97 protein-coding genes and 1 pseudogene (1 of these 98 cut by a window edge) are annotated in these 115,343 nt (G+C 64.0%); 48 read left to right on the forward strand and 50 right to left on the reverse strand.

Annotated elements, in window-relative coordinates; translation table 11 throughout:
• From cphA to AC56LH_RS13455, 4 genes are all read left to right on the forward strand, one after another.
• Nucleotides 1-858 carry the final stretch of a cyanophycin synthetase gene (cphA, locus tag AC56LH_RS13440; RefSeq protein WP_499646771.1) on the forward strand. It extends 1,716 nt beyond the left edge of the window, so only the last 858 of its 2,574 coding nucleotides appear in the window; its start codon lies off the left edge, out of view; the stop codon is at nt 856-858.
• Nucleotides 859-909: 51 nt separating this feature from the next.
• On the forward strand, nt 910-1,755 hold the full coding sequence (locus AC56LH_RS13445; protein ID WP_499646773.1) for a MaoC/PaaZ C-terminal domain-containing protein: 846 nt from the start codon (nt 910-912) through the stop codon (nt 1,753-1,755).
• A 369-nt stretch (nt 1,756-2,124) separates the two neighbouring features.
• A complete protein-coding gene (gene mutS / locus AC56LH_RS13450) occupies nt 2,125-4,794 on the forward strand; it encodes a DNA mismatch repair protein MutS (RefSeq protein ID WP_499646775.1) in 2,670 nt (889 codons plus the stop codon).
• Complete coding sequence (locus tag AC56LH_RS13455; protein WP_499646777.1) at nt 4,794-5,759, forward strand: hypothetical protein; 966 nt, start codon at nt 4,794-4,796, stop codon at nt 5,757-5,759. The genes mutS and AC56LH_RS13455 overlap by 1 nt, the downstream gene beginning before the upstream one ends.
• Before the next feature lie 55 nt (nt 5,760-5,814).
• Here the strand turns inward: AC56LH_RS13455 and AC56LH_RS13460 are convergent, their stop codons facing one another.
• Nucleotides 5,815-6,348, reverse strand: coding sequence for an FKBP-type peptidyl-prolyl cis-trans isomerase (locus tag AC56LH_RS13460; RefSeq protein WP_183555563.1), 534 nt, complete (start codon nt 6,346-6,348; stop codon nt 5,815-5,817).
• Nucleotides 6,349-6,425: 77 nt separating this feature from the next.
• Here AC56LH_RS13460 and AC56LH_RS13465 point away from each other — a divergent pair, with 77 nt between their 5' ends.
• From AC56LH_RS13465 to AC56LH_RS13475, 3 genes are all read left to right on the forward strand, one after another.
• Complete coding sequence (locus AC56LH_RS13465) at nt 6,426-7,547, forward strand: JmjC domain-containing protein (protein WP_499646779.1); 1,122 nt, start codon at nt 6,426-6,428, stop codon at nt 7,545-7,547.
• Nucleotides 7,548-7,549: 2 nt separating this feature from the next.
• Nucleotides 7,550-8,026 (forward strand): DUF7931 domain-containing protein, encoded by a 477-nt coding sequence (locus tag AC56LH_RS13470; protein ID WP_499646781.1) that lies wholly within the window; start codon nt 7,550-7,552, stop codon nt 8,024-8,026.
• 292 nt (nt 8,027-8,318) lie between these two features.
• Nucleotides 8,319-8,600, forward strand: a complete 282-nt coding sequence (locus AC56LH_RS13475) for a hypothetical protein (protein ID WP_482899682.1) — start codon at nt 8,319-8,321, stop codon at nt 8,598-8,600.
• 137 nt (nt 8,601-8,737) lie between these two features.
• On the opposite strand, the gene bamC is transcribed toward AC56LH_RS13475, so the two are convergent.
• The 10 genes from bamC to AC56LH_RS13525 form a co-directional block, all read right to left on the reverse strand.
• Nucleotides 8,738-9,931: an NlpB/DapX family lipoprotein gene (gene bamC / locus AC56LH_RS13480; RefSeq protein WP_499646783.1), complete on the reverse strand. Its 1,194-nt coding sequence runs from the start codon at nt 9,929-9,931 to the stop codon at nt 8,738-8,740.
• Nucleotides 9,932-9,971: 40 nt separating this feature from the next.
• Nucleotides 9,972-10,856 (reverse strand): 4-hydroxy-tetrahydrodipicolinate synthase, encoded by an 885-nt coding sequence (gene dapA, locus AC56LH_RS13485; protein WP_499646785.1) that lies wholly within the window; start codon nt 10,854-10,856, stop codon nt 9,972-9,974.
• A gap of 55 nt (nt 10,857-10,911) precedes the next feature.
• The gene (locus AC56LH_RS13490; RefSeq protein WP_499646787.1) at nt 10,912-11,499 is read right to left on the reverse strand and encodes a class I SAM-dependent methyltransferase; all 588 of its coding nucleotides are present in this window, start codon (nt 11,497-11,499) and stop codon (nt 10,912-10,914) included.
• A gap of 4 nt (nt 11,500-11,503) precedes the next feature.
• Complete coding sequence (locus tag AC56LH_RS13495) at nt 11,504-12,157, reverse strand: site-2 protease family protein (protein WP_499646789.1); 654 nt, start codon at nt 12,155-12,157, stop codon at nt 11,504-11,506.
• A gap of 81 nt (nt 12,158-12,238) precedes the next feature.
• On the reverse strand, nt 12,239-12,862 hold the full coding sequence (locus AC56LH_RS13500) for an L-threonylcarbamoyladenylate synthase (protein ID WP_183555570.1): 624 nt from the start codon (nt 12,860-12,862) through the stop codon (nt 12,239-12,241).
• A gap of 21 nt (nt 12,863-12,883) precedes the next feature.
• Nucleotides 12,884-13,759, reverse strand: coding sequence for a protease HtpX (gene htpX / locus AC56LH_RS13505; protein WP_499646791.1), 876 nt, complete (start codon nt 13,757-13,759; stop codon nt 12,884-12,886).
• 87 nt (nt 13,760-13,846) lie between these two features.
• The gene (locus tag AC56LH_RS13510) at nt 13,847-15,007 is read right to left on the reverse strand and encodes an extracellular catalytic domain type 1 short-chain-length polyhydroxyalkanoate depolymerase (RefSeq protein ID WP_499646793.1); all 1,161 of its coding nucleotides are present in this window, start codon (nt 15,005-15,007) and stop codon (nt 13,847-13,849) included.
• Between the two features lie 11 nt (nt 15,008-15,018).
• Nucleotides 15,019-15,435: a ribbon-helix-helix domain-containing protein gene (locus AC56LH_RS13515; RefSeq protein WP_229424778.1), complete on the reverse strand. Its 417-nt coding sequence runs from the start codon at nt 15,433-15,435 to the stop codon at nt 15,019-15,021.
• A gap of 153 nt (nt 15,436-15,588) precedes the next feature.
• Entirely contained in the window at nt 15,589-16,422 is an 834-nt protein-coding gene (locus AC56LH_RS13520) for a 3',5'-nucleoside bisphosphate phosphatase (protein WP_499646795.1), read from the reverse strand.
• A gap of 42 nt (nt 16,423-16,464) precedes the next feature.
• Complete coding sequence (locus AC56LH_RS13525) at nt 16,465-17,352, reverse strand: alpha/beta fold hydrolase (RefSeq protein ID WP_499646797.1); 888 nt, start codon at nt 17,350-17,352, stop codon at nt 16,465-16,467.
• A gap of 163 nt (nt 17,353-17,515) precedes the next feature.
• Here AC56LH_RS13525 and AC56LH_RS13530 point away from each other — a divergent pair, with 163 nt between their 5' ends.
• Together AC56LH_RS13530 and hslO are read left to right on the forward strand one after the other, a co-directional pair.
• Nucleotides 17,516-18,040 carry a gamma carbonic anhydrase family protein gene (locus AC56LH_RS13530; RefSeq protein WP_499646799.1) on the forward strand — a complete coding sequence of 175 codons (525 nt, stop codon included), beginning with the start codon at nt 17,516-17,518 and terminating at the stop codon, nt 18,038-18,040.
• 3 nt (nt 18,041-18,043) lie between these two features.
• Nucleotides 18,044-19,024 carry an Hsp33 family molecular chaperone HslO gene (gene hslO / locus AC56LH_RS13535; protein WP_499646801.1) on the forward strand — a complete coding sequence of 327 codons (981 nt, stop codon included), beginning with the start codon at nt 18,044-18,046 and terminating at the stop codon, nt 19,022-19,024.
• Nucleotides 19,025-19,128: 104 nt separating this feature from the next.
• On the opposite strand, the gene AC56LH_RS13540 is transcribed toward hslO, so the two are convergent.
• Nucleotides 19,129-19,887: a hypothetical protein gene (locus AC56LH_RS13540; RefSeq protein ID WP_499646803.1), complete on the reverse strand. Its 759-nt coding sequence runs from the start codon at nt 19,885-19,887 to the stop codon at nt 19,129-19,131.
• A 189-nt stretch (nt 19,888-20,076) separates the two neighbouring features.
• Here AC56LH_RS13540 and AC56LH_RS13545 point away from each other — a divergent pair, with 189 nt between their 5' ends.
• Nucleotides 20,077-20,592, forward strand: coding sequence for a Dps family protein (locus AC56LH_RS13545; protein ID WP_183555578.1), 516 nt, complete (start codon nt 20,077-20,079; stop codon nt 20,590-20,592).
• A 108-nt stretch (nt 20,593-20,700) separates the two neighbouring features.
• Here AC56LH_RS13545 and AC56LH_RS13550 read toward each other — a convergent pair whose 3' ends face one another.
• From AC56LH_RS13550 to pyrG, 5 genes are all read right to left on the reverse strand, one after another.
• On the reverse strand, nt 20,701-20,976 hold the full coding sequence (locus tag AC56LH_RS13550) for a helix-turn-helix domain-containing transcriptional regulator (RefSeq protein WP_499646805.1): 276 nt from the start codon (nt 20,974-20,976) through the stop codon (nt 20,701-20,703).
• Between the two features lie 10 nt (nt 20,977-20,986).
• On the reverse strand, nt 20,987-21,346 hold the full coding sequence (ftsB, locus tag AC56LH_RS13555; protein WP_482899694.1) for a cell division protein FtsB: 360 nt from the start codon (nt 21,344-21,346) through the stop codon (nt 20,987-20,989).
• 74 nt (nt 21,347-21,420) lie between these two features.
• Complete coding sequence (gene eno, locus AC56LH_RS13560; RefSeq protein WP_183555581.1) at nt 21,421-22,707, reverse strand: phosphopyruvate hydratase; 1,287 nt, start codon at nt 22,705-22,707, stop codon at nt 21,421-21,423.
• A gap of 97 nt (nt 22,708-22,804) precedes the next feature.
• Nucleotides 22,805-23,659 (reverse strand): 3-deoxy-8-phosphooctulonate synthase, encoded by an 855-nt coding sequence (kdsA, locus tag AC56LH_RS13565; protein ID WP_183555582.1) that lies wholly within the window; start codon nt 23,657-23,659, stop codon nt 22,805-22,807.
• Nucleotides 23,656-25,353, reverse strand: coding sequence for a CTP synthase (gene pyrG, locus AC56LH_RS13570; protein ID WP_499646808.1), 1,698 nt, complete (start codon nt 25,351-25,353; stop codon nt 23,656-23,658). Before pyrG ends, kdsA begins: the two co-directional genes overlap by 4 nt.
• A 287-nt stretch (nt 25,354-25,640) precedes the next feature.
• Here pyrG and AC56LH_RS13575 point away from each other — a divergent pair, with 287 nt between their 5' ends.
• The gene (locus AC56LH_RS13575) at nt 25,641-27,452 is read left to right on the forward strand and encodes a methyl-accepting chemotaxis protein (RefSeq protein WP_499646810.1); all 1,812 of its coding nucleotides are present in this window, start codon (nt 25,641-25,643) and stop codon (nt 27,450-27,452) included.
• A 359-nt stretch (nt 27,453-27,811) separates the two neighbouring features.
• Nucleotides 27,812-29,155, forward strand: coding sequence for an MFS transporter (locus tag AC56LH_RS13580; RefSeq protein WP_499646812.1), 1,344 nt, complete (start codon nt 27,812-27,814; stop codon nt 29,153-29,155).
• 41 nt (nt 29,156-29,196) lie between these two features.
• On the opposite strand, the gene AC56LH_RS13585 is transcribed toward AC56LH_RS13580, so the two are convergent.
• Nucleotides 29,197-30,489, reverse strand: coding sequence for a DUF2254 domain-containing protein (locus tag AC56LH_RS13585; protein WP_499646814.1), 1,293 nt, complete (start codon nt 30,487-30,489; stop codon nt 29,197-29,199).
• Between the two features lie 235 nt (nt 30,490-30,724).
• On the opposite strand from AC56LH_RS13585, the gene AC56LH_RS13590 reads away from it, so the two are divergent.
• Nucleotides 30,725-32,101 carry an MFS transporter gene (locus AC56LH_RS13590; protein ID WP_499646816.1) on the forward strand — a complete coding sequence of 459 codons (1,377 nt, stop codon included), beginning with the start codon at nt 30,725-30,727 and terminating at the stop codon, nt 32,099-32,101.
• Nucleotides 32,098-34,467: a GH36-type glycosyl hydrolase domain-containing protein gene (locus tag AC56LH_RS13595; protein WP_499646818.1), complete on the forward strand. Its 2,370-nt coding sequence runs from the start codon at nt 32,098-32,100 to the stop codon at nt 34,465-34,467. Before AC56LH_RS13590 ends, AC56LH_RS13595 begins: the two co-directional genes overlap by 4 nt.
• Nucleotide 34,468: 1 nt before the next feature.
• Here AC56LH_RS13595 and AC56LH_RS13600 read toward each other — a convergent pair whose 3' ends face one another.
• From AC56LH_RS13600 to AC56LH_RS13610, 3 genes are all read right to left on the reverse strand, one after another.
• Nucleotides 34,469-36,250: a glycoside hydrolase family 16 protein gene (locus AC56LH_RS13600; protein ID WP_499646820.1), complete on the reverse strand. Its 1,782-nt coding sequence runs from the start codon at nt 36,248-36,250 to the stop codon at nt 34,469-34,471.
• Nucleotides 36,251-37,038: 788 nt separating this feature from the next.
• On the reverse strand, nt 37,039-37,590 hold the full coding sequence (locus AC56LH_RS13605) for an MFS transporter (protein WP_499646822.1): 552 nt from the start codon (nt 37,588-37,590) through the stop codon (nt 37,039-37,041).
• A 19-nt stretch (nt 37,591-37,609) separates the two neighbouring features.
• Nucleotides 37,610-38,359 (reverse strand): SDR family NAD(P)-dependent oxidoreductase, encoded by a 750-nt coding sequence (locus tag AC56LH_RS13610; RefSeq protein WP_499646824.1) that lies wholly within the window; start codon nt 38,357-38,359, stop codon nt 37,610-37,612.
• Between the two features lie 157 nt (nt 38,360-38,516).
• Between AC56LH_RS13610 and AC56LH_RS13615 the strand changes: the two genes are divergently transcribed.
• Nucleotides 38,517-39,443, forward strand: a complete 927-nt coding sequence (locus tag AC56LH_RS13615) for an AraC family transcriptional regulator (protein WP_499646826.1) — start codon at nt 38,517-38,519, stop codon at nt 39,441-39,443.
• Here AC56LH_RS13615 and AC56LH_RS13620 read toward each other — a convergent pair.
• Nucleotides 39,440-39,952, reverse strand: coding sequence for a gluconokinase (locus AC56LH_RS13620; RefSeq protein ID WP_499646828.1), 513 nt, complete (start codon nt 39,950-39,952; stop codon nt 39,440-39,442). The two genes, AC56LH_RS13615 and AC56LH_RS13620, sit on opposite strands and share 4 nt — an antisense overlap.
• Nucleotides 39,953-40,202: 250 nt before the next feature.
• Between AC56LH_RS13620 and cynS the strand changes: the two genes are divergently transcribed.
• Entirely contained in the window at nt 40,203-40,652 is a 450-nt protein-coding gene (gene cynS, locus AC56LH_RS13625; protein WP_332531442.1) for a cyanase, read from the forward strand.
• Between the two features lie 6 nt (nt 40,653-40,658).
• On the opposite strand, the gene gntR is transcribed toward cynS, so the two are convergent.
• Both gntR and AC56LH_RS13635 read right to left on the reverse strand, forming a co-directional pair.
• A complete protein-coding gene (gene gntR, locus AC56LH_RS13630) occupies nt 40,659-41,681 on the reverse strand; it encodes an HTH-type transcriptional regulator GntR (RefSeq protein ID WP_499646830.1) in 1,023 nt (340 codons plus the stop codon).
• A 290-nt stretch (nt 41,682-41,971) separates the two neighbouring features.
• The gene (locus AC56LH_RS13635) at nt 41,972-45,163 is read right to left on the reverse strand and encodes an error-prone DNA polymerase (protein ID WP_499646832.1); all 3,192 of its coding nucleotides are present in this window, start codon (nt 45,161-45,163) and stop codon (nt 41,972-41,974) included.
• A 208-nt stretch (nt 45,164-45,371) separates the two neighbouring features.
• On the opposite strand from AC56LH_RS13635, the gene AC56LH_RS13640 reads away from it, so the two are divergent.
• Together AC56LH_RS13640 and AC56LH_RS13645 are read left to right on the forward strand one after the other, a co-directional pair.
• Entirely contained in the window at nt 45,372-47,777 is a 2,406-nt protein-coding gene (locus tag AC56LH_RS13640) for a TonB-dependent receptor plug domain-containing protein (protein WP_499646834.1), read from the forward strand.
• A gap of 131 nt (nt 47,778-47,908) precedes the next feature.
• Complete coding sequence (locus AC56LH_RS13645) at nt 47,909-48,643, forward strand: hypothetical protein (RefSeq protein ID WP_499646836.1); 735 nt, start codon at nt 47,909-47,911, stop codon at nt 48,641-48,643.
• Nucleotides 48,644-48,669: 26 nt separating this feature from the next.
• Here AC56LH_RS13645 and AC56LH_RS13650 read toward each other — a convergent pair whose 3' ends face one another.
• The 5 genes from AC56LH_RS13650 to AC56LH_RS13670 all read right to left on the reverse strand — a co-directional run bounded on the left by AC56LH_RS13650 (nt 48,670) and on the right by AC56LH_RS13670 (nt 54,176).
• Nucleotides 48,670-49,800 (reverse strand): branched-chain amino acid ABC transporter substrate-binding protein, encoded by a 1,131-nt coding sequence (locus AC56LH_RS13650; protein WP_499646838.1) that lies wholly within the window; start codon nt 49,798-49,800, stop codon nt 48,670-48,672.
• Between the two features lie 62 nt (nt 49,801-49,862).
• Nucleotides 49,863-51,215, reverse strand: a complete 1,353-nt coding sequence (locus AC56LH_RS13655; RefSeq protein WP_499646840.1) for an ATP-binding protein — start codon at nt 51,213-51,215, stop codon at nt 49,863-49,865.
• Nucleotides 51,212-51,874 carry a response regulator gene (locus AC56LH_RS13660; protein WP_343025097.1) on the reverse strand — a complete coding sequence of 221 codons (663 nt, stop codon included), beginning with the start codon at nt 51,872-51,874 and terminating at the stop codon, nt 51,212-51,214. The genes AC56LH_RS13655 and AC56LH_RS13660 overlap by 4 nt, the downstream gene beginning before the upstream one ends.
• Before the next feature lie 52 nt (nt 51,875-51,926).
• Nucleotides 51,927-53,477, reverse strand: a complete 1,551-nt coding sequence (locus tag AC56LH_RS13665) for a Do family serine endopeptidase (protein WP_499646842.1) — start codon at nt 53,475-53,477, stop codon at nt 51,927-51,929.
• Between the two features lie 228 nt (nt 53,478-53,705).
• Nucleotides 53,706-54,176 (reverse strand): Hsp20 family protein, encoded by a 471-nt coding sequence (locus tag AC56LH_RS13670; protein WP_183555607.1) that lies wholly within the window; start codon nt 54,174-54,176, stop codon nt 53,706-53,708.
• Between the two features lie 211 nt (nt 54,177-54,387).
• Between AC56LH_RS13670 and AC56LH_RS13675 the strand changes: the two genes are divergently transcribed.
• Both AC56LH_RS13675 and AC56LH_RS13680 read left to right on the forward strand, forming a co-directional pair.
• Nucleotides 54,388-56,301, forward strand: coding sequence for a M61 family metallopeptidase (locus AC56LH_RS13675; RefSeq protein ID WP_499646844.1), 1,914 nt, complete (start codon nt 54,388-54,390; stop codon nt 56,299-56,301).
• Between the two features lie 116 nt (nt 56,302-56,417).
• Nucleotides 56,418-56,756, forward strand: coding sequence for an REP-associated tyrosine transposase (locus AC56LH_RS13680; RefSeq protein WP_499648476.1), 339 nt, complete (start codon nt 56,418-56,420; stop codon nt 56,754-56,756).
• A 7-nt stretch (nt 56,757-56,763) separates the two neighbouring features.
• On the opposite strand, the gene AC56LH_RS13685 is transcribed toward AC56LH_RS13680, so the two are convergent.
• Nucleotides 56,764-57,876, reverse strand: coding sequence for an aldo/keto reductase (locus AC56LH_RS13685; protein WP_499646846.1), 1,113 nt, complete (start codon nt 57,874-57,876; stop codon nt 56,764-56,766).
• A gap of 70 nt (nt 57,877-57,946) precedes the next feature.
• On the opposite strand from AC56LH_RS13685, the gene AC56LH_RS13690 reads away from it, so the two are divergent.
• Nucleotides 57,947-58,600 (forward strand): TetR/AcrR family transcriptional regulator, encoded by a 654-nt coding sequence (locus AC56LH_RS13690; protein ID WP_499646848.1) that lies wholly within the window; start codon nt 57,947-57,949, stop codon nt 58,598-58,600.
• Nucleotides 58,601-58,695: 95 nt separating this feature from the next.
• On the opposite strand, the gene AC56LH_RS13695 is transcribed toward AC56LH_RS13690, so the two are convergent.
• The 3 genes from AC56LH_RS13695 to imuA form a co-directional block, all read right to left on the reverse strand.
• On the reverse strand, nt 58,696-59,061 hold the full coding sequence (locus AC56LH_RS13695; RefSeq protein ID WP_499646850.1) for a hypothetical protein: 366 nt from the start codon (nt 59,059-59,061) through the stop codon (nt 58,696-58,698).
• Between the two features lie 97 nt (nt 59,062-59,158).
• Nucleotides 59,159-60,712 (reverse strand): Y-family DNA polymerase, encoded by a 1,554-nt coding sequence (locus AC56LH_RS13700; RefSeq protein WP_499646852.1) that lies wholly within the window; start codon nt 60,710-60,712, stop codon nt 59,159-59,161.
• Nucleotides 60,642-61,349, reverse strand: coding sequence for a translesion DNA synthesis-associated protein ImuA (imuA, locus tag AC56LH_RS13705; RefSeq protein ID WP_499646854.1), 708 nt, complete (start codon nt 61,347-61,349; stop codon nt 60,642-60,644). The genes AC56LH_RS13700 and imuA overlap by 71 nt, the downstream gene beginning before the upstream one ends.
• Nucleotides 61,350-61,505: 156 nt before the next feature.
• Here imuA and hepT point away from each other — a divergent pair, with 156 nt between their 5' ends.
• The 4 genes from hepT (at nt 61,506) to AC56LH_RS13725 (ending at nt 67,384) form a co-directional block, all read left to right on the forward strand.
• Entirely contained in the window at nt 61,506-61,955 is a 450-nt protein-coding gene (gene hepT / locus AC56LH_RS13710; protein WP_499646856.1) for a type VII toxin-antitoxin system HepT family RNase toxin, read from the forward strand.
• Between the two features lie 121 nt (nt 61,956-62,076).
• Nucleotides 62,077-62,667, forward strand: coding sequence for a DUF2760 domain-containing protein (locus tag AC56LH_RS13715; protein WP_183555618.1), 591 nt, complete (start codon nt 62,077-62,079; stop codon nt 62,665-62,667).
• Nucleotides 62,664-64,556, forward strand: coding sequence for an Hsp70 family protein (locus AC56LH_RS13720; protein WP_499646858.1), 1,893 nt, complete (start codon nt 62,664-62,666; stop codon nt 64,554-64,556). The genes AC56LH_RS13715 and AC56LH_RS13720 overlap by 4 nt, the downstream gene beginning before the upstream one ends.
• On the forward strand, nt 64,553-67,384 hold the full coding sequence (locus tag AC56LH_RS13725; protein ID WP_499646860.1) for an Hsp70 family protein: 2,832 nt from the start codon (nt 64,553-64,555) through the stop codon (nt 67,382-67,384). Before AC56LH_RS13720 ends, AC56LH_RS13725 begins: the two co-directional genes overlap by 4 nt.
• An 18-nt stretch (nt 67,385-67,402) precedes the next feature.
• On the opposite strand, the gene AC56LH_RS13730 is transcribed toward AC56LH_RS13725, so the two are convergent.
• Nucleotides 67,403-68,074, reverse strand: coding sequence for a class I SAM-dependent methyltransferase (locus tag AC56LH_RS13730; RefSeq protein WP_499646862.1), 672 nt, complete (start codon nt 68,072-68,074; stop codon nt 67,403-67,405).
• Between the two features lie 122 nt (nt 68,075-68,196).
• Here AC56LH_RS13730 and AC56LH_RS13735 point away from each other — a divergent pair, with 122 nt between their 5' ends.
• Both AC56LH_RS13735 and AC56LH_RS13740 read left to right on the forward strand, forming a co-directional pair.
• Complete coding sequence (locus tag AC56LH_RS13735) at nt 68,197-68,853, forward strand: DUF4230 domain-containing protein (protein WP_499646864.1); 657 nt, start codon at nt 68,197-68,199, stop codon at nt 68,851-68,853.
• 129 nt (nt 68,854-68,982) lie between these two features.
• A complete protein-coding gene (locus AC56LH_RS13740) occupies nt 68,983-69,960 on the forward strand; it encodes a Bug family tripartite tricarboxylate transporter substrate binding protein (protein WP_499646866.1) in 978 nt (325 codons plus the stop codon).
• 98 nt (nt 69,961-70,058) lie between these two features.
• Here the strand turns inward: AC56LH_RS13740 and AC56LH_RS13745 are convergent, their stop codons facing one another.
• The 3 genes from AC56LH_RS13745 to AC56LH_RS13755 are packed head-to-tail and all read right to left on the reverse strand — an operon-like array spanning nt 70,059 to nt 71,964.
• Nucleotides 70,059-71,243 (reverse strand): KfrB domain-containing protein, encoded by a 1,185-nt coding sequence (locus tag AC56LH_RS13745; protein WP_499646868.1) that lies wholly within the window; start codon nt 71,241-71,243, stop codon nt 70,059-70,061.
• Nucleotides 71,206-71,478, reverse strand: coding sequence for a hypothetical protein (locus AC56LH_RS13750; RefSeq protein WP_499646870.1), 273 nt, complete (start codon nt 71,476-71,478; stop codon nt 71,206-71,208). Before AC56LH_RS13750 ends, AC56LH_RS13745 begins: the two co-directional genes overlap by 38 nt.
• Before the next feature lie 9 nt (nt 71,479-71,487).
• Nucleotides 71,488-71,964 (reverse strand): hypothetical protein, encoded by a 477-nt coding sequence (locus tag AC56LH_RS13755; RefSeq protein ID WP_499646872.1) that lies wholly within the window; start codon nt 71,962-71,964, stop codon nt 71,488-71,490.
• Between the two features lie 654 nt (nt 71,965-72,618).
• Between AC56LH_RS13755 and AC56LH_RS13760 the strand changes: the two genes are divergently transcribed.
• A complete protein-coding gene (locus AC56LH_RS13760) occupies nt 72,619-73,659 on the forward strand; it encodes an SDR family oxidoreductase (protein ID WP_499646874.1) in 1,041 nt (346 codons plus the stop codon).
• Nucleotides 73,660-73,938: 279 nt separating this feature from the next.
• Here AC56LH_RS13760 and AC56LH_RS13765 read toward each other — a convergent pair.
• A pseudogene (locus AC56LH_RS13765) lies at nt 73,939-75,780 on the reverse strand (DEAD/DEAH box helicase).
• Nucleotides 75,781-76,027: 247 nt separating this feature from the next.
• Between AC56LH_RS13765 and AC56LH_RS13770 the strand changes: the two are divergent.
• The gene (locus tag AC56LH_RS13770) at nt 76,028-76,690 is read left to right on the forward strand and encodes a PRC-barrel domain-containing protein (protein ID WP_499646876.1); all 663 of its coding nucleotides are present in this window, start codon (nt 76,028-76,030) and stop codon (nt 76,688-76,690) included.
• A gap of 65 nt (nt 76,691-76,755) precedes the next feature.
• Here the strand turns inward: AC56LH_RS13770 and hrpA are convergent, their stop codons facing one another.
• Complete coding sequence (gene hrpA / locus AC56LH_RS13775; RefSeq protein WP_499646878.1) at nt 76,756-80,877, reverse strand: ATP-dependent RNA helicase HrpA; 4,122 nt, start codon at nt 80,875-80,877, stop codon at nt 76,756-76,758.
• Between the two features lie 54 nt (nt 80,878-80,931).
• Between hrpA and argA the strand changes: the two genes are divergently transcribed.
• Together argA and AC56LH_RS13785 are read left to right on the forward strand one after the other, a co-directional pair.
• Nucleotides 80,932-82,245, forward strand: coding sequence for an amino-acid N-acetyltransferase (argA, locus tag AC56LH_RS13780; RefSeq protein ID WP_258835248.1), 1,314 nt, complete (start codon nt 80,932-80,934; stop codon nt 82,243-82,245).
• A 47-nt stretch (nt 82,246-82,292) separates the two neighbouring features.
• The gene (locus AC56LH_RS13785) at nt 82,293-82,565 is read left to right on the forward strand and encodes an oxidative damage protection protein (RefSeq protein ID WP_183555634.1); all 273 of its coding nucleotides are present in this window, start codon (nt 82,293-82,295) and stop codon (nt 82,563-82,565) included.
• Nucleotides 82,566-82,640: 75 nt separating this feature from the next.
• Here the strand turns inward: AC56LH_RS13785 and AC56LH_RS13790 are convergent, their stop codons facing one another.
• Both AC56LH_RS13790 and rpiA read right to left on the reverse strand, forming a co-directional pair.
• Nucleotides 82,641-82,967 (reverse strand): hypothetical protein, encoded by a 327-nt coding sequence (locus AC56LH_RS13790; RefSeq protein ID WP_499646880.1) that lies wholly within the window; start codon nt 82,965-82,967, stop codon nt 82,641-82,643.
• 13 nt (nt 82,968-82,980) lie between these two features.
• Nucleotides 82,981-83,658, reverse strand: a complete 678-nt coding sequence (rpiA, locus tag AC56LH_RS13795; protein ID WP_499646882.1) for a ribose-5-phosphate isomerase RpiA — start codon at nt 83,656-83,658, stop codon at nt 82,981-82,983.
• Nucleotides 83,659-83,830: 172 nt separating this feature from the next.
• On the opposite strand from rpiA, the gene AC56LH_RS13800 reads away from it, so the two are divergent.
• The 5 genes from AC56LH_RS13800 to AC56LH_RS13820 all read left to right on the forward strand — a co-directional run bounded on the left by AC56LH_RS13800 (nt 83,831) and on the right by AC56LH_RS13820 (nt 90,915).
• Nucleotides 83,831-85,036 carry an efflux RND transporter periplasmic adaptor subunit gene (locus AC56LH_RS13800; RefSeq protein WP_499646884.1) on the forward strand — a complete coding sequence of 402 codons (1,206 nt, stop codon included), beginning with the start codon at nt 83,831-83,833 and terminating at the stop codon, nt 85,034-85,036.
• Nucleotides 85,033-85,767, forward strand: coding sequence for an ABC transporter ATP-binding protein (locus tag AC56LH_RS13805; RefSeq protein ID WP_499646886.1), 735 nt, complete (start codon nt 85,033-85,035; stop codon nt 85,765-85,767). The genes AC56LH_RS13800 and AC56LH_RS13805 overlap by 4 nt, the downstream gene beginning before the upstream one ends.
• Nucleotides 85,764-86,987: an ABC transporter permease gene (locus AC56LH_RS13810; protein ID WP_499646888.1), complete on the forward strand. Its 1,224-nt coding sequence runs from the start codon at nt 85,764-85,766 to the stop codon at nt 86,985-86,987. Before AC56LH_RS13805 ends, AC56LH_RS13810 begins: the two co-directional genes overlap by 4 nt.
• Nucleotides 86,988-87,313: 326 nt before the next feature.
• Nucleotides 87,314-88,990: a methyl-accepting chemotaxis protein gene (locus AC56LH_RS13815; RefSeq protein ID WP_499646890.1), complete on the forward strand. Its 1,677-nt coding sequence runs from the start codon at nt 87,314-87,316 to the stop codon at nt 88,988-88,990.
• Nucleotides 88,991-89,250: 260 nt separating this feature from the next.
• Nucleotides 89,251-90,915 carry a methyl-accepting chemotaxis protein gene (locus tag AC56LH_RS13820; RefSeq protein ID WP_499646892.1) on the forward strand — a complete coding sequence of 555 codons (1,665 nt, stop codon included), beginning with the start codon at nt 89,251-89,253 and terminating at the stop codon, nt 90,913-90,915.
• Between the two features lie 21 nt (nt 90,916-90,936).
• Here the strand turns inward: AC56LH_RS13820 and AC56LH_RS13825 are convergent, their stop codons facing one another.
• Nucleotides 90,937-91,878 (reverse strand): LysR family transcriptional regulator, encoded by a 942-nt coding sequence (locus tag AC56LH_RS13825; RefSeq protein WP_499646894.1) that lies wholly within the window; start codon nt 91,876-91,878, stop codon nt 90,937-90,939.
• Nucleotides 91,879-92,007: 129 nt separating this feature from the next.
• Between AC56LH_RS13825 and AC56LH_RS13830 the strand changes: the two genes are divergently transcribed.
• Genes AC56LH_RS13830 through AC56LH_RS13845 form a run of 4 tightly spaced genes read left to right on the forward strand, consistent with a single transcriptional unit; the run spans nt 92,008 to nt 96,145 of the window.
• Nucleotides 92,008-93,333, forward strand: a complete 1,326-nt coding sequence (locus AC56LH_RS13830) for a CitMHS family transporter (protein ID WP_499646896.1) — start codon at nt 92,008-92,010, stop codon at nt 93,331-93,333.
• Nucleotides 93,334-93,365: 32 nt separating this feature from the next.
• The gene (locus AC56LH_RS13835; protein ID WP_499646898.1) at nt 93,366-94,703 is read left to right on the forward strand and encodes an acyclic terpene utilization AtuA family protein; all 1,338 of its coding nucleotides are present in this window, start codon (nt 93,366-93,368) and stop codon (nt 94,701-94,703) included.
• A 1-nt stretch (nt 94,704) separates the two neighbouring features.
• A complete protein-coding gene (locus AC56LH_RS13840; protein ID WP_499646900.1) occupies nt 94,705-95,004 on the forward strand; it encodes an AtuA-related protein in 300 nt (99 codons plus the stop codon).
• Between the two features lie 52 nt (nt 95,005-95,056).
• Nucleotides 95,057-96,145: a porin gene (locus AC56LH_RS13845; RefSeq protein ID WP_499646902.1), complete on the forward strand. Its 1,089-nt coding sequence runs from the start codon at nt 95,057-95,059 to the stop codon at nt 96,143-96,145.
• Between the two features lie 83 nt (nt 96,146-96,228).
• On the opposite strand, the gene AC56LH_RS13850 is transcribed toward AC56LH_RS13845, so the two are convergent.
• The 4 genes from AC56LH_RS13850 to edd are packed head-to-tail and all read right to left on the reverse strand — an operon-like array spanning nt 96,229 to nt 99,999.
• A complete protein-coding gene (locus tag AC56LH_RS13850; protein ID WP_499646904.1) occupies nt 96,229-96,906 on the reverse strand; it encodes a penicillin-insensitive murein endopeptidase in 678 nt (225 codons plus the stop codon).
• On the reverse strand, nt 96,903-97,439 hold the full coding sequence (locus AC56LH_RS13855; protein WP_499646906.1) for a Rhs element Vgr protein: 537 nt from the start codon (nt 97,437-97,439) through the stop codon (nt 96,903-96,905). Before AC56LH_RS13855 ends, AC56LH_RS13850 begins: the two co-directional genes overlap by 4 nt.
• Before the next feature lie 20 nt (nt 97,440-97,459).
• Entirely contained in the window at nt 97,460-98,083 is a 624-nt protein-coding gene (gene eda, locus AC56LH_RS13860; protein ID WP_343025066.1) for a bifunctional 4-hydroxy-2-oxoglutarate aldolase/2-dehydro-3-deoxy-phosphogluconate aldolase, read from the reverse strand.
• The gene (gene edd / locus AC56LH_RS13865; protein ID WP_499646917.1) at nt 98,080-99,999 is read right to left on the reverse strand and encodes a phosphogluconate dehydratase; all 1,920 of its coding nucleotides are present in this window, start codon (nt 99,997-99,999) and stop codon (nt 98,080-98,082) included. The genes eda and edd overlap by 4 nt, the downstream gene beginning before the upstream one ends.
• 230 nt (nt 100,000-100,229) lie before the next feature.
• Between edd and pgi the strand changes: the two genes are divergently transcribed.
• Both pgi and AC56LH_RS13875 read left to right on the forward strand, forming a co-directional pair.
• The gene (pgi, locus tag AC56LH_RS13870) at nt 100,230-101,873 is read left to right on the forward strand and encodes a glucose-6-phosphate isomerase (RefSeq protein ID WP_499646919.1); all 1,644 of its coding nucleotides are present in this window, start codon (nt 100,230-100,232) and stop codon (nt 101,871-101,873) included.
• Between the two features lie 24 nt (nt 101,874-101,897).
• Entirely contained in the window at nt 101,898-102,794 is an 897-nt protein-coding gene (locus AC56LH_RS13875) for an SMP-30/gluconolactonase/LRE family protein (protein ID WP_499646921.1), read from the forward strand.
• A gap of 53 nt (nt 102,795-102,847) precedes the next feature.
• Here the strand turns inward: AC56LH_RS13875 and AC56LH_RS13880 are convergent, their stop codons facing one another.
• From AC56LH_RS13880 to AC56LH_RS13890, 3 genes are all read right to left on the reverse strand, one after another.
• Entirely contained in the window at nt 102,848-105,256 is a 2,409-nt protein-coding gene (locus AC56LH_RS13880) for a TonB-dependent receptor plug domain-containing protein (protein WP_499646923.1), read from the reverse strand.
• Between the two features lie 144 nt (nt 105,257-105,400).
• Complete coding sequence (locus AC56LH_RS13885) at nt 105,401-106,834, reverse strand: methyl-accepting chemotaxis protein (protein WP_499646925.1); 1,434 nt, start codon at nt 106,832-106,834, stop codon at nt 105,401-105,403.
• A gap of 127 nt (nt 106,835-106,961) precedes the next feature.
• A complete protein-coding gene (locus AC56LH_RS13890; RefSeq protein ID WP_499646927.1) occupies nt 106,962-107,900 on the reverse strand; it encodes an aromatic alcohol reductase in 939 nt (312 codons plus the stop codon).
• A 133-nt stretch (nt 107,901-108,033) separates the two neighbouring features.
• Between AC56LH_RS13890 and AC56LH_RS13895 the strand changes: the two genes are divergently transcribed.
• From AC56LH_RS13895 to tal, 5 genes are all read left to right on the forward strand, one after another.
• Nucleotides 108,034-108,963, forward strand: coding sequence for a LysR family transcriptional regulator (locus AC56LH_RS13895; protein ID WP_499646929.1), 930 nt, complete (start codon nt 108,034-108,036; stop codon nt 108,961-108,963).
• A 138-nt stretch (nt 108,964-109,101) separates the two neighbouring features.
• Nucleotides 109,102-110,571: a glucose-6-phosphate dehydrogenase gene (zwf, locus tag AC56LH_RS13900; RefSeq protein ID WP_499646931.1), complete on the forward strand. Its 1,470-nt coding sequence runs from the start codon at nt 109,102-109,104 to the stop codon at nt 110,569-110,571.
• 9 nt (nt 110,572-110,580) lie between these two features.
• A complete protein-coding gene (locus AC56LH_RS13905) occupies nt 110,581-111,435 on the forward strand; it encodes an SIS domain-containing protein (RefSeq protein ID WP_183555662.1) in 855 nt (284 codons plus the stop codon).
• 35 nt (nt 111,436-111,470) lie between these two features.
• Nucleotides 111,471-111,968, forward strand: a complete 498-nt coding sequence (locus tag AC56LH_RS13910) for a GAF domain-containing protein (protein WP_499646933.1) — start codon at nt 111,471-111,473, stop codon at nt 111,966-111,968.
• A 19-nt stretch (nt 111,969-111,987) separates the two neighbouring features.
• The gene (gene tal, locus AC56LH_RS13915) at nt 111,988-112,917 is read left to right on the forward strand and encodes a transaldolase (protein WP_183555665.1); all 930 of its coding nucleotides are present in this window, start codon (nt 111,988-111,990) and stop codon (nt 112,915-112,917) included.
• Between the two features lie 321 nt (nt 112,918-113,238).
• Here tal and AC56LH_RS13920 read toward each other — a convergent pair whose 3' ends face one another.
• Nucleotides 113,239-113,856 carry a TetR family transcriptional regulator gene (locus tag AC56LH_RS13920; RefSeq protein ID WP_499646935.1) on the reverse strand — a complete coding sequence of 206 codons (618 nt, stop codon included), beginning with the start codon at nt 113,854-113,856 and terminating at the stop codon, nt 113,239-113,241.
• A 163-nt stretch (nt 113,857-114,019) separates the two neighbouring features.
• Between AC56LH_RS13920 and AC56LH_RS13925 the strand changes: the two genes are divergently transcribed.
• Nucleotides 114,020-115,342, forward strand: a complete 1,323-nt coding sequence (locus AC56LH_RS13925) for an efflux RND transporter periplasmic adaptor subunit (RefSeq protein ID WP_499646936.1) — start codon at nt 114,020-114,022, stop codon at nt 115,340-115,342.
• Nucleotide 115,343 lies beyond the last annotated feature (1 nt).

The raw sequence follows: 115,343 nt of genomic DNA on the forward strand, positions 1-115,343 counted from the left end.
AACTACATCACCACGCTCGAAGACCTGGCGGTGCTGAAACGCGTGATCGTGCAGAACGTGGCCGTGGGCGGCATGGCGGTACTCAATGCCGCCGATCCGACCGTGGCGGCCATGGCCGAACGCACGCGCGGCGACGTCACGTTCTTCGCGCAGGACGTGGGCAATCCCGTCATGGCGATGCACCGCGCCCAGGGCCGCCGCGTCGTCTTTGTCGAAGATGGCTATCTGGTGGCGGCGCAAGAGTCGTTCATCGAACGCATCGACCTGCGGGAAGTGCCGATCACGCGCGGTGGCGTGGTGGGTTTCCAGGTGGAGAACGTGATGGCCTCGGTGGCCGCGGCGTGGGGCGTGGGCACATCGTGGGATGCGATCCGCCTGGGCCTGAAGACCTTCGTCGGCGAGAGCGACAATGCGCCGGGACGCTTCAACGTGTTCGATTACAAGGGCGCGACCGTGATCGCCGACTACGGCCACAACCCGGATGCAATCGCCGCGCTGGTCAATGCAGTCGAGAGCATGCCCGCCAAGCGCCGCTCGGTGGTGATCAGCGGCGCCGGCGACCGGCGCGACCAGGACATCACGCAGCAGACCGAAATTCTGGGCGCGGCGTTCGACGACGTGCTGCTGTATCAGGATCAGTGCCAGCGTGGCCGCGCCGATGGCGAAGTCATTGCGCTGCTGCGCGCGGGGCTGAGCAACGCGACGCGCACCGGCCATGTCGAAGAAATCAATGGCGAGTTCGTGGCGATTGATCGCGCGCTCTCGCGCCTGGGTGATGGGGATTTGTGTCTGATCCTGATCGACCAGGTTGACGAGGCGCTGGCGCATATCACAGCGCGGGTCAAGGCAGCGGCCTGAGTCTCGGTGCTCTATTAACGGGGACGGGCGACGACGCGGTATGCTGCGTCGATGAATAGCCCGTCCCCGTCATCCCTCCCTGCCCTGCCCAGGGCCAGTGCCTGGCCGCTGCTGCGGGCGTTGTTCAAGCGGCCCGCGCGGACATCGGCGCAACCGATTCAGGCCAGTTACCGGCTGGACCGGCTCGATGCCGATCACGTGCGGCGCTACAGCGACGCGTTCGGCTTCCCGCCCGGCCCCGTGCCGCTGACCTACCTTTATCTGCTGGCGCAGCGCGCGCAACTGGCGACGATGCTCGATCGGGCGATGCCGTTTCGGATTGTTGGGCTAATTCATGTGTCGAACGATCTCGCGATGCACTGCGAGGTACGCACTGATGCGCCGCTAGTGCTCGCGACGACGTTGTCGATGCCGGAACCCGGCGCAAACGGCGCAATCGAATGCGTGCTGGAGACAGTGGCAAGTGCCGATGGGCAGACGGTCTTCACCTGCACCAGCCGATATCTGATCAAACGAGGGCAACGCGGCAAGCATGCGCTTGCGTCGCCGTCGGTCGCGCCCATGGGTGACGTGATTGGAGAATGGGCCGTGACCTCGGATGCGGGGCGACGCTATGCGGCCTTGTCCCGCGACTGGAATCCCATTCACCTGTGGCCATGGAGTGCGCGGCTGATGGGGATGCACGCGCCAATCATCCACGGCATGGAAACCATGGCACGCGTCTGCGCGGCGTTCGAGCAATCGACCGATCGTCGCATCACCAGTCTGGCATGCCACTTCAAACGCGCCGTACCGCTCGGTGCTTCGGCAACGTTGATGGCCTGCGAAGTACCGGGCAGCTTTGTCGTTCTGTGCAGCGATCGCGTGGCCGTCGAAGGCGCGCTTGGCTACACGTGATGTCGCGCGACCCGCGAAAAGCCGGGGTCACGCGAAAAGCCGGGGTCAGGTCTGACATTCGGACACGATCTCGGCAGGAAAAGCCGGGGTCAGGTCTGACATTCGGACACGACCTCGGCAGTAGAATAGTTGGAACCAGCTGACACGGTGCCATACCAATCTGGACAAGAGACCCATGGAACTAGCCGAGGCTGAGTCCGTGTCCAAATGTCAGACCTGACCCCGGCTGCGCTTGAGCCCGGCCGTGTTAAGGCTGAGGTCGTGTCCGAATGTCAGACCTGACCCCGGCTGTGCCGCGCGCGTGACCTCAATCGCGGTAAAATACGCAGCTCTGGCCAGCCTCTGCCTCGCCGTACCCAATCCGAAGAAATGACCACCGTTCCCACTGAAATCAACGCCGCAGCCGTCAAGAACAGCGCGACCGACAAGCACACCCCGATGATGCAGCAATACCTGCGCATCAAGGCCGACTACCCCGACATGCTGGTGTTCTACCGCATGGGCGACTTCTACGAACTGTTCTTCGACGACGCCGAAAAAGCTTCGCGCGTGCTGGGCATCACGCTGACCGCGCGCGGCAAGTCCGAGGGCAATCCGATCAAGATGGCCGGTGTGCCGTTCCACTCGCTCGATGGCTATCTGGCCAAGCTGGTGAAATTGGGCGAGTCGTGCGCGATCTGCGAGCAGATCGGCGATCCGGCGCTGTCCAAAGGCCCGGTCGAACGCAAGGTCATGCGCGTCGTCACGCCCGGTACGCTGACCGATTCCGACCTGCTGCCGGAAAAGGCCGAGCGCCCTCTTCTCGCCCTGTGCCTGCAGACCCAGCGCAAGACCGTCACTGCGGGTTTGGCCTGGCTGTCACTGGCCAGCGGCAATCTGCGCCTGATGGAATTTTCGGGCGACGCGCGCGCCATCGAGGCGCGTCTGGCGCATGAACTTGAGCGTATCGCGCCGGCCGAAATCCTGCGCGCCGATTGCGGCGACATGTTCGACGATGGCGCATCCACCGTGCACACCCAGCGCGTGCCGGAATGGCATTTCGACGTGGTCAAGGGCCACGGCGCGCTGCTTGAACAGTTGAAGGTCGCCACGCTGACGGGCTTTGGCGCCGATGGCCTGGGCGCCGCGTTCGGCGCGGCCGGCGCGCTGCTGCGCTACGCCCAGTCCACGCAAGGCCGCGGGCTACAGCACGTGCGCGGACTGGCGTGCGAAAACGAGAACGAATATATCGGCCTCGACGCCGCCACGCGCCGCAACCTGGAACTGACCGAGACCATTCGCGGGCAAGAGTCACCAACGCTGTTTTCGCTGCTCGACGGCTGCCGCACGGCGATGGGTTCGCGCATGCTGCGCCACTGGCTGCACCACGCGCGCCGCGACCAGTCGATCGCGCGCAGCCGTCACCAGTCGATCGCCGCGCTGCTGCAGGCGGATGCCATCGACAACCTGTCGCCGACGCTGGCGCAGGTGCCGGACATCGAGCGCATCACCACGCGCGTGGCGCTGCTCAGCGCGCGCCCGCGCGACCTGGCGAGCCTGCGTGATGGCCTCAAGGCCCTGCCGATGCTGCGCGAGCTGGTGGCGCGCTGCTTCGTGCCGGGCGATACGTCGCTGCTGCGCGAGCTGCATGACGACCTGGCCACGCCCGCCGATTGCCTCGACCTGCTGGTGCGCGCCGTGCTCGAAGAGCCGAGCGCGATGATCCGCGATGGCGGCGTGTTCGCGCGCGGCTACGATGCCGAACTCGATGAACTGCAGGCGCTGTCCGAGAATGCCGGCCAGTTCCTCGTCGATCTTGAAACACGCGAACGCGCCCGCACCGGCATCGCCAACCTGCGCGTCGAGTACAACCGCGTGCATGGCTTCTATATCGAAGTGACCAACGGCCAGGCGACCAAGGTGCCGGACGATTACCGCCGCCGCCAGACGCTGAAGAACTGCGAACGCTACATCACGCCCGAACTGAAGGCCTACGAAGACAAGGCCCTGTCGGCGCAGGACCGCGCGCTGGCACGCGAGAAGATCCTGTACGACGACCTGCTGGCCCAGCTCGCGCCGCACATTGGCGTGCTGCAAACCATCGCGCGCGCGATCGCGCAAGCCGACGTGCTGGTGGCGCTGGCCAGCCACGCGCTGCGCCACAGCTGGTGCGCGCCGCAGCTGGTCGATGCGCCCTGCCTGAACATCGTCGAAGGCCGCCATCCGGTGGTCGAAAACCAGATCGAGCGCTTCATCGCCAACGATTGCCGCTTCTCGAACGAGCGCCGCCTGCTCTTGATCACCGGCCCGAACATGGGCGGTAAATCGACCTTCATGCGCCAAGTGGCGCTGATCACGCTGCTGGCCTATGTCGGCAGCTATGTGCCGGCGGCTGAAGCCACGCTGGGCCCGATCGACCGTATCTTCACGCGCATCGGCGCCAGCGACGACCTGGCCAACGGCCGCTCGACCTTCATGGTCGAGATGACCGAATCGGCCGCGATTCTCAACGGCGCTACCGAGCATTCGCTGGTGCTGATGGATGAAGTCGGGCGCGGCACGTCAACCTTCGATGGCCTGGCGCTGGCGTGGGCCATCGCGCGCCATCTGATCGACACCAGCCGCAGCTTCACGCTGTTTGCGACGCATTACTTCGAGCTGACCCAGTTGCCGGAGTCGTACCCAAGCGCCTACAACGTGCACCTGTCGGCGGTCGAACACAAGGACAGCATCGTGTTCCTGCATGCGGTGCAGGATGGCCCGGCGTCGCAAAGCTACGGCTTGCAGGTGGCGCAGCTGGCCGGCGTGCCGCAGCCGGTGATCAAAGCCGCGCGCAAGCACCTGGCGCGCCTGGAAGCGCAGGCCGCCGGCGGCACGCCGCAGCGCGACCTGTTCGCCGCGCCCCTGCCCGAACATGATATCGACGACGCCCCGGCGCCAGTCGTGGCCGAGGTCCAGGATGACGGGCTGCGCGATGCGCTCGATGCGATCGATCCGGACGCGCTGACGCCGCGCGAAGCGCTCGAGCGGTTGTACGAGCTGAAACGGCTGGCGGCCTGATGTCGATCCCGCGTCCGGTCGTTGTCCGCGCTGCGCTGCTGGCGACGCTGCTTGCCTGCGCGCCGCTGGTGGGCCAAGCCAAGGATAAGGACAAGGAAGCGCGTCCCACGCACCGCTTCGCCGTGGTCGGCAACGACGCGCGCGCCGACAGTGACGCCCGTCTGAAGCAGGCGCTGGCCGATTCGTCCGAAAAGTCGGTGTCGTTCGTGGTCCTCACGGGCATCAAGGGCGAGAACGAAAGCTGCGGCGACAAGCTGTACCTGCAGCGGCGCGACCTGTTCGAGCATGCGAAGCGGCCCGTGATCGTGTCGCTGTCCGGCAGCGACTGGACCGGCTGCCGCAACTCCGCCAAGCGCACCAATGCGATCGAGCGCCTGAACCGCCTGCGCGAACTGCTGTACGGCGAACCCGAATCGCTTGGCGCAACCAAGATCCACCTGACGCAGCTGTCGGCCAGTCCGCGTTTTCGCAGCTACGCCGAGAACGCGCACTGGAAGGTGGACAAGGTGCTGTACGCCACCATCAATCTGCCAGCCGCGAACAACCATTTCCTGCCGGCGGCGGGCCGCAACAGCGAATACGAAGACCGGGCGGTGGCCAACCGCTTCTGGCTGAATCGCCTGTTCGCGATGGCGCGCAGCGACAAGGCGCAGGCGCTGGTGCTGTTCTCGGAAGGGGCGGTGCGCCCGTTCCATCTCGATCAGCCGGCGGGCCTGCGGGGTTTGTTGCGGCGCGCGCCGGTCGAGCGTGACGGGTTCGAGGCAGCGCGGCGTCAGATCCAGGCGCAGGCCGTCAAGTTCGATGGGAAGGTGCTGCTCGTCGACAGTGACGCGCCGGGTGGCCACAAGCCGCAGATCGCATGGAAAGGCAATCTGGGACAGCTGTCAGTGGGAACGAAGGCGGTCGAGGTGAATGTGATGCTGGGGAAAGATGCGGCGTTCACGGTGGTGGACGCGAAGCAGTAGGACAGAAATTACAAACGCGGCCACCGCGTGATGCGGTGGCCGCGCACCAACCGGATTACTGCAGCGGCTGGGTACGGAAGTGGTCGCCATCATCGCTGTCATCGATCTCGTGATGATGACCGCCAGCGCCGTGCACGTGACCGTGCTGGATTTCTTCGGCGGTTGCAGCGCGCACGTCGACCACGGACAGGTCAAAGCGCAGAGCCATGCCGGCCAGTGGATGGTTACCATCCAGGACGACCTTGTCGTCAGCGATTTCGGTGACGGTGAAAATCACCGGCTCGTCGTCGCCGTTTTCGGCCACGCCTTCGAACTGCATGCCGACTTCGATCGGTTCCGGAAGGCGCGAACGCTCCTCGACCTTGACCAGCTCTGGCTCGTAGTCGCCGAACGCGTCGTCTGGTTCCACCTGGATCGTCGAGGCGTAGCCGGTTTCTTTGCCGTCCAGCTCTTCTTCGATCTTCGGCAGGGTATTCTCGTAGCCGCCGTGCAGGTACACCATCGGCTGGGAGCCCTCCTCGATCAGATTGTTCTGGGCATCCGACAGTTTGTAATTAACCGTCACGACTGTGTCTTTAGCAATCTTCATCGTCCATCCTTTCATTGTGAGCTGCGGATTATACTCTCGATGGGTCTGGGCCCCGCTTCGGCTGGTTATAATGTCGCATGAAAAAATTACCACTTTTGGGGAATCTTTCCCCCGCTGAATTCCTGCGCGATTACTGGCACAAGAAACCGCTGCTGATCCGTGGCGCCATCCCCGGCTTCAAGCCGCTGCTCAAGTTCGAGAAGCTGGCCGAACTGGCCGCGCTGAACCATGTCGAATCCCGCCTGGTGTCGCTGCGTGACGGCGAGTGGGACATGCAGCACGGCCCCCTCACCGAACTGCCGGCCCGCAGCGAGCCGAACTGGACGATGCTGGTCCAGGGCGTGAACCTGCATGACGAGCGCGCCGACGAGCTGCTGCGCCAGTTCCGCTTCGTGCCCGATGCCCGTCTGGACGACCTGATGGTGAGCTTCGCCACCGATGGCGCCGGCGTCGGCCCCCATTACGACTCGTACGACGTATTTCTGCTGCAGGCGCACGGCAAGCGCCGCTGGCGCATCGGCGCGCAGCAGGACCTGACGATCATCGAGGGCCTGCCGCTCAAGATCCTGGCCAATTTCGAGGCTGAAGAAGAGTTCGTGCTCGAGCCGGGCGACATGCTGTACCTGCCGCCACAGTACGCTCACGACGGCATCGCCGAAGGCGAATGCATGACCTATTCGATTGGCTTCCGTTCGCCGTCGTTCCAGGAACTGGGCGAATCCTTCCTGCAATTCATGGCCGATTCGATCGACCTGCCGGGCCGCTACGCCGATCCGGAATTGCAAGAAACAAAGAACCCGGCCGAGATCCCGAAGCATATGCTCGCCACCGTCACCGAAGAACTCAACAAGGTGCGCTGGGATGAAGAAGACGTCACCATCTTCCTTGGCGAGCACATGTCCGAGCCGAAGCACAATGTGTTCTTTACGCCGCCCGCCAAGCCGCTGACCTTCGGGCGCTTCATGGAAACGGCCGCCAAGCGCGGCGTCAAATTGTCGAGCAAGACGCTGATGCTGTACCGCGGCAAGAACGTGTTCATCAATGGCGAATCGCTGGCTGCCGGCCGCGCCGACAAGGTGGTGCTCGACGTGCTCGCCAATGACCGCCGCATCGATGGCGCAACGCTCGGCAAAGCCACCGATGACGTCACCGAGTCGCTGTACGCATGGTATCAGGACGGCTGGGTCGAGCTGGGCTGACCATGGATGCCCGCGCGATTCCGTTCGACACCCGGCGCGAATGCGAGGCGCAGTTTCTCGCCATCGTCACGGCGGCGCAGCACAGCCTGCGCCTGTTCGATCCGGACGGGGCGGTGTTTGCGCTGGGCACGATCCAGGTGGATGCGGCGCTGCGTGCTTTCCTGCAACGGGGCGGCACCTTGCGCCTTGCGTTGCACGAGCCGGGCCACATCGAGCGCCACTTCCCGCGCTTCCTGCGCCTGCTGCGCGACTACGGGCATGCCTGCGAATGCCGCCAGACGCCGAAAAATCTGCGGCAGCTGACCGACTCGTTCTGCATCGCCGACGACCAACACGTGGTCCGGCGCTTTCACAGCGACCACATGCGTGGCGAGGCCAGCTTCGACGATCCACGCGCCGTCGATGTGCCGCACCATCGGTTTGAAGCAATCTGGGAAGCATCGCGTCCCACACTGCAACCGACTACCACCGGGCTTTAACTCACCCAGCGGGCATGTGTCGTTGCCCACTAGTTACTTTCCGCGCATTCGGTCATGTGCGTAGCATCTTGTAACAATATAAAGCTTATCAAAGCGGAAAATTCTTACACCACAGCATGTGTTCGCTATTGCGAAACTGTAAAATTGTCTATAATATCAATCAGGAAGGTTCCGTTGCGCCCGTGGCAGTCTTGCTATTTGTGAAGGCACGAGAATTCCATCGAGAAATAATTACCGGTAATTATTATTCGTATCAAGTAGTTCTACTTTTGTAAATACTAAGGAAAAAACCATGAAAAAATCCCTGCTGATCGCTTCCCTGTTCGCTGTTACCCTGGCTGCTTGCGCTAAGAAAGAAGAAGCTCCAGTCGCACCAGTGACCGAAACCCCAGCTGCTGTCGTCGCTCCTGCTGACGCAACCATGCCAGCTGCTGACGCAACCGCTCCAGCTGCTGCTGCTGCTGACGCTGCTGCAACCGACGCTGCTGCTGCTGCAACCACCGCAACCGACGCTGCTGCTGCTGCTCAGACCTCGGCTACGCAAGCTGCTGACGCTGCTGCTACCACCAAGTAATTCGTTACTCGGTAATGAAGAAACCGGCCTGCGGGCCGGTTTTTTTACGTCGGTGACTTTGCAAGGGCACCCGCCACCATCCCGACACGCATAAAAAAACCGGCCAATTGGCCGGTTTCTTGTTGCCACAACGAGTATTACTTCAGCTCGTTGTTCAGCAGCGTCAGGATCTTGGTGGTCGTCGGCGAGGTTTCCGCCTTGCCGTCGTTGGTCTGCACCGACACTTCGCTCACGTTTGCGCCCTGTGCGGCCTTGACCAGCACGCGGTAGCGCTGGGCTTCCTTGGCGGCGTCTTCCGACTTGCCGAACGTGAACAGGCGCTTGAAGAAGCCATCCTTGGTATCGACCGCATCCGGATCGACATAGCGCACGAAGTAGATGCCCTGCACGCGGTCGCGGTCTTCGACAGTGAAGCCAACGCGATCCAGCGCCAGGCCGACACGGCGCCATGCGCGGTCGAAGCCTTCATCGACCTCGACCTTGTCACCCACAAGCTTGGCATGCTGCGGCGCCAGCGGCGCGCTGGCGACCATGGCTTCGGCCGGGGCCACTTCTTTCGCACCCGTCAGCAGCGCAACGATGCGGCTCAGGTATTGCGACTCCAGGCCCGGATCGTTGGGGCGCATGGTCCAGGTCGTGGTCTCGCTTTGCGGGCCGGTCAGGACTTCTTCGGCGCCGCGGTGGCTGACCCAGATCTCGGTCGAACCATCCGGCAGGCGCTCGAGGCGCGTGCGGTACTTGTCGCGTTCGCCGGTCGAGTACGCGCTGTCGAACACACGGCCGATGGCGCGGCGCACGAAGTCCTGCGGGATCTTCGAACGGTTCTCGACCCAGGCGGTTTCCATGGTGCCGGTGGTGGCCGACTCGGTCTCGAGCGCGAAGCCCTGCTCTTCCCAGAACTGGCGCAGTTGCGGCCACAGCTGTTCAGGCGTTTGCTTGACCACCAGCCAGCGCTGGTCGCCATTGCGCTGCACGCTGACGGCATCGGTCGAGATCGGGCCGATCGGCTGGCCGGATGCCGAGACACCGGCCACTGCAGGCACGCCGCCGGCAGCTGCCGCAGCCTGGCCTTGCTGGAATTCGGATGCCGTGGCGACACCGCGGCCATCGGGAATTGCATAGCGGTTGTCGCGCTGCAGCTTGGTCAGGTCGGGCGGCACGTCCAGCGGTGCGGCCTTCTTGGTGCCCTTGTAGTCGACTTTGTCGCCACTGAAGATCGTGGTGCAGGCTGCCAGGCTGAACGCGAGGACCGTGAGCGAGAGCACACGGGCGGCGGCAGGAGCGTTGATCAGGGATGCGCCGTTTGAATTCTTAGTCTTGCGAATAGTCATGTCGTTCGATATCAGGTCAGTAACCCGAACCCTTGCGGATTCAGGATGGGGAATGAACGCCGGCTTCCACCAGGGCGGCACGTACGATCTCGTGGTATTGGGAGGACAGCGGCGCAAGCGGCAGGCGCAGGCCCGCCGGCATCTTGCCCATCTCGGCCAGCGCCCATTTGACGGGCACGGGATTGGGCTCGACAAACAGTCTGGCATGCAGGCCGAGCACGCGGTTGTTGATCTCGAGCGCGCGCGCGATGTCACCATTCATGGCGGCCACACACAGCTCGTGCATTGCGCGCGGTGCCACGTTGGCGGTAACCGAGATATTGCCGGCGCCGCCGCAGAACATCAGCGCCATCGCGGTCGGATCGTCGCCCGAGTACACGGCGAAGGATTTGTCGACCATCTTGAGGAGCTCGATGCCGCGCCCGATATTGCCGGTAGCGTCCTTGATGCCGACGATGTTCCCGATCGGGGCCAGGCGCGCGACCGTCTCGTTGGCCATGTCGGCCACGGTGCGGCCCGGCACGTTGTACAGGATGATCGGCAGGTCGACGGCTTCGGCGATCGTGCGGAAGTGGCGATACATGCCCTCTTGCGTCGGCCGGTTGTAGTACGGCACGACCTGCAGGGACGCGTCCGCGCCGACCGATTTCGCATGACGGGTCAGCGCGATCGCTTCCACGGTCGAATTGCCGCCAGTACCGGCGATGACAGGGATGCGGCCGGCGACATGGTCGACGGCCAGCTTGACGAGTTCGCAATGCTCTTCCGGCGACAAGGTCGCCGATTCGCCGGTCGTGCCCACAATGACGATCGCGTCGGTACCTTCGGCGATGTGCCAGTCGATCAGCGCGCGCAGTGCATCGCGATCGACGGTGCCGTCTTCGAACATCGGGGTGACGATTGCTACGATACTGCCCTTAATCATAATCTTTGGACCGTGCCATTCATTTAAAAATCTGATTGTAGCGGATAGCCCGCCCCTATGGTTCATTCCTGACCACAATATGGTCGAGCCATGCCTCGGTTTTACCATACGCAGGGCCGGCAGCGCACAAGCGCTGCACCTGCGCCGGATGGGGCCGCTCAACGTGGCCATCCTCGTACGCCAGCACCTGCAGCCCGCCATCCTGGGCCAGCGTCAGCAGTTCGCCGGGCGCGAGCAGGAACGCCGGATTTGACGGCTTGCCATACACCTCGTTACCTTGCGCGAAGGTTTCGTAGATCAGGATCCCGTCGGGCCGCAGGCTGGCCGCGATCTGCGCGAACAGCGGCCGGTGCAGGTAATTGGTGACGACAATGACGGCAAAGCGCCCGGCCTCGAAGGGCCAGGTCGCGCCATCGGCTTCGAGATCGCAGGCCAGCGTCGTCACGCCCTCGCCCGCGCTGGCTGCCAGCGCTACCGGATTGCGATCGACGGCCAGCACCTGGATACCCTGCGCAGCAAGCAGGCGCGTGTGGCGCCCGCTACCGCAGGCCAGGTCGAGCGCCTCGCCTGACCGGGCCAGCGGCGCGAAGCGTGCCACCCAGGGCGAAGCGGGCAAGGCCGCCATGTCGACGCTCGTGGTCATCGGCTCAGAGCAGGAAGAACGTGAATGGCGTGGCTGCCAGCTGCACCAGATACCCGCCCAGCGCCATCACCGGCGTGAGCCAGTAGCCAACAACCTTGAGCATCACCAACGCCAGCACAATGAAGAAACCGTAAGGCTCGATGCGGGCAAACGCATAGGCGGCGCGGTGCGGCAGCATTGCCGTGACCACCCGGCCACCATCGAGCGGCGGGATCGGCAGCAGGTTAAAGGCCATGATCAAGAGGTTCGTGATGATGCCGGCCTGCGCCACCTTGTGCGGGAATTCTTCGCCAACCTGGAAGAAAACCAGCAGCACACCCAGGATCAGCCACAGCACGGCCATGATGAAGTTGGCCAGCGGGCCGGCCAGCGCCACCCACGCCATGTCGCGTTTCGGATTACGCAGGCGCCCGAATTCGACGGGCACCGGCTTGGCATAACCGAACACAAAACCGCTGAACAGGAACATCACGATCGGGATCACGATCGTGCCCCAGATATCGACGTGCACCAGCGGATTGAGGCTCATGCGCCCCTGCGAATAGGCGGTGTTGTCGCCAAAATACTTGGCGGCGTAAGCGTGGGCGGCTTCATGCAGCGTAATCGCAAACAGGACCGGCAGCGCATACACCGCGATGGTGCGAATCGTTTCTTCCATGGGGGCTGATTCTATCAGAGCGCAGCGCGTACTTGACCGGTGGAATACTTAAGGCAACCTTGCACGCTGCAGCCCGCCCGATTACAGGCCGAACGCTGCCGGGTCGCCCCTGCCCTCGCGAATCAGCACCGGCTCGGGGCCGGTCAGGTCGATCACGGTGGTGGCTTCCAGCATGCCGGCGCCGCCGTCGATGATCAGTTCGATCTGCTTTTCAAGGCGCTCGCGTACTTCATCGGGATCCGACAGCATGTGCTCGTCGCCTGGCAGTTGCAGCGTGGTGCCGATCAGCGGCTCGCCCAGTTCTTCGAGCAGCGCCAGCGTGATGCGGTTTTCAGGCACGCGCAGGCCGATCGTCTTGCGCGACGGGTGCGACAGGCGCCGCGGCAGCTCGCGCGTGGCCTCCAGGATCACCGTGTACGGGCCTGGCATCGTTGCCTTGAGCAAGCGGTATTGCGTGTTGTCCACGCGCGCGTACTGCGCCACTTCGGACAGGTCGCGCACCAGCAGCGTCAGGTGGTGCTTGTCATCGACGCCACGGATGCGGCGCAGCTTCTCGACCGCGTTCTTGTCGTCCAGCCGGCAGACAAGTGCGTAGGCGGAATCGGTCGGCAGCGCGACGATGCCGCCGGCGCTGACGATCTGCGCGGCCTGCTTGATCAGGCGCGCTTGCGGGTTTTCAGGGTGAATCTGGAAAAACTGGCCCATGAATGGTGTCCTTGTTATTGGTTAGCGCAGCGACTGGAGCGCAGCAATGCGCTGCTCCATTGGCGGGTGGGTCGAGAACAGCGCGCCCCAGCCGCCGCCGCTGCTGGAAATGCCCGATGCCGACATCGCTTTCGGCAATGCGCCCGGCGCAAAACCGCCCAGGCGGGCCAGCGCGTGCTGCATTGGCACCGGGCTGCCCATCAGTTTGGCGGCGCCTGCGTCGGCGCGGAATTCGCGCTGGCGCGAGAACCAGGCCACGATGATCGAAGCCAGCAGGCCGAACAGGATTTCGCAGACCATCACGGTGGCGTAGTAGCCGATGCCGGGCGCGTCGCCCTCTTTACGGAACAGCACCTTGTCGACAAAGAAGCCAACCACCCGCGCGAAGAACACGACGAAGGTATTGACCACACCCTGGATAAGGGTGAGGGTGACCATGTCGCCGTTGGCGATGTGAGCGACTTCGTGGCCCAGGACGGCTTCGACTTCGTCCTGATTCATGCTTTGCAGCAGGCCGGTAGACACGGCGACCAGCGCCGAATTCTTGAAGGCGCCGGTGGCAAATGCATTTGGCTCGCCATCGTAGACGGCGACTTCGGGCATGCCGATGCCGGCGCGCTCGGCCAGGCGGCGCACGGTGTCCACCAGCCACTGCTCGGTGGAATTGGCCGGTTGCTCGATCACGCGCGCGCCGGTCGACCATTTGGCCATCGGTTTGCTGATCAACAGCGAGATAAACGAACCGGTAAAGCCGATGACGAGCGACATCACCGCCAGCGAAGCGAAGTCGATGCCCTGCGCCGAAACGGCGCGGCCAAGACCGAGCACGTTCATGACCAGCGACAACACCAGAACGACGGCGAGATTGGTGGCGAGGAAAAGAACAATGCGCTTCATGGCAGACAACTCCCGAATTGATGACAGGATGCCAATATTGGGCTTCTTGTCGGAAAAATCAAGGGCACAGACCACATGCCCGTGCCATCAGCGCTTCGTGCCCAGGAAAAAGCGCAGCATTTCCTTCGATGCAGACGGCCCCGCCGCATCCGTATGCGACCCGGCCGAATTGCCGCCGGCCCACGCATGCCCGGCGCCCTGCACGACCCACTGCTCCGCCATCGCCCGACCCGCATCATCGCGCCAGACACTGCGGCGGCAACGACGCCCGCCATGGGCTGCGTCGTCGTGGCGCACGCTCAGTGGCGTGGCGTGCAGGCCGGCGTGAGCACCTGCATACTGTTGCAGCACGGCGTCGCCATTGGCCGGCGTCACCACGTGATCGGTACTGCCGTGGAACACGATGACGGGCACCACCTCGCGCAAAGCGCGCCCCTTGGCCGGCTTCTTCATGGCCTGCAAGCCGGTAATCATGTCGCGCCCGCTACCGGCAGGCAAACCGGAGTGCACGCCCACTGCCGCGAACAGGTCAGGATACTCGGCCCCCAGCACGGCCGCCATCGCCCCGCCGGCCGACATCCCGGCCACGAATACCTGGGCCGGATCGGCGCCGTGCTCCTTGACGATCTGCCGCGTCAGTCCGGCGATGATGCCTGGCTCACCGGCATCGCGCGCCTGGTGGCCCGACTCGAACCAGTTCCAGCAATGGTTACGGTTCGACGCGCTGTCCTGCTCCGGATACAGCACCAGGCAGTTGGCTTCTTCGGCCAGGCGATTCATGCCGGTGCCGAGCGCGAAATCGTCGGGATTCTGCGTGCAGCCATGCAGCATGACGATCAGCGGACGCGGCGTGCTTGACGGCTGCGAGGGGATATACAGTTTGTAGCGGCGGCGACCGGCGGCGTTCGAAAAGACGCCTGACGTGAAGGTGCCTGCTGCAGCGTCGTTCATGACCGCCACGTCATCATCACCGGCAGGCAGGCCGACGCCCACACCGACGCCGGCGGCGCGCATGGCTGCCTGGCCCTTGCGCAACTGGGCTTGCCAATCGGGCGCCGGGTTGATGTCCACAAAAGCTGTGGCGTCCTTGCTGGCGGGCGCGGAACTCTGCCCCTGCCCCTGCCCCGGCATCAGGCCGGCCTGCGCCAGCGCTTGCTGAATGGTGGCGGTGGCCGAGGCCACATCCTTGTTCTGCACGAGGCGGGCAGAGGTCATCATCTTGTTCATGAATTGGTCGAGCGATTTCATAGCGATCCAGTCTAGGTAAGGGTGCGATCTGCCAGCGCGGCGCGCACGGCAGGTGATGCAACAAATGCGCCCAGGACCTGGATCGAAGCGATCGCATTCCGGGCAAGTTCAGGTGATACGTTGTCTTCGATGACCGCCAGGCCCAGCACATGGATATCCAGTTGCTGCCCCTCTGCTACCAGTTGTTCGAGTTCCTGCACCGAGTAGCGATACAGGCCCATCACATAGCGCTTGCGCACGATGGTCTGGCGGATCACGTCGGCATGCTGCGTGAGCAGGTTGCGAATGGCCGTGCGCACCAGGTCGGTACGGTTGGAATAGAACCCTTCCTCGACCAGCAGGTCGACCTGGGCCAGGTCGACCAGGCCGACGTTGACGGTGACCTTGTCGCTGTCAGGGAGTTTCTGTTGGGGTAAAACTGCTTTCATCGTGCTCTCCATACGCTGCATATACTCCAATTGGAGTATAAAACGGCTTTTACAAGAGCTGATGGGCAAGTTCTTTATAAAAACAGGACAGCAACAGGCGCAGCGCGGCCAGCCGCAGAAGCAGCTGGCCGAACATTGGGATGGAAGGGAGTGTTAGAACCAGTCGTGCCAGACTGGCGTCACGCCGGATGGCAGCGGTGGCAGTTCGGCGAACTCGACCCGCGACTCGCCGGGGGCGTGGAAGTCGGTGCCGCGCGAAGCGAGAAAACCGTAACGCCGCGCGACTTCGGCGTAAGTGCCGTATTGATCGGGCGTATGGCTGCCGGTGACGACTTCGATGGCGGTGCCACCCAGTTGGCGAAATTCATCGAACAGCGCACCCTGGGCCGTGTCGCTGAACTTGTAGCGCCCCGGATGCGCGATGACGGCGATACCGCCCGCGCCCTGGATCCAGCCCATCGCTTCACCAAGCGTGGCCCAGCGATGGGGAACATAGCCCGGCTTGCCTTCGGTCAGGAAGCGGCGGAAGACTTCGGACGTCGTCCGGCACACGCCGATCTCGCACAGGTAGCGCGCAAAGTGGGTGCGCGACATCAGGTCGGGATTGGCGACGTAGCGCAGCGCGCCTTCATACGGTGTGGGAATGCCAGCCTGCTCGAGCTGGGCTGCCATCTCGCGGGCCCGTTTTTCGCGGCCATTGCGCGTTGCCGCCAGGCCGGCGGTCAGCGCCGGATTGTCTTCGTCGACCTGCAGGCCGACGACGTGGACCGTGTCGTTGGCCCAGGTGACCGAAATCTCGACGCCCGCCACGAAGCGCATGCCCAGCGCCGTGGCCGCCTGCCGCGCAGCCTTGACGCCGCTGATTTCGTCATGGTCGGTCAGCGCCCATACATTCACGCCGCTCTTGCCGGCGTAAGCGGCCACGTCCGCTGGCGCAAGGACGCCATCGGAGACATTGGAATGGCAGTGCAGGTCGACTTTCAGCATGGAATATTCAGCAGGCGGGATGGACGCTCCATTGTACGCGCATCAAACTGCCGGCGCAGCGAGGAAGTCTTCGATCATGCGCGCGAGCAATTCGGGCTGGTCGTGGTGCAGCATGTGCCCCGCCTGCGGCACCATGCGCGCCGTGACGTGCTTCAGATAGCCCATGCGGCGGTCGACTTCGGCGCGCGCCTGCTCCTTCGCGCCCATCCAGCGCCACATATCGGTGTCCTCGGCCTCGACCCACAGCACCGGCGCCGTGATGGCCGACCAGGCTGCCATCATCTCGTCGACGTGGTACAGCAGTGGGCCCGTCATCTTGTGGGCCGGATCGCCCAGGATGCGCCACTGGCCGTCGCGGTCCTGCTCGGACCAGTGCGCAGCAAGAAAACTCGAGCGCTCATACGACAGGCGCGGATTGGTCTTGCGCAGGCGCGCCGCCACTTCGTCGAGGCTCGCATAGCCGCGCATCTCGGGTGGCGCGCGCAATTCGTCGAGCCAGTTGGCCAGCCGTTTCGGATACTGCGCTGCTTTCGTGCCCGGCAGGCCGAAGCCTTCCAGATTGATCAGCTTGCCCACGCGGTGAGGCCGCACGCCGGCGTACAGGCCGGCGATATTGCCACCCATGCTGTGGCCGAGCAGGTTCACGGCCTCGTCCGGTGCGAAACGGTCGAGCAGCGCATCGAGGTCCGCCACGTAATCCGGGAACCAGTAGGTATCGGCACCGGAACGGTCACTGTGTCCGAAGCCGCGCCAGTCCGGCGCGATCACGTGCCAGTCGCCCGCCAACGCATCGACAACGAACTGGAACGAGGCCGCCACGTCCATCCAGCCATGCAGCATGAACAGCTTGGGCGCGCCCTCGTTCCCCCAATGGCGCACGTGAAGGCGCAGGCCGCGCACGGTGACAAATTCTGAACGTGAAAGTTTCATGAGGCCTCGAAAAAAGTACGATCGTTCAGGCAATTATATCGCCGGGCCGTTGAATTCGCGCACCGTGGCCCCATCTGCCGGTCTTCGGGCGATGGCGAAGCCGGCGCTGCCCCCGGCATGGGGCGGTAAAATAGCGCCATTCCAACCTTCTGCGAGCGCATCCATGGCCATTTACCAGCTGGGCGAACATGCACCCGAGATCGATCCGTCGGCGTTTGTCGCCGATTCGGCCACGCTGATCGGCAAGGTCACGCTGGCAGCCAACACGTCGGTGTGGTTCGGCGCCACGCTGCGGGGCGACAACGAACGCATCACCATTGGCGAAAACAGCAATGTGCAGGAAGGCACGGTGATGCACACCGACATGGGCTATCCGCTCGACATCGGCCAGGGCGTGACGATCGGCCACCAGGCCATGCTGCACGGTTGCACGGTCGGCGACGGCTCGCTGATCGGCATCGGCGCGGTGATCCTGAACGGCGCCCGCATCGGCAAGGGTTGCCTGGTCGGCGCCGGCGCGCTGGTCACCGAGAACAAGATATTTCCCGATCATTCACTGATCCTGGGTTCGCCCGCGAAGGTGGTGCGGACACTGACACAAGAAGACCTGCTGCGCCTGCAGGGCAATGCCGCGAGCTATGTCGCGCGAGGCCAGCTATTCAATACACAGCTAAAGAGAATCGGATAAAGAATGACGACACCAGACACCACGCTTGACGTTACCAGCACCACCGGCGACACGCTGCAAAAATTCATCTTCGACAACGCCGCCGTGCGCGGCGAGCTGGTCGAAATTTCCGACACCTGGCGCGAGATCCAGGCGCGCCACGGCTACCCGAAAGCGGTGCGCTCGGTGCTGGGCGAGATGGTGGCCGCCTGCGCGCTGCTGTCGGCCAACCTCAAGTTCAATGGCTCGATCGTGATGCAGATCCACGGCGACGGCCCGGTGCGCCTGCTCGTCGTCGAATGCGACGCCGACCTGCGCATGCGCGCCACGGCCAAGCTGGCGCCGGACGTCGACGTCACCGACGACGCCACGCTCGGCCAGCTGGTCAATGTACAGGGCACGGGCCGCTTTGTGATCACGCTCGACCCGCTCGAAAAAATGCCGGGCCAGCAGCCGTACCAGGGCATCGTGCCGCTGGACGGCGACGACGTCGCCACGGTCATCGAAAACTACATGTTGCGTTCGGAGCAGCTCGACACGCGCCTGTGGGTTGCTGCCGACGACAAGGTCGCGCGCGGCATGCTGCTGCAGAAGCTCCCGCGTCACAGCGGTAGCGAAGACCAGACCAAGCAGGCATCCGAGGCAGAAGACCTGGAAACCTGGAACCGCGCCGCGGCGCTGGGCGGCACGCTCAAGCACGAAGAGCTGCTGTCGACCGACATCTCGACGCTGATGCACCGCCTGTTCTGGGAAGAGACGATCCGCGTGTTCGACCCGATGCACCCGCAGTTCCATTGCAGCTGCAACCGCGAAAAGGTCGGCAACATGCTCAAGATGCTGGGCCAGCAGGAAGTGGAAACGGCACTGGACGAGCTGGGCGAACTGGGCATCAACTGCGATTTCTGCGGCAAGCACTATTCGTTCGACAAGGTCGATTGCGCGCAGCTGTTTGCCGTCGATACCGCAGCCCAGACGCTGATTCCGCCGAGCGGCAGCACGCATTAATAGCACGCACTAATAGCACGCACTAAGACAACTCACCAGATTGTCGACAGGCCGGCCTTGCGCCGGCACTGTCGGACTATTCAGGGCGCTTCGGCGCCCTGTTCTTATTGAGCGGCCTGCAGCGGCGCGGCCTGCTGTGTATCGGCTGCGAATTCGTAGGTGATCAGGCTTTCGTTGTCCCACTCCTTGCTGCGCACCGGAACGATAAAGCTGTGATGATCTTCGCTCAGCGTCAATAGCCTGGTGCGCTCACCCGATGTCACGCGCGCTGCCTCGAGCCGCTTTGGCGCGCGATAGGACAGCGCCGTCATTGGCGCATGACACATCCCGCCGACCACTGCCATGGCGCTGCGCATCACAATACCGATCTCGTCCTTCATCACCGCCCATGCCACTTCGCATTCAAGACGCAGGTCGCCCAGCCGGCGCGCGTTGTCCGGCACGCCGGGGCTGCGCACGCGCGGACGCCAGCGCATCCGTGATTTTTTACGGTTCAAAACCAGGTCGGCGTTGTCGTCGAATGCTTGCTGGTTACGCGGCAGAATGAACGTCGCATCGCTGTCGAGCGCGAGCGGAAGATCCACCGTGTCGCCGGACAGGCGCAGGGCCAGGCCGTCCGGCGGCTGGGTCGTGCCATCCTGGTTCTTCAATTCAAAGCGCAGGCTGGCGCCTGGTGCGAGGCCATGGTGCTTGTCGAACGCGTCCAGCCCACGCGACATGATGCGGTAGGGGCGTAGCTCAGGGTCCTTGACGCCGCTGACTTCGACCTTCGTTTCCATGCTGGCTTCGGGTGCCGTTACCTGCGCCCATGCCGGGCCGGAAAGTACCAGGGCCAGTGCCACTACCGCGCGTTGCGACATCATGTGATGACCTTTATTATCAGAAACAAATCAGTCTACGCGACGGGCGCGCGCCAATTCTCACCCTTCGTCACACGTCTTGTACCGTCCTGCGGCGATTCGTCTGTGATGGTAAGCTGATGTTTGTTTGATACTGTTGTATTTTCAGACAGTGGCACCAAATACATCTCACTGACTAATGGAGAAACACACATGAACATCGATATTGGCATCAACACCGAAGACCGCGCAAAAATCGTCGAATCGCTCTCGACCGTGCTGGCCGACAGCTACATGCTGTACCTGAAGACCCACAACTTCCACTGGAACGTGACCGGTCCGATGTTCCAGACCCTGCACGTGATGTTCCAGGAGCAGTACACCGAACTGTGGACCGCGCTGGATGATATCGCCGAGCGTATCCGCGCACTGGGCCACTTCGCACCAGGCACCTACAAGCGTTATGTGGAACTGTCGACCATCACCGAAGAAACCGATGTGCCGTCGGCCAAAGAGATGATCCGTCAACTGGTCGAAGGCCAGGAAGCCGTGATCCGCACCGCACGCGCTGCTGTTCGTATTGCTGACGAAATCGACGATTTCCCGACCGCCGACATGCTGTCGACCCGCATGGAAGTGCACGAGAAAAATGCATGGATGCTGCGCGCATTCTTGGAGCAAGGCGCAGGCCACGAACAGGGCGACGCATCGTCGCAGTCGAAAGAGTAAGAAGCACTGCGGCCCTTCGCGGGCCGCAGTATCGCTGATAAGTTAGCGCAAAAACGTCGTTCCAGCGAAAGCGGGAACGACGTTTTTTTGCGTGCGTGGCGAAGCGTCTTACTTCCCGCCACTCATGTGCAGGTCGACAACCTTCATGATCTCGAGGGTCAGGTCCATATCGAACTCCCCTGCCATCATTGCCGCCTGCAACGCGTCGCGCGGCATGCCTACACTGGCAGCCAGTTCGCCCAGGGCGGGCGCCTGCGCCACTGCCTGCAGGGCGGCGGTGATCACGGCGCCATCGCCATCTTCGAACGCTTCGGCCAGGCAGTCTGCGATCGCGTCGAGCGAATCCAGACTGGCGGGATCGATCGGGGTAGTTTCTTCAGTCATGATGATTGGTTCAGTGTGCAGCAGCGCCGGTTGGCTTGGCGCCCGGTTTCGGCGGTGGCGGTGGTGGCGGCACGGTCATCGATTCGACCGGAATTTCATTCTTGCGCAGCACCTGCACGAAAATCTCGTTCTGCTTGATCATGCCCAGATCGTAGCGCGCACGCTCTTCGACGGCGCCCGTGCCTTCGGTCAGGTCATCGACTTCAGAGTCGAGCTTGCTGTTGCGCGCGGTGAGCTGCTCGGTCTTGATGCGCGTGGTTTCGACCTGGTTCTGCATGTCGGCCACGGACAGCCAGCCGCCCTTGCCAAGCCAGAGGGGATACTGGATCAGCACGAGCAGCGCAGCCAGGACAATCGTGATCAAGCGCATGGTGAGAAACGAAGGAGATGAAAAAGCCGGCGCGCGGGTGGGATGAGCCCATCCCGCGCGCCGGCCCCAGGGGATTACTTCAGGTTGTAGAACGCGTCACGGCCCGGGTAGCTGGCGATGTCGCCCAGATCTTCCTCGATGCGCAGCAACTGGTTGTACTTGGCCATGCGGTCCGAACGCGACAGCGAACCGGTCTTGATCTGCAGCGCATTCAGGCCCACCGCGATATCGGCGATGGTCGAATCTTCGGTTTCACCCGAGCGGTGCGAGATCACGGCGGTGTAGCCGGCGCGCTTGGCCATCTCGATGGCGGCGAACGTTTCGGTCAGGGTGCCGATCTGGTTGATCTTGATGAGGATCGAGTTGGCGATGCCCTTCTGGATGCCTTCTTTCAGGATCTTGGTGTTGGTAACGAACAGGTCGTCGCCCACCAGCTGGACTTTCTTGCCCAGTGCGGCGGTCAGCGTAGCCCAACCTTCCCAGTCGCCTTCGTGCATCGCGTCTTCGATCGAGATGATCGGGTACTTGTCGCACCAGGTCGCGAGCATGTTGGTGAAGTCCTCTGCCGACAGGCTCAGGCCGCCTTCGCCTTCGAGCACGTAACGGCCATCCTTGTAGAACTCGCTGGCGGCGCAATCCAGGCCCAGCGCGATGTCCTTGCCGGCCACGTAGCCAGCCTGCTCGATCGCTTCCATGATCAGTTTGATGGCTTCTTCATGGTTGGCCACCGACGGGGCGAAACCGCCTTCGTCGCCGACTGCCGTGTTCAGGCCGCGTGCGTGCAGGATTTTTTTCAGCGTGTGGAACACCTCGGCGCCGTAGCGGATGGCTTCCTTGAACGACGGGGCGCCCACCGGGATGATCATGAATTCCTGGATGTCCAGGTTGTTGTCGGCGTGCGCGCCGCCGTTGATGACGTTCATCATCGGCACTGGCATCTGCATCGCGCCCGAACCGCCGAAGTAGCGGTACAGCGGCAGGCCCGCTTCTTCGGCGGCGGCCTTGGCCACGGCCATCGACACGGCCAGCATGGCGTTGGCGCCCAGGCGGCTCTTGTTTTCGGTGCCGTCGAGATCGATCAGGGTGCGGTCCAGGAACGCTTGCTCGTTCGCGTCCAGGCCCATGATCGCTTCGGAGATCTCGGTGTTGATATTTTCGCAGGCTTGCAGCACGCCTTTGCCGAAGTAGCGCTTCGGATCGCCATCACGCAGTTCGATCGCTTCGCGCGAGCCGGTCGATGCGCCCGACGGCACTGCCGCGCGGCCCATCACGCCCGATTCGAGCAGGACGTCGCATTCGACGGTAGGGTTGCCGCGCGAATCCAGGATTTCGCGGCCGATGATATCAACGATAGCACTCATGTTTCTCAGTCTCCAGAAGGTAGGTAATCTTGGGGGGACCACCGTGCTCCGGATCCCTCAGGGATACCCGCAACACGGTGCATCCAAACCTGAACGGTTACTTGAAGTCGAATTCCAGGAACGGCGACTTCTTGACGACGCGGTCGATCTCGACCAGGGTCGTCAGGAGCTCTTTCATGCGCGCCAGCGGCACTGCATTCGGACCATCCGACATCGCATTGGCCGGATCCGGGTGCGTTTCCATGAACAGGCCGGCAATGCCCGACGCCACGGCGGCGCGCGACAGTACAGGGATGTGCTCGCGCTGGCCGCCCGACGACGTGCCCTGCCCGCCCGGCAGTTGCACCGAGTGGGTCGCATCGAACACCACCGGGCAGTTCGATTCGCGCATGATGGCCAGGCCACGCATGTCCGACACCAGGTTGTTGTAGCCGAACGAGGCGCCACGTTCGCACGCCATGAAATTGTCTTCTTCCAGGCCGGCATCGCGCGCAGCGGCGCGCGCCTTGTCGATGACGTTCTTCATGTCGCCCGGGGCCAGGAACTGGCCCTTCTTGATATTGACCGGCTTGCCCGAACGCGCGCAGGCGTTGATGAAGTCAGTCTGGCGGCACAGGAACGCCGGCGTTTGCAGCACGTCGACGATGCTCGCGACATGCGGGATCATTTCGGCGTCATGGACGTCGGTCAGGACCGGCACGCCGATTTCGCGGCGCACGTCAGCCAGGATCTCGAGACCCTTCTCGATGCCAGGGCCGCGGAACGATTTGCCCGACGAGCGATTGGCCTTGTCGAACGACGATTTGTAGATGAACGGAATACCCAGTGCCGCGGTGATTTCCTTGAGCGTGCCTGCCGTGTCCATCGCCATCTGGCGCGATTCGATCACGCAGGTGCCGGCGATCAGGAAGATCGGGTGCTCGAGGCCGACGTCGAATCCGGCGAGTTTCATGCTGCATCTCCTTGGAGTGCTGGTGCGGCCAGTTCAACGTTGGCGGCAGTGTTGGTGTTCGATGCCTGGTGCGCCAGGGCGGCCCGGATAAACGACGTGAACAGCGGGTGGCCGTTGCGCGGCGTCGACTTGAACTCGGGGTGGAACTGCACGCCCATATACCAAGGGTGCGAGTTCGCGCCGGTACGTGGCAGTTCCATGATTTCGCACAGGTCTTCGTTCGGCGTACGTGCCGATACGGTCAGGCCGGCAGCCTCGACCTTTGGCAGGTAGTGGTTATTGCCTTCGTAACGGTGACGGTGACGCTCGGTGACGACGTTGCCGTAGATTTCAGCGGCCAGCGTGCCCGGGTTGACGGCGCAGGTCTGCGCGCCCAGGCGCATCGTGCCGCCCAGGTTCGAATTGGTGTCGCGCTTTTCGACCTTGCCGTCGTGGTTCTGCCACTCGGTGATCAGGGCGACGACCGGCTGGTCGGTTTCAGGATCGAACTCGGTCGAGTTGGCGTTGGCCAGGCCCGCCATATTGCGTGCGTACTCGATCAGCGCGACCTGCATGCCCAGGCAAATGCCCAGATACGGGATCTTGTTTTCGCGGGCATAGCGGGCAGCGGCGATCTTGCCTTCGACGCCGCGCTTGCCGAAGCCGCCCGGCACCAGGATCGCATCGTACTTGGCCAGATGGTCGCAGCCGCGGGTTTCGATTTCTTCGGAATCGAGGTACTCGATGTTGACGCGGCTTTCGGTGTGGATGCCGGCGTGGCGCAGCGCTTCGGTCAGCGATTTGTACGACTCGATCAGGTCGACGTACTTGCCGACCATGCCGATCGTGACTTCGTGCTTTGGATTTTCGAGCGTGTGGATCAGCTTGGTCCACATCGACAGGTCGGCTTTTGGTGCTTCCAGGCCAAGCGCTTCGAGGATGATGTCATCCAGGCCCTGGTCGCACAGCACTTGCGGCACCTTGTAGATGGTGTCGACGTCCCACACCGAAATGACGGCCTGCTCTTCGACGTTGGCGAACAGCGAAATCTTGGCGCGTTCGTCGTCGGGAATCGGGCGGTCGGCGCGGCACAGCAGCGCGTTGGGCGAGATGCCGATTTCGCGCAGCTTCTGCACGCTGTGCTGGGTCGGCTTGGTCTTGAGTTCGCCGGCCGAAGCGATGAACGGCACGAGCGTCAGGTGCACGAATGCGGCGCCCTTGCGGCCCGAACGCAGCGACAGCTGACGCGCCGCTTCGAGGAATGGCAGCGACTCGATGTCGCCGACGGTGCCGCCGATTTCGACCAGCGCCACGTCCACGCCTTCGGCGCCGCGACGGATGTAATCCTGGATCTCGTTGGTGATGTGCGGGATCACCTGCACGGTCTTGCCGAGGTATTCGCCACGACGTTCCTTGCGGATCACTGATTCATAGATCTGGCCGGTGGTGAAATTATTCACCTTCTTCATGCGGGTGCTGATGAAGCGCTCGTAGTGGCCAAGGTCGAGGTCAGTCTCGGCGCCGTCGTCGGTGACGAACACTTCGCCGTGCTGGGTTGGACTCATGGTGCCCGGATCGACGTTGATGTACGGATCGAGCTTGAGCATGGTGACTTTGAGACCGCGGCTCTCGAGGATTGCGGCGAGGGAGGCGGCTGCAATCCCTTTGCCCAGGGAAGAGACGACGCCGCCAGTGACGAATACGAATTTGGTCATTGTGCTGATGGTGCCGAACGGCACACGCGGGAAATAGAAATTATACCTTAAAGCGGCAAATATCGCCTCATATCAAGGCGTTAACTTCTCTAGCAACACTGTCGCTGGCCGATCACAAAATCACCAATTACCACCCATTTTGAGTGCTTTTTAATTTCAGTTGGGCAATAATCGGGACCAGTAACCTCGAACTTCACGTCAATGACAACGCCAGTCGAGATCGTCGGCTGGCCACCTATTCCCGGTGCTGGACCGCGCCGCATTCACACATTTCACGCAGATCACACATGGGCAACTTTATCAAACTCAATATCGGCACGCGACTGGCAGCAGGGTTCGCACTGACCCTCATGATGACGGTCATTATCGCGACCGTCGGCGTCTGGCGCCTGAATCAGGTCGCGCAAGAAACGCAGATCATCCTGGCCGAGCCGCTCGCGAAAGAACGCATGATCGCCGAGTGGTACACGCAGATTTTCGCCGCCGTGCGCCGCACCGCTGCCATCGTCAAGAGCAGCGACGGCTCGCTGACCGCCTACTTCAAGGAAGACGCGGCCGCCACCGGCAAGCTGTCGGCCGACCTGGTCAAGAAGATCGAGCCGTTAATTAGCGGTGACGACGAAACCGCCCTGTTCAAGTCGGTGATGGAACACCGCGCCGCTTACAGCAAGGCGCGCGACGGCGCCATCAAGGCCAAGGCCGATGGCAATACCGAACTGGCTGAACAGATCCTGACCCAGCAATTCACGCCGGCCGCCAAGGCCTACGAAGAGCGCGTCCATGACCTGGTCGACCTGCAACAACAGCACATCAGCAACAGCGCTGCGATGATTGCCCGCACCGCCGAACGGGGCAACGTCGTCATCGGTTCGCTGGCAGCCGGCGCCCTGCTGCTGGGCGGCGTCTTCGCCTGGCTGCTGACCCGCTCGATCACCGGGCCGCTGCGCCGCGCCGTGCAGGCTGCCGAACAAGTCGCCGCTGGCGACCTGACCGTGCGCATCGACAGCAGCGCCAGCGATGAAACGGGCGCCCTGCTGCGCGCGCTGGGCAATATGAATGCCAGCCTGGCCAAGATCGTCGACGAAGTGCGTACCGGCACCCAGACCATCAGCGGCGCCTCGGGCGAGATCGCCGCCGGCAGCTTCGACCTGTCGAGCCGTACCGAACAACAGGCCGCCGCGCTGGAAGAAACCGCTGCCTCGATGGAAGAACTGACGGGCACCGTGCGCCAGAACGCCGACAATGCGCGCCAGGCCAACCAACTGGCGATTGCCGCCTCGAGCGTCGCGACGCAGGCCGGCGCTTCGGTCGACCAGGTCGTCGCCACAATGGGCTCGATCAACGAGTCGTCGCGCAAGATCGTCGACATCATCAGCGTCATCGACGGCATCGCGTTCCAGACCAACATCCTGGCCCTGAACGCTGCCGTGGAAGCAGCGCGCGCCGGCGAGCAGGGCCGCGGCTTTGCGGTCGTGGCGTCCGAAGTGCGTACGCTGGCGCAGCGCTCGGCGGCGGCCGCCAAGGAAATCAAGGGCCTCATCGGCGACTCGGTCGACAAAGTCGATACCGGCACCAAGCTGGTCGACCAGACCGGCGCGACGATGCGCGAAGTGGTGGACTCGATCCGCCGCGTGACCGACATCATGGGCGAGATCTCGTCGGCCAGCCAGGAGCAGATCACCGGCATCGACCAGGTCAACCAGGCCATGGGCCAGATGGACAACGCAACCCAGCAGAACGCCGCACTGGTCGAAGAAGCCACTGCCGCCACGGCGTCGCTGCAGGATCAGGCCAAGCGCCTGGCACAGGTGGTCGATGTGTTCAAGCTCGACGCCGCGCACACGACCCCGATCGTGGTGAGCACGCCCGTCAAGCGTCCGCCACCGGCACGGCCGGCACTGAGCAAGCCAGCGCCGCGTGCACAGGCCAAGTCTGCTGTCACGCCTGCAGTTACCCCTGCTGATATGACTGCCGAAGAGCCAGTGAGCAAGACTGCGGAAAAGCCAGCAACCAAACCTGTCAGCAAGCCGATCGCCAAATCAGCCAGCAAGCCAGTCGCCACGACCAAGATGAATGAAGCGGAGTGGGAAGAGTTCTAAACTTCCAGCCACTGCCTGCAAAAACCGCCGTCCCCGCTCCGGGCACGGCGGTTTTTTGCTTTGTGACCGTATTTTTCAACAACGTCGCACATCCGCATCAAATTCACTAACAAGTTAGCACATTTGTGCAAATGTGATACTATTTGGAAAGATCAACTCCGGTCTCACGTAATGGCGCGGTCACGTGTCGTTGCTTGCCGTTCCCACGGCATGTCACGGGCATCCTTGCCCTGAGTTCCTCTCCGGAACTGCCCTACCACGCGCCCCCGCTGCGCGCACTTCGCCCCTTCCGGGTCGCCCATCGCGTTCACGAACGCCACGATTTTGCAGGTGCTAATTTGTCTCCAACCACAAACCGCATGCCAACGGCATCGCCACATCTCCCCTCCTCCCAACCGGGTATCCTCGACCGGCTGTGCGACAAGCTCGGGATTCCCCGCTCACTGCTGTGGGGCTTCGTCGGCCTGCTGATCTTCATGATCGGCGATGGCGTCGAACTCGGTTATCTGGCGCCCTACCTGGCCCAGAAAAACATGGTCGAAGCCGATATCGCGGTGTTGTTCACCGTGTATGGCGTGACCGTGGCGATCGGTTCCTGGTGTGCCGGTGCGCTGTCGAATATCTGGGGTCCGAAGAAAGTCATGCTGATCGGCGCCGGTATCTGGGTCGTGTTCCAGGTGGTGTTCCTGACATTCGGCGTCGGCCAGATGAGCTACCCGATGATGCTGGCCGGCTACGCCTTGCGCGGCTTCGGCTATCCGCTGTTTGCCTACGGCTTCCTGGTCTGGATCGTGGCCGCCACGCCGGCCAAGAAGCTGGGCCTGGCGATGGGCTGGTTCTGGGTCGCCTATGCGGCCGGCCTGCCGACCCTCGGCGCGCTGGTCGCCAGCTTCTCGGTGCCATTGATCGGTGCGCTGGCCACGTTCTGGCTGTCGCTGATCCTGGTGATTGCCGGCGCCGCACTGGCCCTGCTGTGCGTGAAGGATGCCGCCGGCACGAAGCGCCTGGCGCCAGTCGGTGAAAAGCCGTTGACGTCACTGATGGGCAGCGTCTCGATCATGTGGGAAGAGCCGAAGACCTCGCTCAGCGGCGTGGTGCGCACCATCAATACCGCATCGATGTTCGGCTTCTTCATCGTGCTGCCGGGCTTCTTCATGGAGGTGATCGGCTTCACGCTGGAGCAGTGGCTGCGCCTGGTCACGGTGATTTTTGTCGCGAATATTGCCGGCAACATCATCTCGAGCCGCCTGGCTACCCGCTTTGGCCTGCGCAACACCGTCATCTGGATGGGCGCCGTCGGCAGCGCCATCACGACCCCGCTGTTCTTCTACATGCCGCAGCTGTTCATCGGTAACTTCTACATCGCCGCACTGTTCGGTGCGATGTACGGCATGACGCTGGGCGGCTTCGTACCCCTGTCGGCACTGATGCCGCTCCTGGTGCCGAAAAACCGTGCCGCTGCACTGTCGGTGCTGAGCCTGGGCGCGGGTGCATCCACCTGGGTCGGCCCAGCCATTGTCGCCATCTTCAGCGCGTCGCTCGGCGTGGCAGGGATCATCTGGATTTTTGCCGGGCTGTATGCGCTCAGTGCGTTCCTGATGATTCCACTGCGCGATCCGGAAGAACTGCGTGACGACAAGACCGCCAAACGCGCAGCAGTGCCGGTCGCGTCGGCTGCGGCCGCACCCGCTACCGCGCACTGACAGGAGCAGGCCCCGCCTGCATGTCAGTCGTGACAACGCGATCAGGCATTTTTGGCTGCGTTGTCATACCGCGCGAATTCGGCATGGTGAGCTGCATGCTGCGCGCCACCCGGTTCCCAGTAGTCAGCATACCTGCGGCGCAGTTGCGCAAGATCCGGCGCGAAGTCGAGGGCTGCCGCCGACCGTGCCAGGGCCTCGTCGGCCTGGCGCTGCGCCACGGCGCGCAGGTGCGGATCTCCGCAGCGGCCCAGTTCACCGCACACCCACTGCAGGTGCAGCGCAATTTCCAGCACCCCCGCGCCATCGCGGGCCAGCGGCGGGAAGACATCGTTGAACATGTCGTCCAGCGACAGCAGCGGCACTTCGATGCGGTCGTGGTCGGGCTCGACGCCGAAATCGGGATGGGTCCACGCATCGAAGATCCGGTAGACCGCGTTGAGCACGACAATGGCGGTGCCCGGATCGTTGATGCCGGCCGACAGCGCGCGGCTGCCGATCTCGGTCAGCACGACCAGCCCGAAGCCCGGGTCTTCGTCAAACTGGCGCAGTGGTCCAATGATAAATGCCTTGGCGATCAGGTCCGGTTCGATCGTACCGGCGTCTTGCCCATCGGGCAGCACGTACCCGATCGGGCGCGAGCAGACGATCAGCGCGCCGGGCGCAACCGCCAGCGTGATGCGCAGCTTGCGTTCGGCGGCGATGCGCTGCAGCGCATCCATGTCCACCCGCTGCAGATAGCCGCTCGCCTGGCTGTGAAAGGCCAGGCCGGCCGGTGGGCCGAAGGCCACCATGCCGCCCATGCAAGGCAGCCGGGTGCGGCGCGCCATCGCTTCGGCGGCCGCCCGTTCGACCCGGGCAATCACGGCGCCCAGGCGGCCCAGGCGCGCAATGCTGTCGACCCAGCGCACGAACACGAGCACGACGATCACCAGCGTGAGCAGGGTCAACACGAACAGGGTGAACCGGCCCGGCTTGCCGAAGTAATCGTTGGTGGTAGCGCTCAGGCCGATGATGGCGAAAATGAAGGCGCCAACAAAGATCGACAGCGCGTTCTGCGAAACGTCATCGGCGATCACGAGCGGAAACGCACGCTCGGTGGCCGACTGCCCGGTCGACGCATACGCGGCCACCATCGACGCGACAGCGAAAGTGGCGACGCCCAGCATGCTGGCGGCGATCACCTTGAGCAGGTCGACGATCGAGCCTTGCGCAATCTCCGGCACTTTCCAGTCGATCGGGATGCTGTCGACCAGGTGCGCCAGCGCCACGCCGGCAACGGATAAAACGCAGGCGATCATGGGCTTGACCCACAGCCGCTCGCGCAAGCGATTCATCAGAAATTGCATCCGGGCCGACAGGATCATGGTGGTCAGTCAACTCCTCTAGTCAAAGCGTGGTATGGCAAGCTGCCCCTGCAGCGTAGAGCAATGATCAAAACCACCATATTTCAGTACGACACGTCGGCGCGCTGCAGTGTGTTGACACGCCATCCCGGCAGCGCCATACTTGCCCGATGTTAGCGTTATCAGTCAACGCTGGCATCACTATAAAAATATCTGGAGACAATCAATGTTCAAGCGCGGGCCTGAGACACCTGTGGCGACGGGCGGCAACCTCGCCTGGCGAGAAAAGATCAGCTATGGCGTGGCAGACATGGGCTTCAATTTTTATTGGGCCAATATTGCCACCTTCCTGCTGATCTTCTACACCGACACCTTCGGCATCTCGGCGGCGCAGGCAGCCACCCTGCTCGCCTCGATCAAGCTGATCAACGCCTTCACTGACCCCGTGATCGGCGCCTTTGCCGACCGCACCAATACCCGCTTCGGCAAGTTCCGGCCCTACCTGATCTGGATGTCGATCCCGCTTGGCGCAGCGGCCGTGCTCACCTACACCACGCCCGACCTGGATGCCAACGGCAAGCTGCTGTGGGCCTACGGCAGTTATCTGGCGATGATGGTCTGCTACACCTGCGTGAACATTCCCTACAACGCGCTCTCCGGCGTGATCTCGAACGATCCGCAGGAGCGCTCGACGATCAACGGCCTGCGCTTCATCTTTGCTTTTGCCGGCAGCACGCTGGTAACGGCCGCCACGCCGGCAATGGTGGCATGGCTCGGCGCTGGCGACGACGTGCGCGGCTGGCAGTTGACGATGCTCGCCTGGAGCGTGGCGGCATCGGTCATGTTCCTGATTACCTTTCTCAATACGCGCGAGCGCGTGCTGCCCCCGCCCGGCCAGAAGAACGACGTCTGGCGCGACATCCGCGACCTGGCGGCCAACCGGCCCTGGGTCGTGCTGTTCGTGCTGGCCCTGGTGATCATGGTGACGATCACGCTGCGCACCACGACCTCGGCCTACTACTTCAAGTACGTCGTCGGCCGCCCCGAGCTGATGGCGACCTTCGTGCCGACCTATATGGTGTTTGCGGCCATCGGCGCGGCCTGCACGCCGCTGCTCACGCGCTTCATCGACAAGAAGCGCCTGATGATCCTGTTGATGAGCTGCACGGCCGTGCTGTCATCGCTGTTCTTCCTGATCCCCGCCGACCGGATCGACCTGATGTTCGTGCTGCAGGCGGGCCTGGGCTTCGTGCTCGGGCCCAAGTCGCCGCTGGCGTTCTCGATGTATGCCGACACCGCCGACTACAACGAATGGCGCACCGGCCGGCGCGCCACCGCGATGACCTTCGCCGCCGCGACCTTCTCGCAAAAGCTTGGCACCGCGGTGGCGGTCAGCGTCATCGGCGCCGTCTTCACCTGGCTCGGCTACGTGCCCAACGCGGCGCAGAGCGTCGGCTCGCAGGCCGGCATCGTCTGGCTGATGTCGTTCGTGCCGGCCGCCTTTGCGCTGGTGGCCGTGCTGGTGATGTGCTTGTATAACCTCGACGCCAAGGCCCTGGCGCGCATGGGCGCCGAACTGGCCGCGCGCAAGGCGGCGCCATGATTCCAATGGAGATTGCCCCGATGCTGTACCCGCAAGACGACCGCTATGTGCTCACCAGCCCGACCGCCATGCCGCAGGCAGGCGGCTTCCTGTGGAACCGCAGGATGATGATCCAGACGACCTGCCGCGGCTATGCCACCGCGCAGTTCATGCAGCCCGAACCCGGCAAGTACTCGCACGGCCCGAACATGGAAGCAAAATCGTTCATGCAGCCGGAGCAGAATTACTATGCCCACCATCCGGGCCGCTTCGTGTACGTGAAGGATGAAGACACGGGCGAGCTGTTTTCGGCGCCGTACGAACCGGTACGCGGTGGCCTTGATCGCTATGCGTTCTCGGTCGGGCGCACCGACCTGCAATGGACGATCGAAAAGCTGGGTATCCGCATCGACCTGACGCTGGCGCTGCCGGTCGACGACGTGGCCGAACTGTGGACCGTGGCCGTCACCAATTTGTCGGCGCGCCCGCGCCGCATCAGCATCTACCCGTACTTCACGGTCGGCTACATGTCGTGGATGAACCAGTCGGCAGAGTACCGGCATGACCTGGGCGGCATCGTCGCGACCTGCATCACGCCGTACCAGAAGCTGGAGGATTTCTTCAAGAACCGCCTGCTGAAAGACCGCACGGTGCTGCTGTGCGAGCAAGCGCCGGATGCCTGGGAAACCGGGCAAAAGGTGTTCGAAGGCGAAGGCGGCCTGCATGCGCCGTCGACGCTGGCGCCCGCGCTGCTGCCCTGCGGCGATGCGCGCTACGAAACGCCAGCCGCCGTCGTCCAGTATCGCCTGGCCCTGGCGCCCGGCGAGGCCGCCACCCGCCGCCTGCTGTTCGGCCCTGCGTTCAACGACGCCGAGATTGCCCTGCTGCGCCAGCGCTACCTGAGCGAAGAAGGCTTCGCCGCTGCCGCGCGCGACTACGCCGCCTACATCGCCGAGGGCGACGGCGTGCTGCAGATCGCCACGCCCGACCCCGAGCTGGATAATTTCGTCAACACGTGGCTGGCGCGCCAGGTGTATTACCACGGCGACGTCAATCGTCTCAGCACCGACCCGCAGACCCGCAACTACCTGCAGGACAATATGGGCATGGTGTTCGTCAAGCCGGCCGCTGCCCGTGCTGCCTTCCTGCATGCGCTGAGCCAGCAGGAAGAAAATGGCGCCATGCCGGACGGGATCCTGCTGTTCGAAGGCGCCGAACTCAAATACATCAACCAGATCCCGCACACCGACCACTGCGTCTGGCTGCCCGTGTGCCTGCAAGCCTATCTCGATGAAACAGGCGACGCGGCCATCCTTGACATGCCGGTCGCTGCGCACGGCGGCGACGTCAAATCCGCGTTCGAGCGCATCTGCCTGGCGATGGACTGGCTGCTGGAGCGGCGCGATGCGCGGGGCCTCTCCTACATCGAACAGGGCGACTGGTGCGATCCGATGAACATGGTCGGCTACAAGGGCCGTGGCGTCTCGGGCTGGCTGACCGTGGCGGCCGCTTACGCGCTGAACCTGTGGGCCGACGTCTGCGCCGCGCGCAGCGACGACGCGATGGAGGCACGCTACCGCGACGGCGCGGCAGCAATGAACACCTCTGCCAACACGCATCTGTGGGATGGCAGCTGGTTCGCACGCGGCATCACCGACGACGACGTCAAGTTCGGCGTGGCCGCAGATACCGAAGGCCGCATCTACCTGAACCCACAAAGCTGGGCATTTTTGTCGGGCGCCGCAAACGACGCGCAGCGCGCGCAGATGCTGCCGGAGATCGACGCGCAATTGAAGACGCCCTACGGCATGCAGATGTTCGCCCCGCCCTACAGCGCGATGCGCGAAGACATCGGGCGCGTCACGCAAAAGCATCCCGGCTCGGCCGAGAATGGCGCGGTCTACAACCACGCTGCCGTGTTCTACATCTTCAGCCTGTACACGATCGGCGAGGCCGACCGCGCCTTCGACGCACTGCGCAAGATGATTCCCGGCCCGGACCTGGCCGACTATCTGCAGCGCGGCCAGCTGCCGGTATTCATCCCCAACTACTACCGCGGCGCGTACCACGAGTACCCGCGCACCGCCGGGCGCTCGAGCCAGTTGTTCAACACGGGCACCGTGGCCTGGGTCTATCGCTGCCTGATCGAAGGCCTGTGTGGCTTGAAGGGTGATGCGAATGGCTTGACGGTCAATCCGCAACTGCCATCCGGCTGGCCCGGCATGACGGTCACGCGGCGCTTCCGCGGTGCGACGTTCGAGGTGGATATCCGGCGCGGCGCAGTCGGGCGCGTGACGGTGACCTGCGACGGCGTTGAACTGGCTGCGGCCCGCATCGACAATATCGAGGCGGGCCGCAGGTATCGCCTGCAGGTGCTGGTGCCCTAGATCACTGCATCGTGTAGGTCTGCTGCGCCGTATCGACGGCAGCGTTGCGCGCCGTGTCCCAGTACGTGAAGGTGTAGCGCACCACGTTGCCGATCGCCAGACCGCCCGCCGTGAAGGTGTTCACGCCATTGGCCAGCTGCATCCGCACGTTCTGCTGCGCGCCGTTGTTGACTGTGTAGTGCACGTCGGCCCAGCTGCCGGTGGTGGTGCGGAACTGCAGCATCGTCGATGACGTCTGGCTCACCGATGTCGGCCCGGTCTGCGCTGGCGGCGTCGTGGTGCCGCCACCGCCCGACTCCCAGACAATATCGTCGATCGCGAACTGGAAGCTGGATGTGGGCAGGCTGCCGTCGATACTCGAGATCATGAAGATGTCGTACAGCGACTGCGCCGCCACCAGGGGCCCGAGCAGCGTCGAGACAGGGATCGACGCCTGCGCCCACTGTCCGTTGCGCGTGAGCCCATAGGCGGTCGTATTGGCGGGGAAGTTCACCCAGTTCTGGTTGGTGAACGTGTCGCCCACGCCGATCCGGAAGCCCACGTTGGCCGGGATCTTGATGCGGAACTTGACCGTGCCATTGGTGCGGTAGTTCGACAGGTCGCGCACCTGGCGGGCCTGAATGCCGCCGCCGAACCACTGGCCGGGCGCCGTGTAGTTCCAGGCGATGACGTTGCTGCCTTCGTACGGCGCCGTGTTGCCGGCGCCGCTGGACGCGGCATTCCAAAGGAAGATGTCGGAACTGGTGCCCGCCACCAGCTTGGCATTGACCGCCGTGTTATCGGTGAAGATGCCGAATTTGCCCGCCACTTCGGGCGCGCTCTGGTTGCCCAGCTTGACCTGCCCCTTGCCATCGAGCTGGTACACGCGCACGTAGTCGACATACATCGTGCCCGGCAGCGGCGCCGTGACCTGACTGGCATTGGCGGCATCGGTGAAGTTGCCGCCGACGGCCATGTTCAGCAGCAGGTAGAACGGCGCCTGCAGCGCGCTCGAATTGACCGGCAGCGGCGCGTTGTACAGATTGTGTTCGACGCCGTTGTCGACGACCGAGAAGCGCATTTCACTCTCGGTCCAGTAGAAGCGGTAGGTGACGAAACGGTTCGCCAGCGAGGTGGCCGGTACGTGCCAGTTATCGGTCTGCCACGCGGTCGATGCGGCGCAGCTCTCGTTGCCGGACACGCAGGCAGCCTGCTGCCAGGTGATCACGTTGGCGCCGACGAAGTGGTTCGACGACGGCGCCCCGCCCTCGGCCCGCGCCGCGGCCTTGTGGCCCATCTCCATCATGTCGATCTCGCCGTTGCGCGGCCAGGTCTGCGGGCTCACGCCCAGCAGCCAGGCAGCGGGCCACAGGCCGGTGCCAAGGTTCGGCGTGGCCATGCGCACCTCGATCATCCCGTACTGCACCTGCACCTTGTTGCGCGAGTCGAGCCGCGCCGACGTGAACAGATTGCTGCCCACGGTCTGGCTGCGCGCCTGGATCGCCAGCGCGCGCGTGCCCGATTCAAACGGCACGTTGGCAATGGTGGCGTTGTTGGGACTGTAGTACTGCAGCTCGGCGTTGCCATAGCCGCACAGGCCAATCTGGCAACCGTTCCCGTCCTGCAGATTCCACACGCCAGTGTCGACGCTGTTGCCGTTGAATTCCTCGGACCACAGCAACTGGCCGATGACGGGATTGGTAACGCTGGCGGTGGCTTGCGCACTCCACGCCAGCGCGAGGCCGGCGACTAGCATCTGGAAAGGCTTCCATTTGGAGCGGTATTGCTGGTGTAGGTGACTCACGTTGACTCCTCTTTTCTCACGACAAGAAAATGTGGCCGTGCCGGATTGCCGTGCCACACGCCGCCAACTTTGCGTTGGTCTCGAATGGTTTTGGTGCGGAAAACGCAATTGGAAACCTTTCCAATTTGCTGTAAAAAATATAGTCCGATTTTTTACCTGCGTCAAACCAATCGGTATGTCCCGCGCAAATTACCCGATGTGCATGGCATGGCAGCGAACGTGGCGCTGCCCGGGGGGCAGCATCAGCGCCATGCTCGGTGTGCTGTGAACAAACAATGAAGTCGGACGCAAAGCAATAAAGTTTGACACAAGACGCGCGGGCGGACATGCTCTGACAACTTCCGCTTTCGGCCAGGAGCGGTCGTTCGCCAATGAACCAGGAGGAACGCTATGAACATGCTTGCAGCAGTGGGTTTCCTGATTCTGCTATCGGTACTCTGGCTAAGGTTCGGAACTAGTCTGCCGAAGAGATATCAGTCTCGAAAGTGCGAGGGCGCTCAGTGGCGTAGAGCTTTTCCGCAGGTTCCCAAGGACGACATACGAGACTTCCTGTTGCTTTTCACTTCTGCATTTGCCTTTCGGGACAGTGAGAAATTGAAGTTCAGTCCGAACGACCGAGTTTGGGAAATTTATCGCGACTTATACCCAAATCGTTGGGTTGCGGACGCGTTGGAGCTTGAGACGTTCACTGATGACCTGAACGCTAAGCACGGAATTATTCTAGGTGAAATTTGGAGCGAAAAACTGACGCTAGGTGAGGTATTCGTTTGCGTACAGCGCGCTCGCAACTAGGTAACCATGCTCGTTTCGACCGTCCGCAATAGGTCGGTACCGGCCTGTCGCGGCCACCGCCGAATTTTCAACCGGGCAACCTGCAGCCCGGCCGAGGCGCCGATGGACGAGACAGCGATGAACAGCGACATGCCGCGCGCCTGCTCGGCACGACTGCGCGCCATCGCCATCACTAGCGCCAGCACGCCCGGCCCCGCAAACGCCGCGCCGGCCCCCTGCAGTACCCTGGCGACGATCAGCATGCCGGGCGTCGTGGCCAGCCCGCCCAGCAGCGAGGCCAGGACGAACAAGGCGATCCCGCTGCGAAAGACCCGCACCTGGCCCAGCATGTCGCCCAGACTGCCGCCGAGCAGCAGCAAACTACCGAACGCGAGCCCGAAGGCATTGAGCACCCACGTCAGCCCGGCTGGGCTGAAACCCAGGTCATGCGCGATGCGCGGCAGCGCTACCACCACGATCAGCAGGTCCATCGCGAACATGCATTGCGCCGCCAGGACGGTGAGCAAGGCCAGCGAGCGCCGTCGCGAGGTGGGAACGAGACTGGTCATCGTGGAATCCTGCCGGGGCCTAGTAGCCCACACCGCGCACGCCGCCCGCGGCGCGCAGCGATTCGCCGGTGACCCAGTGCGCGTCGCTCGATGCCAGGAACACGGCCACCGGCGCGATGTCTTCCGGCTCGCCGAAGCGGCCGAGCGGCGTCCCGGCAATCAGCATCTTGCCGAAATCGCCGTCAAAGTTGCCGGCGGTGGCGGGTGTGTTCGTGTGGCCCGGCAGGATCGCATTGACGCGGATGCCGCGCGGTCCCAGTTCACGCGCCAGCGCGAACGTCAGCGTATCGACGGCGCCCTTGGTGGCGGCGTACACGCTCGAGGCCAGGTACGGATCGGTGCTCAGGATCGAGCTGATGTTGATGATGCTGCCGCCATCCTTGAACACCTTGAGTGCTTCGCGAATCGCCAGGAAGTAGCCAAGCACGTTGATATTGAACTGCTTATGGAACGCGTCCTCGGTCATCTCGGCCACCATCTCGAAGATGGCCACGCCGGCATTGTTGACGAGGATGTCGAGCGTGCCGTAATCGGCTTTTACGCGCTCGAACAGGCCCGCCACCTCGGCTGCCTTGCTCATGTCGGCCTGCAGCGCGACTGCCTTGCCGCCGGCTGCCTCGATCGAGGCGACCACCGCATCGGCGCCCGCCTTGCTGCTGGCGTAGTTCACGATGACAGTGGCGCCCTGGGCGCCGAATGCACGGGCAATGCCGGCGCCGATGCCGCTCGATGCGCCGGTGACGACGGCGATTTTATTGGTCAGTTTCATGGTGTGTCCTTGGTCGATGTGTCCCGAAGCCCAATGGCGCCGGCGACAAGGACGATGCTACGCAGGCGCGGCGTGCACCACATGCCGGTTCTTCGCGCATGCTTGCCTATTCTTCTCAAAGCCCGTTGCGCCGGCGTGGCCGGTGCTATATTCGGGCATGGATAAAGCGATCACCGATGCGACAGGCAAAGCAGGCAGCGTATCGATGGATGCGCTGCGCGCCATTGCAATGACCGCAGGCGACACCTGGACCGCGACCGGCCTGCCACGGGTGGCGATGGTGCGCGCCGAAGCGTGTTCGAACCAGGTCTATGGCCCGATGCTGCACCTGGTACTGCAAGGGTCAAAGAGCCTGTCCATCGGCGGCCATGTGGTGCACATCGAGGCACCCGGCTACTTCATCGTGCCGGTGGCCTTGCCGGCGCTGGGCCAGGTCACCGCGCAATCGGGCGCTGCGCCGTATCTCGCGGTCAGCCTGGCGCTGGAACCGGCCATCATTACCGCCATGCTGGCCGACCTGCCCGACGCCGGCAAGGTCCCGCATGGGCCGGACGTTGGCGTGGCGCAGGCAGGCCCAGACCTGATCGATGCCTGGCTGCGCATGATGCAGCTGGTCGCGCGGCCTGACGACGTGGCGATGATGGCGCCGCTGATCGAGCGCGAGATCCTGTTTCGCGTGCTCCAGGGGCCGCATGGCGATTTGCTGCGCCAGATCGCGCGCGCCGACAGCCGCCTGTCGCAGGTGCGCCGCGCGATCGACTGGATTCGCGAACACATGGCGCAGCCGCTGCGGGTCGGCCCCCTGGCGGCGCTGGCCGGGATGAGCGTCGCGGCGTTCTATCGCCACTTCAGGGCAGTCACCGCGATGACGCCGATCCAGTACCAGAAAAGCCTGCGCCTGCTGAAGGCGCGCCGGCTGCTGCTGTTCGAGCCGTTCGACGCGGCGTCGGTGGCATTCACGGTCGGCTACGAAAGTGCATCACAGTTCAGCCGTGAATACGCGCGCATGTTCGGCCTGCCGCCGATGCGCGACGTGGCCCGCTTCAGGACACCGGCGCCGAGCGCGCCGGCAGGCAGCGCCTAGGCGCTTGCGAGAATCTGCGCCACCAGCTGCGCCGGCGTATCGCGAATGTCGAGCGTGATACCCGCTTCGTCCGGCTGCAGTGGTTCGAGCGTGGCCAGCTGGCTGTCGAGCAGCGATGGCGGCATATAGTGGCCGGGACGATTGCTGACACGTTCGGCCAGCAGGCTGCGCTCGCCGGCCAGGTGCACGAAGCGCACGTCGCCGCCGGCGCCCCGCAGCAGGTCGCGGTAGCTGCGCTTGAGCGACGAGCATGACAGCACCGCCCCGCCCTCACGCCTGGCCAGCAGGTCGCGCAGCGTCACGAGCCAGTCGTGGCGGTCGTCGTCGGTCAGCGGCGTACCAGCCGACATCCGCGCGATGTTCACGTCGGAGTGATAGGCATCGCCCTCGATGAATTCCACGCCGAGCTGGTTGCCCAGGCGCGCGCCGATCTGGCTCTTGCCGCAGCCGCTCACGCCCATGATGACCCAGGCCGTACCCTTGTTATCGCCCGTTGGTTCTGTCGTCATTGCCTTATGTTACCGCTAACAAATATACCGCGATTGTGCGCTCGCGGCCTGGAAATGTAAACCCGCCACCCGTGCACCCATTTCGGGCGGCTGCGCCCGCGCAGTGCGTAGTTTGCGGGCGTCGTGGTGACCTCTTGCCTGGCTTGGCGGCCTGGTCCATCTGCTTCGCCATCGACCTCCTGCATGGCACGCGCCTTGCTGAGGTAAAGCGTGAGCACGTACATCCCAATCACTTTCTGGAGCAGCCAACATGATTTCATGCCGTGAAGATGTCACCAAACTGATCGTATCCGCGAAAGTCCGCAAGGGCATTAAATGGCGCGACGTGACCGAGGCCACGGGCCTGTCGAAGGAATGGACTACCGCGGCCTGCCTGGGCCAGATGACGCTGACGAAACCGCAGGCCGAAGCGGTCGGCAAGCTGTTCGAGCTGTCGGACGAAGCGATCGCCTGGCTGCAGATCGTGCCGTACAAAGGCTCGCTGCCGACGGCCGTGCCCACCGACCCGCTGATCTATCGCTGGTACGAGATGGTGAACGTGTACGGCACCACGATCAAGGAACTGATTCACGAAGAATTCGGCGACGGCATCATGAGCGCCATCGATTTTTCAATGGACATCCAGCGCACCGAAGACCCGAAAGGCGACCGCGTGAATGTGGTTTTGTCGGGCAAATTCCTGCCCTATAAAACCTACTGATCCCGCTCAGGCGCTTTCGCGGTCGCGCAGCGTGAAGCCAAGGTCGATGCGCCGCTCGGCCGGTTCTTCGCCCCTGATCACCTGCAGCAGCAGGCCGGCCGCTTCGAAGCCGATCTGGTAGCGCGGCGTGTCGACCGTGGTCAGTGACGGCATCATCCAGGCCGATGCGGGCAAGTCATTGAAGCCGCATACCGCGATGTCCTGCGGGATGCGGATGCCTTGCCGCTGGCAGTGGAACACGGCGCCGTGGGCCAGGTCGTCGTTGCAGCAAAAGACGGCGTCGCAGTCGGGCCGCAGCGCCATCAACTGCGCCATCAGGCCGGCGCCCAGCGCGATGGTCGAGCGTTCGGGCACCATCAGCTCGAGGCCAGGATCGGCCAGACCCGCCGCCGCCATCGCGGCGCGATAGCCGTCGGCGCGGCGCAGCGTGCGCTCGTCGAGCTGGGCGCCGATGAAACCGATGCGTGTGTAACCCTTGGCGATCAGGTGGCGCGTCATGGCCATGCCGGCCTCGTACTGCGAAAAGCCGACCGACAGCACGGCCGGGTCATCGGACAGGTCCATCATGGCCACCGCCGGCACCTTCGATGCCGCCAGCATCTTGGCCACGGCGGGACTGCGCACCTGGCTCGAGAACAGGATGCCATCGGGGTTCGACTGCAGATAGGTGCGCAGCAGCTTTTCTTCTTCGAGCTGCGAATAATAGGTATTGCCGATCAGGAGCTGGTACTGGCCAGGGGCCACGGCGTCATGGATGCCTTCGAGGACGGCCGTGAACACGGCATTGGACAGCGACGGCACCAGCACCACGATCACGTGCGACTGCGACGACGCCAGCGCCCGCGCGGCGCGATTGGGCACGTAACCCAGTTCGGCCACGGCATGCTCGACCTTGCTGCGCGTGGCGTCGGACACCAGCTTCGGCTGGCTCAGCGCGCGCGATGCCGTCATGATCGACACCCCGGCCATGCCCGCGACCTGCTCGAGCGTCACGCGCCCCGTTCCCCTGCCCCGGCTTGTCTTGTCCATGCTGTTCCCGTGATATTGACGCATTGACCATTCTATCAACGCGGCGGCCTGCCGCCACAGGAAAGTTGGCGACCAGAAGAAAAGCCGGGGTCAGGTCTGACATTCGGACACGATCTCGACAGTCGAGTAGTCGGAACGAGCTGGCACAGAGCCATGCGCATACTGGGCAAGACACTTTTGGAAGTGGCGAAGGTTGAGGTCGTGTCCAAATGTCAGACCTGACCCCGGCTGTTTGGAAGTGACTAAGGCTGAGGTCGTGTCCGAATGTCAGACCTGACCCCGGCTGTGCATCAGCAGAAATCCCTGCTGCGCGTATCGAGACCACCGAGCAGGTGCGACAGATCCACCAGCCGCTTGGCAACCAAGTGGCGTACTTCGCCCTCGCGCTGCCAGACGCCGTAGACGCCGAGCAGCGGCGCGCTCAGGACCTCACGGCGCTGCTGCTCTACCAGCGATGGCCACACGATCACGTTGACGTTGCCGGTTTCGTCTTCCAGCGTCAGGAACAGGACGCCCTTGGCGGTGCCGGGGCGCTGGCGCACCGTCACCAGGCCGCAGCCGCGCGCCAGCTGGCCGTTCTGAAAATCCATCAGCGTCGACGCGGGCAGGAAGCGCTGCGCCAGCAGGCGCTCTCGCAGCAGCGCCAGCGGATGGCGGCCCAGCGTGAGGCCCTGCGCGCGGTAGTCGCCCACGATCTCTTCGCCTTCGCTTGGCGCCGCCAGCACCGGCGCTTCTTCGCGCGGTACCGTTGGACGCAGCAGGTCCTTGTCGGGCGCAGCGCCGGAGGCTTCCCACAACGCCTCGCGCCGATGACCGGCCAGCGATTGGAGCGCGCCGGCCGCCGCCAGCACCTGCAGGTCGCTGCGGTCCAGGCCCGCGCGCCGCGCGAGGTCAGCCACATCGGCAAACGGCCGCACGGCGCGCGCCTGTTCGATGCGCTCGGCCGCATCGACCTTCATCCCGCGCTGCAGCGACAGGCCGAGGCGCACCGCCGGCTGGCGCATGCGCTCGTGCGGATCGTATTCTTCGAGCGCCGAATCCCAGCCGCTGACGGCGACATCGACTGGCCGCACCTCGATGCCATGACGGCGCGCGTCCTGCACCAGTTGCGACGGGCTGTAAAAGCCCATCGGCTGGCTGTTTAGAAGCGCGCACAGGAAGGCCGCCGGCTCGTGGCACTTGAGCCACGAACTGGCATACGCCAGCAGCGCGAAGCTGGCCGCGTGCGACTCGGGAAAGCCGTATTCGCCGAAGCCCTGGATCTGGCTGAAGATCGCTTCGGCGAATTCCAGCGTGTAGCCCCGTTCGAGCATGCCCGTCGTGATGCGCTCGTAATAGTGTTCCAGCCCGCCCTTGCGCTTCCAGGCCGCCATCGCGCGGCGCAACTGGTCGGCCTCGCCCGGCGTGAAGCCCGCGCCCAGGATCGCCACCTGCATCACCTGCTCCTGGAAGATCGGCACGCCCAGCGTGCGCTCGAGCGCCACCTTCATCTCGGCGCTCGGATACACCACCGGCTCGAAGCCCTGGCGCCGTCGCAGATAGGGATGGACCATGCCGCCCTGGATCGGACCGGGGCGCACCACGGCCACCTCGATCACCAGGTCGTAGAAGACGCGCGGACGCATCCGCGGCAGCATGCTCATTTGTGCGCGCGACTCGATCTGGAACACGCCCACCGTATCGGCCTGGCAGATCATGTCGTAGGTGGCCGTATCGTCGGCCGGGATGTCCTGCATCTCGAACACGTTGCCGTAACGCTGGCCGACCAGCTCCAGCCCGCGCCGCATCATCGACAGCATGCCCAGCGCCAGCACGTCGACCTTCATCAGCCCCAGTTCCTCAAGGTCGTTCTTGTCCCACTGGATGACGCTGCGGTCCGCCATCGCGGCGTTCTCGATCGGCACCAGGCGCGAGAGCTTGCCACGCGCGATGACGAAGCCGCCCGGATGCTGCGACAGGTGGCGCGGGAAGTTCAGCAGCGATTGCGCAAGCGTGGCCCACTGGCGCGACAGCGGCGCCTCGGGATCCAGGCCGCTCTCGGCCAGTCGGCCCAGCAGGTCGGCGCGGCTGTCGAACCAGTGGTGGGTCTTGGCGACCTTCTCGACGATGCCAAGGTCGATGCCCAGCGCGCGGCCGCTGTCGCGCAGCGCGCTCTTGGGGCGGTAGCTGATCACCACCGCCGCCAGCGCCGCGCGATCGCGCCCGTATTTGTTGTAGATGTACTGGATGACTTCTTCGCGCCGCTGGTGTTCGAAGTCGACGTCGATGTCGGGCGGCTCGTTGCGCTCGCGCGAGATGAAGCGCTCGAACAGCAGGCTGGCGCGGGCCGGATCGACCTCGGTGATGCCCAGGCAGTAGCAGACGGCCGAATTGGCCGCCGAGCCGCGGCCCTGACACAGGATGTGCTGCGAGCGGGCGAAGCGCACGATGTCGTACACCGTCAAGAAGTAGTGCTCGTAGCGCATCTCAGAAATCAGCGCCAGCTCGTGTTCGATCTGCGCCTGCACCTTCGCCGGGATGCCGTCGCGAAAACGCCGGTGCGCGCCGATCCAGGTTTCGGCGCGCAAAAAGCTCGCGGCCGTGTGGCCAGGCGGGACCACTTCGTCCGGGTATTCGTAGCGCAGCTCGTCAAGCGAGAACGTGCACAGGCGCGCCACGCGCACCGTCTCGGCCAGCACCTGTGGGGTGTACAGATTGGCCAGGCGCAGGCGTGAGCGCAGGTGCTGCTCGGCGTTCTGCGCCAGCCCGTAGCCGCAGTCGGCCACCGCCTTGTTCAGGCGCGTGGCAGTCAGTGTGTCCTGCAGCGGTTTGCGCGAGCGCACGTGCATGCACACGTGGCCCAGTGCCACGATCGGCAAGCCGTGCTGCCAGCCGACTTCTTCGACCGTGGCGCGGTGCGCATCGTCGAACGCGCGGTGCAGCGACGTCAGGCCCAGCCAGGCGCGGCCCGGGAAGGTGGTGGCCATCCACGCCGCCTGCGCGTGCAGTCGGTCGACGTCCTGCGCCTCGTGCCCCGGATACGGCGGCAGCAGGATCGCCAGGCAATCGGGCATGTGGCGCAGGTGCGCGTTCTCCGGCGCCGGGTCGGCCAGGTCATCGGGGGTCAACAGGTACGTGCCCTTCCCGGCACGCGTGCGTCCGAGCGTGATGAATTCGGACAGGTTGCCGTAACCCTCGCGGTTCTGCGCCAACAGGATCAGCGACGGCGCCGGGCTGCCATCGGGGTTCTGCAAGTGGAAGTGGGCGCCGATGATGAGCGGCAGGCCGGCCTCTTTGGCCTCGGCATGCGCACGCACGACGCCGGCCAGCGAGCATTCGTCGGTGATCCCCAGCGCAAAGTACCCGAGCTGCACCGCGCGCAGGACCAGCTCCTCGGCATGCGACGCCCCTTGCAGGAACGAGAAGTTCGACAGACAGAACAACTCGGCATAGGGCGGCAGAGTCGGAGTTGCGGGAGGCTGGTTGGTCGGAGGCTGTGTCACGCCGGACTCATGTCAAATGACAAATACTGTATAAAAACACAGTATAGCCGACCTTTTTCACCTCAAGCGCATTATTTACCCTAGGAAATTAGTTATGCACCAAAATTGATAATACAAAGTTATACAATCAGAACGTTGTGTTAATGCCACATTGCAACGGTAATCGAAGGATCCATTGATAGTATCCGAACATCCTTCGGAGAAACCTGTGCTCAAACTCAAAATCATGCCCCGTTCCGTGTTGGCCAGTTTGTATGGCAGCACCATTCTTGCTTCCCTTGCCCTCGCCCCGGTCGCCGTCCAGGCGCAAACCGCACCCGCCATCACCACCGACGCCGTCGTGCCAAGCGTGAGCGTCGTCGGCTCGCGCCGCGTCGGCGCTGCCTCCAGCACCGACACCCCGGTCGCCATCGACTTCATCCCGATGACGAAAGCGGCCGAACAAAGTGGCCAGTTCGACCTCGCGCAGGTGCTGAGCAACCTGTCGCCGTCGTTCAACTCGACGCGCCAGACGGGCGCCGACGGCGCCGACCTGATCGACTCGGCCGCCCTGCGCGGCCTGGGCTCGGACCAGACCCTCGTGCTCGTCAACGGCAAGCGCCGTCACACGGTCGCGCTGGTGAACCTGTTCGGCGCGCGCAACCGCGGCAACACGGGCACCGACATGAACGGCATCCCCGTGATGGCGATCCGCGAAGTGCAGGTGCTGCGCGATGGCGCCGCCGCCCAATACGGCTCGGACGCGATTGCCGGCGTGATCAACATCGACCTGAAGAAAAGCCTGGGCTGCGAATCGGTGGCCGGCTACAGCCAGTACACCGAGGGCGACGGCGAGAACTGGCAGGCGTCGGCCTACTGCGGCGTGGCCCTTGGCGGCGGCGTGCTGGGCATCACCGGCGAATACTCGGATCGCGGCCGCTCCAACCGTTCGGAGCCCGGCAACCCGCGCATCATCGGCGACACCAAAGCCGACAACCAGACCATTTATCTGAACGGCGAATTCCCGGCCGGCGCGGGCGGCAAGTTCTACTTCACCGCCGGCGTGCAGCAGCGCGACGCCTCGTCGGCCGCCTTCGGCCGCGAAGGCCTGGGCTCGGAAGACATCCCGTCGCGCAATTCGGCCGCGATGTACCCGGACGGCTTCGTGCCGTTCATCAACGGCAAGGTCGATGACCGCTGGGGCACCGTCGGCTACCGCTGGACGGCCGGCGAATGGAATGCCGACCTGTCGCAGACCTACGGCTACAACCGCTTGAAGTACGACATCGCCAACACGCTCAACGCCTCGATCGCCAACCTCGATCTGCTGGGCGGTGGCCAGGGCCGCAGCGCCGACCGCTTCTACGCGGGCGCGTTCTCGTTCCGCCAGGCGACCACCAACGCCGACATCAGCCGCTTCTACAGCGATGTGTTCAAGGGCATGAACGTCGCGTTCGGCCTCGAGCACCGCCGCGAGAACTACCAGATCTTCGCCGGTGAAGCCGGTTCGTACATCGACGCCGATGGCGTGGGCATTGGCGGCAACGCCGGCAGCCAGGGCTTCCCGGGCTTCCAGCCGGGCGACGAAACCGATACCGACCGTCACAGCAACGCGGCCTACGTCGACATCGAAACCGATCTTACCGACCGCCTCAAGATCCAGACCGCGCTGCGCTACGAGCGCTACTCGGACTTCGGCTCGACCACCACCGGCAAGCTCGCCGCCGCCTACCGCCTGGCGCCGGACCTGCTGCTGCGCGGCTCGGCCAGCACGGGCTTCCGCGCGCCGTCGCTGCAGCAGGCGTACTTCTCGTCGACCTTCACCGACTTCGTCAGCGGCCAGCCGCTGGACGTCGTGCTGGCGCCGAATGGTGGCCGCGTGGCCGCTGCCGCCGGCATCCCGCAACTGAAGGACGAAGAATCCAAGAGCTACACGCTGGGCCTGACCTGGTCGCCCACACAGGCAACGTCGGTCACGGCCGACTTGTACCGCATCGACATCGATGACCGCATCGTGCTGTCGGGCCGCTTTGACGCCGACAACTACCCGGCGCTGGGCGCGACGCTGCAGCAGCTGGGCGTGGGCCAGGCGCAGTTCTTCGTCAACTCGGTCGACACCAAGACGCAGGGCCTGGACCTGACGATCTCGAACCGGTCCACGCTGGGCGCGGGCCGCCTGACGACGTTCCTGGCCGCGAACTTCAGCAAGACCGAGGTGCAGCGCGTGAAAGCGCCGGCTGCGCTGGCCGGCTTCGAAGACGTGCTGCTGTCCGAGCGCGAGCGCCTGTTCATCGAAGAAGGCGCGCCACGGCGCAAGGCCACGCTGGGCTTCGACTACGCACTGGGCAAGCTGGAAACCGCGCTGCGCGTGATCCACTTCGGTCCACAGACCCTGGGCACGTTCTCGGGTCCACCGGTACCGAACCAGAAGTACGAAGCGAAGACGTCGGCCGACCTGGCCTTCACGTGGGCCTTCACCGAGAAGACCCGCCTGACGGTGGGCGGCACGAACATCTTCGACGTCAAGCCGACCGTGCAGGATGCGAACGAGACCGACAACGGCTTCAAGTACGAGAGCGTGCAGTTCGGACTGAATGGCGCGGCGCTGTTCGCGCGTCTGGCGCACCGGTTCTGATCTGACCTTAGTGCGTGTTGAAACAACGGCCTGCAAGCGATTGCAGGCCGTTTTTTATGGCGCTGGCCGGACGGGCATGCTGTGTCAGAATGGCGCCTGTCGTCCAAGCACGTACTCCACCTGAAAGCACCATGCACAAACTGATTGCCGAATTGATGCGGCTGTATCTTCCCGCCGATGTGCTGCCGTCCGACATCCTCGCCCTGCCGGTCAGCCTGACGGGCGGCGACGGCCTGACGCGCGCCATGATGATCCCGTTTCGCAAGACCAGGGGCGCCGACAGCGAAGCACATTGGACGCGCCTGTGCGAAGTCGCCAATGCACTGCAGACGACGCTCAAGCTGCCCGCGCCTGCAGTGAGCATCTCGGGTGGCGATGCCTATTATTTGTGGCTGTCGCTCGCGACGCCGGTGCCGGCCGAGCGCGCGCAGGCTTTTCTGGAACGCCTGCGCGATGCGTATTTCCCCGAGGTCGAGCTGGCGCCGGACGCGGTGCGCGCGCCGGTTGCCCTGCCGCCCTGCCTGCACCCACGCACCGGCAAGTGGGCCGCCTTCATCCACCCGGGCATGGGCGCGTCGTTTGCCGACGAACCGGGACTGGACATGCAGCCGCCGCCGAACGGGCAGGTTGGATTCCTGGAAGGGTTGGAGAGTATCGATGCGGCGCAGTTCGAGCATGCGTGGCGGCTGCTCGAACCGGCCGCGGTGAGTGCGCCGGTAGCTTCTCCGGCGCCCGTGCCTGCGTCTACAACTGCGCCTGCACCGCCGGCAGGCTTGCTGCTGAAAGACGCGACGCTGGAAGACATCGTGCGCCATCTGCACGCGAAGAATATCGAGCCGACTTTCCGGCACCTGATGACTGGTTAAACGCGTGGACGGCGCAGCCGTCCACCCTACTTGGTCACCGTGATCAATGAGCGCTTGCCACCCTTGAACCCGTACAAGGTGATCGTCCCGTCACGCACATCGCCGCGCGCATCGAACGCCACCGGCCCGGTCACGCCCTTGTAATTGGCTTTGGCCAGGAATGGCAGGTATTTCGCAGGGACGGCCGATCCGGCCTTGACCATCGCGTCGGCCATGACCATCGTCGCGTCGTACGCATACGGCGCGTTGATCTGCACATCGATGCCGAAGCGCTTCTTGTAGTCGGCGCGGAACTTGTCCATGCCGGCCTTGCCTTCGCCACGCACGCCGCCCGCTTCCGCGCACACGACCTGGCCGTCGACCATGGTGCCGCCGGAGAGCTTGAAGATCTCGTCGGAGCAGATGCCGTCGCCGCCCATCATGCGCACGTTCATGCCCAGCTGCTTCATCTGGCGCAGCATCGGGCCAGCCGTGGCACTCAGGCCACCGAAGAAGACCATGTCCGGCTTGGTGGCGCGGATGCGGGTGACGATGGCGCTGAAGTCGGTCGCCTTGTCGTTGGTGAATTCGCGCGCGACGATCGTGCCACCCTGCTGCTGCAGGCTCCTGGAAAATTCCATCACCAGGCCCTGGCCGTACGCGGTGCGGTCATCGACGACGGCCACGCGGCGCACCTTCATGGCGCCGGTCGCGTAACGGCCCAGGGCCTGGCCCAGCTGCACGTCGTTGGCAATCGTGCGAAACGCCGTATTGAAGCCCTGCTGCGTGTATTTCGGGCTGGTGCTCGACGGCGAAATCTGCGGGATGCCGCCGGTGTGATAGATCTTCGACGCAGGAATTGTGGTGCCCGACGTCTGGTGCCCGATCACGCCATTGACCTTGGCGTCGACCAGCTTCTGCGCCACGCTGGTGGCCTGTTTCGGGTCGCCCGCATCGTCTTCGGCCACCAGCTGGAACGTCACCTTGCGGCCAGCGATTGTGGTGCCGCGCGCGTTGAGGTGTTCGATCGCCATGCGTGTGGCGTTCTCGGTGTCCTTGCCAAAGTAGGCCACGGGCCCGGTGATCCCGGCCACATGGCCGATCTTGACGATGTCCTGGCTTGACGCCAGGCCGGCGGTTGCCGCCAGTACGCTGGCAGCCAATATGTTCTTGTTCATGGGTTCCCCGGTATGCAGACAGGCGGACAAAAAGCCGCCAAACCGGTTATTTTACCGTGCGCTCAGGAAGCTGTCTGCACAGGGGTCTTGAACGTGACGGTCGCCATCAAGCCACCCAGCCGCTCGGACGAATCCAGCGTCAGCACCGCGCCATGGCGCTCGGCGATCGCCTTGATGATGGCCAGGCCCAGGCCACTGCCGGCGGCTTCGCTGCCGGCCACGCGGTAGAAGCGGTCGAACACGCGTTCGCGTTCGTCCGGCGGGATGCCGGGGCCGCTGTCTTCGACCTGCACCGCGACCGTGCCAGCGCCGCTGAGCACCGAGATGTCGACGGTGCCACCGCCCGGGGTGTACTTGACTGCGTTGTCGACCAGGTTGCGCAGCAGGATCTGCAGCGCGTCGGGCTGGCCGTCGACGCTGGCCGGGTCGGCCTGCTGCAAGCCCAGGTCGACGCCCTTGGCAGCGGCCACGCCGGCCAGGTCGGCGGCCGTGCGGCGCGCCAAATCGGCCAGGTCGACCGGCCGGGTCTTGGCAGCCGTGCCTTCGGCGGCGGTGGCCTCTTGTCGCGCCAGGATCAGGAGCTGCTCGACCAGACGCGTGGCGCGGTCGATGCCGGCCGTCAGGCGGCTCACCGCGACCTGGCGCGCCTCGGGCGTGTCGGCGCGGTCCAGGCTTTGTGCCTGCAAGCGCAGCGCCGCAAGCGGCGTGCGCAGTTCGTGCGCGGCGTCGGCCACGAAATGCTGCTGGGCCTCGAACGCGGTGCGCACGCGGCCAAACAGCAGGTTCAGTTCCTGCACCAGCGGGCGCACTTCGTCGGGCAGGCCGGTATCGGAAACCGGTGACAGATCATCGGCCTGGCGCGACGCCACCTGTGAGCGCACGCGCGCCACCGGTTGCAGCGAGCCGCTCACGACCCACCACACGACCAGCATCAGGATCGGCATCATGACCGCAATCGGCCCCAGCGTACGCAGGGCCAGGTTGCCAGCCATATTGCGGCGCACGGCCAGGTCCTGTGCGACCTGCACCGTTTGATTGGAAGTCTGGATCGAGAACACGCGGTAGGTCGTGCTGTTGGCGCGTACGTTCGAAAAGCCCAGCACCGCGCGCTGCGGCAGGCGCGCGCGAGAGACGCTGTGGAACATCTGGGCGCCGTCGGGGGACCACATCTGCACCACCATGTCGTCGTTGCCGCCAGCGCTTTCGGCTTCCTGCCGCGCGCGCGCTTCGTCGTTCGACAGCGGTGTGCTCGAGCGCAGCGACAGAGCCATCTGCTGCATGTGGTAATCGAAGATCTGGTCGGCGTCGTGCAGCGCGGTGCGGTAGGCGATCGTCGCCTGCGCCACCGCTGCGATCGTGATCGCCGCGAGCAGGAACCAGAGCAGGCGCCCGCGCAGCGAGTGCGTCATCTTCATGCTTTCGGCACCATGTAGCCGACGCCGCGCACGTTCTGGATCAGGTCACTGCCCAGTTTCTTGCGCAGGCCGTGGATATACACTTCCACCGCGTTGCTCGAGACTTCATCGCGCCAGCTGTACAGCTTTTCTTCGAGCTGCGCGCGCGAGAGCACGGCGCCCGGCCGCGCCACCAGCGCTTCGAGCACGGCCCACTCGCGCGCCGACAGCGACACCTGGGTGCCATCGACCATGATTTCGCGCGTGACCGGATTGATCGTGATGTTGCGGTATTCGAAAATCGGCTCGGCGCGGCCGGCAGCGCGCCGCAGCAGCGCGCGCAGGCGCGCCAGCAGTTCGTCAAGATCGTAGGGTTTGAGGACGTAATCGTCAGCGCCGGCATCCAGGCCCGCGATACGCTGAGCCACCGAGTCGCGCGCGGTGGCAACCAGCACCGGGGTGCGGTCCTTGCGCGCGCGCATCGAGCGCAGTACTTCGAGACCGTCCTTGCGCGGCAGCCCCAGGTCGAGCAGCACCAGATCGTAGTTCTGGTTCTGGATCAGGGCCGTGTCGGCCATTTCGCCGTCCTTGACCCAATCGACCGCGTAGTGCTCGGCCCTGAGCAGGTCGAGCACCACTTCGCCGATCATCGTATCGTCTTCCACCAGCAGCAGCCGCATACATCCCCCGTTGTAAAAGTGCGACCCGAGGACGCTACGCTATCTTAACCAATTAACCGATCCGCACCGGAATGAAGATCTTGTCGCCGCCGCGCTGGATCAGCAGCGCCACCGACTTGCTGGCCTTGCCCACCATCTCGCGCACCTGCGCCACCGAGTTCACCGGCCGGCCGTTGACCGAGATGAGCACGTCGCCCGGTTCGATGCCCGCGATCTCCGCGGCGCCCGAAGCATCTTCAATCAGCAAGCCAGCGGCGATGCCGCTCTGCCGACGCTCGATCGGCTCGAGAGGCCGCAGCGACAGGCCCAGTTTGGCGCTGTTGTCGACCGCGCTGGCCACGTCTTCCACCTGGCCGCGGCGCGGCTTCTCGGCGGCGTCGGCCAGCGTCGCATCGATGCGCACCAGCTTGCCGTCGCGCCAAACGTCCATCGCCACCTTGTCGCCGGGTTTGGCCAGCGTCATCATGGCCGGCAGGTCGCCCGACGAGACGATCGGCGTGCCGTTGGCCGTGCGAATCACGTCGCCGGATTTCAGACCCGCACGTTCGGCCGGGCTGCCACGCTCGACGTTGCTCACCAGGGCGCCTTCGACCGATTCGAGTTTGAACGAATCGGCGAAGCTCTGGCCGACTTCCTGCACGCCCACACCGAGCTTGGCATGCTGCACCTTGCCGGTGGCGACGATCTGGTCCTTGATGCGCACCGCGAGATCGATCGGAATCGAGAACGACAGGCCCTGGTAGCCGCCGGTCTGGCTGTAGATCTGCGAATTGATGCCAACCACTTCACCGCGGGTGTTGAATAGCGGGCCACCCGAGTTGCCGGGGTTGACCGCAACGTCGGTCTGGATGAACGGCACATTGCTGTCCGAGATCGAACGGCCGGTGGCGCTGACCACGCCGGCGGTGACAGTGCTCTCAAGGCCATACGGCGAACCGATGGCCAGCACCCACTCGCCCACCAGGACCGATTTCGATTTGCCGATCGGCGCCACGGGCAAGCCTTTGGCATCGATTTTCAACACAGCCACGTCGGTGCGCGGGTCGGAACCCAGGACCTTGGCGCGAAACTCGCGGCGATCCTGCAGCTTGACCGTGACTTCGTCAGCGCCCTGCACGACGTGTGCGTTGGTAAGGATGACGCCGTCCGGGCTTACGATGAAGCCCGATCCAGCGCCGAAAACGGGCGCTTCACGACCACCGCGCTCGCCACCGGAGCGCGGGTCCTGAAACTGCTTGAAAAACTCATACAACGGATGGCCCGGGTCGAGGCTTGGCATGCCGCCGGCACCGCCACCACCACGGGCGGCTGTCTTGGTGCCGCCAACGACGCGGATATTGACCACTGCCTTGCCCTGCTGCGCAGCGATGCGCGTGAAGTCAGGCAGCGCCACGGTCGACGACGGCGCGCCCACGGCAGCCGCTGGCGCAGCGCCAGGGGCGGCCGCGACGACAGCCGGCACGCTCGGCGCGGCGGCGTTGGCAGCAGCGTTGTTATGATTGACAGCGATGGCACCGACCGCGCCGCCGATGACGCCCGCAGCACACAGGGCCAGCGTCAGGCGTTTGGCAGTGATGGCAGTAACGGCACTTGGGTTCGACATGGATGTGCTCCTGATGAAAATTCGGTGAATCGGTGTTTGAGATTCGATGAGGCTAGTGTCGCGCAGCCGTCTTAGACCATACTTAAGTTGACAGACAACACCCCTTAGACACGGCTTAATGCACACGGCTTGCGGCTGCGCAGACACAAGGCCCGTCAGATAGGACAAGGGCGCCCCGATGCTGCAGGCGCCCTCCGTTCAAACCGTTATCACATCATGTGCCACAGTTCAGGCAGCGCGCTGTTCCAGTGCCTGGACATTGTCGCCGCTGATCGTGGTGCCGGCAGCATCGCCGATGGCGATCTTGCGTGGCTTGAGCGCCTCGGGCACTTCACGCACCAGTTCGATGGTGAGCATGCCGTTGTCGAACGACGCCGTGGTGACCTTCACGTGGTTGGCCAGCTGGAAGCGCTGCTCGAAATCGCGCGCTGCGATGCCACGGTGCAGGAAGGTGCGCTGGGCATCATCCTTCTGCTTGCGGCCGGTGACGTGCAGGCTGTCACGCTCGGTGATGATCTCGACTTCGTCGCGGGTGAAGCCAGCCAGCGCCATCACGATGCGGTATTGGTCTTCGCTCACCAGTTCGATGTTGTATGGCGGGTAGCTTGGCTGCGACTCGGCGCGTTGCTCGAGCAGGCTGGCCAGGCGATCGAAACCGATGGCGGAACGGTAGAGGGGGGTCAGGTCGTAAGTACGCATGATGTCTATCCTTGTAAAGTTAAGCGATAAGGGTGCGGACCTCAGTTGAGCATCCGCTGGTACCAATCTAATGCCATCGATCGCGAAATCAAGGCAAGCAAAGTACGGAATTTAAAATATTTTTCCAAATTTTGTTTGCATCATGTATCAAGGAAAATCCAGCCCGACGGGCGGTGCTACACTGCCCGGCTTCCCTTCCCTGCCTTTTCCCATGACCGCATCCCGCACCTTCTTTGCACGCGCTGCCCGTCCGGCGAGCGCTTTGGCCCTGACTCTGGCGCTGGCCCTGCCTGCCTCGGCCCAGCTTCCCGCCGCCGGCGACGCGCCGTACCCCGGCACGATCGCGCTGCATGTCGACGCGAGCAACTTGTCGCAACAGGTCTTCAGGATGCGCCTGTCGATGCCCGTGCAGGCTGGCCCGATGACGCTGCTGTATCCGCAGTGGGCGCCGGGGAACCACGGCCCGAACATCCCGCTGACCCAGCTCGCCGGCCTGAAATTTCGCGCTGGCGGCAAGCCGGTCGAGTGGAAGCGCGACCCCGTGAACGTGTATGCGTTCCACGTCGTCGTGCCGGAAGGCGCAACCACGCTGGAAGCCGAATACCAGTTCCTGTCGCCGCTCGATACGACACAGGGCCGCATCACGATGACCGACGATATCCTCGGCGTGCAGTGGCAGTCGGTGGCGCTGTACCCGGCCGGCTACCAGGCGCGCCGCATCACCGTGCAGCCGACGCTGCGCCTGCCCGCCGGCTGGCAATTCGCCAGCTCGCTCGCGGTCGAAGCGCGCACCGGCGACGAAGTGCGCTTCAAGCCGCATGATCTCGACACGCTGGTCGATTCGCCCCTGTTCGCGGGCCGCTACTTCAAGCGCATCGACCTGGCGCCGGGCGCGAAGCAGCCGGTGATGCTCAATGTGGTGGCCGACAATCCCGAAAACCTCGAGGCCAAACCGGACCAGATCAAGTTGCACCGCGCGATGGTCGACCAGGCGCTCAAGCTGTTCGGTTCGCACCACTATCGCCAGTACGATTTTCTGTTTGCGATCTCGGACGACTTCGGCGGCATCGGCCGCGAGCATCAGCAGTCAAGCGAGAACGGCGTCAAGCTCGGGTACTTCACCGAGTGGAACCGCAACGAGGCCGGGCGCGAGCTGCTGCCGCACGAATTCGTCCACTCGTGGAACGGCAAGTTCCGCCGGCCTGCGGGTCAGGATGTCGCCAACTTCAACACGCCGCTGCAGAACGAGCTGCTGTGGCTGTACGAAGGCCAGACCCAGTTCTGGGGCAAGGTGCTCGCCGCGCGTTCGGGCCTGGTGTCGCAAACCCACGCGCGCGATGCGCTGGCGGCCGACGCGGCGCGCTACGACGCGACCCAGGGCCGCGACTGGCGCGCCGTGCAGGACACTGTCAACGATCCGATCATCAACGGGCGCCGGCCAATCGGCTGGGGCAACTGGCAGCGCAGCGAGGATTACTACACCGAGGGCATGCTGATCTGGCTCGACGTCGACACGATGATCCGCGAGATGTCGGGCGAGCAGCGCGGCCTGCAGGACTTCGCGCGCGCCTTCTTCGGCATCGACAACGGCAGCACGCAGACCACCTACTACACGTTCGACGATGTGGTGACTGCGCTGAACAAGGTGCAGAAATACGACTGGGCGCCGTTCCTGCGCGCGCGCCTGGACGGCCACGGCCCGGGCGCCCCGCTCGATGGTCTCAAGCGCGCCGGCTGGAAGCTGGTCTACGGCGACACGCCAAGCGACGCGGCGCGTGGCGCGGAAGAGCGCAACAAGACCACCGACTTCACATACTCGCTGGGCTTCCAGGTGCGCGCCGATGGCGGCATCACGGGCGTGATCTGGGACGGCGTGGGCTTCCGCGCGGGCCTGGCGGCCAACACGACGATCGTCGCGGTCAACAACCGCGTCTACAAGGGCGATGTGCTCAAGGCAGCGGTGCGCGCGGCCAAGGATGGCAAGGCGCCACTCGAACTCCTGGTACGCAAGGGGAACAACCTGCGCACGATCTCGCTCGATTACCGCGACGGCCTGCGCTACCCGCGCCTGGAACGCATCCCGGGCACGAAGGACCGGCTCGAGGCCTTGTTCAAGGCGCTGTAGGGTGGTTGGCTGCGCCATCCACGCGTTCAGGGATCGGCTGATCTGAGGTGCACGCCCATGATCGGTTGATTCGACGCGCACGTCACGCTTGACGTGCGACATCCCATCACCCCCTGCTGCCGCATACGCTCGCCAGCAAGTCCCATTGTGGCCGCGTCCGCTCTGGCCGAACTTATTTCTTCACACTGGTCGCTTTCCGTCGTCGCCCCATCCTGTGTGACGATGCGATCCGCTCATCCTTGCGCATTGCATTCGACCGGGCGCGCCTGCGGCGTGCCTTTACGATCGACGCCATCGTGTTGATGCCGGACCATCTGCATTGCATCTGGACGCTGCCTGCTGGCGACAACGACATCTCGACGTGGTGGGCACAGATCAAGCATCATTACGCCGTAACGCGCGACTTTTTGAATCACTATCCGCGCCGGTTGGAACAGTTGCTGGCGCCGGATTGAAAACGCATTACTCCCACCAGGCCCGTACCGTGCTTCCGCCAAACACCGCATGCTGGCGCACTGGTGGCAAAGACAGGCTGTACAACGCTGCCCGCTCTATCGCACTGGCGGCATCGAGCGCAGCGCATTGCTCGGGTGTCAAGACAATGTCGAGTGACGCAATATTCTCTGTCAACTGCGCCAGGCGGCTGACGCCCAACAAGGCCGATGTCACGCCACGGCGACTGTTGAGCCATGCATAGGCCGTGCTCGCAGGACTATGTCCAGCCTCCCGGGCGATCTTTTTCAGGGCGTCGACCAGCTTCCAGTTGTGATCGGTGAACAACGAATCACCAAAAGGATTCGCGCCGTCGAGCCGCTTGTCGTCGGCGCTGCGCTGCTCTCCCGGCAATGCGGCGTTGCGTGGCAAGCCGCCCGCGCGCGGCGCGGCAGCCTCGACGGTGGTACGCACATATTTTCCGGTCAAAAGTCCAAAGGCCAACGGACTCCACGGGACAATACCCATGCCAAACTCGGCCGCCATCGGCACGAATTCGTCTTCGATGTCGCGGTTGGCCAGGGAGTAGAAATACTGCAGTGCGATGGGCCCCGGCAATCCACGCACCTGCGCCAGGGTCGCCAGTTTTGCGATGAACCAGGCTGGAGAGTTCGACATGCCCCAATAGCGGATTTTACCGGCCCGGACCAGTGCGACCATGGTGTCGAGCAGCTCCTCGGCAGGCGTAACGCCATCCCATACGTGAATCCAGAACAGGTCGACGAAGTCCGTGCGCAGGCGTCGCAGGGAGTTGTCCAGCGAGGCGTGCAGGTGCTTTGCACTATTACCGCCGGCATGTGGGCCGCTCCCCGACGCAAAGCCGGCCTTTGTTGCAACCACCAGGCGGTGGCGTGTTGCGCTGTCGGCGATAAACTCGCCCAGCATTTCCTCGCTGCGGCCACTTGAATAGACGTCTGCGGTATCGATGAAGTTGCCACCGGCTTCTACATAAGCGTCGAATACGGCGCGCGAATCTGCTGCATCCGAACCCCAGCGCGACGTGCCAAACGTCATGGTGCCCAGTCCAAAAAGACTCACCGCCAGGCCGGAGCGGCCCAACGTACGATAATCATGCAGTGCCATAACTTTACTTTCAGAGTGATTGCTAGGAAAATAGTAACCCGCTTACGCTACTCCCACAAGGAATTTCCTAGTGACCGCTACAAAACAATCCTCGAAAGTACCAGGCAAAAAGGGACGCCCTCTGTCGTTTGACCGCGACGTGGCATTGAACAAGGCCATGCTGCTGTTTTGGGAACACGGTTATGAAGCCACATCGATCAACACGCTGACGTCTGCGCTTGGCGTGACGCCATCGAGCATTTATTCCGCGTTTGGCGATAAAAAGATGCTTTTTTTCGAGGCGGTCGATTTGTACATGACGGGCGGCGGCTCCCTGCAGATGATGCTGGATCAGGCGCCGACAGCACATGCAGCAGTCCAGCAGATGCTGCTTGGTGCGGCGGCCGGCTTCACTGGTGAATGCACGCCGAAGGGTTGCCTGCTTGCCAGCGCCGCAGTGAGTTGTTCAGCAGATGCCGGCGATGTACGCCAGGCGCTTGGCGCGAGGCGGCAGCATATCGAAGCGCAGGTACGAGACCGGATTGCGCTGGGCATCCGTCAGGGAGACGTGCCGGCCGATGCCGATGCCGACACCCTTGCGGCGCTGGCGGTCGCGTTGATTCAGGGGATGTCCACGCTGGCGCGGGACGGCGCGGCGAGGGAAAAGTTGAACCGGATTGTCATGACCGCACTGCAGGGCTGGCCGCTGCAAGCAACTGCACACCGTGAAGAACAGCCTGCCTGATCACTGGACCCACGCAGGTACAAGCGAGCCATCTGGGCAACATGCCAGGAAACGACTCGACCAGCCGGCTGGTCAAGTCAATCACCACGCGTGGGTCAGTACGTCCACTGGCCACGCTGATTCACCAGCGTTTTCTTGCCCTCAGTGACCACCAGCCGGCCATCGGCGTACACGGTGTAGTTCACGCGGCCCGAGCGAAATACATAGCCCTGGAAGGCGCCGGGCGTGACGCCATCGGCTGCCATCGAGTGCATGGTCTTGCCACGCAGCTTGATCGCCTTGCCGGTCTTCTTGCTGGTGCCGGTGTAGCGCACGTCGTCGCAGGTGACATTGCCCTCTTCGCACTGCTGCACGATTTTGACGGTAAAGCCGGCCGTTTCAAGCGTCTGCTGCGTGGCGGCGTGGGCCGAAGCGGCGAACGTAAAAGCGGCCAGGGCGGCGAGATGAATGGATGACTTCATGGGTTCTCCTGTCGGCTGTCGATCGCTGAAGTATGCCTGACCGGGGCAAACGGTCCGTTCGCTGGCGCGCGCTGGCGACGCGTTGACAGGCATCGCCTCAACCGAACAAGCCATGCAGAAACCAGCGCGGCGCGGCATCTTCGCCCGAGCCGTTGATGCGCTCGCGGTAGATCCAGTACAGCGCGTGGTCCTTGCCTTCGGCGATGAAGTAATCGCGCGTTTGCGTCTGGCTCCACCAGCCCGCCTCGATGCGTTCGGGATTGGACGCCACCCGCAACGGTGAGCCATAGAACGGCCGGTGGTCGCGCATCAATAGCGCGAGCGGCTTGGCCAGCAGCCAGCTTGGCCGGGGCAGGCTTTGTACGTCGGGCGGCATCTGCGCCGCGCGCGCCGCTGCGCTCATTTTCTCGTGCACCGGCACCCAGGCATTGGCGATCTCGGGCCGGTAATCGGCATGCGGCAGCGCCTGCAGCACATTGTCGGTGCCCAGGCGCGCGACCAGCAGTTCGATCATGCGCATGCGGTCTTCTTCGCTGCCGCCGGGATCGGGAAACAGCGAGTCGGTCGGCGGCGCCATCGCCTGCAACTGCTGGGCTTCGAGCCGAATGCCGATCACGGGCGCGACGAGTTCGAGCTTGGCCAGGCGTTCGCGGAGCAGCCGCATCAGGTGTTCGTCGCGCCACGTGGGTTCGGCCAGCGCGATGTCGACGGCCGTGGGTGGACAGGCCACCCTGCCCCGCTCATGCTCGAGCAGCAGCCGGATGCGCTCGACCGCCAGCTGGCGCGCGCACAGCCAGCCAGTCATCTGCAGCACCAGGTGGTGGGCGCCGGCCAGCAGCAGGTCGGCATGCTCGAGCCGGTCGAACAGTTCGAGCCTGGCCTGGAAACGTTCGGGCGGCTCGATCCAGCGCAACATTTCGGGACTGTGGCCATATGCGGCGTCGAGCATGTCGAGCAGCGCGCGCCCGCAGCGGCGCTGCAGGCCGGGCCGGGGCAGGCGCTGCAATTCATCGAGCCGGCGACAGCCGAGGCCATCGAACCAGGCCGCGAACGGCCGCGCCGGTGGCAGCAGGGTCACTGGCAGGCGATTGAGCCGCCGCACGAGCGACTCCATCTTGACCGCGCGCCCCGCATTGCGGCGCGCCAGCAGCCAGGCGCCGCGCGCGGTGGGCGCGCAGGCAATGCAACCCGTAAAGCCGAGTGTGCGCAGGTTGGCGCGCACCCGCGCGCACAACTGCCGGATGCCGCCGAACAGGCGCAGGCTGGCGCCGATGTCGAGCAGCAGCGTGGCCTCTTCGGCCAGCGCCACTTGCGGCGTGTACTGCAGCATCGCCATGGCCACCGCCTGCAAGGCCTCGGCCTCGCGCTCGTGGCTGCGCTGGACGATGCGCGCGTCGGGCATCAGCATCAGCACGCCGCCACGCCGCATGCCGGGCAGCACGCCTTCGATGTGCGCCGCCTTTGACAAGGCCATCACCCGCTCCTGCTCCAGAACCACGATGCCGGGATCACCCGCAGCACTAGCCACAGCAGCAGCGTCGGCAGCAACGGCGCCACCGGCACCGCCGCCGTTGCTACTGCTATTGCACCAGCGTGGGCTGAAGACTTCGAGCGGTAGCTGGGGCAAATACAGGCCGATCCAGAGGCGCATGGCGTTGCAGTAGTGAAGAACCAAGGGGCAGGAACAGCGGCGCGTCGCGCTGCGGTCCCCGGCGTTTGAGGAAATCGATCGTCATGCCGCCGGCCGCCGGGCGCAGCGCGAGGCGCAGCGGCGCGGGCGACGCATCTTGCGCCGCAGACAGGGGACGGAACATGAAGAACAGGGTCTCGCCCCCCTGCGCCGCCAGATGCAGGCGGCGCAGGCTGTCGCTGCGCACGTGGTTGGTCCAGAACAGCAGCGCGCCGCAACTGCCGCTGCGCAAGACCTGCTCGGCCGCCCACAGCGCATCGGCACTGCGGGTCGCGCGCAGCCACAGCAATTGGGATGGATCGAGGCCCAGCGCGGCCAGCGCCAGCGCCTGGGGTGGATGGGGTGGCTGCAGCAGCACGATGCGACGCGAAGCGCAGGCGGCCAGCGCCGGGCGCAGAAGGCGCATTTCGCCGATGCCGGGTTGTTGCAGCAGCAGGTCGACCAGGGTGCCGCCGGGCCAGCCGCCGCCGGGCAACTGGCCCGACAAGGTGGCGTGGCCCGTGTCGATGCAGCGCGTGTCGGCATGCGCCAGCTGCGATGCGCGCCACAGCGATGGATGCAATGCCTCTGGTGCGGCAAGGATGGAAGAAGGGTTCATGATAGTGATAACAATGCAAGTACTGTATAAACGTACAGTACTCGTTGAAACGGGGCTTGGCAAGAGGTTTTCATTTTGTCTACCGTATCGGCACCTTGTAGATCGGCTCTTTGACGCCATATATATCTCTAGTGCCCCGCGATCATGGAGTTGTTAATGAGCAACGCAGTGAGTACCAAGACGAGTCCCGATCTTCTGCTCAAGAAAGCCGGCATCATCGAACGCTGCTGCAACCGCGCCCGCGAAGAATACGAGCGCGACCCCACGACCTTCACCGACGACATCACGCGCCAGGATGCGGCCACACTCAACGTGATCCGGGCCTGGGAAGCAGCGATCGAGATGGGCGACTATGTGATCGGCTGCGCGCGCCTGGGGCCAGCGCAGGACGAGCGCGAGGTCATCACGCTGCTCGCCGGACATGGCTGGATCGCGCCGACTCTGGCCGAAAACCTCAAGCGCACCGGTGAATTCTGCCGCGCCGAATGGGATTACCAGGCCGCTCCCCTGCCCGCCCTTGTCACGATCATCAAGCGCGGCCTTGGCGATTTCACCGATTACGCAGCAGCGCTGACGAGCGGCGCGCGCGCGGTCGGCCAACCCTGACCATGTCTTGTCAGTGCGCCAACGGTGCGCCTGCTGGTATCATGCGCCTCTTTTGGGAGCGGGATTCTCTGGCGCCGGATGCGCCGGGTCGCCGCTTTCGCACTGACCAATCAAAACAACCATGACCCAACAGACCAATTTGCCCGGCTTCTTCAGCCGCTTGTCGATCGCCTTCGGCGCCCTGTTCAAATCGCTCGGCGACGCCGAATTTGCCGCGCGCGTGCGCGATGACGGCGTCGGCCCGACCGCCGCTCCGGCACCAGTGCCAGCCCCGGCGCCGGCGCCTGCACCTGTCGTGAAACCGGCGCCAGCGCCGACGCCCCTGCGCGCGCCGACGCCGGATTCGGCCCTGCAGCTGCTGAGCCTCTTCCAGCGCGAAGCACGCCTGATCGACTTCGCCCACGAAAACCTCACCAGTTATTCGGACGCCGACATCGGCGCCGCCGCCCGCGTCGTGCACGAAGGCTGCGCGCGCGTGCTGCGTGAGCACTTCACGATCGAACCGGTGCGCAGCGAAGCTGAAGGCGCCCGCATCACGCTGAACGAAGGCTTCGATGCCGCCAGCGTGCGCCTGACCGGCAACGTGGTCGGCACGGCGCCGTTCAACGGTACCCTGAGCCATCGCGGCTGGCGCGCCGCCAGCGTCACGCTGCCGCAACTGGCCGAGCGCCACGATGCGCGCGTGCTGGCCCCGGCGGAGGTGGAACTGTGAACGACATCGTGAACGACCCATCGAGCGAATCGCTGAACAATGCGGCCGAGCCGCGCTACGCCATCGGCATCGACCTGGGCACCACCCACAGCGCGCTGTCGTACGTCGACCTGCAGGCCAGCGACGGCGAACAGGCCGTCGACGCCGTGCTGCCGATCCCGCAACTGACTGCCCCCGGCACGATCGAAGCGCTGCCGCTGCTGCCATCGTTCCTGTACCTGCCGCACCCGGACGAACTGCCGGCCGGCGAACGCGCGCTGCCGTGGAGCGACACCGAAGAAACAGCGATCGCCGGCGAGATGGCGCGCAACCGTGGCGCGACCACGCCGATCCGCCTGGTCTCGTCGGCCAAGAGCTGGCTGTGCCACCCGGGCGTGGACCGCCGCGCCGCGATCCTGCCAACGGACGCGCCGGACGAAGTCACCCGTGTGTCGCCACTGGACGCCTCTACCCATTATCTGCGCCACCTGCGCCAGGCCTGGAACGCCGCGCACCCCGAAGCGCCGTTCGACCAGCAATCGGTCACCGTCACCATCCCCGCCTCGTTCGATCCGGGCGCGCGCGAGCTGACGCTGGACGCTGCGCGCCTGGCCGGCTTCACCCCGACCCTGCTCGAAGAGCCGCAAGCGGCGCTGTACAGCTGGATTCAGGGCAGCAGCGGCCGCTGGCGCAAGCAGGTCGCACCGGGCGACATCATCCTGGTGGTCGACGTCGGTGGTGGCACCAGCGACTTTTCGCTGATCGCGATCCTCGAGCGCGACGGCAAGCTCGAACCGCACCGCGTCGCCGTGGGCGACCACATCCTGCTGGGCGGCGACAATATGGACCTGGCGCTGGCCCACTTCGTGGCCCGCAAACTCTCGGCCAACGGCACGCAGCTCGACGCCTGGCAGATGCGTGCGCTGACCTACGGCTGCCGCAGCGCCAAGGAAGCACTGCTGGCCGACGCCAACGCGACGACGCACCCGATCGTGGTGCCAAGCCGCGGCTCGAAACTCATCGGCGGCTCGATCCGCACCGAACTCACGCGCGACGAAGTCACCGCCTTCATCACCGACGGCTTCTTCCCGCGCGTGGAAGCTTCGGCGCGGCCAACCGTGCGCGCCCGCGCCGGCCTGACCCAGCTTGGCCTGCCGTATGCGCAGGACGCCGCGATCACGCGCCACCTGGCCGCGTTCCTCGCGCGCCAGGCCGGCGCCACCGCCGAACTCGAAGGTTTCACTGGCCGCGTCACGGCCGACCACACCTTCCTGCATCCGAGCGCAGTGCTGTTCAACGGCGGCGTGTTCAAGTCTGGCATCCTGGCCCAGCGCGTGATGGACACCATCAACGACTGGCTGTACATGGAAGGCGCCGAACCCGCGCGCATGCTCGAAGGCGCCGATCTCGATCTGGCTGTCGCGCGTGGCGCGGCCTACTTCAGCTACGCACGACGTGGCGGCGGCGTGCGCATTCGCGGCGGCACGGCGCGCTCGTACTACGTTGGTGTCGAGTCGTCGATGCCGGCCATCCCGGGCATGGAACCACCACTCGAAGCCCTGTGCGTGGCGCCGTTCGGCATGGAAGAAGGCAGCGAACTCGAACTGCCTGGCCAGGAATTCGGCCTGGTGATCGGCGAGCCGGTCACGTTCCGCTTCTTCGGCTCCACCACGCGCCGCCAGGACCGCATCGGCGACGTGCTCGAATTCTGGGGCCCGGACGAGCTGCACGAAATGAACGAGATCCAGGCCACGCTGCCGGCCGATGGCCGCGCAGCAGGCGACGTCGTGCAGGTGAAACTGCATGCGCTGGCGACGGACGCCGGCACGCTCGAACTGCTGGCAGTGGCGCGTGACGGCCAGCGCTGGAAGATCGAGTTCGACGTGCGTACGGCGGCCGGGGTCCAGTGACCTGGCTCGTCGGCATCGATCTGGGCACCACGAACACGGTGCTGGCCTACGGCCGCAATGGTCCGGGCGGCATCGAGTTATTCCAGATCGATCAGTTGGTGGCGCCCGGCGAAGTGGCCGGCGCACCGCTGCTGCCGTCGATGCGTTACCACCCGGGCCCGGACGAACTGGCGCCGGGGGCCCTGCAACTGCCCTGGCAACAGCCGGATGTCGCCGGCGTCGAGCGCGTTGCGCTGGGGCGCCTGGCGCGCGTGCTCGGTGCGGCCACGCCGGGCCGGCTCGTCACGAGCGCCAAGAGCTGGCTGTCGCACGACGGCGTCGACCGCATGGCGCCGATCCTGCCGTGGGGTGTCGACAACGACGTGCCCAAGGTCTCGCCGGTGGCTGCCAGCGCCAGCTATCTTGCGCACCTGCGCGCCGCATGGAATGCGCGCTTTCCCAAACAACCCCTTGAACGCCAGCAGATCGTGCTCACGGTGCCGGCGTCGTTCGATGAAGGCGCCCGCGCGCTGACGCTCGAAGCGGCGCGGCTGGCCGGCCTGCCCCAGGTCGCGCTGCTGGAAGAACCGCAAGCCGCGCTGTACGACTGGCTGTACCGTCATCGCGCCAGCCTGGCGCAGGATCTGGGCGATGCGCGCCTGGTGCTGGTGGCCGACGTGGGCGGTGGCACCACCGACTTCAGCCTCGTCAAGGTCGATACCAAAGATGGCGAGCCGCACCTGACGCGCATCGGCGTGGGCAACCACCTGATCCTGGGTGGCGACAATATGGACCTCGCGCTGGCGCACCTGATCGAAGCGCGCATGGCCGGCCAATCCGGCGCAGACAATGACAATGCACGCACGCGCCTGTCGGCCGCGCGCCTGGCCCAGCTCACGGAACGCTGCCGCGCCGCCAAGGAACAACTGCTGGCCGACGATGCGCCTGAATCCGTCGCCGTCACGCTACTCGGCGCCGGCAGCCGCCTGATTGGCGCCGCTCGCAAGGCCGACCTGCTGCGCAGCGACATCGAGCGCATCGTGCTCGACGGCTTTTTACCGCTCAACGCAGCGCAGGACGAACCGACGCGCGCCCGCGCTGGCATCGTCGAATTCGGCCTGCCGTATGCGAGCGATCCGGCCATCACGCGGCATCTGGCCAGCTTCCTGCGCCAGCATGCGGCGGCGTCGCGCGAGGCGCTCGGCCTGGAAGGCGGCGCGATCCCGATCCCGGATACGGTGCTGCTCAACGGCGGCGTGTTCAGGGGCGCCGCGCTGGCAAGGCGCCTGGTCGATACGCTGACCGGCTGGCGCGATGCCCCAGTACGCGTGCTGCACAACGAGAATCCCGATATCGCCGTCGCCCGTGGCGGCGTCGCCTACGCGCTGGCGTGCCAGGGCCTGGCGCCGGCCATCGACAGCGGCGCGGCCCGCAACTACTACCTGCTCCTGGACGGCGAAGCACGCGCTGGTCTGCTGCACGCCGTCTGCCTGCTGCCACGCGGCACACCGGCCGCCATGGACGTCACGCTGGCAAACCGCAGCTTCGCGCTGCGCGTCGGCCGGCCGGTACGCTTTCACCTGGTCTCGACGATTGCCGATGCCGGCGCGGCGCCACAGGCCGGTGACCTGGTCGATCTCGACCTGGCCGACGTGGTGCGCCTGCCGCCGATTGCGACGGTGCTGCGCGCCTCAAGGTCCAGCACCACGGCCGAGATTCCCGTGCACCTGGTGACGACGCTGAGCGAGGTCGGTTCACTCGAAGTGCATTGCGTCGCCGAAGACGGCGGCGGGCGCTGGCAGCTGGCGTTCCAGTTGCGTGGCAATAGCGATGATGACGGCGATATCGACGCACCAGCTGAGGCCCTGCCCGCGAACCTGGACGCAGCGATCGACAAGATCGAGCGCGTGTTCGGCGCCCGCTCGAAACAGGTCGAGCCGAAAGAAGTCAAGCAACTGCGCGCTGGCCTCGAACACCTGCTCGGCCCACGCGAAAGCTGGACCACGCCGCTGCTGCGCCGCCTGTTCGACGCCCTGATGGCGCGCGCAAAAGGCCGGCGCCGCTCGGTCGAGCACGAGCGCGCGTGGCTCAACCTGGCCGGCTACAGCCTGCGCCCCGGCTTCGGCCACCCGCTCGACAAATGGCGCATGGAAGGGCTGTGGGCCCTGTTCGAAGCGGGCGTGCAGCACCACAAGGACAGCCAGGTGCGCGCCGAATGGTGGACGCTGTGGCGCCGCGTGGCCGGCGGCCTGTCGCTCGATGCGCAACTGCGCGTGCTGGACGATTTCGCGTTCAACCTGCAGGCCGATGCTGGCGAGCGTGGCCGGCGGCCCGTCACCCTCGTCGATGGCAGCGAAGAAGACCTGCTGCGCGTGGGCGCGTCGCTCGAACGCATCCCATCGGCCTACAAGGCCGAGATCGGGGAATGGCTGTTCAAGCAGATCGCCGATATCCCTGCCGGCGGCAAGCTCGATGCCCGCGCCAGCGCGCGTTACGGGCGCTATCTGTGGGCGCTGGGCCGCGTGGGTGCGCGCCAGTCGTTCCAGTCCAGCGCACACGAAGTCGCGCCGCCCGACGTGGCCGAAGGCTGGCTGCGCCAGCTCCTGCTGCTCGACTGGCGCAAGGTGGAGCCGGCCGGCTTTGCCGCCGCCCACATCGCGCGCATGACGGGCGACCGCTCGCGCGACATCGATGAGGCGGTGCGCGGCGACGTGCTGCGCCGACTGGCCGCCAGCGGCGCGCCGCCGGCATGGACGGCGATGGTGCGCGAGGTCGTGGAACTGGATCAGGCCAGCGAAGCGCGCATGCTGGGCGACGCGCTGCCGCCGGGGCTCAAGCTGCTGCGCTGAACGCGGTCGATCGACGCATCACGCTTCCAGCTGCCCGATCAGGATCAGTGAGACCGGCTTGCCGGTACGCGGATGCAGCGGCTCGCGCATCGCAGTCACGCGCAGGCGGTGCGCCGCGAACAGCGCGACCCAGCCCGCAACCGTTCGGAAGTACCACGGCGGCGCATCGGCGAAGTCGCTGGAAAAGCCCGCCCAGCTGCCGGCGCGCCAGCCGTCGACATACGGCGCATCGCCGCACGCCATGAGCGGGTGCACGGTCTGCACGACCAGCGAGCCGCCCTCGCGCAGATAGGTCGGCGCCGCGCGCAGCAGGCCATCCACCGCCTCGTTGCCGATCAACGAAAAATTGCAGACGGCGACATCGACCGCCAGCGCCAGCCGGCCCTGCGCGATCTGCTCGAACGACAGCACGCAAAAGTCACCGCCGCCAGCCGCATTGGCTTTTTCGACCAGCGCGGCAATTGCATCGACACCGACCATCGCCACGCCTGGCAGCGCGCGCACCAGCCAGCCTTCGCCGCAACCGAGATCGATGCCAGTGGCCGGATCGAGGCTACGCACTGCATCGACGATGGCGGCATTGGTGACCAGCGTGCGGGTTTCGATCTCACCGCCGCGCACGGCGGTGGTCCAGGGGTCGACGTTGCGCGACCACGCGTCGAGAACAGCGGCATCGGTAAGACCTGGCATGGGCTTCTCCTGTAATGACGGCATTATGCCGCAGGCAGTCATGGCACGCCCGCGAACGACAACCATCCACAGGATCGGATAGACTGGCGCCGACTCCGCCAACGCACCCGCCCTGCCCGCCCATGAAATCATCGCAACACCTGCCGCTCCTGCTCGTCGCCGTCCTTGCCGCCGTCATCACCTTCGCCCTCATCAAGCGCCCGGTCGACGAAGCGCCCGCACCGCCGCCGCTGGTCTCGCTCGAAAAGATGGGGCATCTGGTGTCGCTCAAGATGAACTATTCGGACGTGATCGAATTCACGCAGCCGAACGCCGTGGACATCCCGTGGTCGCAGTGGGAAGTACGGCTTGGCAGCACCCGCGTGCTGCTGGTCGCGCGCGGCGACTGCACGCTGGCCACCGACCTGCGCCAGGCGCGCTACGAAGACATCGACAACACGGCGCGCACGCTGACAGTCGTGTTGCCGGCGCCCTCGCCGCTGCAGGCGCGCATCAACCACGAACCGCGCGACAAGGGCGGCTCGTACTTCTATGCGATCACCGACCAGGGCTTGCAGGCGTTCATTCCATCGGCGCAAACGCGCACCACGGCCATGAACAACGTGCTGGCCACGGCGCAAAAAGCAGTACAAGCTGCCTGCAGCCAGCCGACGGTGCTGAACACGGCGAAGGACAATGCCGCCACCGTGATGCAGGCCACGCTGCTGGCCACCGGCTGGACGCCGACCGTGGTGTGGGAGGCCAGCACCGGGCAGCCCAAGGCTGCCACCACGCCATAATCTGTTGTAAAAAATTCCCACATAGAAACAAAAGATTGCACCTGTGATGACGCAACCGGCCTGACCCTTCGTGTAGAATCTCCTCAGCAGGTTATCGAAATAAATCAACTATATAGAGGTGACAACACCATGCGCGTCTTCCCATCCAGCGGAAAAACCCTTGTCTTTGCTCTCGCGGCAACCGTTCTTTCCACCAGCGTGTTCGCCCAAACCTGGCCAAGCGACACCGTGACCGTCGTCGTCCCATGGCCGGCAGGCGGCCCATCGGACATCGCGGCGCGCCCGCTGGCCAAAGGCCTGACGACCGCGCTGGGCAAGTCGTTCGTCATCGATAACCGCGGCGGCGGCGGCGGCAATATCGGTTCGGCAGCGGTCACCCGCGCCAAGCCGGATGGCCAGACCATGCTGATCACCTCGAGCGCACCGATCGTCATCAACCCGAGCCTGTACAAGAAAATGGCGTTCAACCCGGCGACCGACCTGATCCCGGTCACCAACCTGCTGCGCGCGCCGCTGGTGCTGGTTGCCCACCCATCGGTTCCAGCAAAGAACGTCAAGGAACTGCTGGCACTCATCAAGTCGAAGAACGGCCAGTTCTCGTACGCGTCGGCCGGTAACGGTACCCCGCAACACCTGACCGGTGAAATTTTCCGCGGCGTGACCAAGCTCGACATGGTCCACGTGCCATACAAGGGTTCGGCGCCAGCGATTTCCGACCTGCTGGGCGGCCACATCCCGATCATGTTCGACAGCACCATCGCGATCATGCCGCACATCAAAAGCGGCAAGGTCAAGCCAATCGCCATTTCGGGCAACAAGCGTTCGCCGCTGCTGCCGGATGTACCAACCTTCGCCGAAGCCGGCCTGCCGATCGAATCGTATGCGTGGTACGGCATGTTCGTGCCAGCCAAGACGCCGAAGGCCGTGGTCGACAAGATCAACGCCGAAACGCAGAAGGTCATGAAGTCGCCTGACTTCCAGCGCGTGCTGACCGACACGGGCACCGAGTACGTGGGCGACACGCCAGAGAACTTCGCCAAGTTCGTCCAGGCTGAAACCACCAAATGGTCGAAAGTCGTGAAAGACAGCGGCGCAACCGTCGACTGATTGTCAGCGATTGGGTAGTGCCCTGAAACGGGTGACGCGGCTTTGCCGGGTCACCCGTTTTTTTGTGTCAGATATAGCGCTTGACGACGACATTGGCGTTATTTTTCTAACGCTCGCTCGTGGCCTACGACATGCCCAGCACCTCGTACGTAGTCAACCTTTGTCGTCGCACCAATCTCGGGCGCACTTTTAAAAAGTGCCAGGTCATGCCGTACGATGCTCGCTTTTTCTCTTTGATTATCCTGTAACTGATACACATGCTTTTTATCGGTGTGCAATATAGTCCCTTCAAACGACTTGGAACTCGCTGACTTCGCAGGCCGTTCCGCTGCTGTAAGGTCGTATGAACCTTCTGGTAAATTTTTACTTGGACCAGCAGATCGTGATGTCCAAGCACCATCGACAACCTTGTCCAGCACTCTCTTTCCGTTAGCGACTACTAATACTTCGTGCCCTTCAGGCTTCAGCGGTCTGTCCACGAGCACAATTTCGGGAATGCTTTTGCCTGAAAATTTCAGCATGATCGTAGCGTCGCCCGGCTCTAGCGGTAAACGTCCTGTCGGCTCGGCTCGCTCGACGATAGCGCGCTCCTCCACCGACCTGTAAAACCACTTGTGCTGCGTGGAATCATGTATGACGCTTTTCTCTGGCTCCGGCGGAACTTGCATTTTTGCAATAACACCATGACCGATCGTCTTATTAAGATAATCGGCCATCAAGTTGAAATTGCGCGCAGGCAATCCGTTCAGCAGATACCCGCCACCAATATCACTATGTGCCCCTGCGGTGGTTACGCCAAGGAAGCGACCATCTTCCGATTTTCCTTGTGCAATGATGGTAGTCGAAGGAAACTTGGTACGGTACTCGTCACCTGCGGTAATCTGAATGCCCGAAACGACTGACGGTGGAGGGCGCCTGTCATTACGTGAGGGGGTACCGGTCGCAACAGGGTCATATAAACCAAGGGCCTGCGGCGTCGTTCCCGGAGCACGCAATACCTGTTTTTCATCCTCTACAGACCGGATACCGCGCTCGTGGAGAAGCCTTGAGAACCCGGCGGCCTGTTCCGCCCCCCGGCTGAACCCTACTGATACCACCTTAATATTAACATCAGGATCTTCCTCCAACCAACTAGCTGTACGTTCTGTAAGCTTCTCATACATCCATTCAATACGCTCTTGGTATGTGCCACCGATGGCACCATCGAGCACCCCCTTTACCCCACCCTGAGTACCTGGTCCCTCCTTATAAACCGCTAATAGTAGGGTTTTTTCGTTCTTCATTTTCGATTTGCTTTCTTAACAAGCCGATATTAGAAGCATGTTTTGGATCGTTTACAACATCATTTCCCGTGCCATCAAACAGCGCGATAAACAGCCGCGAATGCGGGTCTGCACGCGTGTCATGGAGACGCGGTGGTTCAAACTGACTTACTTCTTTAGCCGCTTTATCATAGCTTGCCAATTTTTCTGCAGAAGCGATGACTGCATCGACGCCATCGATTGAACCCTTCTTCATGACTGACCCTTAAAGACTTTTTGAATAGGCACGGGTAAAGTGGGTGCTGCGATCGCGCCCAGTGTCGGTCGGATCGGCACGCACCAGTTGCAAACTGACTTTCATATAGACACTAACTGTACGGTCATTGACTTCGACAATGATCGTAGGCTCGCCACCCGAAATAGGTTTGGCTTTATAAATGCGGGCCGCATCGGCAGTGTGAAGCACCACCCTATCCTTGAAGACCTCATCCAGGTCGATAATATGAGTCAAATGTGTTCCATCACGCGCATTCCATTCCATCTCTACCGGTCCTGCAAACGCGTGATAAGAGCCCGATAAAAAACCCGGTCCTCTCTTCTCATCGGATGGCAGTTTCTCGCGCCCCGGAGACTTAGTACATAATTTATGCGGAGAGCCCGCATATACCAGCTCCAAATTTGTGATCCCTCCATAGCACAGTATCCCAAAATCATGCGTGCTGAACTTCAAAACTTTATTCATACCTATTGTCCCACTATGTATGTTTGTAATTGAAAGAGTTGCCAGAAAAAGCGCTGGTATGATGTGGATTAAATATCGAGAAATAATTGCCCTTTTCTTAGCAATATCAATTTTTTTAAAGCCCGGCCCGAAATCTTAAGTCTGTTCCGACCAGTACAAATCAGCAAGAAATGTTGACTTCTCTACTTCACGCGATGACACTCACAACAATTTTCTCACATGTCGAACCTGTTTCGGAAAATCACAACAAGCGTGCACGGATGGCGCTTTCGCGCTGCCTCCAGTTATCTTGCCGTTTGTAGCAAGCGTTAAAGGCTTCGGAGATATGATGGTTTTGCATGCAAAAACCTGTCCGAGGATTGGCTGCCAACATTCAACATCGTGAATGAAATGTGCAACCCAGGGGAAAGAGCAAGAATGGAACGGTACCTTGTCGGCCGACTGTCGGCAGCAGCGCCGCATTGACTTGCCATTCGCGACGACGGTCATCATCGCGATGAAGACCCCAGCCTGCCCTGCTTCAGTCGCCATCCACGCTTCTTCCAAGACATTGCTTCACCGCTACCGAACACCATGGCTTTTCGATAACGACTAACATCTTTATCAACGTCGTGACCGCTACCGGCACCCTCCCACCACATCCAAGGAGCAAGCATGCATTCGGAAGACAAGAAGGTCGAGACCCAGACCACGCAAGACATGGCGCCATCGCGCCGCCGGTTCGTCGGCACCGTGGCCGCCGGCGTCGCCGCCTCGGCCGCCGCCGTGCCGGCCCTGGCCCAGCAAGCCGTGGGCGGCAACCAGCCGGCCGCCGGCGCCGCGCGCGAAGCGGCCAAGCGGTATCCGCGTCCACCGTTTCCGAATCAGGATCAGCCATGGCCGGCCCTGGCCAGCAAGATGACACCGCGCCCTGACCATGGCGAAACCACCTATCGCGGCAGTGGCCGTCTGGCCGGCCGCAAGGCGCTGATCACGGGCGGCGACTCGGGCATCGGCCGCGCTGCCGCGATCGCGTATGCGCGTGAAGGCGCGGACGTGGCGATCGGGTACCTGCCGGCCGAAGAGCCGGATGCACGTGAAGTGATGCAATTGATCCGCGACGCCGGCCGCAAGGCCGTGGCTGTACCGGGCGATATCCGCGATGAAGCGTTCTGCAAGAAGATGGTGGAGACGGCCGTGCGCGAACTGGGTGGCCTGGACATCCTGGTCAACAATGCTGCGCGCCAGCAGAACCACGATTCGATCCTCGACATCACCAGCGAACAGTTCGACTGGACGATCAAGACCAATGTGTATGCGGTGTTCTGGATCACCAAGGCGGCGATTCCGCATATGAAGCCAGGCAGCGTGATCATCAACACGTCGTCGCAGACGGCCTACGATCCGCCGGAAAAACTGCTCGACTATGCGTCGACCAAGGCGTTCGAGGTGGCGTTCACCAAGTCGCTGGCCAAGCAGATGGCATCGAAAGGGATTCGGGTCAATGCGGTGGCGCCGGGGCCGGTGTGGACGCCGCTGCAACTGGCGGGTGGCAATTCACCGGAAGGCCGTGCAAAGTTCGGGGAAGACACGCCAATGAAGCGCCCGGGTCAGCCAGCCGAGCTGGCGGCGACCTACGTTACGCTTGCGTCGGATGAATCGAGCTACACCACCGGCCATGTGTATGGTGTGGCGGGTGGTGGCGGGCAGCCGTAAGCGCCCACTAGCATGTCCGCCCGGCCCTGCCGGGTGGACTAGTCAACCTGCGTGCTCAACGGCGACGCAGAAGACGCACCAGCAACGCAGCGAACGGGCGGGTCGGGATCCGGCGGCCCAGCGGCCCCGCATTGTTGCAGCGTGACGTGACAGTCATGATTGTTCTCCAAAGTATTGCTTCGCAGATTAACCATTGCCGCCCAGCTCTTCTGTACGCTGGTTCGCATAGTCTTACCTGCTGGCATCAGATAGCTTGCTGCAGTGTGCTTCACGCAACACTCACATCGTTTCCAACACCGTCATCGCGCGTTTGAGCTTGTCCGTATGGGGCGTGACGCCATCGCAAGTCATCACCAGCTCGTGCGTGGCGCGGGTCATTGCCACATACAGCAGGCGCGCCTCGTCTTCAACGATGTCCTCTTCCTTGAACTCGGCGCCAAGACCCGGAATGCCCACCAGTGAAAACTCCAGCCCCTTGCTGCTATGCATGGTGATCAGCTTGACGCTGTCATGCATCGGCGAATAGGCCGCACCCTTTGCCTGCTGCCACTGAAACGGAATATCGCGGCGCTGCAGCACCTCGGCCAATACTTTACCGACGCCATAACGCCGATAGATCAGCGCCATCTCGCCCCATGGCGTGCCGGTCTTGCTGGCCGCAGCGAGTTTATCGGCCAGAAATTCGGCTTCTTTCTGCAAGTTTGGCAACTGCACCAGAATCGGTTTCGGACCATGCCGGCCCGTGCTCATCGGCTGGACCGTCGGCGCTTCGTCGTCCTCGGTATTGTGCGCGGTGAGCAGCTCGGCGGCAAAGGCACGCGCCACCGCCAGGATTTCGGCCGTGTTCCGATAATTGAGTTTCAGGATGGTGGTGCGCCCTGCTGCCTGCACGCCGACGCTCGAGAACGAGAATTTCAGCTTCTTTGCCGTGTGATAAATCGACTGCGCATCGTCGTACAAGACCAGCAGCGACTTCGTTTCAGGGTTGACCATTTGAACGATCAGCTTGAACCAGGCCGGTTTGAAGTCATGTCCCTCGTCGATCAGTACGGCGTCATACTGCCCCCGGGGAATCAGATCGCTGTCCACGCCCCGGATCACGCTATCGATGCACGCCTCAAAATAAGCATCCAGATCGGCGGTCTTGGCGGGCTTGTCGACGTGATCGGTGTCAAGCTGGCGCATGCACCACGCGTGGAAATTGATGGCCACGATTTTATCGCCCAGCCCCTTTTGCCCGATCATGGCGGCCAGCTTTGCTGCCAGAGTCTTGTTGTAGCAGAGGATCGCAATCGGCCGCTGGCTCAGCTTTGCAAGGTGCTCGGCGCGATAGCCCAGGATCAGTGTTTTTCCCGAACCCGCCACGCCATGAATCACGCGATGTCCTTCACCCAGGCTGCGCGCCAGCTGCTCTTGCTGCAGGTCCATGACCCGGATGAGGTCCGGGATTTCCGTACTGATCTGGCCATGTTCTTCGCAAGGATTTGCCTGAACGCCAATGCGCACTTCAGGAAACATATGCCAGCGCACGCGGTCAATTTGCGGCAACGACAGCTTCATCTTGAATTTGATGGGGAACATGCCCCATAAGCGCGCCTGAAACGCTTCGTCGTCCACACTCTCCGTCATCTCGTCCTGGCAAATAACGAGGTGCGCCGGAAGAACCTCGCCCAACGCGCCATCGTCAAATTGCTTGCGCGTGATATTGCTCAGGACCACACCACAACCATAAGGAAAGAAAAACTTCCCTTTCAAGCTACCCGATGGCCAGATCAGCATCTGATCGCCCTCCAGCTTGTTGGTGACGGCATACAGATACTGGCGCGCCTACTCCAGCGGATTCATCACCTGTTTGGTGCCGGCATCGGTGACGATCACGGCGTGCTGCTTGTCGATACTGACCAGGGTGCCGAGGCGCCAGTCCTTTACTTCCAGCACCAGCAAGCCGCGTGCAGGATGAAACACGATGAAATCGGGATGCTGGTTGCGTGCGCCGATGCTGACGTCATACCAGCACAAGTAATCATCTTCGAGTTTGTCTTCAAGGCGCACGGCGAAGCGTCGTTCACCAGAGGTCATGCGCGCCGTGCTGGCACTAAGTGATGGGATGAGAGTTGCCATTAACGTATTCCTGTCGATCCATCAATGTAGCCGATCAGTTCAAAGCAAACCGGTAAAAATAGTATTTCTCTAATGCATTAGTATCGTTTGTTGCATTTTCCCGTCGCCAGAGAATGAAACCGACCCGACCCGACGCGCTGGCGCGCGCGCCCCAATTCAATAGCGTCCTACCATGGGATGACAGGGCCGCAGTCAGTCCCAATCGGGGTGACCGCAGGCACTGTCACAACGTTATATGGAGGAACATATGGGCTACGCAGATCGCGACAAATATGGGATGTACAAGGACGGCGCCATCGCAGGACCGGGACCATCGCTGATGGGAGCTGATACGTTGATTGGCGAAAGTGTTGTCAATGCCAATGAAGAAGACCTTGGCGATATCAAGGAGATCATGCTCGACATGCAGACCGGTCAGGTTGCTTACGCCGTCCTGGCCTTCGGGGGCTTTTTGGGCATGGGCGAAAAACTGTTCGCCGTGCCATGGCAAGCGCTGCACCTCGACACGATCAACAAGCGTTTTGTTCTGGGCGTCGAAAAAGAGCGCCTCAAATCCGCGCCCGGATTCGACAAGGACGCGTGGCCCGACATGGCTGACGCAATCTGGGCCGGCGACGTTCATGATTTCTATGGCACCGACCCGCAGCGTTCAGGCGCACCAACCATGGGGCCAGGCGTGCCAACGGCTGGCATGGGCGGCGCGGCCACCGGCAGCAGCACGTATGCGGGCGGCGCAATGGGCTCGAGCATGGGCGCAGGCGCGGCCGGTTCGTCCAGCGTGGCCGGATCGGGCAGCAGCATGAGTGACGCGTCGCTCAATCAGGGATCGGGCGCGAGTCTCGACCCGCGCGCCGGCAATCTGGGCGATGACAAGGACCTGAGCCGGATCCGGGGCAGCAATATCGGCTGATCGAACGCCAACGGTGCATGGCTGGCGCCAAGCGATCAACTAAGCCGTCAACCATGCACTGTTCATTACCGCTGCATCGACTCCCACACCCTCTGCAAGCGCTTGGCCGACACCGGCATCGGCGTTCTCAGCTCCTGCGCGAACAGCGACACCCGCAACTCTTCCAGCATCCAGCGGAACTCGATCATGCGCGGATCGTTGTTCTTCGACCCCATGTTCTTGAGCGTGCGCTGGAATTGCGCCGCCGCCGACTGCCACTCCGCCATCAGCTGCGCATCGCGCGTCGGATTGCCGCGCAACTTCTCCAGCCGCACATTGATACCCTTCAGATAGCGCGGGAAGTGCGCCAGCTGGCTGTAGTCGTTGTCCGCGATGAAGCGCTTGTGTACGAGCGCCTGCAACTGTCCCATGATGTCCGCCGACACTGCCTGCGGCAGGGTTTGCACGCGCTTGGGCATGCCGTGGAATTCGGCCAGCACCTGGCCCGCCAGGCGCGCCACCTCGTTGATCAAGAGGCCAATGCGGCCCTTGCCCTGGTCACGGCGCGCGTTGAACTGCGCCGCATTGAGCGGCAGCGGATCCTGCAGGCAGGCGATGTCGATCGCCTTGGCCACGATCTGGTCGCGCAAGTCTTCCTGCGAACCCAGGCTCATGAACTGCATGCCCATGCCCTGCAGACCGGGGATGTTCTTCTCGGCGAACTTGAGCTGCTCCTTGAACTGCAGCGCGAACAGGCGGCGCAGGCCCACACGGTGCGTACGCGCTGCCACGTTCGGGTCGTCAAATACCTCCAGATCGCAGTGCGTGATCTTGTCGACCAGCGCCGGGAAGCCGATCAGCGTCAGCTTGCCCTGGTTGATTTCCAGGAGCTCCGGCAAGTCACCGAACGTCCACGCGGTCAGGCCCGTGTGCTGGCTGCTGGTCGACGCACCTTTGGCGGAGGCCACCGCCGGCGCGGCCGGCTGGGCGCCCTTGCCCTTGGCCGCTGGCGCCGCGGCAGTTGAAGCGGTAGCCGCTGCGCCCGAACCGACTGCGCCAGGCCGCGCCAGCCGCGCGAGCGAACCGCTCGACGCCGGTGCCGACTCGGCCATCTTCTGGAAACTCTCGCGCGCCTGCCCGCCCAGTTCGGCCTGCAGCGTGGCCAGATTGCGGCCCATGTCCAGCTGGCGACTGTGCTCGTCGATCACCTTGAAATTCATGAACATGTGCGCTGGCAGCGTCTCGATCTTGAAGTCAGCCGTCAGCACCAGCGTGCCGGTCTGCGCGCGCACGTCCGCGATCAGCACGTCGATCAGGTCGCCCCGTCCGAACGTGCCGGCCGCGTGGATCCGCTCGACGAACTTCGCCGCGTAATCCGGCAACGGCACGCAGTGGCGGCGCAGCTTTTGCGGCAGCGACTTGAGCAGCAAGTGCACCTTTTCCTTGATCATGCCCGGCACCAGCCACGCCGCGCGCTCTTGCGGGATCTGGTTCAGCGCGAACAGCGGCACGGCGAGCGTGACGCCATCGCGCACGCTGCCCGGCTCGAAGTGGTACGACAGCCCCATCTCGATGCCGGTGACGGTCATCGTCTTCGGGAACAACTCGGTGGTGATGCCGGCCGCTTCGTGCCGCATCAGTTCTTCGCGGTTCAGGTACAGCAGCTTCGGGTTCTCGCGCGCCACGTCCTTGTACCACTTCTCGAAACCGGCGCCATTGACGATGTCGCGCGGGATCTCGCTGTCGTAGAAGGCCGCGATCAGCTGGTCGTCCACCAGCACGTCCTGGCGGCGCGACTTGTGCTCGAGGTTCTCGATGTCCTTCACCAGCTTGTGGTTGTGGATGTAGAACGGCAGCCGCGTCTCATAATCGCCCGCAACCAGCGCGTCGCGAATGAAGATCTCGCGCGCTTCGGTCGGATTGCGCTGGCCGTAGTTGATGCGGCGCGCGCCGTAGATGACGATGCCGTGCAGCGTCGCGCGTTCGAGCGCCGTGACCTGTGCCTGCTTTTTCTCCCAGCGCGGCTCGCCCCAGGATTTTTTCAAGAGGTGCGCGCCGACTTTCTCAACCCACTCCGGCTGGATCTGCGCGATCGTGCGCGCATACAGGCGCGTCGTCTCCACCAGTTCGGCCGCCATGATCCAGCGCCCCGCCTTCTTGCCCAGCGTCGAACCGGGCCAGATGTGGAACTTGATGCCGCGCGCGCCCAGGTAGATGCCGGCCTGCTCGTCCTCGGCCTTGAAGCCGATATTGCCCAGCAAACCCGTGAGCAGCGAAATGTGCAGCTGTTCGTACGTCGCCGGCGACTCGTTCAGGCGCCAGCCCTGCTCGCGCACGATGGTGAGCAACTGCGAGTGCACATCGCGCCACTCGCGCAGGCGCACCTGCGACAGGAAGTTGGCGCGGCAGTTTTCCTGCAACTGGCGATTGGTTTTCTTGTGTTCGATCGCGTCTTCGAACCAGGCCCAGATCTTCAGGTAGCTGAGGAACTCCGAGCGCTCGTCGGCGAACTTCTTGTGCTTCTCGTCCGCCTGCTGCTGGTATTCGATGGGCCGGTCGCGCGGGTCCTGCGTCGACAGCGCCGAAGCCACGATCAGCATCTCGGTCAGGCAGCCGTTGTCGAGCGCCGCGAGGATCATGCGGCCCACGCGCGGGTCGAGCGGCAGCTTGGCCAGCTTGCGGCCCAGGGGCGTGAGTTCATTGGTGTCGTCGACCGCGCCCACCTCTTGCAGCAGCTGGTAGCCATCGGCGATCGCGCGGCCCTGCGGCGCCTCGATGAACGGGAACGTCTCCACGTCCGTCAGGCGCAGCGCCTTCATGCGCAGGATAACGGCGGCCAGCGACGAGCGCAGGATCTCGGGTTCGGTAAATTTGGGGCGCTTGAGGAAATCGTCTTCTTCGAACAGGCGGATGCAAACGCCATCGGCCACACGGCCGCAACGGCCAGCGCGCTGGTTGGCGGCCGATTGCGCGATCGGCTCGACCTGCAACTGCTCGACCTTGTTCCTGAAGCTGTAGCGTTTCACGCGCGCCAGGCCCGTGTCGACCACATAGCGGATGCCCGGCACCGTCAGCGAGGTTTCGGCCACGTTGGTCGACAACACGATGCGGCGCGCATTCGTCGTGCGGAACACGCGATCCTGCTCTTCGACCGACAAGCGCGCGAACAGCGGCAGGATCTCGACATGCGGCGGATGGTGCTTGCGCAGCGCCTCGGCGCAATCGCGGATTTCGCGCTCGCCCGGCAAGAACACGAGCACATCGCCCTGCCCCAGGCGGCACACTTCATCGACGCCATCGACCACGGCGTCCATCAGGTCGCGCTTGTCGCGCGCGGCTTGCGCTCTCGGCGCCAGGTTCGGTGCAGCATCTGAAGCCTGCGCAGGCTTGGGCGTATTGACGCCCGCGACCGGATCACGATCGACCGCGCGATAACGCACCTCGACCGCGTATAGACGGCCCGACACCTCGATCACCGGCGCCGGTTTCAGGTCCGCGCCATCGCCCTTGCCGAAGTGACGCGCAAAGCGCTCGGCGTCGATCGTCGCCGACGTGATGATGATCTTCAGGTCGGGCCGGCGCGGCATCAGCTGCTTCAGGTAGCCAAGCAAGAAGTCGATGTTCAGGCTGCGTTCGTGCGCCTCGTCGATGATGATCGTGTCGTAGTTGCGCAGCAGCGGATCGGTCTGCGTTTCGGCCAGCAGGATACCGTCGGTCATGAGCTTGACCGACGCGCCCTTTTGCAGCGTGTCGTTGAAACGCACCTTGAAGCCCACGTGCTCGCCCAGCGGCGTGCCCAGTTCCTGCGCGATGCGCTTGGCGGTGGACGAGGCGGCGATCCGGCGCGGCTGCGTGTGGCCGATCAGGCCTTTGCTGCCGCGGCCCAGTTCCAGGCAGATCTTCGGCAGCTGGGTCGTCTTGCCCGAACCGGTTTCGCCCGAGACGATGACGACCTGATTCTCCTGGATCGCCTTGGCGATTTCGGCGCGCCGGCCAGAGACCGGCAAGTCTTCGGGGAAGGTAATCGGCGGCAGCGGATTGCGCTCGCGCGGGACATCCTCGCGTGGCGGGCGCTCCTGGCGTGGCTGCCCCTCGCCACGCGCGCGGCGTGGACGTGGCTGGGCAGGTGCAGGGGCCGCAGTGGCGTTGGAGGTGGCGTCTACGGCGCGCGCCGGTCGTTGCGAAGGCTTGTTACTCTGTTCAGACATTGATTTTTACAAGGTTTTGGTGCGCACATCGCGCAGCGAATTATAATGCGGCAAATGGAAACTCCTACCCAATTCGTCCAGTGGCTGCGCTCGGTCGCGCCGTACATTCACGCATTCGGCGGCAAGACCTTCGTGGTCGCCTTCCCCGGCGAGCTCGTTGCTGCCGGCGCGCTACCGGTACTGGCGCAGGACTTGTCACTCCTGGTTGGCCTGGGCATCCGGATCGTGCTGGTGCACGGCTCGCGTCCACAGGTGGCCGAACAGCTCGATCTGCGTAACGTCGAGGGGCGCTTTCACAACGGCGTGCGCGTCACCGACACCGCCGCCCTCGAATGCGCGAAAGAAGCCGCCGGCGAACTGCGTCTCGATATCGAAGCCGCCTTCAGCCAGGGCCTGCCCAACACGCCGATGTCCAACGCCCAGATCAGCATCGTCTCGGGCAACTTCGTCGTCGCCCGCCCGCTTGGCGTGATCGACGGCGTCGACTTCGAACTCACGGGCGTCACGCGCAAGATCGCCGCCGAAAAAATCCACCCGATCCTGCAGACCGAAGACAACCTGGTGCTGCTCTCGCCGCTGGGTTTCTCGCCCACAGGTGAAATCTTCAACCTGACGCTGGAAGACGTCGCCGCGTCGGCCGCGATCGCGCTGCACGCCGACAAGCTGATCTTCATTACCGAGACGCCGATGATCGTCGACGCGGCCGGCACCGAGATCCGCGAGCTGTCGTCGCACATGGCCGAAGCCGTGCTGCAGGCGGGCTTTTTGTCCGACTCGGCCGCGTTCTACATGCAGCATGCGATCAAGGCCTGCAACGCCGGCGTCGATCGCGCCCACATCATTCCGTTCGAGATGGACGGCTCGGCGCTGCTCGAGGTCTTCACGCACGATGGCGTGGGCACCATGATCAGCCACGAGAACCTCGAAAGCCTGCGTCAGGCCACAATTGAGGACGTTGGCGGAATTATCAAGCTCATCGAACCACTCGAAGCCGACGGCACGCTGGTCTATCGCGGTCGCGAACTGATCGAACGCGAGATCGACCAGTTTTCGGTCATCGACCACGATGGCGTGATCTTCGGCTGCGCCGCGCTGTATCCGTTCCCCGAATCGAAGATGGGCGAGATGGCCTGCCTGACCGTGAGCCAGGATGCGCAGACGCAGGGCGACGGCGAGCGCATCCTCAAGCACATGGAAAACCGCGCCCGCGCGGCCGGCCTGACCAAGCTGTTCGTGCTGACCACCCGGACGTCGCACTGGTTCAAGAAGCGCGGCTTCGTGCCGGCCACGGTGGACGACCTGCCGAAAGACCGGCAGCACATGTACAACTGGCAGCGCCGCTCACAGGTCTTGATCAAGACTTTATAATACGGGTCTTAACGACCGAATCACCGAACGAATAACAGGAGTACTCGATGGCCCGCACCGTCCACTGCATCAAACTGAACAAGGAAGCCGAAGGCCTGGATTACCCACCGGTCCCTGGCGAAATGGGCAAGAAGCTGTACCTGCAGGTGTCGAAAGAAGCCTGGCAGGCATGGCTCAAGCACCAGACCATGCTGATCAACGAAAACCGCCTGAACCTGGCCGACGACCGCGCGCGCAAATACCTGGCGACCCAGCTGGAGAAGCACTTCTTCGGCGAAGGCGCCGACCAGGCAATGGGCTACGTGCCGCCACCGGTGTAAGCACGCCGCGCGCTCTACGTAAAAAAATCCCGCTCGGGGCACTGGCCGCGAGCGGGATTTTTTACGCTTGGTGTCTTACATCTTTTTGCACTGGCGCAGCTCGCAGCGCGCCATGAACACCTGGCCATTCTGGCACTGCATCCGGTAGACCTCGATCGGCCCCGGCTCGGTCACCAGCCCCGCCCCCTGCATGCTGGTGCAGGCCTGCGCCTTGGCCAGCTTCTCGACCGTGTGCGACGATTCCCCGACCTTGAACGGCGTGCGCTGGATCGCCGTCACGTCGGTCGACGCGACTGGCGCCACGACGGCAGGCTCGGACAAATCGATCGAACTGCCAAAGACAGAACACCCTGCCAGCAAGGCAGCGAGCAAAGAAGCGGACAGCAGCAGCGCACGATTCATGGTCGGGTTCCGGTTACAGCGACAGGGTCTTGACGCCGTCCGCCGTGCCAAGCAGGCAGACATCGGCGCCGGCTTTGGCGAACAGGCCAACGGCGATCACGCCGACGATCTGGTTGATGTTCTCTTCCAGCGCCACCGGATCGGTGATCTTGAGGCCCGCCACGTCGATCAGCTCACCGCCATTGTCGGTGATGAACGCCTGATCGGTACCGGCTTTGAGGCGCAGCTTCGGCTGGCCGCCCAGCGCCGCCAGCTGTCGCATCACCGACGCGCGCGCCATCGGGATCACTTCGACCGGCAGCGCGAATGCGCCCAGCGTCTCGACCAGCTTGGAGCCGTCGGCGATGCAGACGAATTTCTTTGCCACCGACGCGACGATTTTCTCGCGCGTGAGCGCTGCGCCGCCGCCCTTGATCATCGCGCCCTGCGCGTTGATTTCGTCGGCGCCGTCGATGTAGACGGCCATCGATTCGACGTCGTTCAGGTCGAACACGGGGATGCCGTGGCCGCGCAGGCGGCTTGCGGTGGCTTCGGATGACGCGACGGTGCCCTTGATGCGGTCCTTGATCTTGGCCAGTTCGTCGATAAAGAAGTTGGCGGTCGAGCCGGTGCCGACGCCGATGATTTCACCCTCGACCACGTAATCGATGGCGGCGCGCGCTACGGCTTGTTTCAGTTCGTCTTGAGTCATGATGCTTCGGTAAAAAAGGAATACGCCATTCTAGCGGATCGGGGCCGCCCTTTTTCCAAAATTGGCGGGGCTTCGCCGCCAAATTCAACCCTGCCAATGCGCCATGCATTGCCATTCCCGCACCGGTGCATCAAACTCGGCCTTTACTTGGTATTTATCTGGCATACATACAATGAACATCTTCACCAGGAAGCGCGTTGTCATCGCCGTTGCCGTCCTCGCCGCTGTCGCCGTCGCCGTTGCTGTCGTCAAGCGCAAGGACGACACCGTACCGCCATCCCAATACCGCAGCACCGTCGTCGACCGCGGCGCCATCAACCAGACCGTGACCGCCACCGGCACGATCAACCCGGTCGCCCTGATCAACGTCGGCTCGCAGGTGTCGGGCACTGTGGCCGAACTGAATGCCGACTTCAACGACCGCGTGAAAAAGGGCCAGGTGCTGCTCAAGCTCGAGCCGACCATCTTCAATGCCCAGGTGCGCCAGGCCGAAGCGAACATCGCGTCGGCGCGCGCCAGCCTGCGCCTGGCCCAGGCCACGTTCGAGCGCAACGAGCAGCTGGTGGCGCAGAACTTCCTGTCCGGCCTCGCGCTCGACCAGTCCAAGCGCGAGATGCAGGTCGCCCAGGCCAACCTGACGCTGGCGCAGGCGCAGCACGACCGCGCCAGGGCGGACCTGAACAACAGCGTGATCCGCTCGCCGATCGACGGCGTCGTGATCAAGCGGACGATCGACCTGGGCCAGACCGTGGCGGCGTCGTTCAACACGCCGAACCTGTTCCAGATCGCGCAAGACCTGACCAAGATGCAGATCGATACCAGCGTATCCGAAGCCGACGTCGGCCAGCTCAAGGACGGCCTGCCGGCCCGCTTCGTCGTCGATGCCTATCCCGACCGTGAATTCGCCGCCACCATGCGCCAGTTCCGCCTCGCGCCGAACGTCGTGCAGAACGTGGTCACGTACAACGTGGTGCTCGACGTGGACAACGTCGACGAACTGCTCAAGCCCGGCATGACGGCGCAGGTGCGGCTGGTGGTGGCGAACCGCCCGGACGTGCTGCGCATCCCGACCACCGCGCTGCGCTTCCGGCTGTCGGAAGAAGAGCAGGAGGCCGAGCGCAAGCGCAACAAGGACGCCAAGCCGGGCGCCGTTGCAGCCACTCCCGCGCCGGTCAAGGACGACGACATCGCGTTTCGCAACGCGAGCGACACCACGCGCATATTCAAGATTTACAAGCTTGATGCGATGAACCACCCGCAACCGGTCGACATCCGCGCCGGGCTGTCGAACTTCCGCTATACCGAAGTCGTTTCGGGCGACCTGAAACCGGGCGACCGCGTCGTCACCCGCTCGCTGGCCACGCCGGAAAATCCATGACCGGGCCGCTGATCGACATCCGCGCCGTGGTCAAGACCTACCTGAGCGGCGCGGTCGAAACCCCGGTGCTGCACGGCGTCGACCTGCGTGTGGAGCAAGGCGACTTCGTCTCAATCATGGGCCAGTCGGGTTCCGGCAAATCGACGCTGATGAACATCCTGGGGTGCCTGGACCAGGCCACCGGCGGTACCTACCTGCTCAATGGCGTCGACACGCGCACGCTCGGACGCGCCGAACTGGCCGACATCCGCAACCGCATGATCGGCTTCGTGTTCCAAAGCTTCAATCTCATCAAGCGAATGAGCGTGGCGGAGAACGTCGCCCTGCCCCTGATCTATGGCGGCATGGGCCGCGCCAAGGCGCAGGCGCGCGCGGTGCAGGAACTCGAGCGCGTGGGCCTGGGCGAATTTGCCAGACGCACCCCCAGCCAGCTGTCGGGCGGCCAGCAGCAGCGCGTGGCGATCGCGCGCGCACTGGTGACCGATCCGCCGCTGCTGCTGGCCGATGAACCCACCGGCAACCTCGATACCCACACGAGCGACGACATCATGACCAGCTTCGGCACCCTGAACCGCGAGCGCGGCATCACGATCGTGCTGGTGACGCACGAACCCGATGTCGCTGCCTACAGCCGGCGCCTGGTGCGCCTGAAGGATGGCCGCGTGCTGTACGACGGCCCAGCGGCCGAAGGCCTGCAATTGGCAGGCAGACAGGCGGGAGCTGCGCGATGAATCTGGTCCAGGTACTGATCGAGTCGTTCCGTTCAATGGCGGCCAACCGGCTGCGCACGGCCCTGACGATGCTGGGCATCGTGATCGGCATCGCGTCTGTAGTGCTGCTGCTGGCACTGGGCGACAGCATGCAGCGCTTCATCAGCAAGCAGTTGCAGATGCTGGGCACGAACATGGTCTACGTGATGCCGGGGGGCGACCGCACGGCCGCCCAGCGCGCCCGTGAAGGCAAGATCGCGGTGCTCACGCTGGACGATGCAGAAGCACTCAACGCGCTGCCCAGCCTGACCGGCGCCGCGCCGGCGCTGCAGGGCAGCTTCAAGGTCACGGCTGGCAACGAGAACGCCAGCAGCATGGTCATGGGCGTGACGCCCGCGATGTTCACGATCCGTAACTGGAAGGTCGACCAGGGCACGCTGTTCAGCGAAAGCGACGTGCGCGCCAGCGCTCGTCTGGTGGTAATTGGCCAGAAGGTGGCGGACCAGTTCTTTTACCGCGCCGACCCGCTCGGAAAACTCCTGCGCATCGAAAACGTCGCGTTCCAGGTGGTGGGCGTGCTGGCCGGCGAAGGCCGCCAGACCGATGGCACCGACCTGGCCGAACAGATCCTGGTGCCGATCACGGCAGCCAGCGCCAACCTGGTCAAGTCGCCGTTCCCGCAGAATGTCCACTACATCAATGCCCAGGGGCGGCCCGGGGTGGCGATGACGGACGCGATCGAGGACATCAAGGAAGTCATCCGCAGCCGGCACCGGATCCGCGTCGACGATCCCGACGACTTCCGGGTGCAGAACCTCAATACCATCGCCGAGACGGCCAACAAGATCACGGCCGGCGTGGCGCTGCTGCTCGGACTGATCGGCGCGATCTCGCTGCTGGTCGGCGGCATCGGCATCATGAACATCATGCTCGTGTCGGTGACCGAGCGCACGCGCGAAATCGGCATCCGCATGGCGATCGGCGCGCGGCCCAACGACGTGCTGATGCAGTTCCTGGCCGAGGCGGTGGTGATCTGCCTGGCCGGTGGCCTGGTCGGCATTGCGATTGCGGCCGGCGGCGCGGCGCTGATCACGAAATTTGCCGACTTTGAGGTCTATCTCACCATTAGCGCGGTGATGGTGGCGTGCGGGTTTGCCACGGCGGTGGGTGTGTTCTTCGGCTTTTATCCGGCCCGGCGCGCTTCGCGATTGCTACCGGTGGATTGCCTGCGCTACGAATAAGGACATCATCAATCAATGTCCAGTCTTGTCCGCTATCTTCCTCATCGAAGCAGTGAGCAGGTCAACCTGCCATAGCCCCGGGTTATGGCCGATCTATTCGCCTGCATTGGTTCGTCGATAACTCCGATATGCAATCGTTATCGAATAATAACAACCAAGTATCATATTGTTTCGCAAAAGCAACAATTATCGTTATTGCCGGATTTTTGATGTCCAATCAGCGTGGCTGCGTTTACGCTTGTCACTGTGCACTTGCGTTCCCGGCACGATGCACGCCCCGGCTTCACCAGGTTGTCGGGGTACCAATTGCTACCTGAACGGATACTATGAAAATCAACGATCTCAAAATAGGCGTTCGCCTTGGCGGCGCTTTTGCCGCCGTGCTCGCCCTGATGGTCCTGATGCTGGGCGTCGCCTTCTGGCAGCTCGAACGGATCGCCGACGCCAAGCAGACCATGGCGCAAACGTCCTACCGTGCCAAACTGGCCAAGGAGTGGAGCCAGGGTACCGTCACCAACAGTGTCAGCACCGTCGCCAAATACAAGAGTGTCGATACGGTCGACGAGAAGTACCATGACGCGCAGATGAAAGTCATCAGCGACAAGGCCGGCAAGCTGCAGAAAGAACTCGAATCGCTGGTCCAGAGCGAACAAGGCAAGGCGCTGCTGGCGGACATCGCGACCGAACGCGCCAAGTATTCGGTGATGCGCAACGAGGGCTTCAAGATGAAGAGCGCGCTTGGCGCCGACAGCGCCGAGGTCAAGGCCTTCTTCGAGACCAAGGTCATCCCTGAAATGCGCATTTACGTCGCCACCATCGAAAAACTCGCGGCGTACCAGGAGCTGTTGTTTACCAATGCGGACACCAGCATCGACGCCATCGTCGTGTCGGCAACGCGCATCCTGATCGGCCTGGGCATCGCCGCGCTGGCGATCGGCGCAGCCTGCGGCTGGCTGCTCACGCGCAGCATCACGCGTCCGCTGGCGCATGCAGTGGGCCTGGCGCGCCAGGTGGCTTCGGGCGACCTGACGGCGGATATCCGCGCCGAATCGCGCGATGAAGTGGGCGACCTGGTGCTGGCGCTCAAGACCATGAACGACAACCTGCTCAAGACCGTCACCGAAGTGCGCGCCGGCACCGAGACCATCGTTACCGCATCGCAGCAGATCGCCTCGGGCAATCTCGACCTGTCGTCGCGTACCGAGCAGCAAGCCAGCTCGCTCGAAGAGACAGCGTCGTCGATGGAAGAACTGACCAGCACCGTACGCCAGAACGCCGACAATGCACGCCAGGCCAATGTGCTGGCCAAGAATGCCTCGCAGATCGCGGCGCATGGCGGTGAAGTCGTGTCGCAGGTGGTGGCCACGATGGCCTCGATCAACGCCTCGTCGAAGAAGATCGGCGACATCATCGCCGTCATCGACGGCATCGCGTTCCAGACCAATATTCTGGCCCTGAATGCGGCAGTGGAAGCGGCGCGCGCCGGTGAACAGGGTCGCGGCTTTGCCGTCGTGGCCAGCGAAGTGCGCAACCTCGCGCAGCGCTCGGCCGCGGCGGCCAAGGAGATCCGCGGCCTGATCAGCGACTCGGTCACGAAGGTCGAGGCCGGTGGCCGCCTGGTGGATGAAGCCGGCGTGACGATGCAGGAAATCGTCCAGGGCATCGGGCGCGTGACCGACATCATGGCGGACATCACGTCAGCCAGCGCCGAGCAGTCGACAGGTATCGAGCAGGTCAACGAAGCGATCACGCAGATGGATGGCGTGACGCAGCAAAATGCGGCGCTGGTGGAAGAAGCGGCAGCGGCGGCCGCATCGCTGCAGGAGCAGGCGACGACGCTGGCGGAGTTGGTCAGCGTGTTCAATGTCGGTCATGGCAGGCCGGATGCTATGCGCCAGGCTGCGCGGCCGACAGTGGCCGGGCGTTCACTGGCTGTACACCGCGCCGCGCCATCGCGCAGTGATGTGGAGCGGATCGAGGACGAAGAAGACGCCATCGCCTGATGCTGTCTGCCACAACGGGCCGCCCTGGCCCGTTGCGGCGCCTGAAATAACGATCTTTACAACGTCATTATGCGCGTTACCTGCCCAAGGTAATGTTCACATATTATTTCGTTTACTCTCAGCAACACATTCGACGAATTTTTCATTTCCGCTGTCAATACGCCTCGATCAGGGATTATTCTGCAACAGGGGTTGCCTGTAAGTAAGCTTATCTTCAGGCCCCCACGATCGTCTCCCCTATTGTCAGGAATGGAATAGAAATGAACATCAAGGACCTCAAGATTGGCACCCGCCTGGGTGCGACGCTCGCCATTATCGTGGGCCTCATGGCCCTCATGGCAGGCAACGCACTATGGCAACTCTTCCAGATTTCACATGCGAAGACAGAGATGTCGGAGGCCTCTGAAAAATTCATGCTGGCCACGGAATGGCGCCAGGGTGTGGCGGTCAACCGGGTCAGTACCATCGCCCGCTTCAAGAGCACCTCGCCCGATGACGAGGCCTACCACGAGAAGGAAATGAAGGCGGTCAGCGCCAACGTGAGCAAGGTGCAGGACGAGCTGGAATCGCTGATTAAAAGTGACGAAGGCAAGGCATTGATCGCCACCGTGGCAACACGTCGCACGACCTACCTCGACGCGCGCAATGCGGCTTACAAGCTCAAGCGGGAACTGGGCCTGGACAATCCACAGGTCCAGTCACACTTTGAACAAAAAGTGATGCCGGCGATGCTCGCCTACACCGAGAGCGTCAATAAAGTCGCGGCCTTCCAGCAGATGCTGTTCAAGAATGCCAATGATCATATCGAGGTTCTCGACCAGTCTGCACGCCGCTCGCTGATCGTACTGGCAGTGGTCGGGCTGGTCGTCAGTATCGTGCTCGGGATGATGCTGGCGCGTAGCATTACCACGCCACTCCGGCGCGCCGTGGGCCTGGCGCGTCAGGTCGCCGCCGGCGACCTGACAACTGAAATCCGCGCCGAATCGCGTGACGAAGTCGGGGACTTGCTCGATGCGCTCAAGACGATGAGCACGAGCCTGCGCAAGACCGTGACCGAAGTGCGTACCGGGACTGAAAACATCGTCACTGCGTCGCGTCAGATTTCGTCGGGCAATATGGATTTGTCTTCACGCACCGAGGAGCAGGCCAGCTCGCTCGAAGAAACCGCCTCCTCGATGGAAGAGCTCACGAGCACCGTGCGCCAGAACTCCGAGAATGCGCGCGAGGCCAATGTCCTGGCCAAGAACGCATCCCAGATCGCGGCGCATGGTGGTCAGGTGGTGTCGCAGGTGGTCTCGACGATGGCGTCGATCAATGCCTCGTCGAAGAAGATCGGCGACATCATCGCCGTCATCGACGGCATTGCCTTCCAGACGAATATCCTGGCCCTGAATGCGGCAGTCGAAGCGGCGCGCGCCGGCGAACAGGGCCGCGGCTTCGCGGTCGTGGCCAGCGAAGTGCGCAACCTTGCGCAGCGCTCAGCCGCCGCAGCCAAGGAGATCCGCGGCCTGATCATCGACTCGGTCCAGAAGGTCGATGCCGGCGAACGCCTGGTCGGTGAAGCCGGCGCGACGATGCAGGAAATCGTGCAGGGCATCGGGCGCGTGACCGACATCATGGCCGAGATCGCGTCGGCCAGCGCCGAGCAAAGCACCGGCATCGAACAGGTCAACGAGGCGATCACGCAGATGGATGGCGTGACGCAGCAGAACGCGGCACTGGTCGAAGAAGCAGCGGCAGCATCCGCGGCGCTGCAGGACCAGGCGACGACCCTGGCGCAGCTGGTCAGCGTGTTCAACCTGGGTCAGGAAGACGCGCCCCGCCCTGACGCCAGCCGCTCACTGGCACTGCGCGCGCCAGCGCCGGCACGCGCCGGTACGAAGAAAGCCAGGCCAGTCGGGTTGACAGAAAACGCCGTCGCCTGACAAGCCGCGTCGGGGCGCTGGCTAGAGGCCCAACCCCGCATCGACCGGCTTCGCACCACGCTGCCTGCCATTGGCCGACAGCCGCGCCTCGATCAGTTCGAGCATGCCCTGCGCGGCGTTCGATAACGCCCGGTCCTTGCGCTGGACGATCAGGATCGGGCGCACCACGGCCGCCGCATCGAGCGGAATGGCAATCAGGTCCAGGCTGCGGAACTGGAACAGCGTCAGCTCCGGCACCAGGCTCACCCCGAGTCCCTGCCCGATCAGGCCCGCTACGGTGGCCAGGTGTTCGACCTCCAGGCCGGAATGGCGCACGGCCAGCCCCCGCGTCAGCTGGTCAACGTGCTGGCGCACGCTGGTCGATGGCGCAAGATGAATCAGCTCGCAGCCCACCAGATCCGGCATCCGGATTTTGCGCTTGCGTGCGAGCGGATGATCGCGCCGGCAGACAAAGAAAAACGGATCGCTGCACAGGGTGCGGGTTGAAAATTCAGCCAGGTTCGCACCGGGCGCCGTCAACGCCAGATCGACCCTGCCCTGGCGCAGCAGGTGCAGGCATTGGTCCGACAGCGCATCGAACAGCTGCACCGTGATCCCGGGATAGGTGGCCTTGTAGTGTGCGATGACCTCGGGTATGCCGTTGGCCGCCAGCGATGGCAGCACGGCCAGCGCCACCCTGCCCTTGCGCCGCGCAATGAAGTCGCCCATGTCGGTGAAAGCCGCGTCGAGGTCGGCCAGCAAGGTGCGCGCCACTTCCACGAACAGTTCGCCTTCGGTGGTCAGGGTGACGTTGCGCGTGTCGCGCTGGACCAGCTTGGCGCCGACGGTCGCCTCGAGCTTCTGGATCACGGCGCTGAACGCCGATTGCGACAGATGGCAGCGCTCGGCCGCCTGGGTGAAATGCCGGTGCTGCTCCAGCGCCAGGAACGCCTGCAACTGCTTGGTAGAGATATTTGGAAGCATCGCGCCTGCCACTTATCGAAAAAGCCGCACAATCAATCGGAAAAATCCATTTTACAACAAAAACCAAGGCCCCCCAGAATGGGCTCAAGTGCTGCATCGATCAGCACATACAATAAATTGGAGACTTTCATGCTGGCCTTCCTCGGCTTTCTTACTATTTTCGCCCTGCTGTTCGTGATCCTTGGCAGGAAGATGTCCGCCCTTGTCGCGCTGATTGCGATCCCGGTGCTCACAGCGCTCATTGGCGGCTTCGGCGCCGAGATCGGCACCTACATCACGGATGGCATCAAGGCCATCGCGCCGATCGCCGGCATGCTGGTGTTTGCCATCCTGTTCTTCGGCGTGCTGACCGACGCCGGCATGCTCGATCCGATCGTCAACCGCATCCTCAAGATCGTCGGCAACCACCCGGCCCGCATCACCCTCGGCACCGCCGTGCTGGCGGCGATCGTTCACCTCGATGGTTCCGGCGCGGTGACCTTCCTGGTCGTGGTGCCAGCGATGCTGCCACTGTATATCAAGCTGAAGATGGACAAGCGCATCCTGGCCTGCGTCGTCGCCATGTCGGCGGGCGTGGCCAATGCGCTGCCGTGGGGCGGCCCGACCCTGCGCGCATCGGCGGCGCTGCATCTGCCGATGTCCGAACTCTACCTGCCGATGGTGCCGGTGCAGATCGCCGGGATGCTGTTCGTCTTTGGCTGCGCGTGGATGATGGGCGTGCGCGAGCAGCGGCGCCTGGGCCTGACCGGCGCCATGCTGGCCAGTGCGGGCTCTGGCTCCGGTGCCCCCGACTATCACGTGCAGGAAATCGACGAAGCCCAGCTGAAGCTGCGCCGGCCGGGCCGCTTCATCCCCAACGTGCTGCTCGTGATCGTTGTCCTGGGCACGATGATCTCCAACGTGCTCGATCCGGTGGCCTGCTTCATGTTCGGCACCGTGCTGGCCCTGTTGATCAACTACCCGGACGTCGCCGAACAGCGTAACCGCGTCGATGCGCATGCCAAGGCGGCCCTGATGATGGCGAGTATCCTGTTCGCGGCCGGCGTCTTCACCGGCATCATGAAGGGCACCGGCATGCTCACCGCCATGGCCCAGCTGCTCGCTGCCAGCATCCCGGCCAGTCTGGCCAGCCACCTGCCGTTCGTCACCGGCCTGGTGTCGATGCCACTGAGCCTGATCTTCGATCCGGATTCGTTCTACTTCGGCGTGCTGCCCGTACTGGCCGAAGCCGGCACGGCGCTCGGCGTGCCGCCGGTGCAGCTGGCGCAAGCGGCGCTGATGGGCCAGATGACCACCGGCTTCCCGGTCAGCCCCCTGACGCCGGCCACGTTCCTGCTGGTCGGACTGGTCGGCATCGACCTCGGGGAACACCAGCGCTTCACGATTCCCTACCTGTTCGCCACCACGGTATTCATGACCTGCGTCGCCGCGCTGATCGGGCTGTTCCCGTTCTGACGAACCCATTGACCCTTTCGAAAGACTGCACCATGAAAACCCTACGCATCGGCTGCGGCGCCGGCTATTCGGGCGACCGCATCGAACCGGCGCTCGAACTGGCCGAGCATGGCGACCTCGATTACCTCGTGTTCGAATGCCTGGCCGAACGCACCATCGCCCTGGCTCAGCAAGCCCGGATGAAGGATCCGGCACTGGGTTACGACCCGCTGCTCGAAGCGCGCATGCTGGCAGTGCTGAAGCCCTGCGCCGACAGGGGCATCAAAATCATCACGAACATGGGCGCGGCCAACCCGCTCGCGGCGGCCGCCAAAACCAGGCAGATCGCCGTCTCGCTCGGCCTTGGCCACCTGAAGATCGCTGCCATCACGGGCGACGACGTCCTCGAACAGCTGCGCCAGGGCGACTACCTCGACGACACCGGCGAACCGGTGGCGGCATTGGGCAGCCGGCTGCTGTCAGCCAATGCTTACCTGGGCGCGCAGCCGCTGGTCGACGCACTGGCGCAAGGCGCCGACATCGTCATCACCGGCCGTATTGCCGACCCGGCGCTGGTGCTCGCGCCGGCCATCCACGCCTTCGGCTGGGCGATGGACGACTGGCAGCGCCTGGGCCAGGGCACGCTGGCCGGGCACCTGCTCGAATGCGCCGGCCAGGTGTGCGGCGGCTACTTCGCCGACCCCGGCGTCAAGGACGTACCAGGCCTGGCGCGGCTGGGTTTCCCGCTCGCCGTGATCGGCGAGGACGGCAGCGTCGAGATCACCAAGGTGGCCGGTTCGGGCGGCTACGTGACCCGCGCCACCTGCACCGAGCAGCTGCTGTACGAAATCCATGACCCGGCCGCCTACCAGACGCCGGACGTCGTGGCTGATTTCTCGGCGGTGACGATGACCGAGTGCGCACCGGACCGCGTCAGCCTGCAGGGCGCCAGCGGCCATCCGTGCAGCGGCATGCTGAAAGTATCGATCGGCTACATCGACAGCTACATCGGCGAAGGCCAGATCTCGTACGCGGGACCCGGCGCACTGGCGCGCGCGCGCCTGGCGCAGGCGATCGTCGCCGAACGGTTCGCACTCACGGGCGTCGCACTCACCGAGGTGCGCTATGACCTGATCGGCGTGAATGCGCTGCATGGCGACCGTGACATGCCGGGCGACGCCGAACCGCGCGAGGTGCGGCTGCGCGTCATCGGCCGCACCACAAGCCTGCAAGAAGCGATCCGCATCGGCAACGAAGTCGAAACCCTGTACACCTGCGGGCCGGCGGGCGGCGGCGGGGCCACCCGATCGGCGCGCGAAGTGATCGCGATCCGCTCCACGCTGCTGCCTGCCGCGCAGGTCAGCCCAGTGATCCATTTCGAGGAAACCTGACATGAAACTTCGCGACATCGCGCATTCGCGCGCCGGCGACAAGGGCGACATCTCCAACCTGTCCCTGATCGCGTTTCACGCGGCCGATTACGCACTGCTGGAACAGCAGGTCACCGCCGAACGGGTACGCCGGCATTTCGCCGGCATCGTGCATGGCGAGGTAACCCGCTACCTGCTGCCGCAACTGGGCGCCATGAACTTCGTCATGCAGCAGGCGCTGGGCGGCGGCGTGACGCGCTCCCTGGCCCTGGACGCCCATGGCAAATCGCTCAGCTCGATGCTGCTCGATATGGAACTGTAACCGGCAAGAAGACCGCGGCTCGACCCACCTACAACAATAGCAGGAGACAAGCATGACAAAACTGACGGTGATTTCGATCGCCATGCTCGCTGTCGCCGGTATCGGCGCCAGCAACGCGTCGCTGGCGCAAACGAATCTGACTGTATATGGCGTTGCCGACGCCGGCATCGTCAACGAGCGCGGCGGCGCCGCCGGCAACGTTACCAAGGTCAGCAGCGGCGTGGCGTCTGCGTCGCGCCTGGGATTTCGCGGTTCAGAAGATCTTGGCGCAGGCGTCTCGGCGCTGTTCGTGCTCGAGGCAGGCATATCGATCGACACCGGCGCGCTGGCCTCATCGAGCCAGGCTTTCAACCGCCAATCCTTCGTCGGCCTGAAAAGCAAGGAAGTCGGCAGCCTGACCATCGGCCGCCAGTACACGCTGACCTACAACGCCCTTGGCCAGGTCGGCGATCCCTTCGGCAGCGGCCTGTCGGGCAGCGCGAAAAACCTGTTCCCGGTGGCGGGCGCCAATCTGCGCGCGAACAACGCGATCATCTACACGACGCCCGTGAAGAACGGCTTCACCGCGGAAGTGCTGTATGCACCAGGCGAAATCAGCGGCAGCAGCAACGCCGGGCGCCAGTACAACGTCGGCATCAGCTACGCCAAAGGCCCGATCAACGCCCGGCTGGCGCACAACCACCGCAACAACGACAGCGCCAGCGTCAGGGGTTTGGACAACGGCCGCAACACGCTGTTCGTCGCGAATGTCGATTTCAAGGTGATCAAGGTGTTCTTTGCCTACAGCACCGATGAGGGCCTGAACAGCGCACCGCTGAACAATGCCACGCCTTTGCCGTATGGCGAGGTATTTACCCCCAGCCTGAAAGGCGACGACACGCTGATCGGCGCCACCATCCCGATGGGTCCGGCTGGCACCATCATGACGTCGTACATTCGCAAGAATGACAAGACCGCGCTGAACCAGGATGCGGCCCAGTATGCGGTTGGCTATGTCCACATGCTGTCCAAGCGGACCAGTGCCTATACGTCGTACGGCATGATCGACAACCGGAACGGGGCTGGTTATACGGTAGGTAACAATGCCGAGGCGGGTTCGGGCGACCGGGCTTTCAATATCGGGTTGCGGCATACGTTTTGAGCGTGCCGGTCACCAAAAGCTCACGCGATTGCGCGCTCAAACAGGCCCGGGCTGTTGCGATCGTGCTGCTGACGTGCGGTCCTCTACCTGGCGCACTTGACCGCGAAATCGACGTGGTAATGCTCGTCATGCCGAACCCAGGGCCGGGTCTTCATGAACGGCAGCGACTTGAAATGCTGACCTGCCGGTGTGGCCAGTACCTTCGGGATGTACTCAGGCGCCAGAATGACGCGCGCAATACCGAACCCATGGCGCCGTGCTTCCAGATCCAGCTGCGCCAGATGCGCGGCAATGGCGGCGAAGTCGATGCGCAAGTCCGCAAGCTTGCCTGCATCATCAAATTCCAGATCGTACCCATAGTGGTTGTGCGCGGTCCGCGGCAACTGCGCCGGCCGGCCATCACGGCCGCGCACCGGCACCATGAAGTCCGCCGATGTCCCGTTCTCGTGCGTGCGATGGGGCGGCATCGGTCCGCCGGTGCGCAGGCCGGTCTCGCCGTAGACGTACTGCACGTCCGGTGTGCTGCGGGACAGTGTCGAATATGCGCCCAGCACGACGTCACGTACCTGCGCATGGACGTAGGTGCGGCCAAGCTTGAGGCCGAGTTCCGAATAGGCCGCGAAGTTGGCGCCCGCAAGCGGCAGGGCCACCGCCCCTTCGATGCGCCCGCTCCCGCTATTACCAAAGCAGGTGCTGGCCAGCGCGGGTGCGCACAGGACTGTGGCAGCCAGCATCACGCCCACGGAAAACGGGCGCATCATGCAGCCAGCCAGCGCGCAGGCCCACGCGGCAAGCTTGCGCGGCTGGCAGGATCGGCCAGAAACAGCGCCAATACCTTTTCATACAACGCCAGGCTGTCGCGGTAGCGCTGCTGGCGCATCGCCTCCGGCCGGCGCAAGTGCCTGAGCACGAAGTAATCCGCCAGCAAATCCCCCTGCGCTTCCATATTGAAGTCCTCCAGCGTCGAACCTTCGGTCAGCGTGTAGCCATAGGATAGCCCGATCCGGAACGCGCCGCGCAGTCGCACCGGATACCCGAGCTGATGCTGCCAGACGTGTACCATCTCGTGCATGAACCAGTGGATCGCAGGCGGATCGCCGCGCGCATAGTCGGGGAGAAAACAGGAGTGGTGAAAATACATGCTGCCGTTGGGCGTCATGCAGCAGTTCCGTGGCTGGAACGGCATGTAGCGGCGGTTGTGGATCCGCACGCGCGTGACATCGACGGCGTCGCCGAACAACAGCGACGCCAACCTGATTTCACCTTCGCTTAAGAGGCGAAAGGACGAGCGCACGATACGTCGCCCGCCGCCAGTCAGCTGGCGCGCAGCGCTGCGGCGGCTTTGGCCAGCGCGGTGATGTGGGCCCAGTCGCCGGCCTCGATCGCGTCCTTCGGCGTGAGCCACGAACCGCCCACGCAGGCGACGTTCTTGCAGGCCAGGAAGGCCGGTGCGGTCTCGATCGTGATGCCGCCGGTCGGGCAGAACGTCATGTCCGACAGCGGGCCGCGGATCGCATTGAGCATGCCCACGCCGCCTGCCTGCATGGCCGGGAACAGCTTGACCTGGCGGAAGCCTGCTTCGCGCGCGGCCATCACTTCCGATGGCGTCATCACGCCCGGGAGCAGCGGCAGGCCGCTCGACTTGGCGGCGGCGATCAGCGCTGGCGTCAGGCCCGGCGAGACGCCGAACACGGCGCCGGCGTCGCGCGAGGCGACGAATTCTTCGGGCGACGTCAGCGTGCCTACGCCGACGATGGCGCCTTCGACTTCGCTCATGGCGCGGATCGCGCCCAGGCCGTGTTCCGTGCGCAGCGTGACTTCGAGCACGCGGATGCCGCCGGCGACCAGCGCCCTGGCCAATGGCACGGCGTGGGCCGGATCGTCGATGGCGATGACAGGGATCACGCTCGCCGAGCGCATAATTTCAAGTAAGGTCATTTCTGCGTCCTAAAGAGAAAGTCTTCGTCTGAACCCGGCACGACTTCATTGGCGTCCAGGCCTTCGTGCAGCGGCACGATGGTGGGGATCGGCGACGGCAGCGGGAACGTCGCCGCGCCCTGCTCCGCGGCGCTGATCGAGGCGCGGAACATCGTAAACAGTTCGCGGCCCATGCCGATGTGGCTTTTGGTCAGGTCGGTCGTGGCCTGCTTGCGCGCAGCCCACTCTTCGGCCGGTACCAGCGCCTGCAGCGTGCCGGTGGTGGCGTCGACGCGGATAATGTCGCCGTCGCGCACGAGACCCAGCGGGCCGCCGGCCAGGATTTCTGGCGACACGTGGATCGCCGCCGGCACCTTGCCAGACGCGCCCGACATGCGGCCGTCGGTGACCATCGCCACCTTGAAGCCGGCATCCTGCAGGTTCGACAGGGCTGGCGTCAGGGCGTGCAGTTCCGGCATGCCGTTGGCGCGCGGGCCCTGGAAGCGCACCACCGCGACGAAATCGCGATTGAGCTGGCCGGCCTTGTAGGCGCCCATGAAATCTTCCTGCGAATCGAACGTGATCGCCGGTGCTTCGATCACGTGGTAGTCGTGCTTGACGGCCGAGATCTTCATCACGGCGCGGCCCAGGTTACCCTGCACCAGCACCATGCCGCCGTTGGGGCTGAACGGGTTCGACGCCGGGCGCAGCACGGTTTCGTCGCCGCTCTGGGCCGGCGTGTCGCGCCAGATGGTCTTGCCATCCTCGCCCAGGAAGGGCTCCTTGCAGTGGGCGCGCAGGCCGTGGCCCAGCACCGTGTTGACGTCTTCGTGCGCCAGGCCAGCGTCCAGCAGTTCGCGGATGATGAAGCCCGGGCCGCCGGCGGCCTGGAAGTGGTTCACGTCCGCTTCGCCGTTCGGGTAGATGCGCGTGAGCAGCGGCACGACTTTCGACAGCTGGTCGAAGTCGTCCCAGTCGATGACGATGCCGGCCGCGCGCGCGATCGCCACCAGGTGCAGCGTGTGGTTGGTCGAGCCACCCGTCGCGTGCAACGCGGCGATGGCGTTGACGATGCATTTCTCGTCGACGATGCGGCCGATCGGCATATAGGTGCCACCCTGCTGCGAGATCGCCACTGCCTGGCGCGCTGCGCTTTTGGTCAGCGCGTCGCGCAGTTCGGTGCCCGGCGTGATGAACGCGGCGCCCGGCAGGTGCAGGCCCATCACTTCCATCAGCATCTGGTTGCTGTTGGCGGTGCCGTAGAAGGTACAGGTGCCGGCATCGTGGTACGACGCGGCTTCGCATTCCATCAGTTCTTCGCGCGTGGCCTTGCCCTGCGCGTAGAGCTGGCGCACACGTGCCTTCTCTTTGTTCGACAAGCCCGACGTCATCGGGCCGCCCGGCACGAAGATGCCCGGGATGTGGCCGAAGTGCAGCGCGCCGATCAGGAGGCCCGGCACGATCTTGTCGCAGATGCCCAGGTACAGGCTGGCGTCGAACATATTGTGCGACAGGCCGACGGCGGTGGCCATGGCGATGGTGTCGCGCGAGAACAGCGACAGTTCCATGCCCGGCTGGCCCTGCGTGACGCCATCGCACATGGCGGGTACGCCGCCGGCAAACTGGGCCACGGCGCCGATTTCGCGCACGGCGTCCTTGATGATCTTCGGATAGCCCTCGAACGGCTGGTGCGCCGACAGCATGTCGTTGTAGGAAGAAACGATGGCCACCGACGGCTGCTTGACTTCACGCAGCTTCAGTTTGTCGTTGGCCGGGAACGCGGCGAACCCGTGGGCGAGGTTCGTGCACGACAGCGCGCCGCGCTGCACGCCCTGGATGCGGGCGGCCTCGAGGTGCGCCAGATAGGCAGCGCGCGACGGGCCGCTGCGCTGGATGATGCGGTTGGTAACCTGTTCGACTACGGGGTGGAGCGCCATGTTCGTTCCTTCCTGAATTTAGTATCTGAAATTTTACTACAATTTGGGTCGCTGCGCTCTTCCGCGACTCCCGATGCTGTATGGATGAGCGTGAAGGCGCCTTCCGAAAAGCGCCGGTAGTTGGTGTCTTAGCGGCGCACACGTGCTTTTATGTAGTGAATTTACGCGCAGATAATTGTATTATTCGATAATCTGTTAACGACAACATTGTGCCACGCACCCCGGACCCCATGCGCCAGCCATCCTTGACCAGTACCGCCAGCTTCCAGGCCCTCGCCCAGCACGCCGACATCGCCACCACGTGGCAGATGCGTGATCTGTTTGCCGCCGACCCGCAGCGCTTCGAGCGATTCAGCGACGAAGCGGCAGGCCTGTTCCTAGACTATTCAAAAAATCGCCTCGACGGGCGCACGCTTGAACTGCTGATGCAGCTGGCGCGCGAGCGCGGCGTCGAAGCGCGGCGCGATGCGATGTTCCTGGGCGCGCGCATCAACAACACCGAAGGCCGCGCGGTGCTGCATACCGCCCTGCGCGCCCCGCGCGGCGCGTCGCACGTGGTCGATGGCGTGGACATCAACGCCGACATCCACGCCGTGCTCGATCGCGTCAAGACCTTCACCGACGCGGTGCGCAGCGGCGAATGGCTCGGTTACACCGGCAAGCCGATCACGGACATCGTCAACATCGGCATCGGTGGCTCCGACCTGGGCCCGAAGATGGTCGTGCTGGCCCTGCGCCACTACGCGCATCCGCGCCTGCGCATGCACTTCGTCTCGAACGTCGACGGCCACGACATGGACGCCGCCTTGGGCCAGGTCGATCCCGAAACGACACTCTTCATCGTCGCCTCCAAGACCTTCACCACCACCGAGACGATGATGAACGCGCAGACCGCGCGCCGCTGGTTCCTCGCGCACGCGCCAGAAGAGGCGTTGGCAAAGCACTTCGTCGCCGCATCGACCAACACCGAGGCGATCAAGGCCTTCGGCATCGACCCGGCCAATATGTTCCCGTTCTGGGACTGGGTTGGCGGCCGCTATTCGGTATGGTCGGCGATCGGCCTGCCGGTCGCGCTGGCCGTGGGCTTTGGCTACTTCAAGGACTTCCTGGCCGGCGCCCACGACATGGATGAACACTTCCGCAGCGCGCCGCTCGAGCAGAACCTGCCGGCGCTCCTGGGCCTGATCGGCTTCTGGAACCGCCAGTTCCTCGAGTGCAGCTCGGTATCGATCGCGCCGTACCACCAGGACCTGAACCGCTTCCCGGCCTATCTGCAGCAGCTCGACATGGAAAGCAACGGCAAACGCGTCACGCGCGACGGCCAGCCTGTCGACACGCCAACCTGCCCGGCAATCTGGGGCGAGTGCGGCACCAACGGCCAGCACGCCTACTTCCAGCTGCTGCACCAGGGCACCGACGTGACGCCGATGGACTTCATCGCTGCCCTGCGCCCGGCGCACGAGATGGACCACCACCACACTGCCCTGCTGGCGAACTGCTTCGCGCAGTCGGAAGCCTTCATGAAGGGCAAGACCGCCGACGAAGTGCGCGCCGACCTGACGGCGCAAGGCTTGCCGGCGGACGAAGTCGAGCGCCTCACGCCGCACAAGACCTTCCCCGGCAACCGCCCGAGCAACACGATCCTGATGGAGCGCCTGACGCCCACCACGCTGGGCGCCCTGATCGCGCTGTACGAGCACAAGACATTCGTCCAGGGTGTGCTGTGGGACGTGAACAGTTTTGATCAGTGGGGCGTCGAGCTGGGCAAGGTATTGGCCAAGAAGATCGAGGCCGAGTTGGCGGGCGAGCCGGCACCAAGCGGGCATGACAGTTCCACCAATGGGTTGATCGCACGCGCCAGGGCCGCCGTCTGATCCCGAACTTTTGAGACCGAGACTATGGCAACCGAAAAATTTGAAGTGGTACACGAGGCGCCGATGCTAGTGGGCGAATCGGCGATCTGGCACGAAGTCGAATCGGCCCTGTACTGGGTCGATATCGAAGGCCTGACCGTCAACCGCCTGCACGCGGCCAGCGGCAAGTTCTCGTCATGGAAGATGGGCTCGAACCCATCGGCGCTGGCGATCGACGAGAACAATTTTCTGGTCGTGGCCACGCGCGAGCGCCTGCTGCGCCTGAACACGACCGACGGTGCGGAAACCCCGATCGCCGACGCGCCCTACGATACGTCGAAGGTGCGCTTCAACGATGGCCGCGTCGACCCGGCGGGCCGGTTCTGGATCGGCACCATGTACGAGCCACGCGACCAGCCGGCTGCCGAGATGTACGTGCTCGCGCGCGACAACCTGCGCTGCGCCTGGCGTGGCGGCATGACCAACTCGAACGGCCTGGCCTGGAGCCTGGATGGCCGCACGATGTTCCATGCCGATACCACCTCGCATCGCATCGACTGCTACGACTTCGACGTGGCCACCGGTGAGCACAGCAACCGCCGCACGATCCTCACCTTCCCGACCGATAAAACGGCCCCGGACTACGGCGGCCGGCCCGATGGCGCAACGATGGATTCTGAAGGCATGTACTGGGTCGCGATGTTCGAAGGCGGGCGCGTGCTGCGCATCTCGCCAACGGGCGAGATCCTGCGCGAGATTAAGCTGCCGGTGCGCTGCCCGACATCGGTCTGCTTCGGCGGGCCCGACCTGCGCACGCTGTACATCACCAGCGCCAGCCAGGGTCGCTCAAGCGAAGAGATCGCGCAGTATCCGCACACCGGCAAGGTGCTGTCGGTGCGGCTCGATGTGGCGGGCCGCGAAGAGCCCGAGTACGCGATCTGAACCCGAAGCGCGATCTGAAGCCCGGGTCGCGCTGAACCCGGGCCCGCACCTGCTTACCAGGTGTAGCCGGCCTTCACATAGAAGTAGCGGCCATTGAAGCCGTTCGGCGCCCACACGCTGTACGGCTGGGTGCCGTTGACGTTCAGGTTGGCCCGCGACGTAACCTGCGCAGGATAGCGGTTGGTCACGTTGTCGATGCCGGCCGTCAGGCGCCACTGGTTCAGGCGCACGCTCGCTCCCAGATCAAGCACCCACTGTGGATCGTAGTTCTGGTCCAGTGCCGGATCGTTCTGCGGCACCGTGAATTCGCCGTAACGCGTCACGACGGCGCGGCCATTCCACGCACCCTGCGTAAAGTCACCCGTGAGACCGAGCTTGTCCTTCGGCGAGCCGACCGTCAGGCGGTTGATGCTCTGGCGGTCCACCAGCGACAGCCCCTGCCCCGACAGCACGGCCGGCGACGCCGCCACACCCTGCACTTCGTTGTCGTTATGGTTGTAGGCCAGCGTCAGGTCGGCGCGCGCGCCCTGTGCGAAGTTCAGGCGGTACGTGCTGACCACGTCGACGCCCTTGGTACGCGTGTCGACCGCATTGGTGAAGTAGCGCGCCGCGCCGACGAACACGCCCTGGGCCGCGAGCGCGCGTGACAGCGCCGGCGCATTGGCCAGCTGCAGGTTCGACGAGAACACGATGCGGTCATCGATATCGATGCGGTACAGATCGACCGTCGTGGTCCAGTTACGGGTTGGCTGCCACTGCGCGCCGATGCTCAGGTTGCGCGCCTTTTCGGCCTTGAGCGGCTGCGCGCCCAGAGCACGGGCGGCGGCACTGCCGACCGGGAAGGTACCCGTCTCCACCAGCGCGCTGGCGCCGTTCACGAGCAGCGTGTTGGTGGTGGTGATCGTGTAGAACGACTGGGCCAGCGACGGCGCGCGGAAACCGTTCGAGACCGTGCCGCGCAGCGCGAAGGCTGGCGTGAATGCATAGCGCGCCGATGCCTTGGCCGAGTTCGTGCTGCCAAAGTCGCTGTAGCGCTCATGGCGCAGCGCCAGGGCGCCCGACAGTGCGCTCGTGATGTCGCCTTCCAGGTTCAGGTACACCGACTTGTTGTTGCGGCTGTTTTCGCCCGCGTTCTCGGGCCGGAAGCCCGAATAGCCCTGGGCGCCGGAACCGAAGTATGAACCGGCTTCGCCCGCGCCGATTTCGTAGGATTCATGGCGCGCTTCCAGGCCCAGGGCCACCGTCAGCGGACCGCTCATGAACGACACGGGAATCTCGCGCGCCACGTCCAGGTTGGCCAGGCTTTGGGTCGAGGTCAGTTCGCCCGCATAGAAGCTGGTCGGGCTGGCCGCGCCCAGGCTGTAGTTGACCGTGTCATTCACATCGAGCGTGAAGCGGTTGCGGCCATGGTTCAGGCTCGCATCCCAGCGCCAGCCGGCGGCCACGCCGCGCAGGCCCGTCACGATCGAGGCATCGGTCGAGGTGCTGCCCAGCAGCGGCTGGAAGCCTTCCGGATACAGGGACGAGCGCAGCGTGGTGCGGTTGTTGTCGGTGAACGCGGTGCGGAAGGTCGCCGCCGACGAGGTATCGCGCTCGCCGTAGCTCGCAAAGGCGTACCAGTCGACGTCGTCGTTGATGCGCACTTCGCTGTTGACGAACAGCGTGCGCGGGCGGCTGTCCGGGTCACCGTAGCGCTGGGTGATCAGGCCCTGGCGTGGGCCGGCCGATGGCCGCGGGTCGGCGAACGAGCGGTTGGTGGCGTTGCGCTCGGCCGCTTCGACGGCGATGCGCACCCAGCCATCCTGACCCAGGTTGAAGCCCGCCGAGCCGCGCACGGTGCCCTGCTCGCCGTCGCCCGCGTCATACTGGCCATACACCACTTCCGCTTCGCCGCCCTTGGCACCGCGCTTGAGGATGATGTTGACCACGCCGGCAATGGCGTCCGAGCCGTATTGGGCTGCGGCGCCGTCGCGCAGCACTTCGATGCGCTCGATCGCTGCCAGCGGAATCGCATTCAGATCGACCGGGGCCGAGCCGCGGCCCAGGGTACCGTTGACGTTGACGACGGCCGACGTGTGGCGGCGCTTGCCGTTGACCAGCACCAGCGTCTGGTCGGGCGACAGGCCGCGCAGCTGCGCCGGACGCACCGCGTCGCTGGCGTCAGCGCCGCTCGGACGCGGAAAATTCATCGATGGCAGCAGGCGCGACAGCACGGTGGCCAGCTCGCCCGAGCCGGTGCTGAGCAGTTCCTTGTTGCCGATGACGTCGACGGGCGACTCCGAATCCAGCGTGCGGCGATTCAGCGAACGGGTGCCGGTGACGACGATCGTCTGCACGTCCTGGGCGACCGGCGCCGGTGGCGGCGTCTCCTGGGCCAGCGCGGCGGTCGGGGCCAGGGTTGCGATCAGGCTCAGGATCAGGACCGCGCGATGCGGGTTGGCGTGGTGGTGCTTGCAGCTCATGGGGGCTTCTCTTCTTCTGGTCGGTGACGGCGGTACCTCGACCGCCGAAGGGACGCGAAGCTTAACAGGCCTCCAATTGCGTTGCCAATACCGATTTTGCCTATGCTTATATCGGGAACCGGCAGATAGGAACAGGCGCCCCGCTCAGCCCATCATGCGGGCCGAATCGTAGCCGATGCGCACCGCGCCCCAGTGCTTCCCGTCGAGTACGACCGGCATCGACAGATCGTTGATCACCTCACCGGTATCGCGCAGATAGGTCTGCAACAGGAACGGCTCGCGGTTCTTCGCCAGCCGGATGCCCACCGGGTCGTCAAAGATCCGCTTGTTGCGGCAATACACCAGGTCGTGCGCGCGCTGTCCGTTGGGCGGGCGCGAGAACTTGGTGTTGTGGGTCGGCGCGAAGCCGCGGTTGTCAACGGCCAGCGCGTAGGCGGCGCCCGGCAAATCGGTCAGCACGCGGTCGAACAGTACTTGCAGGTCGCGCTCGACGATGCGGTCGTACGATGTGGTAAAGCGCGGCGGATCGGACTGCGCGATCGGCTGGTAGCGCTGGTCGAACACGTTGGCCCCGCCGTCGGCGTGCCGCTTCAGGCAAGCCAGCACCTCTTCGCGCAGCACGGTGGTCGCGTCGACCAGCGCATCGAACGGCGTGCCGCCGGTGCGAAAGCCCGCCAGCACGCCCTGCAGATCCTCGGTTGCCAGCCGCACTTCGTCGACCCGGCGCGACGCATCCTGCATCGTTGCTGCCGCCCCGGACGCATTGCTCGCCACTTCGCCGACACGCGCCCCGATCTGCTGGTTGACGCCATCGAGCGACTGCATCGCCAGCGCCATCTGGTCCACGGTCGCGGTCATGCGCTCAAAATCAGCCACGAACGTCGTCAGGTGACTCGCCGCGCTGCCGGCCTCGCGCGCAGAGACGTTCACGCCTTCGAGGATATCGGCCGTTGCGCTGGAAGTCGATGCCACCAGCCCGCGCATCGCACTGCTGGCGGTCGCGATCTTGACGGCTTCGGTGTTGACCACCTGAGACAGACGGCGCACTTCGGACGCCACCACGGCAAACCCGCGCCCGGCCGGGCCGGCGCGCGCCGCCTCGATCGCAGCGTTGATCGCCAGCAGGTTGGTCTGGTTGGCGACGTTTTCGATAACGGTGCCGAATTCGCCGATCTCGTGCAGGTGCCCGACCAGTTGCGAGACGGTGTCCGAAAAACCGTGCACCTGCGCCTCGATGGTGCGCATGCGCGCTTCGAGGCGCGTCAGTTCATCCATCGATTCGCGCGCCGTGTGGAGGTTGCGCGCGGCCGTGTCGGCGATGCGCAGCGTACCGGCATTGACATCGGCCGACAGTTCGGTAACTTCGCGCGCGGCAGCGGCCAGCGCGCCGGCTGCCTGGTGCTGGCTCGCGGCCTGGGCCTGTGCCTGATCGACTTCCTTGCGTAGCCGCGCGGCGTTGATCGCCGTGCGGATGCTGCCATCACGCGCCTTGACCACCAGCGCGCGCATGCTGCCGCCCACGGCCCGGCCACCGAACGGCGACAGTGCCTGTCCCACACTTTGCATCCAGCCCATCATGTCTCCCTCGTCTTCGCAGCTCGCATGGCTGCGATATTTACGTGTGGAAACTATAGTCCCATTCGAGGGAACTGTCATTCATCCTGGATGCCAGCGGGTTGATTGTCTGCGTGGCGCGACAACTACTTCACTCAGGCAGGCGCTGCGTGAGCCAGGTGCGGATGTCCGAGGTCGGGATACCGCGCTCCTGGTTATAGGTATTCTGTTTGCTCCAGGCCATCCCATCGTCACGCGCAAAGGCCAGGCGGTAGCGTGCCTTGGCGTCGTCCGGCTGTGCGGCGAGACCGGCCTGCAGCGCTTCGCGGGTCAGCAAGGTACGTTCGACGGCGCGCCCCGTCACCTGCTCGACGATGTCCGCCAGCTGCCCGTACGAGACGGTGTCGCTGGCCAGATACACGATCTGGTTCGCAATGCGAGGCACCTCGAACAGGATCGCGGCGGTACACCGGCCGATGTCATCGGGCGTGGTGACTGTGACCTGCGTATCCCAGCTTCCCAAGCCGCGCACTATGCCGGCATCCAGGTCGACGATGCCGGCCGTCTTCTCGAACAGGAAACTGGTGAACATGCCGGTCGAGATGATGATCCACTCGGTCCGGTCCTGCCCGCGCAGCATGCCGCGCACGTCGAACTGCTCATCGAATACGGGCTGGCCACTGCCCTTGCCGACGATGTCGTAATCGATCCCGAACTGCCATGGAATATGCCGCCGCACGTCGGCGTCCAGCACCGCCCGGGTCAGCCGCAACTGGGTGCCCGGGCCGGCGACGAAGCCGGTACAGTTGATGACGGTGTCGAACGGGCGCAGCAAGGCAACGAGTTCTTCTTCGCTGCGCTGTGCCAGGTCGAACGGCACCAGTACCACATCCAGCGCGCGCAATGCGGCGTGATCCTGCCGCTGGCGCGGGGTCGGCGCGGCGATCGAGCCGGGTGTGACCAGAACGGCCAGCGCGCGCCCCGCAGCCTTCTGGCGCGGCGCCAGATGGCGCAGGATGGCCATGCCGAGTTCACCGGCGCCAAGCACCAGCGTGTGAGGGCGATTGATCGGGTTGTCGTGGTTTGTCATGTGGGTTCCTGGCTTGGTGAATGGCGTGAAGTATGGTCACCCGCCCTACCGTGCGTAAGCCCGCTCGCCGGCATTTCAGAATTGCGATGGATGGGATAATCGACGGATCAGGCAGATCAGCGAGGCAGGATCGATGGACAAGTTACGGGCAATGCAGATTTTTTCGCGCGTCGTCGAAGCACGCAGTTTTGCCGGCGCGGCCAACATCCTGGCAGTGCCGCGTTCGACGATCAGCCGCGCGATCCAGGAACTCGAAGCATTCCTGGGGGTGCGCCTGCTGCAGCGCACGACGCGCACCCTGCACGTCACGCCCAGCGGCAGCCTGTATTACGACCACTGCCAGCGGATTCTGGGCGCCATCGAAGGGGTCGAGGCCACCCTGTCCGACAGCACGGTCGCACTGCGCGGACTGCTGCGCGTGGACATGACATCCTCGTTCGCACGGGCCGTCGTGCTGCCGGTCCTGAGGGAGTTCCAGACCCGGTATCCGGCCATCGACCTGACCCTGACGCTGGGCGATCGCCCGGTGGAACTGGTGCAGGAAGGCGTCGATTGCGTGGTGCGGGCCGGCACGCCGGTATCATCGGCACTGCTGGTGGCGCGCCATCTGGGCAGCTTCGACTGGATCACTTGCGCCTCGCCCGATTACCTGGCGCGCTGCGGCACGCCACACTCGCTCGATGCGCTCGATGGGCATGACATCGTCGGCTACCAGTCCGCCGCCACCGGCCGCGCGACCGACTGGCGCTTCACGGTCAACGGCGCCGAGCGCACGATTGCGGCCGGCGCGCGCCTTGTCGTCAACGATACCGACGCCTATCTGGGCTGCGGCCTGGAAGGACTGGGGCTGATCCGGGTTGCCAGTTACGTGGCGCTGCCGCACCTGAAAGCCGGCCGCCTGGTGCGCATCCTGCCGGCTGTCCAGGGGCCGCCCGTTCCGCTGTCGCTGATCTATCCGCAGGACCGGCATCTGGCCTCGACAGTGCGCGCGTTTGCTGACTGGCTGGGCACGCAGGTGCACGCGCAGCAGAACGGGTGGCAGTTCCCGCCGGCACGCCCGTGAAAATCCGGCCTGCGCCGTGGGAGTGACAGATATGGCACCATGAGTCGTAGCTGAAGAAACGTAGTAGATTTTCTTGATCCCACATAAATTATGTAGTAAATTTACAAAACCATTTTACTGACACCGATCCGACCCATCATGGCGATTCCCGATTTTGACCTCGTATTCTTTGGCGGCAGTGGCGACCTTGCGATGCGCAAGCTGTTGCCTGCCATGTTCGCGCGCGACGTGGCGGGCGACCTGCCGGCCAGCGCCCGCATCATCTGCGTCGGGCGCGACGACGCCACGCAGGAAGAATTCCTGCACATGGTCGAGACCAACTCGAAGCCGCACATCAAGGAAGCGCCATCTGGCGCCAACTGGGACAAATTCATTGGTCGCATCACCTATGTGGCACTGAACGCCACCGATGCCAGCACCTTCGGCGACCTGGTCGCCGCCCTGCGCGCCGATACGTCGCTCACGCGCGTGTACTACCTGGCCACGCCGCCGCAGATCTTCGCCAAGATCTGCGACAATTTAGCCGCGACGGGCCTGGCCACGCCCAATTCGCGCGTGGTGCTCGAAAAACCACTGGGCCGCGACCTGGCCTCGGCCAAGCAGATCAATCTGGACGTGGGCAAGGTCTTCGCCGAATCGCAGATCTATCGCATCGACCACTACCTGGGCAAGGAAACCGTGCAGAACCTGCTGGCACTGCGCTTCGGGAATATCCTGTTCGAGCCGCTGTGGCGCCGCGAATGGATTTCGGACGTGCAGATCACCATCGCCGAGAAGATCGGCGTGGGCAACCGCATGGGCTACTACGACAACTCGGGCGCGCTGCGCGACATGCTGCAGAACCACCTGCTGCAACTGCTGTGCATCGTGGCGATGGAGCCGCCAGCCTCGATCGCGCCGGACGCCGTGCGCGACGCCAAGCTGCAGGTACTGCGTTCACTGAAACGCTTCACGCCGACGACGCTGACCCACAATATCGTGCGCGGCCAGTACCGCTCGGGCTATATCGATGGCCAGCCGGTGCCCGGCTACCGCGACGAACCGGATGCGCCCAAGAGCTCGCGCACCGAGACCTTCGTGGCGATGAAGGCCGAAATCGACACTTGGCGCTGGGCCGGCGTGCCGTTCTATCTGCGCACCGGCAAGCGCATGTCCGACCGCCTGGCCGAAATCGTCGTGCGCTTCAAGCCGATCCCGCATTCGATCTTCAACCAGCCGACGTCGAGCTTCCAGCCCAACAGCCTGGTGATCCGCCTGCAGCCCGATGAAGGACTGTCGATGAACCTGATGGCCAAGACGCCGGGCGACTCGATGCGCCTGAAACAGGCCGAACTCGAACTCGATTTCCGCGAGCAGTTCACGTCGCCCCGCATGGAAGCGTACGAGCGCCTGCTGCTCGACGTGCTGCGCGGCCAGCTGACGCTGTTCATGCGCGGCGACGAGCTGGAAGCGGCGTGGGAATGGGTCGAGCCGATCCTGGAACACTGGGAACAGGACGACACCTCGCCCGCCCCGTACACGTCCGGCACCTGGGGGCCGGCTGCGGCCAGCGCCCTGATCGGGCGCGACGGCTTGCAGTGGCGCGAAGAATCGCTGCCCGAAGACTGAGGCCCACCCATGCTGCTCGACTCGATCCGCACCCAGCTCGACACGCTCTCCAAATCGGAGCGCAAGGTGGCGCTCGCGGTGCTGGCCGCGCCATCGGGCACCGTGAGCCAGAACATCACGGCGCTCGCGCGCAACGCGGGCGTGTCAGAGCCGACCGTCGTGCGCTTTTGCCGCACGCTCGGCTACGACGGCTGGCACGAGTTCAAGCTGAAACTGGCGCAAGGCCTGGCGCTGGCCCTGCCCGGCGCGAATGAGGCACCGCATCAGGACGACCTGGCGTCGGACCTGATCAACAAGATCTGCAGCCGCTCGATCAACACGCTGCTCGACCTGCGCAACAATCTCAAGCCGGAGCTGGTGCAGCAGGCCCTCGAGATCCTCGCGCGCGCCAACAAGATCGAGTTCTACGGCCAGGGCACGTCCGGCTTCGTGGCGGCCGACGCGCAGCACAAGTTCTTCCGCTCGGGAGTGCCGACGGTGGCCTACACCGACCCGGCGATCCACTCGATTGCGGCGGCCCTGCTGCGCGAAGGCGATGCGGTGGTCGCCATTTCGCAGCGCGGCAACAACCCTGCGCTGACCCGTTCGGCCAAGCTGGCCAAGGCGGGCGGCGCGCAGGTCATCGTGCTGGCGCCATCGGGCACCCCGCTGGCCGAGATGGCCACGCTCCTGATCCCGATCGACCTGGTGTTCGCGACCGACCCGTACACGCCGATTTCGGCGCGCCTGGCCTACCTGGTCGTGATCGACGTGCTGGCGGTGGGCCTGGCGCTGCGGCGCGGGCCGGAGTTTCGCAAGAAAATGCAGAACGCCCAGAAGGCGCTGCAGGAGTTCGACATGCAGTTCGATTCGTTCATCGGCTAAAATAGTTTTTTTATTGACCGCCAAATGGCAACGCCATGCACATCAATCCAGAACGCAGCGACCGCCCCGATTACGACCTGCTGGTACGCCAGGTCACGAGCATCCTCGAAGGTGAACGCGACCTGACGGCCAATGCGTCGCAGTTCTCGGCCCTCGTCTACGACACCATCGCCGACCTGAACTGGGCTGGCTTCTACTTCACCGTGCCGTCCAAAAAAGGCGAAGGCAACGATCTGCTGGTCGGCCCGTTCCAGGGCAAGCCTGCCTGCGCGCGCATCCCGTTCGGGCGCGGCGTGTGCGGCGCCACTGCCGTCAAGCGCGAGACCATCGTCGTCGCCGACGTGCATGCGTTCCCGGGCCATATCGCCTGCGATTCGGCGTCGGCGTCCGAGATCGTGATCCCGGTGCTCAAGGACGACCAGCTGATCGGCGTGTTCGATATCGACAGCCCGAAGCTCGAGCGCTTCAGTGACGAAGACCGCGCCGGCCTGGAAGCCATGCTGGCCGCGTTTGTCGCGGGCACCGATTTCTAAGCATATTCAAGAGACCACCATGAACCAACTCGAACAGCTCAAGCAATTCACCACCGTCGTTGCCGATACCGGCGACTTCCAGTCGATCAAGGCGTACACGCCGCAGGACGCGACCACCAACCCGTCGCTGATCCTGAAGGCCGTGCAAAAGCCCGAATACCGCCCGCTGCTCGAAAAAGCCATCGCCAACGCGCCCGACGCATCGATCGACGGCATCATCGACAGCCTGTTGATCGCCTTCGGCGTGGAGATCCTCAAGTTCGTGCCGGGCCGCGTGTCGACCGAAATCGATGCCGCGCTGTCGTTCGATACCGAGGCCACGGTGGCCAAGGGCCGCGAACTGATCGCGCTGTACGAAGCAGCCGGCGTGTCGCGCGAGCGCGTGCTGATCAAGATCGCCTCGACCTGGGAAGGCATCCGCGCCGCCGAGATCCTGGAAAAAGACGGCATCCATTGCAATCTGACGCTGCTGTTCTCGCTGTGCCAGGCCGTGGCCTGCGCCGAAGCGGGCGTCAAGCTGATTTCGCCGTTCGTCGGCCGCATCTACGACTGGTACAAGAAGTCGACCGGCACCGATTACCAGGGCGCCGACGATCCGGGCGTGCAGTCGGTCAAGGGCATCTACCAGTACTACCGCAAGTTCGGCTACGCCACCGAAGTGATGGGCGCGAGCTTCCGCAACACGTCGCAGATCCTGGAGCTGGCCGGTTGCGACCTGCTCACGATCTCGCCAGACCTGCTGCAAAAGCTGGCCGACAGCGACGCGCCCTTCGAGCGCAAACTGGTCAAGGACGACAGCGCCGATATCGAAAAGATCGCAATCGACGAAAAGACGTTCCGCTTCATGCTCAATGAAGATGCGATGGCGACCGAAAAGCTGGCCGAAGGGATCCGCGCGTTCGTGGCCGATTCGATCAAGCTGAAAGTAATGATCGAAGGCATGCGTTAAGCACACCAGTTGCCCAAACAAAAACCCGGCTGCGGCCGGGTTTTTTGTTGTTTTACATCTATACAACCAGACGTCTCACAGCCGGGGTCAGGTCTGACATTCAGACACGACCTCAGCCTTAGCCTCTCACAGCCGGGGTCACAGCCGGGGTCAGGTCTGACATTTAGACACGACCTCAGCCTTAGCCACTATCAGCGGACGCTTGCCGGAGACCAATATGGCCCGATGCCAGCTATCCCGGCTACCCGACTGTCGAGATCGTGTCCGAATGTCAGACCTGACCCCGGCTTTTTCTTGGCTTTACATGTGTAAAGCCGGGGTTCAGCGTGCGCGCAGGCCTGCCATGTAGGTATCGATCAGCTCGGCTCCCAGGTCGACCAGCTCGAATGCTCCTGGTTCGAAGATCCAGTTGCGGATCAGGCCGTCGAGCATCACCCAGACCGACATCGACGCCTTGCGCGGATCGACCGTGGGCGGCAGCGTGCCGTCGGCCATGGCTTGCGTGAACTGATCCTGCAGCCGCCCGCGCCAGCGCGCTACGGATTCGCGCTTGTGCGCACGGGCAGAGTCGACCTCGTCGGTAAATTCGGTCTTGAGCGTGGCGATCTCGAACACGCGGCGTGCCTTCTCGTCGCCTTCCACGATCTGCAGCACCGCCAGCATTTCGTTGCGCAGGCTTTGCAACGGATCGGTGTCCGCGCGTTCGCCTGCCAGCTTCACGGCGGCATCCATCGGCATCGTGGCGCGTTCCATCATCGCGCTGAAGACGGCGCCCTTGTCGACAAAATGCCAATAAATTGCGCCGCGCGTCACGCCCGCTGCGGTAGCAATATGCTGTAAAGTTGTTCGTGAAACGCCATGTTTTGCGAACAAAATTTCTGCTGCGTCAAGGATGCTATCGCGTGTTGCGGCGGCTTCTTCTTTCGTCCTGCGGACCATATTCGGGGGGTACTCCAAAATTACAGGGGGGCAAACATTTTACATACAGTCGTGATAGTATATAAAACTATTTGCAAAAGCCAGTGTTGATCTCACCCTTCGCCATGTTTTCCTGAGCGCCGGGTGACGTCGACGCGTTACTAACTAGAAGGAAGCACACGTAATGCGCCCTGCCCAATCCTCGTCCCCGTCCCTGACCCGGGTCGCTGCCGCCACCCTGGCAGCCCTGGTTCTGTTGTCCGCCTGCGGCAAGAAAGATGCAGCCCCAGCCGGCGCCGCCCCTGGCGGCCAGCAAGCTCCAGCCGTCCAGGCCGGTGTCATCACCACCAAGATCGAAACCGTCGCATTGCAGACCGAGCTGCCAGCCCGCGTCGAGGCAATCCGCACCGCCCAGGTTCGGGCCCGCGTGGATGGCAATGTCCAGAAACGCCTGTTCACCGAGGGCAGCATGGTCAAGCAGGGCCAGGCGCTGTATCAGATCGACGCTGCGCCATACCAGGCCCAGGTCGCTTCCGCCCAGGCTGACCTGGCACGCGCCCAGGCCAATCTGGTCGCGGCCAAGTCGATTGCCGATCGCTACAAGCCATTGGTCGAAGCCGCTGCTGTCAGCAAACAGGAATTCGACAACGCCGTCGCGGCGCAACGCCAGGGCGAGGCCGAAGTGGCCGCCGCCCGTGCGCAGGTCCGCGTGGCGCAGATCAATCTGGGTTATACCAACGTCAATGCGCCGATCTCCGGCCGCATCGGCCGTTCGCTGGTGACCGAAGGCGCGCTGGTTTCAGCTGCCCAGTCGACCGAACTGGCACTGATCCAGCAGACCGACCGCATGTACCTGAACATCACGCAATCGGCGAATGACCTGCAGCGCCTGCGCAAGCAGGCCGGCGGCAAGGTCAATGGCGAGCTGCCCGTCACGGTCGTGCTCGACGACGGTACCGTGCTGCCACGCAAGGGCAAGCTGCTGTTCTCGGACGTCACCGTCGATGAAACCAGCGGCCAGGTCACGCTGCGCGCAGTGATCGACAATCCGGACAACGCCCTGCTGCCAGGCCAGTACGCACGCGTGCGCCTGTCGCAGTCGGAAACGCGCGGCATCCTCGTGCCACAGCAAGCGGTCACCCGTGGCGGTCAGAACGGCGACACCGTGATGGTCATCGGCGCCGACAACAAGCCAGTGTCCCGCACGGTCAAGATCGCTTCGCAGCAAGGCGAGAGCTGGATTGTCATCGACGGCCTGAAAGAAGGCGAAAACGTCATGGTCGACGGCTTCCAGAAACTGCAGATGCTGCCGCCAGGTACCCCGGTCAAGCCGGTGCCATGGACGCCGGCCGGCACCCAGGCGCCAGCCCAGGCAGGCGCCCCGGCGGCTCAGCCGAACGCGGCCGGTGCTCAGGCCGCCGCTGGTGCGAATGCTTCCGGTGCACGCACCCCGAGTTCCGGTTCGCCGGCAGCGGGTGCAACGACCCCGGCCAACAGCAGCCGCTAAG

Source organism: Telluria sp. LT1R51-2 (assembly GCF_059685775.1).

Bases quoted from the DNA above. Each gene is read 5' to 3' on its own strand.
- AC56LH_RS13445 (WP_499646773.1), top strand. From the start codon at position 910: ATGAATAGCCCGTCCCCGTCATCCCTCCCTGCCCTGCCCAGGGCCAGT.
- mutS (WP_499646775.1), top strand. From the start codon at position 2,125: ATGACCACCGTTCCCACTGAAATCAACGCCGCAGCCGTCAAGAACAGC.
- AC56LH_RS13455 (WP_499646777.1), top strand. From the start codon at position 4,794: ATGTCGATCCCGCGTCCGGTCGTTGTCCGCGCTGCGCTGCTGGCGACG.
- AC56LH_RS13460 (WP_183555563.1), bottom strand. From the start codon at position 6,348: ATGAAGATTGCTAAAGACACAGTCGTGACGGTTAATTACAAACTGTCG.
- AC56LH_RS13465 (WP_499646779.1), top strand. From the start codon at position 6,426: ATGAAAAAATTACCACTTTTGGGGAATCTTTCCCCCGCTGAATTCCTG.
- AC56LH_RS13470 (WP_499646781.1), top strand. From the start codon at position 7,550: ATGGATGCCCGCGCGATTCCGTTCGACACCCGGCGCGAATGCGAGGCG.
- AC56LH_RS13475 (WP_482899682.1), top strand. From the start codon at position 8,319: ATGAAAAAATCCCTGCTGATCGCTTCCCTGTTCGCTGTTACCCTGGCT.
- bamC (WP_499646783.1), bottom strand. From the start codon at position 9,931: ATGACTATTCGCAAGACTAAGAATTCAAACGGCGCATCCCTGATCAAC.
- dapA (WP_499646785.1), bottom strand. From the start codon at position 10,856: ATGATTAAGGGCAGTATCGTAGCAATCGTCACCCCGATGTTCGAAGAC.
- AC56LH_RS13490 (WP_499646787.1), bottom strand. From the start codon at position 11,499: ATGACCACGAGCGTCGACATGGCGGCCTTGCCCGCTTCGCCCTGGGTG.
- AC56LH_RS13495 (WP_499646789.1), bottom strand. From the start codon at position 12,157: ATGGAAGAAACGATTCGCACCATCGCGGTGTATGCGCTGCCGGTCCTG.
- AC56LH_RS13500 (WP_183555570.1), bottom strand. From the start codon at position 12,862: ATGGGCCAGTTTTTCCAGATTCACCCTGAAAACCCGCAAGCGCGCCTG.
- htpX (WP_499646791.1), bottom strand. From the start codon at position 13,759: ATGAAGCGCATTGTTCTTTTCCTCGCCACCAATCTCGCCGTCGTTCTG.
- AC56LH_RS13510 (WP_499646793.1), bottom strand. From the start codon at position 15,007: ATGAAATCGCTCGACCAATTCATGAACAAGATGATGACCTCTGCCCGC.
- AC56LH_RS13515 (WP_229424778.1), bottom strand. From the start codon at position 15,435: ATGAAAGCAGTTTTACCCCAACAGAAACTCCCTGACAGCGACAAGGTC.
- AC56LH_RS13520 (WP_499646795.1), bottom strand. From the start codon at position 16,422: ATGCTGAAAGTCGACCTGCACTGCCATTCCAATGTCTCCGATGGCGTC.
- AC56LH_RS13525 (WP_499646797.1), bottom strand. From the start codon at position 17,352: ATGAAACTTTCACGTTCAGAATTTGTCACCGTGCGCGGCCTGCGCCTT.
- AC56LH_RS13530 (WP_499646799.1), top strand. From the start codon at position 17,516: ATGGCCATTTACCAGCTGGGCGAACATGCACCCGAGATCGATCCGTCG.
- hslO (WP_499646801.1), top strand. From the start codon at position 18,044: ATGACGACACCAGACACCACGCTTGACGTTACCAGCACCACCGGCGAC.
- AC56LH_RS13540 (WP_499646803.1), bottom strand. From the start codon at position 19,887: ATGATGTCGCAACGCGCGGTAGTGGCACTGGCCCTGGTACTTTCCGGC.
- AC56LH_RS13545 (WP_183555578.1), top strand. From the start codon at position 20,077: ATGAACATCGATATTGGCATCAACACCGAAGACCGCGCAAAAATCGTC.
- AC56LH_RS13550 (WP_499646805.1), bottom strand. From the start codon at position 20,976: ATGACTGAAGAAACTACCCCGATCGATCCCGCCAGTCTGGATTCGCTC.
- ftsB (WP_482899694.1), bottom strand. From the start codon at position 21,346: ATGCGCTTGATCACGATTGTCCTGGCTGCGCTGCTCGTGCTGATCCAG.
- eno (WP_183555581.1), bottom strand. From the start codon at position 22,707: ATGAGTGCTATCGTTGATATCATCGGCCGCGAAATCCTGGATTCGCGC.
- kdsA (WP_183555582.1), bottom strand. From the start codon at position 23,659: ATGAAACTCGCCGGATTCGACGTCGGCCTCGAGCACCCGATCTTCCTG.
- pyrG (WP_499646808.1), bottom strand. From the start codon at position 25,353: ATGACCAAATTCGTATTCGTCACTGGCGGCGTCGTCTCTTCCCTGGGC.
- AC56LH_RS13575 (WP_499646810.1), top strand. From the start codon at position 25,641: ATGGGCAACTTTATCAAACTCAATATCGGCACGCGACTGGCAGCAGGG.
- AC56LH_RS13580 (WP_499646812.1), top strand. From the start codon at position 27,812: ATGCCAACGGCATCGCCACATCTCCCCTCCTCCCAACCGGGTATCCTC.
- AC56LH_RS13585 (WP_499646814.1), bottom strand. From the start codon at position 30,489: ATGAATCGCTTGCGCGAGCGGCTGTGGGTCAAGCCCATGATCGCCTGC.
- AC56LH_RS13590 (WP_499646816.1), top strand. From the start codon at position 30,725: ATGTTCAAGCGCGGGCCTGAGACACCTGTGGCGACGGGCGGCAACCTC.
- AC56LH_RS13595 (WP_499646818.1), top strand. From the start codon at position 32,098: ATGATTCCAATGGAGATTGCCCCGATGCTGTACCCGCAAGACGACCGC.
- AC56LH_RS13605 (WP_499646822.1), bottom strand. From the start codon at position 37,590: ATGACCAGTCTCGTTCCCACCTCGCGACGGCGCTCGCTGGCCTTGCTC.
- AC56LH_RS13610 (WP_499646824.1), bottom strand. From the start codon at position 38,359: ATGAAACTGACCAATAAAATCGCCGTCGTCACCGGCGCATCGAGCGGC.
- AC56LH_RS13615 (WP_499646826.1), top strand. From the start codon at position 38,517: ATGGATAAAGCGATCACCGATGCGACAGGCAAAGCAGGCAGCGTATCG.
- AC56LH_RS13620 (WP_499646828.1), bottom strand. From the start codon at position 39,952: ATGACGACAGAACCAACGGGCGATAACAAGGGTACGGCCTGGGTCATC.
- cynS (WP_332531442.1), top strand. From the start codon at position 40,203: ATGATTTCATGCCGTGAAGATGTCACCAAACTGATCGTATCCGCGAAA.
- gntR (WP_499646830.1), bottom strand. From the start codon at position 41,681: ATGGACAAGACAAGCCGGGGCAGGGGAACGGGGCGCGTGACGCTCGAG.
- AC56LH_RS13645 (WP_499646836.1), top strand. From the start codon at position 47,909: ATGCACAAACTGATTGCCGAATTGATGCGGCTGTATCTTCCCGCCGAT.
- AC56LH_RS13650 (WP_499646838.1), bottom strand. From the start codon at position 49,800: ATGAACAAGAACATATTGGCTGCCAGCGTACTGGCGGCAACCGCCGGC.
- AC56LH_RS13655 (WP_499646840.1), bottom strand. From the start codon at position 51,215: ATGAAGATGACGCACTCGCTGCGCGGGCGCCTGCTCTGGTTCCTGCTC.
- AC56LH_RS13660 (WP_343025097.1), bottom strand. From the start codon at position 51,874: ATGCGGCTGCTGCTGGTGGAAGACGATACGATGATCGGCGAAGTGGTG.
- AC56LH_RS13665 (WP_499646842.1), bottom strand. From the start codon at position 53,477: ATGTCGAACCCAAGTGCCGTTACTGCCATCACTGCCAAACGCCTGACG.
- AC56LH_RS13670 (WP_183555607.1), bottom strand. From the start codon at position 54,176: ATGCGTACTTACGACCTGACCCCCCTCTACCGTTCCGCCATCGGTTTC.
- AC56LH_RS13675 (WP_499646844.1), top strand. From the start codon at position 54,388: ATGACCGCATCCCGCACCTTCTTTGCACGCGCTGCCCGTCCGGCGAGC.
- AC56LH_RS13685 (WP_499646846.1), bottom strand. From the start codon at position 57,876: ATGGCACTGCATGATTATCGTACGTTGGGCCGCTCCGGCCTGGCGGTG.
- AC56LH_RS13695 (WP_499646850.1), bottom strand. From the start codon at position 59,061: ATGAAGTCATCCATTCATCTCGCCGCCCTGGCCGCTTTTACGTTCGCC.
- AC56LH_RS13700 (WP_499646852.1), bottom strand. From the start codon at position 60,712: ATGCGCCTCTGGATCGGCCTGTATTTGCCCCAGCTACCGCTCGAAGTC.
- imuA (WP_499646854.1), bottom strand. From the start codon at position 61,349: ATGAACCCTTCTTCCATCCTTGCCGCACCAGAGGCATTGCATCCATCG.
- hepT (WP_499646856.1), top strand. From the start codon at position 61,506: ATGAGCAACGCAGTGAGTACCAAGACGAGTCCCGATCTTCTGCTCAAG.
- AC56LH_RS13715 (WP_183555618.1), top strand. From the start codon at position 62,077: ATGACCCAACAGACCAATTTGCCCGGCTTCTTCAGCCGCTTGTCGATC.
- AC56LH_RS13730 (WP_499646862.1), bottom strand. From the start codon at position 68,074: ATGCCAGGTCTTACCGATGCCGCTGTTCTCGACGCGTGGTCGCGCAAC.
- AC56LH_RS13735 (WP_499646864.1), top strand. From the start codon at position 68,197: ATGAAATCATCGCAACACCTGCCGCTCCTGCTCGTCGCCGTCCTTGCC.
- AC56LH_RS13740 (WP_499646866.1), top strand. From the start codon at position 68,983: ATGCGCGTCTTCCCATCCAGCGGAAAAACCCTTGTCTTTGCTCTCGCG.
- AC56LH_RS13745 (WP_499646868.1), bottom strand. From the start codon at position 71,243: ATGAAGAACGAAAAAACCCTACTATTAGCGGTTTATAAGGAGGGACCA.
- AC56LH_RS13750 (WP_499646870.1), bottom strand. From the start codon at position 71,478: ATGAAGAAGGGTTCAATCGATGGCGTCGATGCAGTCATCGCTTCTGCA.
- AC56LH_RS13755 (WP_499646872.1), bottom strand. From the start codon at position 71,964: ATGAATAAAGTTTTGAAGTTCAGCACGCATGATTTTGGGATACTGTGC.
- AC56LH_RS13760 (WP_499646874.1), top strand. From the start codon at position 72,619: ATGCATTCGGAAGACAAGAAGGTCGAGACCCAGACCACGCAAGACATG.
- AC56LH_RS13770 (WP_499646876.1), top strand. From the start codon at position 76,028: ATGGGCTACGCAGATCGCGACAAATATGGGATGTACAAGGACGGCGCC.
- hrpA (WP_499646878.1), bottom strand. From the start codon at position 80,877: ATGTCTGAACAGAGTAACAAGCCTTCGCAACGACCGGCGCGCGCCGTA.
- argA (WP_258835248.1), top strand. From the start codon at position 80,932: ATGGAAACTCCTACCCAATTCGTCCAGTGGCTGCGCTCGGTCGCGCCG.
- AC56LH_RS13785 (WP_183555634.1), top strand. From the start codon at position 82,293: ATGGCCCGCACCGTCCACTGCATCAAACTGAACAAGGAAGCCGAAGGC.
- AC56LH_RS13790 (WP_499646880.1), bottom strand. From the start codon at position 82,967: ATGAATCGTGCGCTGCTGCTGTCCGCTTCTTTGCTCGCTGCCTTGCTG.
- rpiA (WP_499646882.1), bottom strand. From the start codon at position 83,658: ATGACTCAAGACGAACTGAAACAAGCCGTAGCGCGCGCCGCCATCGAT.
- AC56LH_RS13800 (WP_499646884.1), top strand. From the start codon at position 83,831: ATGAACATCTTCACCAGGAAGCGCGTTGTCATCGCCGTTGCCGTCCTC.
- AC56LH_RS13805 (WP_499646886.1), top strand. From the start codon at position 85,033: ATGACCGGGCCGCTGATCGACATCCGCGCCGTGGTCAAGACCTACCTG.
- AC56LH_RS13810 (WP_499646888.1), top strand. From the start codon at position 85,764: ATGAATCTGGTCCAGGTACTGATCGAGTCGTTCCGTTCAATGGCGGCC.
- AC56LH_RS13815 (WP_499646890.1), top strand. From the start codon at position 87,314: ATGAAAATCAACGATCTCAAAATAGGCGTTCGCCTTGGCGGCGCTTTT.
- AC56LH_RS13820 (WP_499646892.1), top strand. From the start codon at position 89,251: ATGAACATCAAGGACCTCAAGATTGGCACCCGCCTGGGTGCGACGCTC.
- AC56LH_RS13825 (WP_499646894.1), bottom strand. From the start codon at position 91,878: ATGCTTCCAAATATCTCTACCAAGCAGTTGCAGGCGTTCCTGGCGCTG.
- AC56LH_RS13830 (WP_499646896.1), top strand. From the start codon at position 92,008: ATGCTGGCCTTCCTCGGCTTTCTTACTATTTTCGCCCTGCTGTTCGTG.
- AC56LH_RS13835 (WP_499646898.1), top strand. From the start codon at position 93,366: ATGAAAACCCTACGCATCGGCTGCGGCGCCGGCTATTCGGGCGACCGC.
- AC56LH_RS13840 (WP_499646900.1), top strand. From the start codon at position 94,705: ATGAAACTTCGCGACATCGCGCATTCGCGCGCCGGCGACAAGGGCGAC.
- AC56LH_RS13845 (WP_499646902.1), top strand. From the start codon at position 95,057: ATGACAAAACTGACGGTGATTTCGATCGCCATGCTCGCTGTCGCCGGT.
- AC56LH_RS13850 (WP_499646904.1), bottom strand. From the start codon at position 96,906: ATGATGCGCCCGTTTTCCGTGGGCGTGATGCTGGCTGCCACAGTCCTG.
- eda (WP_343025066.1), bottom strand. From the start codon at position 98,083: ATGACCTTACTTGAAATTATGCGCTCGGCGAGCGTGATCCCTGTCATC.
- edd (WP_499646917.1), bottom strand. From the start codon at position 99,999: ATGGCGCTCCACCCCGTAGTCGAACAGGTTACCAACCGCATCATCCAG.
- pgi (WP_499646919.1), top strand. From the start codon at position 100,230: ATGCGCCAGCCATCCTTGACCAGTACCGCCAGCTTCCAGGCCCTCGCC.
- AC56LH_RS13875 (WP_499646921.1), top strand. From the start codon at position 101,898: ATGGCAACCGAAAAATTTGAAGTGGTACACGAGGCGCCGATGCTAGTG.
- AC56LH_RS13880 (WP_499646923.1), bottom strand. From the start codon at position 105,256: ATGAGCTGCAAGCACCACCACGCCAACCCGCATCGCGCGGTCCTGATC.
- AC56LH_RS13885 (WP_499646925.1), bottom strand. From the start codon at position 106,834: ATGATGGGCTGGATGCAAAGTGTGGGACAGGCACTGTCGCCGTTCGGT.
- AC56LH_RS13890 (WP_499646927.1), bottom strand. From the start codon at position 107,900: ATGACAAACCACGACAACCCGATCAATCGCCCTCACACGCTGGTGCTT.
- AC56LH_RS13895 (WP_499646929.1), top strand. From the start codon at position 108,034: ATGGACAAGTTACGGGCAATGCAGATTTTTTCGCGCGTCGTCGAAGCA.
- zwf (WP_499646931.1), top strand. From the start codon at position 109,102: ATGGCGATTCCCGATTTTGACCTCGTATTCTTTGGCGGCAGTGGCGAC.
- AC56LH_RS13905 (WP_183555662.1), top strand. From the start codon at position 110,581: ATGCTGCTCGACTCGATCCGCACCCAGCTCGACACGCTCTCCAAATCG.
- AC56LH_RS13910 (WP_499646933.1), top strand. From the start codon at position 111,471: ATGCACATCAATCCAGAACGCAGCGACCGCCCCGATTACGACCTGCTG.
- tal (WP_183555665.1), top strand. From the start codon at position 111,988: ATGAACCAACTCGAACAGCTCAAGCAATTCACCACCGTCGTTGCCGAT.
- AC56LH_RS13920 (WP_499646935.1), bottom strand. From the start codon at position 113,856: ATGGTCCGCAGGACGAAAGAAGAAGCCGCCGCAACACGCGATAGCATC.
- AC56LH_RS13925 (WP_499646936.1), top strand. From the start codon at position 114,020: ATGCGCCCTGCCCAATCCTCGTCCCCGTCCCTGACCCGGGTCGCTGCC.